Source organism: Amycolatopsis sp. VC5-11 (genome assembly GCF_037034185.1).
Taxonomy (GTDB): Bacteria; Actinomycetota; Actinomycetes; order Mycobacteriales; family Pseudonocardiaceae; genus Amycolatopsis; species Amycolatopsis nivea.
Genome location: NZ_JBAGKF010000013.1, coordinates 169412 through 256175, shown reverse-complemented (window position 1 = coordinate 256175; position 86764 = coordinate 169412). Strand labels below are relative to the sequence as shown.

Sequence of the window (86764 nt, the reverse complement as noted above, 5' to 3'; positions counted from 1 at the left end):
TTCTTCCGCCCGCTTGGCAAGGCCGTCGTGCAGCTTCCGCAGCAGTTCGCGGCGCTCGGCCCGGCTGGTGGCCGCCCACGCCGCGAACGCCTCCCGCGCCGCCCGGACCGCCCGATCGACGTCCCCGGCCGTGCCCTCCGGAACGCGCGCCTGAACCTGCTCGGTAGCCGGGTTCTCCACAGCGATGGTCTCCCCGGCGCTAGCCGACACCCAAGCACCTTCTATATAGAGACGATCTCGCTCTAGCATTGATTCTCCCATGTCAGCGTCGTACGGTGTGCCCTACATCTCACTTCGTCTTGCAGGATTCTATAGAGGAAGTCATCCTGTTGTCCAACCACTGACCGACTCATCGCGGAGTTGTCATGCAGGGATTGATGTTCGACAGCCAGCTGCTGCTGCACTCGCTGCTGTGGCGGACCGAACGGCTGTTCGCCGAGAAAGAGATCATCACCCGGGTCGGCCCGGGCCGATATCACCGCTACACCTACCGGGACTTCGGCAAGCGAGTCCGGCGGCTGGGGGACGCGCTGCGCAAGCTGGGCATGCGGCGGGGCGACCGGGTCGGGACACTGGCGTGGAACAACCATCGTCATCTGGAGGCCTACTTCGCGGTCCCGGGAATCCAGGGCGTGCTGCACACCATCAACCTGCGGCTCTCCCCGGCGCAGCAGAAGTTCACCATCGACAAAGTGGAAGACCGCGTCCTGCTGGTCGACGAAGACCAGCTCGACCTCGTGGCGCAGCTGGTGGACGCGGGCCTGCCGAGCGTCGAGCGGGTGATCGTGTTCTGCGACGGCCCGGTGCCGGACCACAAGATCCCGCTGCCGGTGGATTCTTACGAGGAGCTGCTCGCGGACGCGGACGAGACGATCGAGTTCGGCGAGTTCGACGAGAAGACGGCGTCGGCGATGTGCTTCACGTCGGCCACGACCGGCGACCCGAAGGGCGTCGTCTACTCGCACCGGGCGATGGTGCTGCAAGCGATGTGCCTTGCCATGCACGACAAACTGAACATGAGCGAGCATCAGGTCTGGCTCGAAGTCGCGCCGATGTTCCACTGCAACGGCTGGAATATCCCGCACACCGCATTGCTGCAGGGCGCGACGCTGGTCCTCCCGGGCGCGCATCCGCTTCCGGCGGACTACCTCGACATCATCGAAGATCTGGGTGTGACCGGCATGAATGCCGCGGTGACGATCGGCACCATGATCCGTGATGCTGTGCGCGCGGCGGATCGGCCGCGAGATCTCTCGACACTGTCGACCTTGTGGCTCGGCGGGCAGGCGCCGTCGAAGGCCGTCATGCAGTGGTTCAACGACGAGTACGACTGCGAAGTCATGCAGGGCTACGGCATGACCGAGAACTCGCCGCAGATCTGCTTCTTCGCGCTGAAGTCGACTCTGGCCGGCGGCACGGAGGACGAGATCTACACCTTGCGCCAGACCCAGGGGCTGCCGATCCCGCTGATGCAGATCAAGGTGGTCGACCAGGAATCCGGCGAAGAACTGCCGTGGGACGGCGCGAGCGTCGGCGACTTCTTCGTGCGCTCGCCGTTCACCGCCAGCGAGTACTACCGGGACGAGCGCACCAAGGACTCGATGATCGACGGCTGGCTCAAGACCGGCGACGTCGGCTGCATCGACCCGGAGGGCTACGTGCACCTCAAGGACCGGTCGAAGGACCTGATCAAGTCGGGCGGGGAGTGGATCTCCACCATCGACCTCGAGAACTCCTTGATGCTGCACCCCAAAGTCGCCGAGGCGACGGTGGTCGGGATCGAGGACGAGAGGTGGCTGGAGCGACCGCTCGCCTGCGTCGTGCGTGCCGATCCGTCGCTGACCGAAACCGAACTGCGCGACCATTTGCTGGCGCAGGGATTCGTCAAGTTCTGGGTTCCGGACCAGTTCCTGTTCGTGCCGCAGGTGCCCAAGACCAGCGTGGGCAAGTACGACAAGAAAGCGATCCGCGGCGTCGTCGCGGACGGAGGACTCGACCTGGCCCGGGAGAAGCTCGGCGCGGCGAGCGCCTGACCTGCTCGACACATCCGCTCAACGAGGAGAACCGATGTCCGAGAAAGACAAGATCAAGCTGCGCATCATCCCGACCGGCACCATGCACGCCGACCTGACCTGGCTGCTCATCGACCCGGGCCGGATGGCGACCCGGACGCAACCGGACAAGCTCAAGGACTGGGTCGAGGTCCCGACGCACGTCGTCTACATCGAACACCCGTCGGGCAAGAAGATCGTCTGGGACGCGGGCGTGCCGCGCGACTGGGAGACCCGCTGGGGCCCCACCGGGCTGGACCAGTTCTTCCCGGTCGACTCCGTCACCGAGGACATGTGGCTCGACTCCCGGCTCAAGCAACTCGGCGTCGAACCCGGCGACATCGACTACCTGCTTCTGTCGCACCTGCACATGGACCACGCCGCGAACGCGAAGCTGTGGCAGGACACCGGCACGAAACTGATCATCGACGAGGAGGAGAAGAAGGGCGCGTTCTCCTTCGACGGCTACAACAAGGGCGCGCACATCAAATCCGATTACGACGGGCTGACCTTCGACACCGTCAGCGAGGACACGGAGATCCTGCCCGGCGTCACGTTGCTTCGCACTCCCGGTCACACCTGGGGAACGATGAGCCTCAAGGTCGACCTCGCCGATTCGGGAACGATGATTTTCGCCTCGGACTCGTTGTACCTCAAGGAATCCTACGGCCCGCCCGCCATCGCGGCCGGGATCGTCTACGACACTGTCGCTTGGTTCAACTCGGTGGAGAAAATCCGTGCCATCGAGCAAAAGACCGACGCGACTGTCGTTTTCGGGCACTCCGCCGATCAACTGCGCGAACTGCGCCTCGGCCCGGACGAGTACTACACCTGACCTGCCCGGGAGGCCGGGCGCGGTTCGCCGCGCCCGGCCTCCCCGACCCGCTGACCTGAGGAGAGCGACATGCCCTTGTACGACTACCGCTGCGGGTGCGGCGTTGTCTTCGAATACTTCATGCCGTCGTGGTCCAGCCCCGACCCGGACTGCCCGAGTTGCGGCGGCGCCACGGCGCGCCGTCCGTCGGCTCCGGCTCTGCTCGGAAGCGCGAAGCCGCCCACCGCGATGTCGGCGGCGCCCCAGTCGTGGGAAGGCGTCGGCGGCGGCGACCGGGAACTGATCACCAAGTGGCGACGGGAAATGGATCGTCGGCAAGCGTTCGAAGCACGGCATCCGGAGCATCGCGAGCACCGCGACGCAGTGGCCGCGCACGAGGGCGTGTTCGAGCGCAAACCGTTGACGTACAAAGAACTCGCGACTCGTGCCGCTGCGAGCAACGACGCGACAGCGGCGGCTGCCGAGGCCGGCCGTGCCCGTCGCGGCAGCGAAAGCGCCGGTCAAGGCCCTCGGCCGTAAGCCTGGCACGACCTGGTTTTCCGCCGTGCGCGGTTCGCGAAAGGGGAGGTGCGCCCTGGTGCGGGATCCTTCCGCGGGGGAGGGCGGCTACGCTGGGGCGAACGTCCGTCGCGAAGCGCGGCGGAAGAGGCCGGAACGAGAACGGTGAGGATGTCGTGAGCGAAGCCCCGGCGGCGTCGGACGGGAAGCCGGTGTCGATCGACCCGAACCAGAAGCTGAGCCCGCAGATCAGCCGCCTCGTCCGGGAGATGATCATGAGCGGGGAAGCGTCCGGGAACACCGCGCTGCGGACCGAACACCTCGCCGCGCGGTTCGGCGTCAGCGCCACGCCGGTGCGCGAGGCCCTCATGTCCCTGTCCGGCGAAGGCCTCGTCGAGCTCCGGCCGGGGCGCGGGTTCCGCGTCGTCCAGATGAGCCGGCAGGACTTCATCGACATCTACGACGCCCAAGCCTACTTCGCCGGCGAACTCGCCGGCCGCGCCGCTCTCCGCATCACCGACGAGGACGTGGCGAAGCTGTACGAGATGCAGGAAGAGATCGTCGCGTCGATCGCCCGGGGCGACACCGCCGCCGAACGCGTCGAATGGGATCTGCACGCGCTGATCAACCGCATCGCGCAGGCCAACAAACTGCAGTGGCTTCTGCGCCTGACTGTCCGGTACGCGCCGTTCCGCGCGTGGTCGACGGTCGAGGGCTGGTACGAGGCGGCGCCCGAGGACCATCTTCCGTTGCTCCGGGGTCTCAAACACCGAAGCCCGCGCACCGCTCGCGACGCGATGACCGCGCACATCCGCAACGTCGGCGAACTCCTGGCCAATCATCTCACCGAGCGCGGCATCCTCGTCGCCGACGAGACGCCGGCGGAGGTGACCCGGTCCCGGGTCGAGGGCATTCCCGGCCCGTGGTCGACCGACGCGTTCGGCCAGTTCGAGTAACGCAGGCGGCCGCGGCCGGACGCGGTGCGCCGCAGGGGCGGTTTGCCGGCCATTCCGTGCTGGGCGGGCGAGCAGTTTCCGGGACGCGCACCCGGTCGCGGCGAACGCGTAAACGAGCTGTGCACGGGTGGCGGCTGAGCTCGGGCTCCTCCCGATGGGCACATCCCTTCGGCTCGGGATTCTCCGAGGATCCGCGTCCCGGTGAGAATCCGGAGGCCGCGCGGCCCGGCCGGGACGGGCATCCCGGGGCCGATCAGCCCCGATAGCACGCGGAATCGCCAGGAATGGCCAGTCTCGCAATGAGCTCGCGTCCGGGAAGGCGACGGTGTGCTGCCATCCAGAAAGCGGCCGACGAGGTTGCCCGGCTATTCGGACAAATCGCGTCGCAGCTTCGAGTTGTTCCGCACGAGCATGCCCGACGTCGACGTGACCACCTTTGACGAACTGGTGCAAAAAGCGAAGCTGCTGCTAGGCCTCTTCGAGGGAGCACAGTGGCGAGCGGTCCACCTGTTCGGCTCGGCTGGAGCTGCAACCAGCCTTTCGACCTAGGTGACGTGGAGCCACGGGCGTCGTAGGACGCTGGCGGCTAGTGCAACGCATGGGGGAGCGATGCATCGTGCTGGTCGATGACTGAAGGTCAGGACGATCGCCTGGAATGGTGTGTGTGAGCGAGTAGAGAGGCATGCTTTCGACGTGATTTCCCAGCTGGAATGTGACGCTGCGGCCGTGGCCGTGTCCTCTGTGGAGGACGTCTGCGGAGGCAGGCCATGTTGACCCTGCTTGAAGGCGGAGGGCCGTCGGACGACCGCTTGCGTTGGCTGACCCGGGCGATCTTCAATGAGCGATCCGCCAGGCGCACGGCCGACGAACCCAACCCCACCGCGATCACTCTTCTCGACTGGGTCGTCGACGAACTCGCAGAACTGCTGGAAGCGAACGCCAGTATCGAGCTGTCAACTTGAGGCTCGCCTGTAATGGAACTCGCGTAAGCAAGGTAGCTAGTTGGCGCGGGTGGGCCGCCGACTGGTTGCGGGTGAGGTCCGGTGTTGGACGGTGACGCCGCGGCGGGTGTCGCCGGGGAGGGGGCGGACGCGGGTGAGGTCGCGGTGGCGGGTGGAGCGCAGTTGCCAGGGGACGCTGGTGACCATGACGCCGGGTTCGAACAGCAGGCGGCCCTTGAGCCGCAGCGAGCTCTGGTTGTGGAGGGCGTTTTCCCACCAGCGGCCGACGACGTATTCGGGGATGTAGACGCAGACGACGTCGCGGGGGCTGGCGCGGCGGATGTTCGTGACGTACTGCACGACCGGGCGGGTGATCTCGCGGTAGGGCGATTCGATGACCTTGAGCGGGATTTTCATGTTCCGTTGTTCCCATTGCCGTTGCAGGTCGCGGGTGTCGGTGTCGTCGACGTTGACGGTGATCGCGGTGAGGGTGTCGGGCCGGGTGGCGCGGGCGAAGGCGATCGCGCGCTGGCTGGGTTTGTGCAGGCTGGACACCAGCACGGTCGCGTGCACGCGGCTGGGCAGCAGTTCGCTTTCCTCGTCGGGCAGGAGTTCGTCCCGGACGTGGGTGTAGTGGCGGTGGATCGCCCGCATCATGCCGTACAGCAGGGGAATGGCGATGACGACGAGGTAGGCGCCGTGGGTGAACTTCGTGATCAGGACGACGACGAGGACGATCGCGGTGAGGCCGGCGCCGAGCGCGTTGATCAGCCGGGAACGGTGGGCGGTCCGGCGTTCGCGGGGGTCGGTCGTGCCGGCGAGGACGCGGTTCCAGTGCCGGACCATGCCTGCCTGGCAGAGGGTGAAGGAGGTGAACACCCCGAGGATGTAGAGCTGGATGAGCCGCGTGGTGGAGCCGTCGAAGGCGACGGTCAGCAGCACCGCGACGCCGGCGAGCGCGACGATGCCGTTGGAGAAGGCGAGCCGGTCGCCGCGGGTGTGCAGCTGCCGGGGCAGGTACCGGTCCCGGGCGAGGATGGAGGCCAGCAGCGGGAACCCGTTGAAGGCGGTGTTCGCGGCGAGGATCAGGATGAGCGCGGTGGCCGCCTGCAGGACGTAGAACAGGAGCGCGTGGTCGCCGCCGAAGACGGCCGCGCCGATCTGGCTGATCACGGTGCGCTGCGGGTCGGTCTGGCAGTTGCCGGCGAAACCGGTGAGATCACAAGGGTTTTCCGCGATGTGCACCTTGGAGATCAAGGCGAGTGCGGTGATGCCGCCGAACATGACCACCGCGACCGCTCCCATGGCGGTCATCGTGCGCGCCGCGTTGAGCGCCTTGGGTTTGCGGAACGCCGGGACGCCGTTGGAGATGGCCTCCACGCCGGTCAGCGCGGTGCAGCCGGAGGAGAAGGAGCGCAGCAGCAGGAACACGAGCGCGAGGCCGGTCAGCCCGGCCTGTTCGGCGCGGATGTCGTAGCCGGCGCTTTCGGCGACCGGGGGGGTGCCCGGCCAGCACCCGGGCGAAGCCGGTGCCGATCACGAGCAGGACGGAAGCGATGAACAGGTAGGTGGGGGCGGCGAAAGCGCGGCCGGATTCGCGCAGGCCGCGCAGGTTCATCGCCATCAGCACCACGATGAAGCCGACGTCGAGCAGGAGCCGGTGGTCGTTCAGCTGTGGGACGGCGGAGATGATGTTGTCCACGCCGGAGGAGACCGACACGGCCACGGTCATGATGTAGTCGACCATCAGCGCCCCGGCTACGACCAGCCCCGCCGAGCGGCCGAGGTTGCGCGCGGTGACCTCGTACGAGCCGCCCCCGCTGGGATAGGCGCGCACCACCTGGCGGTAGGAGATGACGACGACGGTGAGCAGCACCGCGACCGCCAGCCCGATCCACGGAGCCAGCGCGAGGTAGGCCAGGCCGCCGATCGAGAGGATCAGCAGGATCTCCTGGGTCGCGTAGGCGACCGAGGACAGCGGGTCGCTGGCGAAGATCGGCAGGGCGAGCCACTTCGGCAGCAACGTCTCCCCGAGGGTGTCGCTGCGGAAGGGGCGGCCGACGATCAGCCGTTTGAGCCATGACGTGGGTGCGGGCACAGACCGCAGCGTCCCTCGCGAGCAAGGGAACCGGCGTAGGGATTCCGTCAAGATCCCGGCGTCGCCGTAGGGATCGCGTCAAGGTCTCCCGGCTCGGCGTCAAAGCTCTGTCAACGAGCCCGGTTTGTGGTCGATCGGGTGGTTGACTGTCCCGCCGCCTCGGTCCGAGCCGCAGGTGCACCGTCGCGGAGTTCTTGTCGTGCGCATACCCGAGGCGCTCCTCTGTTCGCCGGCTGGTCGCCTTCTCCGGCGGGCCTCGTGCGGTGCGGGCGCTGGAAAGGCTGGAAAACAGGCGGCGAATCCCGCGTCGGGGGAGTCGGTGACCATTCCGGCCAGGCCGCGACGCAGTAACGGCCGGCGGCGTGCGAAACCCCTCTCGGCACATCCGTCGGCGAGGTGCTCGACCTTGGCGGCGGCCGGCTGAACGCGCGCGGGCGGTCCTGTTCGGCGGCTACGGCGGAGCCTGGCTTCCCGCGTCCGCTGTCGTCCGTGCTCGACTGTCCGATGAGGACGTTCGGGCCGCCGGAGCCGCACTGGGCGTCGCGTCGCTGGTTGTGCTTCCCGTCCGCCAGCGCGGGGCGTGCATGGCCGAACGGCATCCCGCGCACCCGCGGGGGAACCCGATTGCCTGCCGTGCCCACGGAATCTGCGCCGAACTGCTGCCCGAGCTGATCGACCTGGACGAGTGGGGGCCGCGTGCCCGGCCCGGCGCTTCGCTTGGGCAGCCGGCAACCCGTGTCCGGCCCGCAGTCCGTCCCGGGCGAAGCAGCCGGAGCGCAAGTGCGGACCGTTCGCGACGGGGAAAGGGAACCGGGAGCACGCGGGCGGGGCCAGTTGCCCATGTGCCGTCAGGGGCGCGGAGGCGACGGGCGGGCCGGCATGGGACCGTCCCGCGGCGGTGCATCGCTGCCGTGGCCGACACCCTGAACGTGTCCGGCCGCGTCGGCGGAGGTTCCTGAAACGTGATCAGGGGCGCCCCGGGACGGTGTAGCGGTGCGCCGGTCTCCCGGCACTGCCGTATTCGAGTTCGAGATTCAGGAACCCCCGGCGGTGCAGTTCGCTGAGGTGGCGCTGCGCGGTGGGGCGGCTGATGCCGAGGGCGGCGGCGAGCGCGCCGGCGGCCAGCGGCCGGCCGGCGTCCTGGATGGTGTGCAGGACGTTGCGCATGGTCGGGGGAAGGGCGGCGGAGTTCGGGGTCGCGGCGGATCCGCGGAGGATGGAATAGAGGGAGTCCACTGTGGCCTGATCGACCTCGCCGGTGCCGGACGCCCGGTCGCGCCACTGCCGGTACGCTTCGAGTTGTTCGCGCAGTTGTGCGAAACCGAAGGGTTTCACCAGATAGTAGGCGGCGCCGAGGTGCGTCGCGGCGCGGACGGTGTCGAGGTCTCGGGACGCGGTGATCACGATGCAGCCCGGCGGGGCGGGTGTCGCGTGCAGGTCGCGCAGCAGGGCGAGCCCGTCGTCGTCAGGCAGGTAGACGTCGAGCAGCAGCAGGTCCGGCTGGACGTTCGCGACGCACGCGCGTGCCTCACGGGCGGTGTGGGCCTTGCCGACGCAGCTGAATCCCGGTACGCGGTCCACGCTGGCCGCGTGGATGGCGGCGACGCGGTAGTCGTCGTCGATCACGAGAGTCCGGATCGTCATGCGCACTCCACCGGTTCCGGCCGGACGCTCGCCGGGATGTCGGGCAAGAGGACGTCGAATCGTGCTCCGGGTCCGCTGTGGACGGTGACCGACCCGCCGGACCTGCGCGCCAGGCGGCAGACGAGGGCGAGGCCGAGACCCCGGCGCATGCCGGGGCGTGGGGATTTGGTGGTGTAGCCGTCGGCGAAGATCTCCGGCAGCGCTTCGTCGGGGATTCCGGGGCCGGTGTCGGCGACCACCACGCGCACAGCGGCGCCGAGCCGGTCGACGAGCACGTCGACTCTGCGCTCGCCCGGGCGTCCGGCCACGGCGTCGACGGCATTGTCGATGAGGTTGCCCAGGACGGTCACCAGCGGGCCGGGGTCGGTCGTGCCGAGGTCGAGCCGGGAGCCGGGGTCCACCTCGAGCCGCACGTCGCGCTCGGCGGCGATGGCCACCTTGGCGGAGAGGAGCGCGGCCAGTTCGGGAGGGGAGAAGCGGGCCCGCAGATCGGTCGCGTGCGCGGCCGGTCCGTGGGCGATCTCGGTCAGGTAGCGGCCCGCCTCGTCGATCTCCCCGAGCCCGAGGAGCCCGGAGAGCACGTGCAGCCGGTTGGCGAATTCGTGCTCCTGCGCGCGCAGCGCGGTCGTCAGTCCGGTGACGGCCTGCAGTTCGCGCACGAGGCCCTCCAGTTCGGTGCGATCCCGCAGCGTGATCACGGAGCCCGCGTCCCGTCCGGAAAGGACGACCGGCATTTTGTTGACCACCAGCAGGAATTCGCCGGTGAGCACGACCTCGTCGTCCGCGGCCGGCGCGGCGAGCAGGTCGCGGAGGCGGCCGGGCGGGACGAGCTCGCCGAGGTCGCGGCCGCGGGCCGCGGAAGGGATCGCGAGCAGCCGGCGGGCTTCGTCGTTGATCACCTCGACGCGGCCGTGCCGGTCTAGGCCGACCATGCCCTCGCGGATGCCGTGCAGCATCGCTTCGCGTTCCTGCAGCAGGGACGCGATCTCGGAGACTTCCAGCCCGAAGGTGGCGCGCTTGATCCGGCGGGCGAGCAGCCAGGAGGCGGCGACACCGATGGCGAGCGCCAGCCCGGAGTAGAGCAGGACCCACGGAATGTCGGCCGCCAGTTCGCTGGTGACTTGTTCCTCCAGGATGCCGACGGACACCTGGCCGACGACGGCGCCGTCCGGACCGCGGATCGGGGCGCGGCCGTTCGCCGACCGGCCGAGGCTCCCGTTGTCGATGCCGAGGTGGTCTCGTCCGTCGAGGGCGACGACCCGTTCCTCGAGGCGCCGGCCGATGAGCGCGGGGTTGGGATGGGAGTAGCGGAGCCCGGACCGGTCGGTGACCACGACGTACGCCGCTCCGCTTGCCCGGCGGATCAGCTCCGCCGCCGCTTGGACGGTGTGCCCGGGGTCGCGGCGCACCAGCGCGTCGCGGATGGCCGGCATTTGCGCGGTGGTGTTCGCGATGCCGAGTGCGCGCTGGCCGTACTGCGTGTCCAGCGTCTGCCCGGTCAGCTTGACGTAGAGCAGGGCGCCGGCCGCGACGGTGGCGAGCAGGATGCCCAGCACGGCGACCAGGATCTGCGAGGCGAGGGGACGTGACCGCCACATGACCGCTCCGCTCTGCCGCTCGTCACAGGGGCGTGTCGCATGACACCACGAGACGGCGCGGATGCCAAGAAGCGGCGGGCGGAACGCCCGGATAGTCCGGTCCACTGTGAACTTTACGAGCAAAAACCGCGGAAAGCGCACCATTCGCTGGTATCGCACGGAACATTCCGCCGCGCCTCCTCGGCTTTCTAGCCTCCTCCGACGGAAACGGGCAGCCGACCGAGAGGAAGCCACCGTGCACGCACCCAGACCGGGACCGCCGGCCATCGCCCTGCGGGACGTGACGAAACGGTTCGCCGCGGAAGGACCGCGGCCCTACACCGCCTTGCGCGATCTGGACCTCGAGGTGGCGCCGGGCGAATTCTGCGCCGTGGTCGGGCCCACCGGCTGCGGCAAATCCACCACCTTGACGCTGGTCGCCGGGCTGGAGCAGCCGTCGTCCGGCGCGGTCCGGGTGCACGGGGAGGAAGTTTCCGGGATCACGCCCGGCGTCGGCTTCATGTTCCAGACCGACGCCATTCTTCCGTGGAAGACCGTGCTGGACAACGTGTCCGCCGGCCCGCGGTTTCGCGGCACGCCCAAACGGACGGCGATCGCCGACGCGCGGGACTGGATCCGCCGGGTCGGGCTGAGCGGGTTCGAGGACCGGTACCCGCACCAGCTCTCCGGCGGGATGCGCAAACGCGTCGCGCTGGCGCAGAACCTCATCAACGAACCGCGGATCCTCCTCATGGACGAGCCGTTCAGCGCACTGGACGTGCAGACGCGGGCGAAGATGTCCGACGAGCTCCTCGCGCTGTGGGAGCTCACCCGCCCGGCCGTGGTGTTCGTGACCCACGACCTGGAGGAAGCGATCGCCCTCGCGGACAAGGTGGTCGTGCTGACCGCGGGCCCGGCGGCGACGGTCAAGGCCGCGTTCGCGATCGACCTGCCCCGCCCTCGCGTCGTCCAGGAGATCCGGTTCGACGCCCGGTTCGTGGACCTCTATCAGCGCATCTGGGACGCGCTGCGCTCCGAGGTCGACCGGGCTTACGCACAGACGACCCTGGCCGGCGGGAGGGAGAAGCCGTGACCGCCGAGGTGGAATCACCGCCGGACCCGGTGCCGGCGGCCGACGCCGCCGCGCGCAGGTCGCGCGGCCGCGGCCGCGGCGTCCTGGTCCACGCGACGCAGGCGGCGGTGCTGGTGGCGGTGCTGGGCGGCTGGCAGGTCCTCGTGCAGGGCGACCAGCACGCGATCGTGCTCTACGGGCTGCCTTCGGGGATCTGGGACCGGCTGCGGTCGTGGGTCGCCGAGGGCACCGCGATCGGCTCGCTCGGCAGCCAGATCTGGACCACGCTCGAAGAGGCGCTGATCGGCTTCGCCATCGGCACCGCGGCAGGCATCGTGTGCGGCATCGCGCTGGGCCGGATCCGGTTCCTGTCCGACGTGTTCGGCCCGTTCATCAAGGTGCTCAACGCCATCCCGCGGATCGTCCTCGGCTCGGTTTTCGTGCTCGCGTTCGGGCTCGGACTGGAATCGAAGATCCTGCTGGTGATCGTGCTGGTGTTCTTCGGCGTCTTCTTCAACGCCTTCCAGGGCACCCGGGAGGTCGACCGCACTTTCATCGCGAACGCCAGCATCCTTGGCGCCTCGCGCTGGCAGGTGACCCGTCAGGTCGTGCTGCCCTCGGCGTTCACCTGGATCATCGCCAGCCTACACGTGAGTTTCGGGTTCGCGCTGATCGGCGCGATCGTCGGGGAATTCCTCGGCGGCTACGCCGGTCTCGGCGTCCTCATCAAGAACGCGCAGGGCACCTTCGACGCCAGCGGCGTCTGGGCGTCGATGGTGATCATGGGCGTCGTCGCCCTGATCGCCGAGTGGCTGATCACCCGGCTCGAGCGCCGCCTGCTGCGGTGGCGCCCCGCGCAGCTGACCGGCCCGGAGCTGTGACCGTCCCCGTGTTTACCTTACGAACAAAGGAGATCCCCGTGTCCGCGAAGAAATTGGCGGCCGCCCTCGCGGCGGCGCTGCTCGCGCTGGCCGGCTGCGCCTCGACCGCGAGTCAGAACGCAGGCACCAGCTCCACCGGCGGGACCGGAACCCCGGTGAGCATCATGGTCGGCGGCCTGAACAAGCAGATCTACCTGCCGTTCATGCTCGCCCAGCGGCTCGGCTACTACCAGAAGCAGGGCCTCAACGTGACCTTGCAGGACGAAGGAGCCGGGGTCGACGCGACGACGAACATGGTCGCGGGCAAGGTCGACGGCGTCGGCGGGTTCTACGACCACACGATCGCGATGCAGGGCCTCGGGCAGTCCATGGAGTCCGTGGTGTCGATGCTCAGCACCCCGGGCGAGGTCGAGCTGTGCCGTCCGCAGGTGCACGATCAGATCCATTCGCCGGCGGACTGGGCCGGGCGCAATCTCGGGGTCACCGACCTCGGGTCGTCGACCGACTTCCTGACCCAGTACCTCGCGCAGAAGAACGGGGTCGACCCCGCCAAGATCCACCGGGTCGGGGTGCAGGCCGGGGCCACTTTGATCGGGGCCCTGCAGCACGGCAACGTCGACTGCGCGATGACCACCGAGCCGACCGTGTCCACCGCGCTGGCCCAGGGCGCGGCCTACATCCTGCTGGACATGCGCACCGCGGCGAGCACGAAACAGCAACTGGGCGGCCAATACCCGGCGACCTCGCTGTACATGACCACGAGCTACGTCAACAGCCACGCGGAAGTGGTGCAGAAACTCGTCAACGCCTACGTCGAGACCCTGAAGTGGATCCAGGGCCACAACGGCGCGCAGGTCGCCGACGTGATGCCCGCCGACTACTACGCCGGCGCCGGGAAAGCGGCCTACGCCAAGGCATTCGACAATGAGAAGGGCATCTACAACCCCACCGGGATCATGCCGCCCGACGGTCCGGCGACCGACCTGGCGGTGCTGCAGGCGTTCAACCCGGACGTGAAGGGCAAGAAGATCGACCTCGGCAGCACCTACACCGACAAATTCGTCACGGCGGCACACTGACCGGCCGGGCCCGCGCGGTCAGCGCCGCGCGGGCCCGCCCGCCTGGTCTCGGCGAGGGACGCCGCCGCTTCGACAGGTTCCCGAGCCGTGTACAGCCGTGTCTCCGGCGTGTTCGCGCTTGCTGAGGCGTCCGAACGAGTTGCTCTCCGCAGCGTCGCGTTCGCGACCCTCGGGTCGGCGGTCCTGCGCTCCGCAGCAGCGACCCGAGACTGCACCGCTTGCAGGCGCACCGGAACCCCGAAGAGCCAGACGATCGCCCCCAGCGCGACATTCCGCTACCACTGCGGAACGCCGCGAGAGCAGCCTCGGTCCGGCAGGCGTTCCTCTGCCGCGTGCTTTCCGCGTGCCTGCGCACGAGGCAGGGCCGGTGTCATTTGAGCGCGGTCGAACCACGGTTCGCGTGCTGAAGGCGACCGGCCGCATCCGGGTCCAGGGGTCGCCATTACTTCCCGGCGGCTTCGGGCGCGTGGAACAGCTCGTGGGCGGCCTGGTCGCCGGGAAGCCCGAACGAGGTGAGCACGTTCGCCCAGCCGAGTCGCAGGCGATGCCGCCGAAGTCGGCCGGGCCGTTCCGAGCCATTCCACAATGGACGGACAGGGGGAGCGGACCCGAGAACCGTCAGCCGGCCGGTTGAGCGAGGTTTCGCCACGACGGCTCCGCCAGCCGGGCTTCGGGCGGGGCAGGCGCCGGTCAGCGGTCTGCGCGCAGGGAGTCCGGCCAGTCGAATTCCAGCGGGTTCGGGCTTGCCTGCCATTGCCTGTCGAGTTCGCGCAGGGTGTCGGTGGCGCGGGTGATGTCGGCGTCGGTCCACGGGAACGGGTCCTGAGCCAGCGCGCCCCAGCCCTCGCGCGCCTGCTCAAATGGAATCGGAAGCCGTTGCTCGACGGCTTCGTGGATGACCCCGGCCATCACTTCGGCGATCCCGATCGACCGTTTCGCGGACCTCAGGATCTTGGCGCTGCGTGCCTTCGCATCGTGGCGGGGCTTGCCTTCGGTCACGCGCATGTTGTCAAACACCGCGCCGGCCGCGATGCAGCCGAACACCCCTCCGCCCAGGCGCAGTTCCCTTTCCGCAGCCGCGTGCGCGAGGTCGTGCGGCACCCGCCATTTCCGCGAATACGACGGGAGGACGAGCGTCACGCCGTCGCCGCGGCGGACCCGCGCCACTGACTCCCCGCGCGAGGCGTGGTGGAAGGTGATGCGCATGTCGGGAGTATCGGCGTTGGGGCCGGCGGGCGGCCACTGAATATCCGCGAGGCCCGCCGCTCATCCCGGCGAACAGGCTTCGACGTCCGCGTCGTCGAGCTCGCTGCTCTGTCCTCGTCGCGCACCTGTGCTTCGGTTTCGGACCGTGCCTCGCCCGCCCAGGCCGGCTGAGCGCGAACCCGCGGCCACCGGTTTCCGAGCGCGCCGGACGCACAGGCACGGTCATCGCCGGGATTCCCCGGTTCGAGGGGGCCTTCGCGCGCTGGGCGACGGCCCAATTGCGGCTTGGCAGTCGCAGACAAGACGGCGGCGACGGTCTACTGTCTCGCGTCGCGGCGTTCGAGGGCCCGGTGCAAGGCCTCGACTCCGTACGCGTAGCCATGGATCCCGGCACCGGCGAAGACAGCTTCGGCGATTCCGGAAACGTAGGAGTGGTGCCGAAACGGCTCGCGCCGGTGGATGTTGGTGAGGTGCACTTCGGCAACGAGGAGTTCGGACGCGAGGAGTGCGTCGCGGAGGGCGACGGAAGTGTGGGTGAGCGCGCCTGGGTTGATGACGACGCCGTCGGTGTTGCCGCGGGCTTCGTGGAGGCGGTCTATCAGCGCGCCTTCCCAGTTGCTTTGCCGGAAGGCGGTTTCGTAGCCGAGGTCCTTGGCGTGTCCGGCGGCGAGTTGTTCGGCGTCGGCCAGCGTGTGCTCGCCGTAGAGGCCGGGTTCGCGGGTGCCGAGGAGGTTCAGGTTGGGGCCGTTGAGGATCAGCAGGCGGTGGTGTCGCAACGGGGGCTCCTGGGCGGGCGGCGGTTCGGCCGCCCGCCCGCGGGGGTCAGGCGGTGACGGGGCGTTCGTCGCCGGCGGGGCGGACGGCCGGGCGGCCCAGTTCGGACAGCGGCGTGCGGTAGGTCTCGCGCATGGTCAGCACGGCGAGTGCGGAGACGACGCAGGCAGCGGTGGTCAGTGCGGCGACGGGCATCCAGTTCGCGAGGCCGGGGCCCGCGAGGGCGGCGGCGACCGAGGGCGCGAAACCGCCGAGCGCGAAGCCGAATTGCGTTCCGACGGCGACTCCGGACATGCGGACGCGGGTGCCGAACTGTTCGGTCCACAGCGCGTATCCGACACCGCCGTAGGCGCTGTACACGATGCCCGACAACAGGATTCCGACGACGAAGACGAGAGGCAGGTTGTCCTGGCTGACCGCCCAGATGAACGGCCAGATCAGCACGGCCACTCCGAGGGAGCCGAAGAGGAACACGGGTTTGCGGCCGAACCGGTCGCCCGCTTTGCCGAACAGCGGGATCGCCACGAGCGCGACGATGTTCCCGGTCATGATCATCCACAGCAGCGCGGTCCGGGACATGCCGATGGTGGAGGCCCCGTAGGTCAGCGAGTAGATGGTGACGATCGTGCTGGACACCGACACCAGCGCGCTGAACACGATTTTGAGCACGTCGGGGGTGTGGTGGCGCAGCAGCACGGCGAGCGGGGCCTTGGCCGCGGCGCGATGCTGCTGCGCGGTCTCGAACTCCGGGCTTTCGTGCAGGGACCGCCGGATCCACCAGCCCGCCACGGTCACCGCTGCGCTGAGCAGGAACGGGATCCGCCAGCCCCAGGTGAGCAGTTCCTCGCTCGGCAGCGCGGAGATCGGCAGGAACACCGCGGTGGCGAGGATCAGCCCGAACTGCGTTCCGGCGAGGGTGAAGCTGGTGAAGTAGGCGCGTTTGCCGGGCGGGGCGTGCTCGAGGGTGGTCGAACCGGCGCTCGACTGTTCGCCGGCGACCACGAGACCCTGCACCAGCCGCAACACGAGCAAGAGGACCGGTGCGGCGAATCCGATCGAGGAGTATCCGGGCAGGACGCCGATGAGGAAGGTCGCCGCGCCCATCCCGGACAGGGTCAGCAGCAGCACCCGCTTCCGGCCGATCGTGTCGCCGAGGTGCCCGAAGAGGAACGAGCCGACCGGGCGGGCGACGTAGGCGACGCCGAAGGTGGCGAGCGAGGCGACGGTCGCGGCGGCGGCGTTGCCGTGCGGGAAGAACACCTTCGGGAAGATCAGCGCCGCGGCGGTGCCGTAGATGAAGAAGTCGTAGTACTCGAGGGCGCTGCCGATCCAGGAGGACACGGCGGCTTTGCGCGGGGTGCGGCTGGGCGTGTCCGGCGTGGCCGGATCCGGGCGCAGGACGGCGTCGTCCACGTCTGCCTCCTTGGCGGCCGCGCGGCGGCCGGGGGTTCGTCCACTCGGAATGTACCGACTGGTTATGTACCGGATGGTGAGTTAGTGAACCCCGCGGTGTCAAGGCCCGGCTGCGGATCCGGCGCGGCTCAGGCCCGGCCGACGTGCGCGGTGAGGTACTCCAGGACCAGGTCGCCGAGCATCCGCCGGTAGTGCTCGCGGCGGGCCGGATCCAGCAGGTCCCGGTCGAAGATGGCCTGGAAGGTGTGCTGGTTGGCGGTCCGGAACACGCAGAAGGCGCTGATCATCATGTGCACGTCGAGCGCGTCGACGTCGTCGCGGAACAGCCCGGCCGCGCGGCCGCGGTCGAGGATGCCGCCGAGCACGTCCACGGCGGGCGCGGCGAGCCCGGGCAGGATGGGCGAGGTCCGCAGGTGCTCGGCGTGGTGGATGTTCTCGATGCCGACGAGCCGGATGAACGCGGGATGCGATTCGTGGTGGTCGAAGGTCAGCTCGGCGAGCGCGCGCATGGCGCGGGCCGGGTCGAGATGGTCGACGTCCAATTGCTGTTCCAGTGCCCGGATGCCCTGGTAGGCGTGCTCGAGGACGGCTACATAGAGGCCTTCTTTGCTGCCGAAGTAGTAGTAGATCATCCGCTTGGTGGTGCGGGTGCGGGCGGCGATCTCGTCGACGCGCGCGCCGTCGTACCCGCGGTCGGCGAACTCCCCGGTGGCGATGTCGAGAATCTCCGCGCGGGTGCGTTCGGCGTCGCGCTGCCGTTCCGCGGGCCCGTCCGGCTGGGCGGGGACCGGGCCGTCCTGGGCTGCTGTGCTCACGCCGCCGAGGATATCCGCCGGACGGCTTCCCTTCCGCGCTCCGACACGGTACAAGTAACTAACTAGTACATACATGGGAGGCGAGAGAGTTCATGCCGCAGGACCGCACCACGCGCCCGGCGCCCGGCCCCGGCCGGCTGCTGACCGGCCTCATCGGGGCGGGGGTCGGCCCGTCCCTTTCGCCCGCGCTGCACGAACGCGAGGCCCGCGAACTCGGGCTCGAGTGCTCCTACGCCCGGTTCGACCTCGACGGACTCGGAGGCGAGCCGGAGGCGGTCGGCGACCTGCTCGCCCGGGCCGCGGCGGAAGGCCGGGCGGGGGTCAACGTCACCCATCCCGCCAAGCAGGCCGTCCTCCGGCATCTCGACGAGCTTTCCCCCGACGCGGCCGCGATCGGCGCGGTGAACACCGTGGTTTTCTCCGGCGGCCGGGCGATCGGGCACAACACCGACTGGTCCGGGTTCCGCGACGGTTTCCTGTCCGGGCTGCCCGGCGCGCCGCTGGGCCAGGTCGTGCTGCTCGGCGCGGGCGGTGCGGGGGCGGCCGCGGCCCACGCGCTGCTGAGCCTCGGCGCCGGTTCGCTCGCGGTGCTCGACGTCGACGCCGGCCGGGCCGCGCGCCTCGCGGACGACCTCGCGGCGCGATTCGGCTCCGGCAAGGCGATCGGCGCGCCGGTCCGTGCACTGGAGCGGATGCTGGTCGTCGCCGACGGTCTGGTGCACGCGACCCCGGTCGGCATGGCCGAGCATCCGGGCCTGCCGGTGCCGGTCTCGGTGCTGCGCCCCGAGTTGTGGGTGGCCGAGATCGTTTACCGGCCGCTGGAAACGGCGCTGCTGCGGGCGGCACGCGCCCGCGGCTGCCGCACGCTCGACGGCGGACGGATGGCGGTGCACCAGGCGGCGGAAGCGCTGCGGTTGTTCAGCGGACGCGAACCCGACCCGGCGCGGATGCTGCGGCATCTCGCCGAACTGGTCGGCGGCGAAGGAGGTGCCGGCCGTGTCGCGTGAGTTCCGGACCGGCATCGCCACGGTGTGCCTTTCCGGTGCGCTGGAAGACAAACTCGCCGCCGCGGCGGCCGCCGGGTTCGACGGGGTCGAGATCTTCGAGCCCGATCTCGTGGCGTCTCCGCTTCCGCCGGCGCAAGTGCGGCTGCGCTGCGCCGACCTCGGTTTGTCGGTCGACCTGTACCAGCCGTTCCGCGACTTGGACTCGACCGCGCCGGACCGGTTCGCGGCGAGCCTGCGGCGGGCTGAGCGCAAGTTCGACGTGATGGAGGAGCTGGGCGCGGACACCGTGCTGGTGTGCTCGTCGGTCGCCGACGACGCGGTCGAGGACCTCGATCTGCTGGCCGAGCAGTTGCGCGCGCTGGCCGAGCGCGCCGGCGAACGCGGGCTGCGGATCGCGTACGAGGCGCTGGCCTGGGGCAGGCACGTGAACACCTACGACCGCTCGTGGGAAGCCGTCCGGCGCGCGGACCACCCCGCGCTGGGGCTGTGCCTGGACAGTTTCCACGTCCTGTCGCGCGGTTCGGATCCCGCCGGCATCGCCGGGATTCCCGGCGAGAAGCTGTTCTTCCTCCAGCTCGCCGACGCGCCGCACCTGTCGATGGACGTCCTGCAATGGAGCCGCCATCACCGGTTGTTCCCGGGACAGGGCGCGTTCGACCTGCCCGGTTTCCTGGCCCCGGTGCTGGCCGCCGGGTACTCGGGCCCGCTGTCGCTGGAAGTGTTCAACGACGTGTTCCGGCAGGCGGATCCGGCACGGGCGGCCGTCGACGCGCACCGTTCGCTGCTCGCGCTGGCCGAGGCGACAGTGCCGGCGGCAGCGGGCCCGCCGGCCCCGGCGGTGCGCGGGCACGCGTTCGTCGAACTGTCCGCCGACGACACCCTCAGCCCGGTCCTGGCCGCGCTCGGCTTCGCGCGCACCGGACAGCATCGGACGAAGCCGGTCGAGCGATGGGAACAGGGCGGTGCCCGGATTCTCGTGAACCGCTCCGGTTCCCCGGCCGCAGTCGGCGCGTTGGCCGTCGAATCCGCCAATCCGTCCGCAGCCGCGCTCCGCGCGACCTGGCTCGACGCCGCGCGGCTGCCGAGGGAACGGGGCCCGGCGGAAGCGGACCTGGCCGCCGTGACCGCACCGGACGGGACCGCGGTGTTCTTCTGCCGCACCGGATCCGAAGAGGACTGGACCGGCGACTTCGTCCCGACCGGCAAGACCGCGCCGGGCATCGGCGTCACCGCGATCGACCACATCGGACTGGCGCAGCCGTTCGACCACTTCGACGAGGCGGTGTTGTTCTACCGCAGCGTGCTCGGCCTGGAACCGGCGGCGCACGGCGAATTCGCCGCACCGTTCGGCCTCGTGCGCAGCCGTGCCGTCGCCGACCCCGGACGCCGCGTCCGGCTCGCGCTGACCGTGTCGCTGCTGCGGCGCGGCGAGTGGGCGCCGGGGGTGTCCGAACCGCAGTACGTGGCCTTGGCGGTGGACGATGTCCTCGACGCCGCCCGCGCCGCGCGTGCGGCGGGCGCACCGCTGTTGGCGATTCCGGACAACTACTACGCCGATCTGGAGGCTCGGCTGGCACTGCCCGCCGAGCGGATCGCCGAGTACCGCGAACTCGGAGTGCTGCACGAGGAAAACCCGGACGGGGCGTACCTGCAGGTGTGCACGGAGGTTCTCGGCGGCCGGGTATTCCTCGCCCTGGTCCAAAGGCTGGGGGAGTACGACGGATACGGCTGGGCGGACGCTCCGGTCCGGATGGCCGCACACCGGCGCCGACGGCTGGTACGGGAGCACGCGCACGCTTGACGCGACCTCCGCTGCGTCGGCGCGGAACGTGCGAGGGAACCACATCGGCCGTGCGGGAGGACGGAAATCGGCACCGCGTCGGCGCAGCCGTAAAGCGATCGCGAGATCAGACCGTACGGTCTGATCTCGCGATCCGCACAACGCCGTCCGGATCAGGGCGCTTCAAGCTGGGCAATGCCCGCAGCGTGGGCTGCCGGGCGGAGGTGCAGAATCGGCTGCGCATTCCCGCAGCGGCCGCCGAGCCGTTGGCGATCGCCCAGCAGCCCGTTGTCAGGTCGATGCCGGCGGCGAGCAACGGGAATGCCGTGTCCTTGGCCGCCGTCGGCACCTCGGCGAGGAACGCCGACCGCGTAGTGTGGATGGCCTGGTGCCTGGGGCCAAACGCTTGTCGGCGGGGCCGAGCAGGTCCTCCTCGACACGGCCGTGCGGGGAGAGGCCCGGCTCGCCCAGGAACGGGATCGGGGCTTCCGCCAGTCTGGCGAAGCAGGCGAGCGAACGCCGCGCCGGGCGGGCCGACGGGCTGGGCGGATCGGGCGGCGGGCCTGCCCTCTCATCCCTCCGGCTCCGGACCCCGGCATTCGGACCAGAGCGGCCGGTCGGCCGCCGGGACGAGCGGGGATTCTTCTCCCGCCGGGTGAGCGCCACCGATCGGGTGCTGCTCGCCATCGCCAGGCCGACGGACGCCGGTGCGATCGTGACCGTCTCGCCTCATCGCGGCGCTGCTGGTCCGGCGCCTCCGGCATTCTCCGGCGGGTTTGCGGACCAGCGCCGGATCGAGCCGTGGTTGACACGTCTGTGGTCCTCCGTTAGCTTGTTCTGCAACCGATCTCAGCAATCGATCTCAATGGGAAGTTCATGATCACTGGCTCTGGCGACCTGAATGCCCGACGCGTGCGGTGCGACGCGCTGCCCCGGCTGTCGCGCGGAGATGCTGCTGATCGGGCTCCTTGTGCTGTCGGCGGTCCCGGTGATCGTGCCTTGGCGGGGTGCCGCCAAGTACTGCGGGCCGGCGCGCTCGCCGACGGGATGTTCAGCCGCAGTGGTGCGCGGGCATGAAACGGGCCAAGACGATCATCCTCGGCGCGTCGCACTGGCATGTGCCCCTGTGCGCGGACCGGATCGCCGAGCGGCACGATGTCGTGGGGATCAGCGACCCCGTCCCGTCGCGTGTGGAGCATCTTGCGGTTCTCTGGGACGCACCGCTCTACCAGTCCTGGGAAGATGCGCTCGCGGCCCACGGGGATGCCGAGCTGGCGTACGTCCTCGTACCCCACGACGAAATGCGCGACGCCTGTCTCGCTCTGGTCGCCCGGCGCATCCCGCTCGTAGTCGAGAAGCCGGCCGGCCTGTCGTTGCGGGAGCTGGTCGACGTCCGGACGGCCGCGGATGCTGCCGGGGTGCCGATCGCGGTGACTCTCGTGCAGCGGGGAGGTCCGACCGATCGCTGGTTGGCGAAGGCCGGCCGCTCGGTGTACGAGACCGTCCAGTTCATCGCGGGCCCGCCCGACCGCTACCTCGCCAGCGGCAGCCCATGGATGCTCGACGTCGAGCGCGCCGGCGGCGGATGCATGGTCAACCTCGCTCCGCACTTCGTGGATCTCTTCCTGCGCTCGGCTGAAGCGGAGAAAGCAGCGGTGACGGCAGCCTTGTCCTCGGCGCTGCACCGCCGCGGCGTCGAGGACTACGCGTCGATGACGCTGACCACGGCCGACGGACGGATCGCCACCATCGAGGTGGGCTATGCGTTCCCCGGGTCGCCGCTCAAGCGGCACTGCTCCTTCACGCGGATCGGCACGGCGGGGACGGCGACGATCTGGACCGACGGGAACGCGTCGTTCACCTCCGTCGACGGCGCGACGGAAACCGCGCTCATCGACGTGGACAGCGACCCGTTGTACGGATTGTTCGTCGACCAGGTGGCCGAGCAGCTGGGACGTGGTTTCGTAGGGCTCCCGCGCATCAGCGATCTCGAGACCGCCATGACCGTCATCTGGGACGCGTACGCGCACGGCCGACAGGAGAAAACCGGTGTCCACACCCAGCATTGACGAGGTCGCGGCGGCAGCCGGAGTCCACAGGTCGACGGTCTCGCGGGCGTTCTCCCGCCCCGAGGCTGTCAAGCAGGAGACCCGGGACCACGTCCTCAAGGTCGCGACCGCCATGGGCTACAAGATGAGCCCGCTCGCCCAGGCGCTCCGAACCAAGGTCAGCCCCCTCGTGCCCCTGGTCGTTCCCGACATCACCAACCCGTACTTCGCCGAGCTCGCGAAGGCCATGACAGCCGCCGCGGGTGAGCGCGGCTACCAGCTGGTGCTGTGCGTGACGGAGAACGACGCGGATGCCACGGTCCGGTACCTCGACGCCATGCAGGCGATGTACGCGCCTTTCGCGGTGATCGCGCCTTACTCCCGGGTCTCTCCCGCCGAGTTCGAGTCAGCGGGTTTCGGCAAGCGGCTGGTCGTCATCGACCGGGTCGAGTCCGGCGACCAGACATCCACGGTGACTGTCGACAGCGCGGCCGGGATCGCGCTCGCGCTGGACCACTTGTTCGAGCTCGGGCACAGCTCCATCGCCTACGTCTCGGGGATCGCGGGAACGCACACCGCCGCGGACCGTCGTCAGGCTTACCGGACGCTGGCGGAGAAGCACGGGATGACACCGATCGAGCTCGGCAGCAGCGAGATCGGCGTCGACGCCGGCGAACGTGCCGCGGAAGAGCTCGTGAGCCTGCGCGAGCGGCCGACCGCCGTCGTCGCGGGCAACGACCTGGTCGCCTTCGGGCTCATCAGCTCGCTCGGCTCGAGGGGGATAGCGGTGCCCGGCGACGTCTCGGTGGTGGGGTTCGACGGTCTGGCGCTCGGTGCGCACAGCAACCCGCCGCTGACCTCGGTGCAGCAACCCAACGCCGAGATGGGCCGCATCGCGATCCGGCTCGCCGAGCAGGCGGCGAACGGCGGACAGATCGAGCACGTGGTGCTCCAGCCGCAGCTCGTGGTCCGCTCTTCGACCGGCCCGGTCCGATGACGGGGCGGCTGCTGCCCGGGCTCCGGCACGTGGACCATGCGGCGTACACGGTTCTGGACCTGGACGAGGCAGTGCGGTTCTTCGTCGAGGTCCTCGGAGCGGAGGAACTCTACCGCTCCCGGCGCGGTCCCGACCCGTCGTTCATGCCGGAGCATTTCGACGTCCCGCCGGACGCTGCCCTCAAGCTCGCGATGCTGCGGCTCCCGCCGAACCTGAACGTCGAGCTGTTCGAGTGGCAGTCCGCGGACCAGCGGACCCAGCACCCTCGGCACAGCGACCGGGGCGGTCACCACCTGTGCTTCGTCGTCGACGACGTCGACGCGGCGATCGCCCACCTCGCCGCGATCCCGGGCGTCCGGGTTCTCGGCGGCCGCAAGGAAGTCGGTCCCGACAGCCCTCTCGTGGCCGGCAACCGGTGGACGTACTTCGTCACCCCCTGGGGCTTGCTGATGGAACTCGTGGACCGGTCTCGCGTGCAGAATCCTCCGAACCTCGTCGGCCCGGCGGACTGGAACCGCCCGGCGCAAAGGAGCAGCCCTCTCTCATGATCATCGCCGGACACACGCTGGGAACCCCGGGCCGCGATCTCGCCGAAGCGCTGCGCCTCTTCGCCGCGGCAGGTCTCGACGCCGCCGAAGTCATCTACCAGGACGGCTACCCGGCGGCCGTCAGCCCGTCGGATCCGAAGTCTGCGCAACAAGCCGCAGCGATCGCCGACGCCGAAGGCGTCCCGATCGTCGCGCTCACCCCGTACACGACCTCCATCAACAGTCTCGACGCGACCAGCTGGCAACAGGGCATCGACGAATTCCGCGCGTGCCTCGAAGCCGCGCACACCGTCGGCGCGAGCCGCGTCCGCGTGTACGCCGGAGCCTGGCACCCGGGCGACACCGATCATGCCCGGCAGTGGGAGCAACTGCGGAGCGCGCTGACCGTCCTCGCGCCCGAGGCCGCGGACGCGGGCGTCGTGCTCTGCGTCGAGAACCACTTCGGCACCATGACCCAGACCGCGGCGGATACCGCCCGACTCGTCAGCGAGGTCGGCTCCCCCGCGGTCCGCGTGCTGTACGACCAGGCGAACCTGACCTTCACCCATGACGAGACTTGGCAGGAAGCCTTTTCCGTGCAAGGCGACCTCGTCGGCCACGTACACGTGAAGGACTTGGTCTTCAAGGACCCGCAGGCACCCTTCCGCGCCTCGGACACCGCACGGGTCAAGGCCGAGGAACGCGCTGTCCGGTCCCGGGTCGTCGGCATGGGCGTCGTGCCGTGGCCCGACATCCTCGAGGAACTCGTGCGCCGTGGTTACGACGACGTGCTCTCCCTCGAGTACGAATACCGGTGGCACCCGCAGGACCTGCCGGACCCCGCGGTCGGCTTCCGGGACTCCGCGCTCGCGCTCCGCACGATGCTCGCGACGGTGGTGCCCGCATGACGAGCGATGACGTGCTGCGCATCGGCGTGGCGGGCGCCGGCAACATCGCGAGCATCGCCCAGCTCCCGACCCTCGTCGCGCGCGACGACGTGGAACTGCGAGGCCTGGTCACCCGCAAGGACGACCCGCAGCCTTTGATGCGGCGCTGGGGTTTCCGCCGTGCCTATTCGACGGTCGAGGCGTTGCTCGAGGCGGAGGAGCTGGACGCGTTGTTCGTCCTCACGCCCCGGTCGGAGCACGTCCACGCGACGCGGCTCGCGCTGGAGGCCGGGGTCGACGTTTTCTGCGAGAAGCCGCTGGCGACGAGCGCGTCCGACGCGCAGTCCCTCGCCGACCTGGCCGCCGCACGGGAACGGGTGCTCATGGTGGGGTTCAACCGCCGCTTCGCCCCGGTGTACGAGGCCGGTCGCGCGGCTTTCGGGGCGAGCGGCGCGAGCTTCTGCGTCGCCCAGAAAAACCGCGCAGGCTCCGAATACCGCGCCACCTTCGAGAACGCGATCCACATGGTCGACCTGATGCGCTGGTACTGCGGCGGCGAACCGGTCGACGTCAGCGCGCACGCCGCCGGTGAGGACCGCTGGCAGGAAGACGGCGTGACCGCGCTCGTCCGCTTCGACAACGGGCACACCGGCGTGCTCGTGGCCGCCCGCAATGCCGGCGGCTGGAGCGAAAAACTCGACGCGTACGGAGACGGGGCGAGCGCGTACGTCACCGCGCCCGACCGGATCTCGGTCAGCCGGCCCGACGGGACGACCGTGCGCGAGATGTCGCCCGAAGCCTTCGGCTGGGCGACCGCGACGCAGACCTTCGGCTTCGCCGGCGCAGTACACCACTTCCTGGACCGGGTCCGGGACCGCGGCGAGCCGTTGACGTCCGGCGCGGCCGCGGTCAAGACCCAGCTCCTCCTCGATCGCATTCTCGCCGCCGCCGGGCTCCCCACCGAGGAACAACCCGGCCGGGCCTGGAGAAGCCACGCCAAGAAATGACGCCGACGGCCCGCCGGTCATTCAACCGAGGAGATGATCCTACGTGATTATCAATACGTTTTCGTATCTGTGGTCGGCCACGGCGATCGAGGCAATTGCAGAACTGGCCGACAACGGTTACGACACTTTCGAAGTCCCGGTCAGCTCTCCGCATTGCTGGCCGGACGAGATGTCCGGCCAGGAGCGCTCCGCCGTCGAAGCGAGGCTCAGCGCATACGGCGCGAGCATCCGATCGCTCAACGCCGGCGGTTACGACGTCAACTTGGCGAGCCCTGGCGCGAATATGCGCCGCAAAAGCATCGACCACATCAAGTCGGTCATCGACCTGGCGGCGGCCTGGGGTGCCCGTGAAGTCGTGATCTCACCCGGTACCCGACGCCCCATGATCTCGCCTTCCCTCGAAAAAACCTACAGCTGGATGTACGAGAGCCTGGGTCATCTGATCCCGCTGGCCAAGCAGGCCGGCACGCGACTCCTGCTGGAAAACACCCCCTACTGCTTCACGCCCACTATCGGCGACCTGGCCGGCATCGTCAGCGCGGTCGACGACGACGCGCTCAAGATCGTGTACGACGTCGCCAACGCCGCGTACATCGAGGAGGACCCCGTAGCGGGTTTGCTCTCGCATCAAGAATCCATTGCGCTCGTGCATATTTCTGACACGGGCCTGGAAACCTGGGGGCACGACCCGATCGGCACCGGGGTCGTGGACTTCGACGGCCTGGGCGACGCGGTCGAGGCGACCTGCGGAGTGCGCAATGTTGTTCTCGAGATCATCCGGGAGGAAAACCCGCTGCACGAGTTCAAGCAGGCGATGCGGGATCTCGGGAACAAAGGCTGGAAATTGAGTAAATGACTCCAGTGTGAGCGGGCTGTTCGCCGCATTCCGACTTGGGTCGAGTCGCGATCCACGGGTCGGGCAGGGCGGCGACCGCTGCAATGCGCCGGGTGGACACTGGTCGACTTGTTCGGCCAGCGTCCACCCGTTTCTTGTGCTTCAGTCCGCGGCCAGGGTCGGCAGCCGCTCCGCGCGGTGCTCGAGTGCGGCGCGGCGTCAGTGCCGACCCTGCTCGCCGCGCATCGAGTTCAGGAGCCGGAACTCGGCCGGCCGGGAACGTGGCTGAGGATGGACTTGGAGAAGCCGCCGTCGACGCAGATGTCCTGTCCGGTGACATAACCGGACAATGGTCCGACGAGAAACTCGATCACGTTTGCTACGTCTGCGGGGTCGCCGATCCGCGACAGCGGAATGATGTCTTCTCGTGCTTTTTTGATCTGGGGGTCGGCGTACATCTTCTCTGTCATCGCCGTATGAGTCATGCCGGGGGACACCACGTTGACGCGGATGCCGTCCGGCGCCCACTCCAAGGCGAGGGTCTGGGCCAGCATCGTCAACGCAGCTTTGCTGGGGCTGTAGGCGCCTGATCCGGCATGGGGCTGCTGGCCGGACATTGAGGAGGTGAAGCACGCCGAACCGCGACTGCTGCGCTTCAGATGCTCGTAGCTTGCTTTGGCGAGAAGCCACGCGCCGCGGAGGTTGACGGAGAACATGTCGTCCCAGTCCTTGAGGGACAGGTCGCAGATCGCGCCGGGGCTGGCGATTCCGGCGTTCGCCACCAGTGCGTCCAGACCGCCGAACTCGGCCGCCGCGGTTTCGACAAGCTGGCTTGGCACCTCGGGGTCGCCGATGTCGCCTACCAGTGCGATGGCGTTCCCGCCCAGCGACTGGATCGAATGGACGATTTCCTCTTGCTGGGCGGTCGGTTTATGTCCGCACACGGCGATCTGCGGATGCTCGCCCCGCGCGACAGCCTGCTCGGCGAGCCGCACGCAGGCAGCCGCGCCGATGCCGCTGCTTCCGCCACTGACCAATACGCGCATCGTGCACACTCCTGTCGCTAGGGATCATGAGGGGCGAACGTTCTTCGGCAACTGATGCCGTGCGCGAAGCGCGGCCGTCACGGTTCGCCGGACGCGTCTGCGAAGCCGAAGAACTCCAGGCAGGCGGGAATCAGTTCGGACAACATGTCGCTGCCGACCTGGATCGGGCAGCCCTTCTCCCTGGCTGCCCGCAGGAACGGGGTGATGTCGGTCTTGAGCACCACATCTCCGACGTACGAACCGGGGGCGAGGCGGTCGACGTCGACCGGCAGCGGATCGTCGTCCTGCATTCCGAGAGGTGTGGCGTTCACGATCAGGTCGTAGCCGTCAGGATCTCTCGCGCCCGTCACGACTTTCACGTCCGGACAGTGCATCCCGATGCGCTGGGAGAGCGCTTCGGAAGCGGCCGCGCGGGGATCGAACAAGCCGATCTCAGCGACGCCGAGGCCGGCCAGCGACGCGGCGATCGAAGAACCGACCCCGCCGTTGCCGACGACCAGCGCGCGCCTCCCGGACGGATCGAACCCCTTGCGCTGCATGCTGCGGACGAAGCCGGCTCCGTCGAACTGGCCGGCGAGGAGCGACCCGTCCTCCCGTCGCAGGACAGCGTTCGTCGCGCCGGCGATCGCGGCCGCCGGGCTGATTTCGTCCACCAGCCCCATGGTGGTTACCTTGTGCGGCATGGTGATCAGCGCGCCGCGGAGATTGGTGAGGGTGAAAACCGATCGGAAGAAGTGCGGGTAGTCCTCGGCCTTGATTCCCATCGGGACGACGACCGCGTCGATGCCGTTCTTCTCGAACCAGGGGTTGCAGACCAGCGGCGACTTGAAGGTATGCGTGGGGTAGCCGAGGTGCGCGACGAGTGTGGTCGTTCCGCTGATCATCGGATATCTCCGTCCTGCGCGTCGTTGGAGAGCTCTGACAGGCGCACGCCGGTCCACGCGCATCGCAGCTCGCCGTGCACGGCCCAGTACTCGTCCCAGTGGGCGAGCTTGACCTGGTCGCGTTTGAGGCCGCGCTTGCGCAGCCGGTCCTGCAGCGTCGCGGGGGAGACGCGGACTTGGAGAACCTCCACGTCGGCCTGCGGCCAGTCGAAGCGCTCCGCGGCCTCGGCGATGAAGGCGGGGTCGGACAGGTAGGGGCTGAACGGTGCGTCGATCACCACGGGGCGACCGAGGCGGAGGTTGGCCCCGGCGACGTCGAGCAGCGAGTCGTATTCGAGGGGCAGGATCTTGTCGAGGTAGAACCGATTGGCCTCGCGGTCGCCGGGGTCGTATCCGGCCGACACCAGGGCGGCCTCGACGAACCGGGCGCTCATCGTGTCCTTGTCGAGGTAGGCGGCGCCGTGCTGCCGGGCGAGGCGCTGGGCGACAGTCGTCTTGCCGGAGCCGGCGGTGCCGACGACGATGTGCAGGGTCGGCGCGTTCATCGGCGCGCGTCCCGCACCGCCGTCAGGAAGTCGGTGGCGGCGGCGGTCACCCGGGAGAAGTCGCCGTCGGGCTGCCACGCCTTGGTGACGGCGCTCCCGACGCCGACGCCCGCCACGCCTGCGGCGAACCATTCCTTGGCGTTCTCGGCCGTCACCCCGCCGGCAGGCATGACCGGGACGTGCGCCAGCGGCGCGAGCACGGCCTTGACGTAGGGGATGCCCGCGTTCTCGGTCGGGAACATCTTGACGATGTCCGCGCCGGCCTCAGCGGTTTCGAGGATCTCGGTCGGGGTGAAGGCCCCGCTGATCGTCGGTACCTGATAGCGGTTGGCGACCCGGATCATCTCGGGGTTGAGCTGCGGACTGACCAAAAAGGCCGCGCCTGCCCGGATGCACTCGTACGCGGCGTAGCCGTCGAGAACGGTTCCCGCTCCCACGGCGACGCCGTCCGGTGCGTACCGGGCGGCCAGTCGCCGGATGAGGTCGACGGCACCGGGGATGGAGAGCGTGATCTCGAGGGCGCGAAACCCGCCCTCGATCGCGGCGTGCGCGACGCGCTCCGCGCTGTCCGCATCGGGCAACCGAACGATGAGCACCGCGCCCGACTCGTCGATCGTGCGCAGTGTCGCAAGCTTGGTGAACACCTGTGTCCCTTGGTCGAGAGCGTGGATTGACAAATGGTCGCACGCTGCCTACGGTTTCTGCAACCGATCTCAGCAATCGATCTCATCGGGAGTCGGTCATGGAACTCGCAGCGTCTTCGGCCCCTGTGATCCGCCTCGCCGCGTTGTGGCGCCCGAGGAACGGGCCTCGCACCGGAGCGGCGCCGGCGGGCACGTGCTGACGGGGTCCGGGTGCCGACGACGGCTCGTACGGCCGGAGCCCGGGCCACCAGGCTCGGCCGGTCCGGGAACGCCACGGCGCTGCCGCGCCGCTGACTTCGCCCCGCGCGAAGGGGCCGGCTGGCGGGCACGGCGATGTCCTCGACAAAGAAGTCCTGACAATGGCCAGTACACGCACCAAGGAGCGCTCAATGACGACGAACTCGCCAGACCCTTCCGGGGCTGCAAGCCCTCCGGGGGTTTCTGAGGTTCCGGATCGCTCTCGCCGTCCGGTCAACATGGTGGCGGGCACGATCGGCCACTTCGTCGAGTGGTACGACTGGTACGTCTACGGGTTGCTGGCGGCGGTGTTCGCCCCGCAAATCTTTCCGAGCCACTCCCCGTTCGCTTCGCTCCTCGCGGCGCTGCTCACGTACGCGATCGGGTTCGTGGTCCGCCCCTTCAGCGGGGTCATCGTCTCGCCGCTGGCCGACCGCTACGGCCGGCGGGCCATCCTCACCTTGTCCGTGTCCGGGATGGCGCTCGGCTCGCTGATCATCGCGCTGACGCCCGGGTACGGCACGATCGGCTACGCGGCGCCCGTCCTGTTCGTGATAGCCCGGCTGCTGCAGGGCATCTCGGCCGGCAGCGAGCAGCAGAGCGCTATCTCGTTCATGGTCGAGCACGCTCCGCCGCACCGGAGGGCACTGTTCGGGTCCTTCTCGAACATGGCGAGCGGCCTGGCGACCCTTGCCGCGACCGGGGCGGCCGCGATCATCGCGACCGCCTTCACCCCGAAGGAACTCGCGGACTGGGGCTGGCGCATCCCGTTCCTCGCGGGCGGTCTCCTGGGCGTGGTCGGCCTCATCCTGCGGGCCCGCGCCGACGAGACCTCCGAGTTCGAGGCCAGCTCCCTCGTCGACAAGAAGTCGGCGCCCGCACGGCTGCTGGCTCTGCTGCGCGAGCACCCGAAGGCCCTGCTGCAGACGGCAGCGCTGTCCGCCCCGGCCGTGGCCTACTACACCTGGGCGACGTTCCTGCCCACTTACGCCCAGCTCACCAGCGGACGGGACAAGGGCTCCACCTTGGTCGGCAGCGTCATCGGACTCGCCCTGCTGGTGATCGTCGTGCCGATCTGCGGTGCGCTGTCGGACCGCCTCGGCCGGCGCAAGATCTTCCCCATCGTGGGCGCGGCTGGCATGATCGTACTCTTCTACCCGCTGATGCTCCTGCTCGAGCGGCCGGGCTTCTGGGTCTACGTCGTGGTTTCCGCATCAGGATGGCTTGTCCTGGGCATCTGGCAGGCCGTGTACCCGACCATCCAGGCGGAGCTGTTCCCGGCGTCGGTCCGGGTGTCCGGCATCGGCTTCTCCCACCAGTTGGTGATCGCCGTCTTCGGCGGCACCGCCCCCCTCATCGCCGCCGCGTTCGTCGGCGCCGGGCACCCCAAGTACGTCGCTGTCTACATGATCGTGGTCGTCGCCCTCTGCCTCGCCGTCTACTTCACGCTTCCGGAGACGGGCAGCAAGACGCCGCGAGCGACTGTCGCGCTCAAGGACCGGGAGGTCGTGGAAGGCGAGCGGGAGGAGGCCACGGTGCACACCCGGACGAAGCCATAAGCGAAGTGAACTTCAGCGTCGAATGCCGCTGGGCAACGAGCGCGGAGATCGGCGACATTCCGCTGATTGCTTGACCTTCCGGGGGCCTCCGGGCATGGGATGGGCGTCGACTCCCGTTGTCCGGAGGCCCCCGAGCGCGTCGGTTCTGGGGCGGTGATCGTCAGTGGCGGCACCGTCCGGGAAATGCTGCTGCTGTCGGGGAATCGGATGATGTTCAGGTGCGGCTCAGTTCGAAGCTCGCGTCGGTGGCCTTCGAACCGAACTCGCCCGCGGGGTTCTTGGTTTCGCGGTCTGTGACCAGTTCGGATCAGCCTCGGCGGGATGCCGGTGCCGGGCGCGTACGTTGCCTTCATGCGGTCGCCCAGTCGCTCATGACGTTCGCCGCGCCGGCTTGGACGGCGGCGCGGAACGGCGCGAGACAGACGTTCCACAGGTGCGCGTCCGAAAGGTTGCCCTCGTCGTAGTCGCGTCCGCCGCGGGAGGCACCGTGCCGAGGAAGTGCTTGGGACGGCGAGGACTCCCGTGGTTTGGGGGTCGTGCTGGAAGCTGCGCCCCTGTGCGGCGGCGACGGCCGCGCGCCGAGGGCCGGGCCCTCGCCGGTGCCCTCGACCATCCGCCCCCATCGGGCATGCGGTGCGATCTCGGTCATCGGCGCGAACGTCCAATGGATGCCGACCGCCCTCGCTTCCGTGCGGCGACCCGCTGGTGCGGCTCCGTCCTTGGGCGTTCGGGGTGACGGCGCCGTGTCCTCCGTTTGCATTCGCGCGACGCTGAAGCGGTGCCGAGGCGGGTCGGTCCGGGAGGGAGAGACCGGGCGAAGCTCGGCGGGCGAGCGCCGATGTGCGTGCTGCTGTCTTCGGCGTTCGCGATGTTCCTGCTTGCGCTGATGTACTTCTGGGCATTCGTGTTGCCGATATTTTCGGCGCTGGTGACCTGCGTTGCCGCCGGCCGTCTGCAGCGCGGTGACCAAGTGCGCGCGGCCGCGGCGGTCTTGACGATTCCGTGCACGGCTGCGATGAAGGCAGACTGCCGGCTTGCAGGACTCCGACGATGACGTCGGGGTTGGTGTCGACGAGGTGGCCGTCGCGGCGTTTTCGGTGGCGTAGTGCAGCAGGGCGGTGGCGGGGTTGTCGCTCACAGCGGCGTTGCGCTGCGGGTGGGCCTTGCGGGCGACGGCGCTCGTCTCTTCCGGGTGGGTGCTCAGAAGGTGCAAGTGAAATGCACCGGCCAGTTCCGGATCAAAGGCGGCGCGACCGCGAACTGGCCGATCGACGACGCTTGGCGCTGACGATGGGAGCGCAGCGGGTTGCGACCGGCTCACCGCGACCGAAATGTACGCCGGATAGAGTTCCACGGGTGAATCCGCGCGGCCGCTGAAGGCGGATGCGTGGCGCGAAGCGCCGCATGCGTACAAGGGCACCGTCGTCGCGGTCATCGAGGCACAGATGAAGATGACATGGAGTACATTCGGCTCGTCGACGAGAGCGGCGCCGTCTCCGTCCAGCCGTCGCAGAGGGCTCAGCAGAGCTTCAACCAACTGGGTCGACAGCGCGATGGCAGACTCCGTCTGGGAGGCCGGGGGGTGCCACAGCTGGTATCGCCTGGGCATGGCAAGGTCGTGCCCAAAAGGCCCGGAAGTCTCGCGAGCTTCCAGAAAATGACCGGCACGGTCGATCTGGGAGATCTCGTGCTGAAGTTCGGCAGGCCCGGGGTCCCGACCCCCGGGGGCCACGTCTGTCGCGGACGCGCCGGTCGCTGAGGGCAGCGGGACACTCGTCGACCTGCCATGATCTGTGGTGCAGGAACGACACGGGTGCCGTAGGACGGGACGTGGTGACGGTCGGTCGAACACCGCAGGAACCAGCGGCGACCTTGTCGGAAGGTGTGAACCCCGTCCTGTCGAGAATGAGCCGCCGGGTGGCCTCGCCCGCGTTGGGCAACATCCGTGGCAGCACAACGGATCCAAGGTTTGCCGACGCCCAATACCGGCGAAAACCATTGGCGCTCGGCTTGCTCCGCTGATGGACTGACGTCCTGCTGCGTGACGGAGGTAGCGGTTGTGACGGATTATGACGTGCTCGCCGAGGTGTACGAATGGCTCATCTCGGATGCGAAGTTGCCGCCGGCCGAGTTCGCTGCGTCGTTCGATGACGTCCTCGGTTTCCTGCCGTCGAACGCTGACGTCCTCGACTGTTCGTGCGGAACCGGACAGTTGGCGGTTGGCCTCGCCGGTCGTGGCATGCAGGTTGTCGCAACTGACGCCAGCGAAGCGATGGTTCGACGGACTGCGGAGTTGGCTGAGAAGTTCGGGGCATCCGTCCGGGCCGTGCGGGCGAGCTGGGAAGAGTTGCCCGACCATTTCGAGGACGGCACGTTCGACATGCTGTTCTGCGTGGGCAACTCGCTGCACCATGCCGAGGGCGCGCGAGGCAGGGGTGCTGCTCTGGAATCGATGTCACGGCTATTGCGCCCTGGCGGGCGCTTGGTGCTCACCTCCCGCACGTGGGAACGCGTGCGGGCCAGAGGTTCCCGGCTGGACATCAGTGACCGACTCGTCCGCCGGAACGGTCGCGATGCCGTTGTGGTCTACCGCTGGGAGATCGCGCCGCGGTGGGAGGAGGAGCACCGCATCGAGATTGCGATCGCCCAGGTTGATGCGACTGGGTTGGTTGTTGTCCGCTCGGAACTGCTGTCCTGCTGGCCCTATCGGTACGAGGAACTCGAAGTCGAACTGCACCGGGTCGGACTTCGGACGGAAATGAGCACGTTCGATCTTGAGGCGGAGAACTACATGGTGATGGCGAGCAAGGTATAGACACCAGGCTCTTAATCCCTGGCCGGACACGGCGGCACGTTCGACGACGTCATCTCGTCCCTGGTACTGCGCTACACGGTCAGCAGGGGCCGGGTGGTTGTGTCGCGCTGGGCCGGACCTCGCCGCACCTGCAGCGGCCGCTGTGGAAAAATACGCTCTGAGCAGTTCCCGGTGCTGTGCGGAAGGAACGAGATGACCAGCCCCTGTGTTCGGCAGCTTCGGCGGGCGGACAGGCTGGGATCATTGCTGCGCGCTCCCGGGCAGTCTCATGTCGGAGCATCGGTCCGCGCGGGACGGGTGTGCGTTCGCGTGCTGGGACGCCCAGTGCCGGCTCCGCAGATGGCCGATTTCGGCTGCGTCGAGGTCCCGGTCGCCTGCGCGCCCGCGACTCTGCGCGAGGGCGTGCGCGCGCGACATTGAGCGGCGGATCCGCCCCGTCTCGATTCGTGCCCGAAGCCGCTGTCATACGACCGGCCACCCGTTTCCTTTTCCTGTTGAGGACTTTTCGTGAAGATGGACAACAGCCCTGCCCGGGGCACCCGTGACCTGCTCCCGGCCGTGGTGGCCACCCGCGACCGTGTGCTCGAGCTGATCCAGGGCGTCTACAGCCGCTTCGGCTACCAGCGGATCGAAACCCCGGCGCTGGAGCGGATCGAACGGCTGACCGCGGGGCAAGGCGGGGACAACGAGAAGCTGCTCTTCCAGGTCCTGAAGCGTGGCCTGAAAGAACCGTTGGCTGCCGACACGGCGGTGTCGGACCTGGTCGACTTGGGCCTGCGCTACGACCTGACGGTGCCGCTGACCCGGTTCTACGCTGCGCAGCGCGACAAGCTTCCCTCGCCGTTCCGGTCGTTCCAGTTCGGGCCGGTCTGGCGGGCGGAGCGGCCGCAGCAAGACCGCTTCCGGCAATTCGCGCAATGCGACATCGACTTCATCGGCGAGCCGAGCGTGCTCGCCGAGGCCGAGCTGATCGAGGCCACTACCGCAGCGCTGGACGCGGTCGGACTGACCGGGGCGACCGTGCGGCTATCGGACCGTCGGTTCCTGGCCGCTCTCGCTTCCGCCGCCGGCGTCCCCGACGCCGCGCGCGCCGGGACCTTCGTAAGCATCGACAAGCTCGACAAGATCGGCTGGGACGGCGTCACCGCAGAACTCACCGGCGAACGCGGCCTGCCCGCCGAGGTCGCCGCTGCCGTGCGGGACAAGATCGAAACCCTGTCCGGACTGCCGGCGGACAAGGTCGCCGACACGCTCGTCGACACGGTGCCCGGTCTGCCCGAGCCGGTCGCCGCGGAGCTCGCCGAGACGGCAGAGTGCCTTGCCGCGCTGGACGGCGTGACCTGGGCGTTCGACCCGACTTTGGTGCGCGGCATGGGTTATTACACCGGGCAGATTTTCGAGATCGCGCACGCGGGCTCGTCCGGCTCGATCGCGGGCGGCGGCCGCTACGACGAGCTGATCGGCCGGTCGCTGGGAAAAGCGGTTCCAGCGTGCGGGTTCTCCATCGGATTCGAACGGATCATCAGGCTGGTCGCTCCCTCGGCCGTGCCCGACCGGGTGGCCGTGCTGTACGAGATGGACGTCCCAGTCGCCGACGCGCTGGCTGTCGCGCGGCGGCTGCGCGTCGAGCGCGGCGGCGTGGTGTCGCCGGTGCCGCGCAGCGGCAAGTTCGCCACCCAGCTGACCCGGCTGGAGACCGACGGATACACGGGGTTCCTCGCGCTCGTTCCCGGCCAGGACACCGACGCGTTGGCGGCCGTGCGCCCGCTCGGCCGACGCCGTGGCTGACGCGTCAGCCACGGTCGCCGAGTGCCAAGGGTTGTCCGGATTCCGTCGGACCTGCCGCGGCATGCAGTTCGCGTCACGGGAGAACGCGAACGGAGCGAGCTGAGCCGGTCCTGCGAGGTCCATGGCGAGCCCGCGACCACCGATCAGCTGGCAACCAGCAGCGCCTTTTCCTTTCGCCCGTGCTGACGTCGGCTTCGGGCAGGCGGTCTCATCTTCGTACATGAGCGTCGCCGCTCCGTGCCGGAGCCCGTGAACCTGTCCGAGACGTCCGCGGGATGCAGCGGACTGCCAGCGGGGCAGGTGAACACGTGGTCGGGCGCGGCTACCTCCCATCCGGCATTGGAGGACTCGCAGGGGTGCGCCTCGGCTGGAATGAGACTGCGGTGCCGGGCAGTTGCCCCGCTTCGCCGGGATGATCCGCGACGGCCTCAGGCAGGTTGCCTTGTGACCGAGTACCGCCTTGTCTCACTATGAGACAAAGTGACGCGCGCCACGAGTGCACGATGGTTCCCCCGGGAGCTGGCAGGGGCCCGGGGCACTGGACGTCAAAGGAGACGGTGGTGGCGGCTGGACGCAACGAGACCATGCGCGACCTGCGGGAACTGTTCCTCTCCCGCGGGTCGCCCGAGGTGTCGGGGGTGCGCGACGTGATCACCGCGTCGTGGCGGCGTGCACTCGAGAACCGGGTCGACTTCGAGCGGCCGGAGCCGCTCTACGTGTCCGATCGCGACGAGGAGAGCCTGCTCGCGCACAGTGCAGCGCCGGTGCTGGCGAATCTGTCCGAAGAACTCGCCGGCCATCCGACCGCGATCCTGCTGACCGACGCGAACGGCCTGGTCGTCGACCGGCTCAGCACCGATCGCGCGCTCACCGCGGGGCTCGACCAGATCTCGCTCGCCCCGGGCTACAGCTACGCCGAGGAGTCGGTCGGCACCAACGGCATCGGCACCGCGCTCGAATGCCAGAGATCGGTCCTGGTGTCCGGGTTCGAGCACTTCAACGGCGAGCTGACCGGCTTCGAGTGCGCCGGGGCGCCGATCGTGCATCCGGTTCGCGGACATCTGGCCGGGGTTCTCGACCTCACGTCGTGGGCCGAAGCGTCCGGCCCGCTCCTGCTGACGCTGGCGCGCACGACCGCGAAGCGGATCGAAGAAGCGATGCTCGCCAGCACCGGCACGCGCGAACTGGCTCTGTTCCGGGAGTACCTGGCGGCCTGCCGACGCGGATCGGGCGCGGTTCTGGCGGTGAACCCCGACGTCGTCATGGTCAACAGCCACGCCGAGGAACGCTACGACGTCACCGATCGTTCAGCGCTGATCACGCACGCCACGGATCTCGCCGGCTCGGCCAAACCCGCGACGGTGCTGGCCGATCTGCCGTCGGGCGTCAGCGCGCGTCTTGAGTACCGGCCCGTCTTCAGCGGCGACGCGCTTGCCGGCGGCATCTTCCGGGTCAAGAACCAGACCGCCTCGCGACGCACCTTTGTCCGCTCCGAGCTGCAGTTGCCCGGCCTCGCCGGCTCGAGCCCGGCGTGGCGGCAGGCGAGCGCGGCCGCGGACGCGAGCCTGCGCGGCGGGCAGTGGCTGGCGCTGAGCGGGGAACCTGGGGTGGGGAAGACAGCCATCGCCCGCGCCGTTGCGCTGCGCCACGGACGCAGGCAGGTGATGGTCGACTGCACTTCAGTGGACGCCAGCGAAGAGTGGGTGCCCGCGCTCGCCGAAGAAGCGGCCTGCAGTGATCCGCCGGTCGTCGTCTTGCAGCATCTGGACGCACTCGGCGACACCGCGTTGCCCGCGCTGGCCGAACTGTTCACCGCGTGGCAGAACGACCCGGCACAGCACGCGCCCGCCTGGGTGGTGGCCACCGTCGGCAGCGAACCTGCCGATCCCGGCATCCAGGGCGCGGTGATGGCGTTCTTCGCGCGGAAGATCGAGGTCCCGCCGCTGCGCCACCGCATCGAGGACGTGCAACGGCTGGTGCCGCATCTGCTGGCGGTGCGGGCGGGCAGCCGGTCGCTGTCCGCATCGGACGCCTGCGTCCGGCAGTTGATGCGACTGCCCTGGCCCGGCAACGTGCGCCAGCTCGACCGGGTGCTCACCGCCGCGGCGCACCGCGTGCACGGCGGCGTGCTCGACGTCGCCGATCTGCCCGCCGAATGCCGCACGTTCACGCGGCGCCGGCTCACCAAGCTGGAGACCATCGAACGCGACGCGATCGTCCGTAGCCTCGCCGCGAACCGCGGCAGCAAAGAACGCGCGGCCAGCGACCTCGGCATGTCGCGCGCGACCATTTACCGCAAAATCCGCGCCTTCGGCATCGTCGACGAAGCGGGCTGAACCCGGTCGCCGTTCGCAGGCAAGAGAAATTCCTGATGACCTTCGTCGGCGTCAAATCGAGGCCCCGTCAACCGTTGGTCGGAAATCGCGCCAAACGCCGCGAATCGTGAACACGAAATTGGCTGTCGCCCGCTGATTCCGGGCTTTTCCGAACCCGCCCTCGCAAGGTGAGCGAGGGTGGGTTTTTCGTATCCGGGGACCGGATCTCAGATTGAGATAGAACACCGGAGTTTCCCGGCACACACTCTGCCGGTCAGACGGACAGCGGCGGACCGCCCGCCGGTTCCAGGAGGCCCCAGTGAGCAGGCAGAGCCTTACCAAGGCGCACAGCAAGATCACCGAGTTGTCGTGGGAACCGACGTTCGCCACGCCGGCGACCCGGTTCGGGACGGACTACACGTTCGAAAAGGCACCGAAGAAGGACCCGCTGAAGCAGATCATGCGGTCTTACTTCCCGATGGAAGAGGAAAAGGACAACCGCGTCTTCGGCGCGATGGACGGCGCCATCCGCGGGAACATGTTCCGGCAGGTGCAGCAGCGCTGGCTGGAATGGCAGAAGCTGTTCCTGAGCATCATCCCGTTCCCGGAGATCTCCGCGGCCCGGGCGATGCCGATGGCGATCGACGCGGTGCCGAACCCGGAGATCCACAACGGGCTCGCGGTGCAGATGATCGACGAGGTCCGGCACTCGACGATCCAGATGAACCTCAAAAAGCTCTACATGAACAACTACATCGACCCGGCCGGGTTCGACATCACCGAGAAGGCGTTCGCGAACAACTACGCGGGCACCATCGGCCGCCAGTTCGGCGAAGGCTTCATCACCGGCGACGCGATCACCGCGGCGAACATCTACCTGACCGTGGTCGCCGAAACCGCGTTCACCAACACGCTGTTCGTCGCGATGCCGGACGAGGCGGCGGCCAACGGCGACTACCTGCTGCCGACGGTGTTCCACTCGGTGCAGTCCGACGAGTCGCGGCACATCAGCAACGGCTACTCGATCCTGCTGATGGCGCTGGCCGACGAGCGCAACCGGCCGCTGCTCGAGCGGGACCTGCGGTACGCGTGGTGGAACAACCACTGCGTGGTCGACGCCGCGATCGGCACCTTCATCGAGTACGGCACCAAGGACCGCCGCAAGGACCGCGAGTCCTACGCCGAGATGTGGCGGCGCTGGATCTACGACGACTACTACCGCAGCTACCTGCTGCCGCTCGAAAAGTACGGCCTGGTGATCCCGCACGACCTCGTCGAGGAAGCGTGGAACCGGATCACGAACAAGCACTACGTGCATCGCGTCGCCCAGTTCTTCGCCACCGGCTGGCCGGTGAACTACTGGCGCATCGACGGCATGACCGACGCCGACTTCGAGTGGTTCGAGGACAAGTACCCGGGCTGGTACGACCAGTTCGGCAAGTGGTGGGAGGCCTACAACCGGCTGCGCTACCCGGGCCGGAACAAGCCGATCGCGTTCGAGGACGTCGGCTACGAGTACCCGCACCGCTGCTGGACCTGCATGGTCCCGTGCCTGGTCCGCGAGGACCTGGTGGTGGACAAGGTCGACGACCAGTGGCGCACCTACTGCTCGGAGACCTGCGCCTGGACCGACAAGGTCGCGTTCCGGCCGGAGTACGAGGGCCGCCCGACGCCGAACATGGGCAGGCTGACCGGGCACCGCGAGTGGGAAACGCTGCACCACGACCGCGATCTCGCCGACATCGTCCGCGACCTCGGCTACGTCCGCGACGACGGGAAGACGCTGATCCCGCAGCCGCACCTGGACCTCGACGACGCCAAGAAGCTCTGGACCCTCGACGACCTCAAGGGCATCCGGTTCGCGAGCCCGAACGTGACGCTCAACGAGATGACCGACGCCGAGCGGGAGCAGTGGGCCGCCGCCTACCGCGCCAACCCGAACGTCACCGTCGCCTGACGAGCCCGGGTCCCGCGGCCGGCACGGCCGCGGGACTCCGCCGGAAGAATCGAGAAACCCATGGGCGACAAGCACCGCATCTCCTTCGAACCGGTCGGTGTCGAGATCGAGGTCACCGAGGACGAGAAGATCCTGGACGCCGCGTTCCGCCAGGGCGTCCACCTCATGCACGGCTGCCGCGAAGGCCAGTGCTCGGCCTGCAAGTCCTATGTGCTCGAAGGCGACCTGCAGATGGAGCGGTACTCGACGTTCGCGTGCAACGACGCGGAGGTCGAGGAGGGCTACCTGCTGCTGTGCCGGGCGCACGCCTACAGCGACTGCACGATCGAACTGCTCAACTTCGACGAGGACGAACTGCTGAATTCGGCTCCGCTGCAGGAGATCACCGCCGAGGTCGCCGAGATCGTGCCGCACACGCACGACATCGTCGGCCTCCGGCTCGCCACCGCGAGCCCGCTCGAATTCAAGGCGGGCCAGTACGCCGAGCTGACCATCCCGGGCACCGAGGAGTGCCGGTCGTTCTCCATGGCGACCACGCCCGCGACGACCGGGCAGCTGGAATTCCTCATCAAGAAGTACCCGGGCGGGCGGTTCTCCGCGCTGCTGGAGAACGGCCTCGCGGTCGGGGACGCCCTGCGGCTGCGCGGACCGTACGGGAACTTCACGTTGAAGAAGGGCCACGTGCTGCCGCTGGTGCTGCTGGCGGGCGGTGCGGGAATGGCACCCGTGCTCAGCCTGCTGCGGCACCTCGCCGAAACCGGCGACTCCCGGCGGATCCGGTTCTACTACGGCGCCCGGACCGTCGCGGATCTGTTCTACCTGGACGAGATCCGGGCATTGGGCGGCCAGCTGGCGGACTTCGGGTTCGTCGTGGCGCTGTCGGAATCGGCGGACGGCAGCACGGACCTCGGGGTGGTCGCCGAACCGGGTCTGGTCACCGACGTCGTCGAGGCCGCGGAGCCCGAGCTGCACCGCAGCGAGGTGTACCTGTGCGGGCCGCCGCCGATGGTCGACGCCGCACTCGATCTCGCGTCCCGGCAAGGCGTTCCGGACGACCAGGTGTTCTACGACAAGTTCACGACCTCGGTCAGTGACGACCAGTAAGAGGAGAAAGCAGATGGCGAGCAGTCCGACCGCGACACGCAGCTTCCCGAAAGTGGAGTTCACCGACTCCGAAGCCGGGGCGCTCGAATTCCCCAGCTCGAAGAGCCGCAGCTACAACTACTTCACGCCCGCCAAGCTCCGCGCGACGGTGTACGAGGACGTCACCGTCGACGTGCAGCCGGACCCGGACCGGCACCTGAGCCAGGGCTGGATCTACGGCTTCGGCGACGGCCCGGGCGGTTACCCGCACGAGTGGACGCGGGCGAAGTCCTCGAACTGGCACGCGTTCCTCGACCCGAACCAGGAGTGGGAGCAGACGCTCTACCGCAACAACTCCGCGGTCGTGCGCCAGGTCGCGCTGAGCCTGGAGAACGCCAAGCGCGCCGGAGCCTACAGCCACTGGAAGCCGGCCTGGCAGACCTTCGTCGCGCGCAACCTCGGCGCGTGGATGCACGCCGAGAACGGCATGGCGCTGCACGTGTTCACCTCGATCCAGCGCTCCGGCCCGACCAACATGATCAATACCGCGGTGGCGGTCACGGCCGCGCACAAGATGCGCTTCGCCCAGGACCTCGCGCTGTTCAACCTCGACTTGTCCGACTCGCTGGACACCTTCGACGGCGAAACCCACCGGGCGGTCTGGCAGTCGGCGGAGGAATGGCAGCCCACCCGCCGCGCGGTGGAGGAGCTGACCGCGGTCGGCGACTGGGCGGAACTGCTGTTCGCCACCAACGTCGTGTTCGAACAGCTCGTCGGCCAGCTGTTCCGGTCCGAGCTGGTCATGCAGATCTCGGCCGCGAACGGCGACTACGTGACGCCGACGCTGGTCGGCACCGGCGAATACGACTACAGCCGCGACCTCGCCTACACCCGGGCGCTGTTCCAGCTGCTCGCCCGCGACGGCGAACACGGCGCCGCCAACAAGGAGCTGTTCGGCGAGTGGCTCTCGACCTGGGTTCCGAGGTGCCTGGCCGCGGCCGAGGCACTGCAGCCGATCTGGTCGCAGCCGGCGGAGAAAACCCGCACGTTCGCCGATTCGCTCGCCGCGAGCAAGGAGAAGTTCGCCCAGCTCCTCGAGGAGATCGGGCTCGACGTTCCGAAGGAGCTGGAGAAGTGAGCGACATGCAGTTCGGTGCGCAGACCGAAATCTCGAACATGTGCGGTGTGACCCTGATGAACACCCCAGTCGGCCGGGTGGTGGCGGACGTGATGGGCGGCAAGGACGGGGTCGGGCTCGTCGAGTACCCGTCGATGATCCGCGTGGACGGGACCCGGCTGCTCGAGTTCGACTACGCCGAGCTGACCGACGCGCTCGGCCAGGAGTTCGACGGCTCGGTCTTCGAGGAGATCAGCTCCACCCACTACGGCCGGATGGTGCATCTGGACGACCGCACCCTGCTCTTCGCCAATCCGGAGGACGCCGCCGAGTACATCGGTTTCGACCTGCTGGCCCAGAGCTGAGCCCGGTCCCGAACCGCGCGGCGGCGGGCCGAGCCGCCCGCCGCCGCGTTCCCACCGCAACGCACGAACGAAGGGCGAGGATCTCCGATGTACGAAAAGGATGGCGAGCAGTACTACGTCGTCGACGGGCATGTCCACATCTGGGACGCGCGGGAGTCGAACATCAAGAACGTGCACGGGAAGCAGTTCATCGACTGCTTCTACGACTACCACCGCAACCTCAGCCCGGAAGAGGTGACCTGGGACTACGACACCTACACCTACTACGGCGCCGAGCGGTTCGTGAAAGACGTGTTCGGAGACGGCCACGTCGACCACGCGATCTTCCAGGCCACGCTGCTGCGGGACTTCTACCGGAACAATTTCGGCCAGACCGGCGAATGCCTCGACCTGGTGCGCCAGCACCCCGGCAAGCTGACCTACAACCACGCCTACGACCCGCGCGACGGCGAGGCGGGCCTGGAGCAGCTGCGCCGCGACGCCGAGCAGATGCGGCTCAAGGGCGTGAAGCTCTACACCGCCGAGTGGCACGGCGAGTCGCGCGGCTACCGGCTGGACGACCCGTGGTCGCGGCGCTACCTCGAAGAGTGCCTGAAGCTGGGCATCAAGAACATCCACGTCCACAAGGGACCGACGATCCGGCCGCTGGACCGCGACGCGTTCGACGTGGCCGACATCGACCACGTGGCCACCGACTACCTCGACCTGAATTTCATCGTCGAGCACGTCGGCCTGCCGCGGCTGGAGGACTTCTGCTGGATCGCCACCCAGGAGTCCAATGTGTACGGCGGGCTGGCGGTGGCGATGCCGTTCATCCACGCCCGCCCGAAGTATTTCGCGCAGATCATCGGGGAACTGCTCTACTGGATCGGCGAGGACCGGATCCTCTTCGGCAGCGACTACGCGCTCTGGACTCCGCAGTGGCTGGTGGAGAAGTTCGTCGACTTCCAGATCCCGGCGGACCTGCCCGAGTACCCGCAGATCACCGTGGCACAGAAGAAAAAGATCCTGGGGCTGAACGCGGCCGCGCTGTACGACCTGGACGTGCCGCGGCAGCTGCGCCTGCCCGCCGAGACCGCGGCCGGTGCGCGATGACGACCGCCGCCCCGCCGTTGAGCGAAACAGTCCTGTCGGCGCTGGCGACCGTGTTCGATCCCGAGCTGGACCAGCCGGTGACCGAACTCGGCTTCGTCCGCTCAGTGACGATCGACGACGCGGGGGTTGAAGTGCACCTGCGGCTGCCGACCTCGTTCTGCGCGCCGAATTTCGCGTACCTGATGGTCTCGGATGCCTACGACGCGCTGGCGGCGCTGCCCGACGCGGGCCGGGTCCGGGTGGTGCTGGACGACCACCACGACTCGGCGAAGATCAACGCCGGAGTCGCGGCCCGCGCCGGATACGTCGGCACGTTCGGCGTCGAGGCGGAGCAGAGCCTCGACGAACTCCGCCGCACGTTCCAGCGGAAAGCACACCTCGCCGCGGTCGAACGGTGCTGCCGCGCCGTGCTGGCCGGCGGCGCGTGGACGCTCGAAGAGCTGCCGCTGCTGGAGTTGCTCGACCTGCCGGAGGACCGGTTGAAAATCGCGCTGCTGCGCCGGCGGGAAGCGATCGGGCTGCCGGCCGACGCGCACGCGCGGGTGGTCGTGGACCACACCGCCGCTCCCGTAGGGAAGCAGGACACCGCGCTGTGGCTGCGGCTGGCCGCCGCGACCCGTATTTCCATAGAGGGCAATGCGCATTTCTGCCGCGGCCTGCTCGCCACCCGGTACGCGGATCCCGAGGGGACCGCCCCGGTCGTCGTCACTTCGAGGAGCCGATCGTGAAAGCCGTCCAAGTCACCGGATACCACCGGAATCTCGAACTGCGCGAGGTCGAGGAGCCGGAAGCCGCCGGTCCGCTCGACGTCGTGGTCAAGGTGGGCGCGGCCGGCGTCTGCCGGACCGACCTGCACATCCTGGAAGGCCAGTGGGCGGAGAAGTCCGGCGTCGCGCTGCCTTACACGATCGGGCACGAGAACGCCGGCTGGGTGCACGCCGTCGGCGACGCGGTCACCAACGTCGCGGTGGGGGACAAGGTGATCCTCCACCCGCTGATCACCTGCGGGTTGTGCCGCGCCTGCCGGCTCGGCGACGACGTGCACTGCGAGCAGTCGGCTTTCCCCGGGATCGACACGAACGGCGGGTACGCGGAATACCTCCGCACGTCCGCGCGGTCGTGCGTGAAACTGGCGGACAGTCTCGAACCCGCCGACGTGGCCGCGCTCGCCGACGCCGGGCTCACCGCCCAGCACGCGGCCGCGAAGGCGGCGAAACAGCTGCGACCCGGCGACGTCTGCGTGATCATCGGTGCCGGCGGGCTCGGCCACATCGGCATCCAGTGCCTGAAAGCGATGAGCGCGGCGACGCTAGTCGTGCTCGACCGCAACCCGGCCGCCCTGGAGCTGGCCAAGGAAATCGGCGCGGACGTCACGATCGTCGCCGACGGGTCCCAAGTGGACGCGGTGCTGGACCTGACCGGCGGTCACGGCGCGGAAGCGGTGGTGGACTTCGTCGGCGAGGGCGGCGCGACCGCCGAAGGCGTGCGGATGCTGCGACGCGCGGGAAGCTACTACGTCGTCGGCTACGGCGAGAACATCGACGTGCCCACGATCGACATCATTTCCACCGAGATCAACTTCGTCGGCAATCTCGTCGGCTCGTACACCGACCTGCAGGACCTGATGGTGCTGGCCGCGCAGGGCAGCGTGAAACTGCACACCGCGCGGTACCGGCTGGACGACTTCCAGCAGGCGATCGACGATCTCAGCGCCGGCCGGGTCCGCGGCCGCGCGATCCTCATTCCCTGAAACCGCAAGGAAAGGACGGAGACCATCATGGCGAAGGAGCTGAGGTTCGGCGTCGACGCGCGGCGCCAGCTCGAGCTCGGGGTCAACACCCTGGCCGACGCGGTGAAGGCGACGCTGGGCCCGAAGGGGCGCAACGCGGTGCTGGAGAAGCTGACCGGACCGCCGACGATCACCAACGACGGGGTGACCATCGCCCGGGAGATCCAGCTGGGCGAGCCGTTCGCGAACATGGGCGCCCAGCTGGTCAAGGAAGTCGCGATGAAGACCAACGGCGCGGTGGGCGACGGGACGACGACCGCCACCGTGCTGGCGCAGGCGATGGTGCGCGAGGGCCTGGCCGCGCTGAGCGGCGGCGCGAATCCGATGCGGGTGCGGCGGGGGATCGAGGAGACCGTCGACGCGGTCGTGGAGCACCTGCGGAAATCGGCGGTCGCGGTGTCCGGCGAAACCGAGCTGGAGCGGATCGCCACGCTGGCGGCGAGCGACGACGAGCGCATCGGGCGGGTGATCGCCCAGGCGCTCGCCGCGGTCGGCCGGACGGGCGTCGTGGAGATCGAGGAATCCGAGCAGCCAGGGCTGAGCGTGGAGCTCGCCGACGGGATCGAGTTCGACCACGGCTACACGTCGCCGTACATGGTCACCGACCGGGACCGGATGGAAGTCAGTTTCGCCGAGCCGGTCATCCTGTTGACCAACAAGAAAATCAGCCAGGTGCAGGACCTGATGCCGACGGTCGAGGCGGCGCGCCGGGTAGACCGGCCGCTGGTGGTGCTGGCGGAGAACGTCGACGGCCCGGCACTGCAGCTGATCGTCAGCGGCAACGTGCACGGCACGTTCGCGGCGGCCGTCGTCCGCGCGCCCGGGTTCGGGCACCGGCGGATCGCGGAACTGGAAGACCTGGCCGCGGCGCTCGGCGGCCGGGTCGTCAGCGACGACTCCGGGGTGACGCTGGCCGAGGTCACCGAACGGGACCTGGGCCGCTGCGCGCACATCACGATCACCGAGGACTCGACGACCATCCTCGGCGGCGCCGGGGCCGAGGACGTGGTGCGCGCCCGGATCAGCCAGCTGGAGAAGCAGCTGGAACGCGCCCGGATCGAGCACGACCAGGACAGCCTGCGGCTCCGGATCGCGCGGTTGTCGGGCCGGATCGCCCTGGTGCGGGTCGGGGCCGCGACGAGCGTCGAACTCAAGGAGCGGATGCTGCGCGTCGAGGACTCGCTCGCCGCGGCTCGGGCCGCGCTGGAGGAAGGCGTGGTCGCGGGCGGCGGTGCGGCGCTCGCGCAAGCTGCGCAGCAGGTGGACCTGGACCTGACCGGCGACGCGGCGCACGGCCGCGACATCGTGCTGCGGGCGCTCGGCGAGCCGTTGCACTGGATCGCCGAGAACGCCGGGTACGAGGGTGCCGAAGTCCGGGTACGCGTCGCGGGACTGGGCACCGGCAACGGATTCGACGCGCTGGCCGGCGAGTACTGCGATCTGTTCGCCGCGGGCGTGATCGACCCGCTCAAGGTGACCCGTTCGGCCCTGGAGAGCGCGGCGTCCATCGCGGCGCTGGTGATCACGACGGAGACGGCGGTGGTCGAGCAGGTCGTGGTCAATCCGGGGTCGATCATCGCGCCGGGATTCGGGGACCTGGCCGAGGGCATGGTCCGCCCGTCCAACATCTACTAGGGCGCGGGGGTCCGGTGCCGGGTCCGCTCCTTCGGGGCGGACCCGGCACCGTCGATTACGCCGCCGCGGCGGAAGCGGTGCAGTAGGCCAAGCGCACGGCGAGACCGAGCAGCCGGGCCGGCGAGCACAGCAGGTCGACGAGCCCGGCCTGTGCGGCGGCGGCCGCGTCGACCGGCTGCGGCCAACCGGCCGGGTGCACGACACCCGCGGACATGATGCGGAGATCAGCGGCTTCAGCAAGCGCGCAGCCGAAGCCGATCGCGTCGCCGTTCAGCGCGGCGACGACCGGTGCCGGATGCCGGCGCACGGCGGCCAGCGCGGTGTCCGGCCGTTGGGCCGCCCCGAGATCGGGCGCGAACCAGCGGCCGGTTCCCGTCAGCACGACCGGCCGCGGTCCGATGTAGACCAGCGCCGCGGCGAGCGTGTCGGGAAAGCTGTCGTCCAGGAGCCCGGTCTTTCCGTTCCGCAGCCGCAGAACGACCGTCCGGTTCCGATACTCCAGCTCCAGCATGGCCCGCCTCCGGGAATCCGATGTCGCCGAAGCGTAGGGCGGCCCGCGTACGGAGCCTGTCTCAGAACGAGATGTCCGCCAGGTCGCGGATGTGGTGTGGTGGACGTCCTGGATCTTCGGAAAGGGGGCGGGTTGATGCCCGAGGACAGTGTTCCGGACGACCCCGGGGCGCGTGCCGAAGCTCGGCCGCCCTCCCGGCATCGAGACTGCCTCGAACGGGCGCGTCGGGCCTTGGCCGGAACGGGCTGGGAAATCGAGCGGAGAGCCGACTCTCCGGTGCCGGGTCCGTGAACGGCGGCGTGCTGGACGAGCTCGCGGGAGTACGCGTGGTCGGAGCGGTGGGGAGAAGTTCCCCGCGAAGCCAACGAAGACGCGATGCTCGACGCGATCCCGAACGTCCAGCACGCGTTGTTCCGGCAGAGCCTCGAACTCGGCTGCGACGCATCGGCCGACGAACCGGCCTGAGAACCCCGCCAGGTTCCTCCGCGGCTCAACCCGTTGGCCGACGCGTGTGGGTCGCGAACCGCTGGTTCGCGACCCACACGCGAACGGCGGGCTCAGCGGGGGAGAGGCTGTCCCTTGGTTTCCGGTCCGACGAACCAGATCAGGCCGAGTGCGATCGCGTAGGACGTCACTCCGATCGTCGTCGCCGCGGCCGAGATGCTGCCGAGCAGGCTGATGAGCAGGCCGGCGGTGAGCGTGACGAGCGAGCCCGCGATCCGGGCGGAGTTGAACACCGTCGAGATCGCGGTTGCCCGTCCCGCCGTGGGGAACAGTTCTGGCAGGTAGATCGGCATCCACGCGAACTGGCCCAGGATGAAGAATCCGGCGACGCCGGCGGCGGCGAGGGCAACCCCGGGCGTCGAAACGGCGAAGAAGAAGATCGGGAGGATCAACGCCGAACCCGCGTAATAGACCAGCATCGTGGGCTTGCGGCCCCACTTGTCGGCCAGGTAGCCCAGCAGCAGGTACCCCGGCACGGACGCGGCATTGAACACCAGGCCCGCGTTCGCGGCCCACTCGCCGGCGGGCAGTCCCGCGTTCTTCGCGAGCTGGCCGGTGTACTGCGGGATCCAGGCCGACACGCTGTAGAGGCCGATGACCGACACCACGGTGATCAGGAGGAGCCGCAGGGCGCGCCGACGCAGGTGCGGCTGGCTGAACACCGCCGTGAACGGAGACCGCAGGAGCTCGCGGTCCGCTGGGCTGACCTGTCCGCCGCCGGCAGCGGTGGCCTTGGCGTTGCGCCTGCGCTCGCGGATCTCTGTCCACATTTCCGGGTCGTGGACGGCCCGGCGCACGTAAAGCACGATGAGCGCGGGCAGGGCGCCGATGAGGAACAGGTACCGCCAGGCCTGATTTCCCGCCGGCTGAAGGAGAAACCAGGCCAGGGCCGCGAGCACGGCGCCGACGCCGAACCCGGATTGCAACACGGCGGCTGCCCGTCCGCGGGAGCGGTCGGGCCACAGTTCGCCGATGAGGGCCGTCGCGCTGCCCCACTCGGCGCCAAGGCCCATGCCGGTGACGAAGCGCAAAGCCAGCAGCCACCAGTAGCCGGGCGCGAAGGCGGTCAGGCTGGTGAACAGCGCGTACCAGAGGATCGAGATCATCAGGGTGCGGCGGCGGCCGAGGTAGTCGGCCGCGAAGCCGGCGGCGATCCCGCCCAGTGCCCACCCCAGCAGGGTCGCGGCCACCAGCGCGCCGACGTAGGCGGGCAGTCGTTCGAGCTGGCCGCTGGTCCCCAGGCTCGTAACGGCTGCCGAACCCGCGAGGACGAGTGCGTACGTCTCGAACCCGTCGAATGTCCATCCGAGCCAGGACGCCACGAGCGCGCGGCGGCTGGCCTTGTCGATCCTGCGCAGGGTCACGGCTCGATCGCGTATGCCGCTCTCCAGGTCGGACACAATGCTCTCCTTTGCTCTCCGTTGAGCTGAAGACTCGATGTCCGGGTGATCAGTCGAGCGCGTCGACCGGGGCGAGAACGGTGACGCTGAGCGGTGCCGCGAGCAAGTCCGGAAGCTGGGCGCGGTAGTTCTTGTAATGCGCTGACGCGCGATGCGCCTCCAGCGCGGACGAGTCCTCGTAGCACTCGAGGAGCACCAATTCCGCATTGTCCCCCTGGGCAGCGAACAGGTTGTAGAAGCGGCACCCCGCCTCGCCGCGGGTCGGAGCCACCATCCCTTCCAGCAGTTCCCGCAGCCGGCCTGCGGCTTCGGACGTCGGGGTGAAGCGGGCGATCACGGTCACGGGGCTCTCGTCGGCCATGGCGTCTCTCCAGTCGGTCGGTCGGGGCGCCTCTTGCGTCCCTATGGGTAATACGTTATAAAACGTCTTATGCAAGGAGTCAAGGCTGAGACGCGGGTCGCCTGCCCGGCGCCTGGTCCCGGCGGCAGGTCGCGGCGCGGAGAGTGGCCGCTGCCGGGTTCAATACGACTTATGACATCCTCCGAAAACTCCGAACCGCGCCTCGACCTGACGGAAGCCGACCTGCGGATCCAGCGCGGTCGCACCTCGGCCACGGCACAGCTGGCCGAACAGATCAAGGCGTCGATCGTCAAGCAGCAATTGCCCCCGGGCGCGCGACTGCCCACCGAGAAGGAGCTGATCGCGGAGTCCGGTCTGAGCCGGATCACCGTCCGCGCCGCGGTGGGCGCCCTCGAGCGGGAGGGCTGGGTCGTGCGCAGGCAAGGGCTGGGCACGTTCGTGTCCGAACCGCTGGACCAGGAGCTGTCGTCCGGGGTCCGCACGATCACGGAGGTCCTGCTCGACCGCGGCGTCACCCCGCAGATCGAGGTGCTGAGCTTCGGAGTCGAGCCCGCGTCGCCGTATGTCGCGCGGACGCTGGGGGAGCGCGAGGTGCTCACTGTCCGCCGCCGCTACGGCGACGGCGAGCAACCCGTGGCGTTGGTGACGATCCACCTCCCGACCCGGGTGCTCGACGCCGCCGAGCCGTTGCGTTCGGCCGAACCGGCCACCGAGACCACCTACACGATGTGGGAGCAGCGGCTGGGCACGCGCATCGCGGAGGCCCGGCACGAGATCCACGCCGCGGGCGCGTCCGCGGACGTCGCGGCGGCGCTGGGCGTCGACGAGGGCGCACCGGTCCTCGTCCTCGACCGCGTCAGCTTCGACCACGACAACCGCCCGCTGGAGGTCGTGGTCTTCCACTACCGGCCGGACCGCTACGGCTTCGCGGTGACGCTTCCCCGCGTCGTCGCGAACGGGACGGTCGGCATGACCGAGAGAACAGAAAGGTTGGATCCATGACGAAAGCCGATCCCGGCACGCCGGGGCGCGCCGGCGGGGACGGCCCGCACGTCGGGCTGATCCTCGCCCTCACCATCCGCGGCCTGTCCGTGGGCAACTACCCGGACATGACCCGCGTAGCGCAGGCAGCGGAGTCCCACGGCTTCGACTCTGTGTGGCTCTGCGACCACTTCCTGACTCTCAGCCCCGACGACTACGTCCGCGACGCCGGGATCGCCGACGACGTCAGCGGTGCCGCGCCCGCGGCGCAGGGTCCGTCGTCGATCCCGCTCCTGGAGTGCTGGACGGCGCTGTCGGCGTTGTCGCGCGACACGACTTCGCTGCGCCTGGGCACCAGCGTGCTGTGCAACTCGTACCGCCATCCCGCCGTCCTCGCCAAGATGGCCGCGACCCTCGACGTGATCTCGGGCGGGCGCGTGGACCTGGGGCTGGGAGCGGGCTGGTTCCAGCAGGAGTTCGAGGCGTACGGGATCCCGTTCCCGCCGACCGGTGACCGCGTCTCGGCGCTCGCCGAGTCGCTGCAGGTGATGCGCAGCGTCTGGACCGAGGCCAACCCCCGGTTCAGCGGCGGCTTCTACACGATCGACGGTGCGATCTGCGACCCGCCGCCCGTCCAGAAGCCGCATCCGCCGCTGTGGATCGGCGGCGAGGGACTGCGGGTCAGCCGCATCGCCGTCCGGCACGCGAACGGCGTCAACGTCCGGTGGTGGCCCGCCGAAAAATGCGCTGAGCGCCGGGAATTGCTCGACCGGGAGTGCGAGGCGATCGATCGCGATCCCTCGACCCTCGAGCTGTCGGTGACGACGCTGCTCGCCCCCACCGAGTCGCCCGCGGTCCAGCAGCAGCTGCGCGCGCGGTTCAAGTCGATCCCGGAGAGCGGCCTCATCACCGGCTCCGCCGAGTCCTGCGTCGAGCAGATCCGCGACTACCAGGCCGCGGGGATCGGCCACTTCCTGTTCACCGTCCCGGACGTGGCCGGCTCCGACTATCTCGACGTAGTGGGCGAGCAGATCCTTCCGCACCTCGGCACCGCCCAGACCTCCGCGCACACCCGCTGAAAGCGAGCCGCACGATGACCTCCGACGTGACCGCCCGGACGACCGGGACCGAGTACCTGCGACCGACCGAGTACATCGACTCCGACCACCCGACCGTCGTCGAGACCGCGCGCCGGATCACCGAAGGCGCCACGACCGACGTCGAGCGTCTCGGCCGCATCTACCACCATGTCCGCGACTTGCCCTACGACATCCTCGCCTCGTTCCGGTACCTCGCGAAGGGGCAGACGGCAGCAAGTGACGTCCTCGAGAACGGCGTCGCGTTCTGCATGGGCAAGGCCAGCTCGTTCGTCGCGCTGGCCCGCGCCGCCGGCATCCCGGCGCGCGTCGCCTTCCAGGCACTGGACGCCCCCGAGATGGAGTTCCTCTCGCCCGAGGTCCGCGTGCTGTGGGGCGGGCCGGTCGGACGTCCGCTGCCGTGGCACTCGCTCGGCGAGGCGTTCGTCAACGGGCGGTGGGTCAAGCTCGACGCCACGATCGATGCGCCCACCGCGGCCAAACTCGGCAAGCCGTACGCGGTCGACTACGACGGCCGTACCGACATCCCCACTGTCGAGGGCCCGGTCCTGCGGGAGAACGGCAGCTACGCCGACTACCCCGCCGAGGTCGCGGACTGGTACCTGCGCGTGGCCCGCGAGGTGCTCGACGCGCTCGAGTCGACCGCCGCGCACGAGCGCGTCGCCGCCGACGACGTGCTGTGGAGCGGGCCGGATCCCGAACTCGTCAGCCGTCAGGCCGTCGCCTGACCTTCCCCCTCCCGGGGTGGCGCGGCGTCCAGGCCGTGCCGCCCCGATCCCGCCGCGCTCGCGCGCCGAATCGAGAAGGACACCCGCGATGTCCGTTCGCCAGATCACCTCCGTCAACCCCGCGACCGAAGAGGTCCTGGGTCGCTTCGACCCGCACACCCCGGACCAGATCGAGGCGGCCCTCGCCCGGGCAACCGGCGCGGCTGCCCGGTGGCGGTCCGCTCCGATCGAGGTCCGCGCCGAGCACCTGCGCCGAGCCGCGGCCGTCCTGCGCGCCGACCGGGACCGGCTCGCCACGCTGATCACCGAGGAAATGGGCAAGCCCATCGCCGAGGCGGAAGCCGAGGTGGAGAAGTCCGCTTGGTGCTGCGAGTACTACGCTGAGCACGGCCCGGCGATGCTCGCCCGCGAGCCGGTCGAGACCGCCGCCGCGCGCAGCCACATCGCCTACGAGCCGCTGGGCCTGGTGCTCGCGGTGATGCCGTGGAACTTCCCGCTGTGGCAGGTGTTCCGGTTCGCGCCGCCCGCACTGCTGGCGGGCAACGGCGCGGTGCTGAAGCACGCGTCGAACGTCCCGCGCTGCGCTCTCGCGATCGCCGAGATCTGGGAGCGAGCCGGTTGCCCGGCCGGGCTCTTCACCACGCTGCTGGCCGGTCCGGACGCCGTGCCGGGCCTGGTCGCAGACGACCGCGTCCACGCCCTGACCCTCACCGGCTCGACCGAAGTCGGCGCGCAGGTCGCGGCGATGGCCGCCGCGCACCTCAAACCGCAGGTGCTCGAACTCGGCGGCTCCGACCCGTTCATCGTCCTGGCGGACGCCGACATCCCCGCCGCCGCGGCCGCCGCCGTCACGGCGCGGACGCTCAACTCCGGACAGAGCTGCATCTCGGGCAAGCGCTTCATCGTCGAGGACGCCGTCGCCGAGGAGTTCACCGAGGCGTTCGCCGCGGGCGTCGCCGCGCTGACCGTCGGCGACCCCTTCGACCGCGACGTGCGGGTCGGCCCGCTGGCCAGGGAGAGCATCCGCGCGGACCTGCTCGACCAGGTGCGCCGCAGCGTCTCGGCGGGTGCCAGGCTCGTCACCGGCGGCACCGCGCCGGAGGGACGGGGCTTCTATTTCCGGCCCGCCGTCCTCGACAACGTCACCTCCGAGATGGCCGTGGCGGCCGAGGAGACCTTCGGACCGGTCGCCGCGGTCGTCCGGGCGAAGGACGCGTCCGACGCCGTCGCCGTCGCCAACGCCACCGAGTTCGGTCTCGGTGCGGCCCTGTGGACGTCCGACCTCGACCGCGCGGACCTCCTCGTGCCCCGAATCGACGCAGGCGCGGTGTTTGTCAACGGCATCGTCGCGTCCGACCCGCGCCTGCCCTTCGGCGGCATCAAGCGCAGCGGCTACGGCCGTGAACTGGGTGTCTTCGGGATCCGGCAGTTCACCAACGTCAAGAGCGTCTGGGTCGGACCCGCGCGGAACGGCCAGGACCACCCGCTCAGCGAATGAACCACCAGTCCGAGATCGAAGGAGCTCCCATGACATCCCCTCAGGTCGCGTCACGGCTCGACGGGCCGCCCCAGCGCGTCGCCATCGTCGGCGGCACCGGGGCGCTCGGGCTCGGACTCGCGACGCGGTGGGCGCACGCCGGTGTCGAGGTCCGCATCGGTTCCCGCCGCGCGGACGCCGCGCAAGCCGTTGCCGCGCAGCTGCCAAGAGCATCCGGCGGCGAGAACGCCGTGATGATCGACGGAGCGCCGGTCGTCGTCATCGCGGTCCCGTTCAGCGCCCACGTCGAGACACTGCGGTCCCTGGCCAAGGTCATCCAACCGGGGCAGCTGCTGATCGACACGACCGCGCCGATGGTGGCAGGGCGCAGGGGCCTGCGGCCCATCACGCCGTGGGCGGGCTCAGCTGCCGAACAGGCCCAAGACCTGCTCCCAACCGGCGTTTCGGTTGTCTCCGCGATGCAGACGGTCAGCGCCGCTGCCCTGCAGGATCTCCGACAGCGCCTCGACGAGGACGTCTTGATCTGCGGCGACCAGAGCGCCGACAAGGCGGTCGCCGCCAGCCTCATCGAAAGCATCCGCGGATTGCGCGCGGTCGACTGCGGTCCCTTGGACCTGAGCGGTGTCTGCGAACGGATCACCGCGTTGCTGGTCGGCGTCAACCGGCGCTACAAGACGCACGCCGGAATCCGGCTCACCGGACTGCCCGTCACATCGGCGGACGCGAGTCTCGGTCGCCCCGCGTGATCCCTGCCGGTGCGCTTTGCCGACGATCCGCACGACGTTGGACAGAAATTGCGGCCAGAATTGACCACGGCGCGATCCGGCTGATTGTCAGGCCAGTTCCAGGAAGATGCCGTCCTCGGATTCGTCGCCACCGGGGCCATGCGCGCGGATGATCCCGACGATCTCGTCGAACAGTGTCGGGCCATCGCGACGCTCTGCCGCGGCGATCCGGGCCGCGATGGTCGAGCGGTTCGATGGATGGCAGGTGAGGAGAAGCTGGTTCAGCCGCTCGATCGCCGCGTCGTAACCGAGTGCGACACGAGACGCATTCGAGTTGAGCCATCGCAGGATCCAGCCGCCCTCGGGCGTGCCGAAGCCGCCTCGGAGTACGTCGTTGAAGGCGTCGAGATTCCCGTGCCAGGTGTAGTTGTCGAGGAGGCGAGAGAACTCGCGGGTGAATCCGGCGAAGTCGGAGAAGTTGGCTCCGTCGATGACTAGCACGGGAAGGTCGTCGCCACGGCTGGTCATGGTGCCAGCATGTCACGATCCGACCGGACTTACTGGCCGCCGTTGATCCTGGCGGCGGCGAACGCCGCAGCCTCGCCCGCCTTGAGGGAGTAGCTGAGGTGGGCGAGGATGTTCGTCCCGTCCGGGCGGCAGATCGGGTCCCCGGCCGCGCAGAATTCCTTGGTCCGGTCCTGGTATTCGCCGGTGATGTGCTTGCCGAGCTTGGCGATCGGTGGTCCGAAGGTCAGCAGCGCGGCCACCCGGGGGGCGACCTCCGGCGGGAGGGTCGCGACGATGGGGCCGCCGACGAGGGCCCCGTCGCTGCTGATGCCCACGGAGTTCGCCACGACGTTCGCGCCCTGCGAATATCCGACGAGCACGAACCGCTGGTTCCCGCACGCGGCGGCCTGGCTGGTGACGTGGTCGACGAGGTCCTGGTTTCCCCGCGAAGCGGAATCGGGCTGCAGACTGGCCGGATACGCGACGGCGTAGGAGCTCACGGACTTCCCGGGAAGGCTGGCTCGCAAGGCGGCGAAGACCGGGCCGCCGACGATCACCCCGAGAGTGCCGGGTTCGCCGGTGCCCCGCGCGACGACGACGTCTACGTCGGTGCAGGCGGCGGCTCCGGCCGGGGGACTGGCGAGGAGCGGGATGCCGGTGCTCGCGAGGAGGGCTGCGAACAGGCCGGCGGGACGGGCAAAGCGCATCCGGATCACCTTTTCTCAAGATCGCGACGGTGCGAACGCACGGAGTCTGGCGGCGCCGCCGCCCGGCCCGCATCGGCGATTCTGCGCAGGCGCGCAAAAATACGTAGTTTCGACGACGCACCCGGACGATGCCGGCGGCGACGATCCGGACATGCTCACCGAGGAGCCGGCCGCGCAGGCAGTGCTGGACGAGGTCCGCTGGCGGCTGCCGGGGTCCGCGCGGCTGCTCGACCGCGGTGCGACGCGGTTCCTCGCGTTCGTCCTGGGCTGCACGCCGACCGGCGTTGCCCCGTTGGGCGCCGGGGCATTCCGTGCGCTCGGCGCTGCGGAGATGCGGGCAACGGGCGATCTCGACCGGCTGCATCGCGCGCTCACCGCGGGCGCCCGCCGAGCGCTGCCGGTGCTTGTCCGTTCGGCCGACTTCGCCGGAGCCGTCGAACGCTTGCTGGCCGGGGTCGACGCCCTCGCGCGGCTGGCCTCCGAAGGCGCGCGTGCCGCCGCCGCGGGCGATCGCGGGCGTGCCCGGGCCCGGCTGCTCGCCGAACTCGGCAAAGCTCGGCCGGCGGCGCTCGACGAGCTTGCCCGGCAGGCGGGCTGGCGGCTCCCGGACACCGTCGTCGCGGTGGCCCTCGACGTCGGCGAGCTGCGAACCGTGGACGGCGTGCTGTGCGAATCGCGCGGGCCGGAACCGTGGGCGGTCCTGCCCGCCGCGGTTCCGGTGCCGGACTTCGGGGTCCGCGCCGCGATCGGACCCGAGGTCGCCCCGGAGGACACCGCGAGGTCGTTGCGCTGGGCTCGCCGCACCCTGAGCCTGCTTCGCCGCGGCGTGCTCCCGGACACGCGCGCCGTGCGCTGGGACGACCACCTCACCACGCACTGGTTGCTCGCCGACGATGTCCTGCGCTCCGCGCTGGAAACGAGCAGCCTCGCGCCGCTCGAAGTCCTCACGCGCACGGCACGGGAGCGGGCGGCGGAGACCTTGCTCGCCTTTCTCACCACGAGCGGCAGCGCCCCGGAGATCGCCGGGATCCTGGGCGTGCACCCGCAGACGGTCAGGAACCGCCTGCGGACCCTGACCACGCTCTTCGGCGACCGGCTCCACGATCCGGAGGAGCGGTTCGGCCTCGAGATTTCGCTGCGGGCGCGCAAGCTCCGGCCGGCCGGGTGACCAGCCGCGCGGAAAGAAGACCAGGCCCGGGAGACCGCGGGCGCCGCTCCGTCGCCGAATCAGTGCACATCCGAAGGTCCGCGGCGGTGCGACCACAGCTGACGTGCTAATCGCACCCCGGGCGAATGGGCTGCCGGACCCGGTCCTCCCGCGTGGACAACGGCCGCGGGTTTCGATCAAATGGGCGGGACCTGGACAGCTGCGGGAGTGGGAGCGATGGCGGACAGCGCGGCCGGGACGGCGGAGCTGACGAGTTACGTCGGGCGCGCCGACGCCGGCGAGGAGGTGCGGCGGCTGCTCGGCGAGTACCGGCTGGTCACCCTGACCGGGCCGGGCGGCGTGGGGAAGACCCGGCTGGCCGGGAGAGCTGCCAGTGCGTTCACCCGGGCGTTCCCGGACGGCGTCGCGATCGTTCCGCTCGGCGAGTTGCAGGACGCGAGCCTGCTCGCGCAGGCCGTCGCCGACGGCCTCGGCTTGCACGACACGGCCGACCGCAGCGCACAGGACGCGGTGCTGGCCTACTTGCGCGAGCGGCAGCTCCTCCTCTTGCTGGACAACTGCGAACACCTCGTCGACGGGTGCGCCGCGTTCGCCGCCATGCTTCTGCGCCGCTGTTCGAATCTGGTGATCCTGGCGACCAGCCGGTGTTCGCTCGACATCGCGGGGGAGTGCGTGCTGCCGATCGCCCCGCTGGCCGTTCCCGGCGATGATGTCGCGGGCCCGGACGAGGCGCTGGCCTCCGACGCCGTCCGGTTGTTCGCGGACCGGGCCTCGGCGGTGGTGCCGTCCTTCCGGCTCACCGAGAGCAACACCCGGGACGTGGCGAGCGTGTGCCGGCAGCTGGACGGCCTTCCCCTGGCCATCGAACTCGCCGCGGCCCGCCTGCGCACGTTGTCGCCGCGGCAGATCGCGGAGCGGCTCGGGGAGAGCCTGACGCTGCTGACCGGCGGCGCCCGGACGCTTCCTGACCGGCATCGCACTCTGCGCGCCGCCGTCGAGTGGAGCTATTCCTTGTGCGACGGCGCCGAACGTGCGGTGTGGGAGCGCTGTTCGGTGTTCGCGGGCCCGTTCGACTTGTCCGCTGCCGAGGAACTCGCCGAGACCCGCGGTGCCGACGATGGTCCCGCGCTGGACCGGGCGGCGGTGCTGGACGCCGTCGACGGCCTCGTCGGCAAGTCGGTCCTGATGCGCGTCGACGGCGAGACCCGGATGCGCTACCGGATGCTGCACGTACTGCGCGAGTTCGGGCAGGAGCGGCTGGCCGCTTCCGGAACGTCCGAGTTGTTCGCGCGCCGGCACCGCGACCATCACGACCGGTTGCTCGAGCAGGCCGGCGAGGAGTGGTTCGGGCCGGGGCAGGACGACTGGCTCGCCCGGCTGTCGGAGTCGCACGCCGACATCCGCGCCGCCCTGTCGTGGTCCCTGCGAACATCCGAGGACGCACTGGTCGCGTTGCGGATGTCGACCTGCCTGGTCGAATACTGGGCGGCACGCGGCGCCGCCCGGGAACTGCGGGAGTGGATCGACCGCTCGCTGTCGGCGGTCGCGCCCGACGCGCCGGGCCGGGCGCGGGGGCAGGCCATCGCGGCCTTGTGCGCGGCGCTGCACGCGGACGTGCCGCGGGCGCGTCAGCGGCTCGATTTGGCGGCGGCCGCCGAGGACGACGACGCGGCGCCTTTCGTCGCCCACGCCGAAGCCTTCGTGGCGATGCTCGTGGTCGAACCGGGCGTCCTGGAACACGCCGCCGAGGCGGTGCGGATGTTCGGCGAACGAGGCGACCCGCGCCGGCAGATGCATCCGATGTTCCTCCAGGGAATCGCCATGGCGTACCGGGGCGATCTCGCCGGGGCCAGGGACCTGCTGGGGCGGATGCGGGGGATGTGCACGGAGGCGGGAGACAAGCGGTATCGCTCGATGGCGTTGTTCGGGTTGGGCGTCGTCGAGGTCTGGCTGGGCGGGGACCTCGACGCCGGAGAGCGCGCGCTGCGGGAGGCGCTGCACATCGATCTGCAAGGCCCCGATGTGCTGTCGGCCGCCTACCGGGTCGACGGACTCGCCTGGGTCGCGGCGAAACGAGGGGACGCGCTGCGGGCCGCGGGCTTGTTCGGCACCGCCGCCGCGCTGTGGGAGCGATGCGGCAGCGAACCGGACGTCGCGGTGGCCATGCCGCACCGGGAAATGGTCAAAGCAACCCGCGACGCGCTCAGCGACGCCGACTTCGACACCGCGTTCGCCGCCGGGAAACAGCGGAACCCGCGGCACATCCTGGCTGCTGCCGACCCGACGCGCCCTGAACCCGGCCCGGCGTCATCCGGCCGCCCTCCGGCGCTCGCACCCTTGACCCGGCGCGAATCGGAGATCGCCCGGCTGGTCGCGGCAGGGCTGAGCAACCGCGAGATCGCCGCGCGGCTGGTCATCGCGCAGCGCACTGCCGAGACTCATCTCCAGCACATCATGAACAAGCTCGATCTCGGCAATCGGACCCAAGTCGCGATCTGGGTGAACGCGAAGCGGTCCTGATCGCGGATGACCGGCTGGGTTCCGAGACCGCGCACGTGGTCCCCGCGCGGTCCGTGATTTCCGAGGCCCTGCTTTCGGCCTTCCGCCCCCAGGGCCCGGTCCGGCGAGCGGTCGAAGACTCCGGGGCCTCCGAACCTTGCCCTCAAGCATCGAGATCTCGACACCGTCGAGTCGATCGGTCGCGAACGCTGCCTGAACTGCTGGTCAAACGAGTATGGACAGTCTGTACCTAACGGGTGTTAGGATCAGGCCCTGGACGCATCGTCGACAAGGAAGTCAGCACCGTGCCAGTCACCTCGCGCACGCACAGCGTTTCGTCGGCACCGCATCGCGTGACCGAGATTCGCGAGTTGTTCCTGAGCCACGCCACCGATGATCTCTCGCGGCTCCGTCCGGTGGTCGCCCGTTCATGGCAGCGCAGCCGTGCCGCGGGGGTCGACGCGCAGGTCGACCGCGGTTACCACGACGAAGGGCGGGTCGACGAGCGCACCATCCTCGCTGCCGAGCCGCACTTGCGGAAGCTTGACGACGTCGCGGCGGACATCGGCGGGCACGTGAGCCTGAGTTCGCCGAACGGCGTGCTGGTCAATCCCGGTTTCCTGCGGGGCGACGCGGATTTCCCGCCCGGTTACTCGCTGCTGGAAGCGAGCTGCGGAAGCAACGGCGAAGGGGTCGCGCTGGAAGAGGGGCGCGGGGTCTGGCTCGCGCCCGAGGAGCACTTCCGCGAGGACATGCGCGGCAACTGGTGCTTCGCCTCGCTTGTGCGGGATCCGTTTCACAACCGGGTCCGCGCGGTGGTCGGGCTGACCTTGCCCGCCGCCAAAGTGCAGGGTCTCGAGCCGTCGTCGACGTTGCTGACGCTGGAAGGGATCGCGTCGCGGATCGAGCGCGATCTCGAGACACGGATGTCGTCGCGCGAGCGCACGCTCCTTCGCGAGTATCTCACCGTGTCGCGTCGCCGGGGGAAAGCTGCTGTCTTCGTGACCGACGGCAAGCATTCGTTCATGAACGCCGCGGCGACGTCGTCCTTGGACGGTGCTGATCTTTCCGTCCTCACCGGCTATGCCACGGGCGTGATGTCGTCGGGACAGGGTTCGAACGTGGAGGTGATGCTGACCGGTTTCGGACCGGCGAGCATCGAGGTTTCGCCAGTGGAGCTGCCCGGCGCGGGTTTTGGCGCTGTCGCGGTCGTGCGTCCCCAACTCGTGCGCCGGGCACGGATGCACGGGGATCCGGTGGTTTCGGCACCGGAGATTTCCTCGTCCGCTGACCAGTTTCCGCAGGGCATCGACGGACAGAGCATGTCGTTGCGGCGGACGGTCAGCTCGGCGCGGACCGCGGTCGAGCAGCGCCGGTCCGTGGCTGTTCTCGGAGAACCGGGCAGCGGCAAAGCGCGGTTGGTCGAGGCGATCGCCGGGGCTCTCGACGGCGTGATCATCCGCATCGACGCACGGGACGCGAACGCCAGCGCCCGGATCAGGGAGGCGATCGCCGGGCCCGGCTCTGTCTTCTGCATCGCGCACGCTGACGAACTCAAACTCTCCGACGCACGCGACGTCGCCGCGCGGCTGCGAGGCAGTGCGCGCGACACCGCGATCATCACTGCCGCGAACGGCACGGACGCTGTTCGCGCGATCGCCGACGCCGGCGGGGCGCTCGAGGTCGTGCTCGCTCCGCTGCGGAGGCGTCGGGAAGACATTCCCTTGCTGGCCCGGGCGATCGCGAGGGAGAACGGCGATCGCCGGCTTTCGCGGAAGCTGGTCGCGACCCTCACCAACTCCGATTGGCCGGGCAACACCGCCCAGTTGCGCCAAGTGGTCTCGGACGCGATCAGGCGATCCCGGGGGATCGAGGTCGGCGAGAACGATCTGCCCGAGGACTTCCACCGCCTGCTGACCAAGGGGCGGTTGTCGCGCTTGGAGGACGCGGAACTGGTCGAGATCCGCAGTGCGCTGCGCGAGGCGAAAGGCAACCGGCGGCTTGCCGCCGAGATCCTCGAAATCGGGCGTTCCACTTTCTACCGCCGCATGGACTATTTCCGGAATCGGGGTTTCGACCTCTGACCGGACTCTGACCGGACGGCGAAACGGCCTGGCCCCACGGGGATCCGGGCCGTTTCGCCGTGCCCGGACACGACCTGGCGAAGTGTGTCGATCTGGGACGGAAAAGCGCGCTCGCGCCGGACTTTAATCGGGTGACGACGAGGTCCCGAAGCGAACAGGACGGCACGACATGAACAGCGACGAGCCGGGAACCATTCTGGTGGCCCCGCACCATTTCCCGGATCTGGATCGCGAGCACGCGCTCGCCGGCGAACTCGGCTACGAACTCGTGGCGGCGGCTGACGGAGACGCGTTCCGCGCGGGGCTGCCCGACGCCGAGGTCGTCATGGTCACGCCCTACGCACGGCTCACCGCCGAGGAATTCCCGGTCATGAAGAAGTGCCGCGCGGTGATCCGCTACGGCATGGGCTACGACAACATCGACGTGCAAGCCGCCGCGGCGGCGGGCATCCCGGTTTCGATCGTCCCGGGCACGGCGTCGGAAGAGGTCGCGTCGCATGCCTTCGCGATGGGCTTGGCGCTCGCGCGCCGGCTTCCCGCGGGAGACGCCGCTATCCGTGATTCCGGCTGGGCCGGGGTCATCGGTTACGACACCCCGGTGCTCTCGCAGCTCGACGTCGGAGTCGTGGGCCTCGGCCGGATCGGTCAGCACGTGGCGCGGATGTACTCCGCGGTCGGCGCGCGCGTACGCGGCTACGACCCGTTCATCACCGACGGTCCGGTCGAACTCAGCGACCTGAAGCACCTGCTCGAGAACTCCGACGTCGTCTCGTTGCATCTCCCGCTGAACGACGACACGCGGAACTTGGTGTCCGCGGACGTGCTCGCGCGGATGCGCAAGGGCGCCGTGGTCGTGAACGTCTCGCGTGGCGGGCTGATCGACGAGGCAGCGCTCGCTGCGGCACTGGAGTCGGGCCACCTCGCCGGCGCCGGCATCGACACCTTTTCGCAGGAGCCGGTCGCTGCCGACAATCCTCTGCGGTCCGCGCCCAACGCGATTCTCACGCCGCACATCGCCTGGCGTTCCAACCGTTCGACCGGGGCGCTGCAGGACGGCGCGGTCGAACGAGCGCGGTTCGCGCTCACCGGGCGCCCTCTCATCGACCTCGTGAACTGAAGAAGGGGTAAGACTGACGTGTCGACGAACACTCAGACCAGTCGGGTCACCGGCAGCGCTCCGATGGTGGATCCGCACCTGCGCCGGGGCCCGCGCGGCTTTCCGCTCCTGCCGGGAGGCTACGGCCGATCCACGTACTACACCGGCGCTCCGAGCCCGTACGCCGTTCGCGGCCAGGGCTGCCGGGTGTGGGACGACCGCGGCCGCGAGCTGATCGACGCGAACAACAACTTCACCTCGCTCATCCACGGCAACGCCCACCCGGAGATCACGGAAGCGGCGACCAAAGCGCTGTCGTCGGGAGCGAGCTGGGGCATTCCGAACCTCTACGAGTGGGAGCTGGCCGATCTGCTGCTGTCCCGGCTGCCCGACCTCGACCAGGTGCGGTTCGCGAACTCCGGCACCGAGGCCGTCATGTCGGCCATCCGGATCGCGCGGGGCAGCACCGGCCGCGAGCGCGTGATCGTGACCAAGGGCGGCTATCACGGCACGTCGGAGGTCGCTCTCGCCGCCGGCGGCCCGGCCAACACCCGCGGTGTGCCCCGGGGGGTCACCGACGACGTCACGCGAGTTCCGCTGAACGACACCGAATTCCTCCGCCAGGCGATCGAATCGGCGCCGGACGCCTACGCGGCGATCATCCTCGACCTGTTGCCGAATCGCGCGGGGTTGCTGCGCATCTCCGAAGATTTCGTGACCACAGCGCGAGAGCTCGCGACTCGCTACGGGATCGTCCTGATCATCGACGAGGTCATCAGCCTCCGGCTCGGCCCGCACGGCCTGAGCGGCGAGTACGGCGTTTCGCCCGATCTCCTGACGACCGGGAAGACGATCGGCGGGGGATTCGCGGTCGGCGCGGTCGCCGGTCTCGGCGAGCTGATGTCCGAAGTGGACCCGACGCGGCCGGGAAGCCTGCCGCACGGAGGAACTTTCTCCGGAAACCCGGTCAGCATGGCGGCCGGCGCCGCGGCGCTGCGCATCTACAGCGAGTCGGAAGTGAAGCGGCTGAACAGCCTCGGAGACGCCGCGCGCGAATCGGTCCAGGCCCGCGTCGCGGACGTTGGCTGGGAGGTGCGCGGCCAAGGCTCACTGCTCCGTGCCGTTCCCGCGGGCACCGAGAAGGTCGACGCGGAGACGCAACACCGGCTCTGGTGGGAGTCCTACGACCGCGGGCTGCTGGGCTCGCCGGCGAACCTGCTGTCGCTGTCGACCCCGATGGACAAGACGGTTGCCGACGAGATCGCGGACCGCCTCGCGGACGCCGTGCTCGCCGTCGCTGCCGGCGGGCGGAACTGAGAGGGCGGAAGCGATGCGAATGGTGTCCTATCGCGACGGGAGCGACACGCGAGGCGGGGTGCTCCTCGACGACGCGGTGTTCGACCTGGAGGGTTTGCTGAAGGCGGCCGGTGCGCTGCCGGTGTCGTCCGTCCGGGATTTTTTGTCCTTGCACGGCAACGAAATCGAGGCGTTCTCGATCAGCGTGGCGGGCTTGGTCGAGCGGAACCCGAGCACTCGGGTCGGCCCCCGCACCGAGGTGCGGTTGACCACCCCTGTGCCGGACCCGGCGAAGGTGCTCTGCGTCGGCTTGAACTACCAGGACCACGTCGCCGAGACCGGTCGCGCGCTGCCGGAATACCCCGACGTGTTCGTGAAGTTCGCGACGACTCTCGTCGGACCCGAGGACGGGATCCAGGGCGCCGACGTCAGCGCGAACCTGGACTTCGAAGGCGAGGTAGCCGCGGTCATCGGCCGCGCGGCGCGGCACGTGCCGGAAGAAGACGCACTCGGCTACGTGGCCGGGCTCGCCCCGCTGAACGACATCTCGGCCCGCGACCTGCAGTACCGCGGTACACAGTGGACAGCGGGCAAGACCGTCGACCGCTCCACCCCGTGGGGCCCGGCGTTCGTCACCCTCGACGAGATCGGCGACCCGCAGGCACTCGAACTCGTGACCCGCGTCAACGGCGTGGAGATGCAGCACTCCAACACCCGGCACCAGATCTTCCCGATCGCCCGGATCGTCTCGTACCTGTCCGGTTTCCTCACGCTCGAGCCGGGTGACGTGATCGCGACCGGCACCCCGCAAGGAATCGGCGCGAAGCGCACTCCGCCGATCTGGCTGAAGCCCGGCGACACAGTCGAGATCGACGTGGAACGCGTCGGCGTCCTCAGCAACCAGGTCGCCTGACTCCGCCGCGGCTACATCGCATCCACCCGCAGCCCAGACAGACATGGAAGAAAGATGACCGACGCTCAGAAGCATTCCAGCGGTCACGGAACGAGGTACCGCATCGCCGTCGACACCGGCGGCACGTTCACCGACGTGGTCGTCGGCTCCGACCGCGGCGAAATGGCCGCCGGGAAGGCGCTCACCACCTACGACCGGGTGTTCACCGGCTTCGAGGCCGCGGTACGCCGTGCTGCCGGGTCCGTCGGCTGGGACGGCGACGAAGTGCTGCGCGACGCCGACGTGATCGTCTACGGCACCACGCATGCCACCAACGCCGTGCTCACCGGCAAAGTCGCCAAGACCGCGCTGCTCGTCACCGACGGTTTCGCCGACACCCTTCTGCTGCGCGAAGGCGGCCGCCGAGACGCCTTCGACTCGAAAGCCGCCTACCCCGGCCCGTACATCCCTCGTCGGCTGACGTATGAGATCCGGGAGCGGGTCACCGCCGAGGGCGACGTGCTGGTGCCCCTTGACGAGGAGCAGGTACGCAGCGTTCTGGCGACCCTGGCCGACGAGGGCGTCGAGGCGGTCGCCGTGTCGTTCCTCTGGTCGATCGTGAACGACGCGCACGAGACCCGGCTCGCCGAGTTGATCGAAGAGATCCTTCCGGGCGTTCCCTACACGCTTTCGCACCGGGCCAACCCGACGATCCGCGAGTACCGTCGGTCGTCCGCCGCCTCCATCGACGCGTCGCTCAAGCCCCTGATGGCTGATCATCTGGGCAAGCTGCGCGCCGATCTCGTGGAATCCGGGTTCGGGGGAGACCTGCTGGTCGTCACCTCCGAGGGTGCCGTGCTCGACGTCGCCGACGTGCTCGACCGGCCCGTGCTGCTGCTCAACTCGGGTCCGTCGATGGCCCCGCTCGTCGGCGCGGCGGCGGCGCCCGATCAAGAGACCGTCGTCGTCTGCGACATGGGCGGCACGACCTTCGACGTCTCGCTCGTCGAGCGGGGAGTGGTGCGCCACACCCGGGAAGCGTGGCTCGGCGAGCCCTTCGTCGGCCACCTCACCGGCCTGTCCTCGGTCGCGGTTTCGAGCATCGGAGCAGGCGGCGGCAGCATCGCCTGGATCGACGGCGGCGGCCTGCTGCGCGTCGGCCCGCAAAGCGCGCGCAGCGATCCCGGACCCGCGGCATACGGACGCGGCGGGAAGGAGCCGACCGTCACCGACGCGTGCGTCGTCCTCGGCTACCTCGACGCCAGCGGCTTCGAGGGCGGATTCACCCTCAACCGGGACGCCTCCGTCAGCGCGATCGAGTCGCGGATCGCCGGCCCGCTCGCCATGACCGTTCAGCAGGCGGCGCAAGCGATCCTCGACGTCTCGGCCAACCACATGGCGACGGCGATCCGGCAGGCCTCCCTCGAACAGGGCGTCGACCCGCGAGGCGCGCTCATCGTCGCCGGAGGCGGTGCCGGCGCGATGGTCGCCGCGGCGATCGGAGTGCTGCTGGAAGCCGACACGGTCCTCATCCCGGCGACCGCCGGGGTGCTCGCGGCGTACGGCGCCCATCGCGCGCCGATCGCCACCGAGTTCCTCTCCCCGCTGCACAACGACACCCGCGCGTTCGATTCGGAGTCGGCGACGCGGGCCATCAAGGAGATCAGCGCGAAAGCCGCCGAGTTCGCAGCGCGTTTCGACCGTGTCGGCAGCGAGCCCGAGGTCACCTACTTCGTCGACGCCCGCTATCCCGGGCAGGCGTGGGATTTGCGCGTGCACCTCGACGGAGTGCCCGAAGCCGCAGGCGAGGCAGCCGAGACCATCGAGCGCGCCTTCCACACCGAGCATGACCGCCGCAACGGCACCCACGACGCACAAAGCCGCGTCGAGATCATCACCTGGGGCGTGCGCGTCGAAGTGCCGCGGCCGGAACAGCTCAAAGACACCGTCGCCGCGACCGGATCGCCCGAGTCGCATCGCGTCGATCCGATCACCTTCGGCGGCACGAAGTTCGAGACGATCCGCTACCGCGGCGTGACGCTCGGACCCGGCGACAAGATCGCCGGTCCGGCGGTGATCGACCAGCCCACGACGACCGTCGTCGTGCCGCCGGAGTGGGACGCGACCCTCGACGACCGCTCCAACATCTACCTGACGCGCAAGGAGGCGTGACGTGCCACGCGAATTCGATCCAGTGAAGCTCGCGGTGCTGGCGAACGCCTTCGACGGCATCGTCCGCGAGATGACCAGCGGGCTGCTCCGGTCCGCACGGTCCTCGGTGATCAACACGGCACGGGATTTCTCCTGCGCCGTGCTGACCGCGGACAACCAGCTGCTCGCCGCCGCCGAAGGCGTGCCGGTGCACGTGTTCGGAGCCGGACCGCTCGGCGAGGACATGGTCGCGCTGCACGACGACATCCGCGAGGGCGACGCGTTCCTGCACAACGACCCGTATCTGGGCAACTCGCACGCGGCCGACCACTGCATTCTCGTGCCGATTTTCGTCGAGGGACGGCACTTGTTCACCGCGGTCACCAAGGCGCACCAGGCCGACTGCGGCAACGCCCTTCCGACGACGTTCTACGCGACCGCTCGCGACGTCTACGAGGAAGGCGCGCTGATCTTCCCCTGCGTGCGGATCCAGCGCGACTATGCCGACGTCGACGACATCATCCGGATGTGCCGTTCCCGGATCCGCGTGCCCGACCAGTGGTACGGCGACTACCTCGCGTCCGTCGGCGCGTCGCGCATCGCGGAACGGCGCACCCAGGAACTCGCGGCGAAGTTCGGCGCGGACACGCTCGTCGAGTTCGTCGACGCCTGGTTCGACTACTCGGAGCGTCTCGCGACGAGTGCGGTCGAGACCCTGCCGGAGCGCGTGCTCACCGGCTCGACAACCCACGATCCCTTCCCCGGCACCGGCCCCGACGGCGTTCCCGTCAAGGCCACGATCTCGGTCAAGCCCACCGAAGGCCGCGTCACGATCGACCTTCGCGACAACCCCGACAACCTGCCGAACGGGCTCAACCTGACGCGGGCGACGGCGACCGGGGCAGCGCTGGCCGGGATCCTTTCTGGACTCCCGGAGTCCTTGCCCAGCAACGCGGGCACGTTCCGGCGCTTCGAGGTGCTCCTGCGCGAGGGCTGCGCGGTCGGCGTGGCGAAGCACCCCTACTCGTGCTCGTCGGGCACGACGAACCTGGCGGACCGGGTCGTCAACATCGTCCAGTCGGCGTTCTCGCAGATCGAGGACGGGTACGGCACCGCCGAGGGCGCGACCGGCCAGGCGCCGGCGAAGTCCGTGATCTCGGGCATCGACGAGCGGACCGGAAACGCCTACGTGAACCAGATCCTGGTCGGCGGCGTCGGCGGTCCGGCGACCCCGTATGTCGACGGCTGGCCGACCTACCAGCGTCCCGTTTGCGGCGCCCTGCTGTACCACGACAGCGTCGAGGTCGACGAGCAGCGCTACCCGATCCTGGTGCACGAACGCGTGCTCGTCGCGGATTCAGGCGGCGCCGGCCGGCAGCGCGGGGGACTCGCGTCGCGCGTCACGATCGAGGCCCGCGACGACGACGTGACCCTCACCTACGGGATCGAAAGCAAGTTCAACCCGCCCAAGGGTGTCCGCGGCGGGGCAGACGGAGCCGTTCCGAAGGCCTGGGTCGAAGCCCTCGACGGCAATCGCAAGGAGATCCCGGTTGTCGGCCGCTACGACATGGCGCGCGGCGAGAAGGTCGTGTCGATCACGCCGGGCGGCGGCGGTTACGGCGATCCGCTCGACCGGGCATCGACAGCCGTGCTCGACGACCTCAGCGAAGGCCGCGTCACCCCGGAAGCGGCGCTCGCCGTGTACGGCGTCGTGATCACCGGCGGCCTCATCGACGACGCTGCGACGCGGAAGCTTCGCAACGAGCGTCGCAACCCGGAAGCGAAGTGAGACAGATGGATCCCATCCGAGTCGGCGTCATCGGCGTCGGAAACGTGCTCAACCAGTACCTCGACAAGATCGGGGTCCACCCCGACGTCGAGATCGTCGCGCTCGCCGACGTCAACGCGGAAGCCGCCCGCAAGCGCGCGGCGGAGTACTCGGTGCCGAAAGCCCTCGCACCCGACGAGCTGCTCGCCGATCCCGACGTGGAGCTGGTGCTCAACCTGACTCCGCCCGAGCTGCACGCGCCGGTCACGCTGAACGCGATCGCCGCCGGAAAGCACGTGCTGTCGGAGAAGCCGTTCGCGATGTCGCTGGAGGAGGCGCGGCAGATCCTGGACGCCGCCAAGGCCGCGGGCGTGCACGTCGGTTCCGCGCCGACGACTTTTCTCGGGTCGGGGATGCAGACCAGCCGCAAGCTCATCGACGACGGATGGATCGGCAGGCCCGTCGCCGTCTTCGGTTCGTTCGCCAACCGCGGCTACGAGCACTGGCATCCGAACATCGATCCCTTCTACCGCCCGGGCGTCGGCCCGATGCTCGACATCGGCCCGTACCTCGTCACGAACCTGGTGAACTTCCTCGGCCCGGCGAAACGAGTGTCCGCGAGCGCTCCGCAGTCCTCCGAGACCCGCCCCCGGCCCGACGGCAAGGGCGGCTACGACGGGGTCATCGACATCAAGACCCCGACCCACGTCACCGGCGTGATCGACTTCGAGTCCGGCGCGACCGCGACCCTGATCGTGAGCTGGGACGTGTGGAACCACAACCTTCCGCACCTGGAGATCTACGGCACGAGCGGATCTGTCGCCGCGCCGAACCCGGATCACTTCTCCGGAGCGCCGATTCTGCGCCGGGGCGAGCCCCGCGACCTGGCCCTGGACATGACGCCGCCCGGCGGAGGGGATTGGCGCGAAACCCCGATCACGCACCGCGACGACGCCTACCGCGGGATCGGCCTGGCCGAGTTCGGGCACGCGATCCGGAACGGACTCGAGCCCCGGACCGGCGCCGCCTTCTCCTACCACGTGCTCGAAGTGCTGGTGGCCTTTGAGAAATCGTCGGAGCTCGGCCGCCACATCGAGATCGAGAGCACCTGCGAACGGCCTCGCCCGCTTCCGTCGACCGGACCGCACGAGCCGTACCGATTCGACTGACCGAGTTCGCGGATCCGTTGCCGCGGCCCGATTCCGGCGACGCCGCACCGTTTCGAACCACCGACCCAGGAGAACGCATGAACACCAAGAACGTGCGCCGGCGCACTGTCGCGCAGGCGATCGTCGAGTACCTGCAGGTCCAGTACAGCGAACTCGACGGGGAGCGCCGCCGCCTGGTCCCCGGGATGTACGGGATCTTCGGCCATGGCAACTCGGTCGGCCTGGCCCAGGGCATCGACGAGTACGGGGCGGACTTCCCGCACTTCGCCGGCAAGAACGAGCAGTCGATGGTGCACGCGGCCATCGGGTACGCCCGGGCGAACAATCGCGCCGCGACCCTCGCTTGCACCGCCTCGGCCGGCCCGGGCTCGACCAACATGGTCACCGGTGCCGCCACCGCGACCACGAACCGGCTCCCGGTCCTGCTTTTCCCCGCGGACATCATCAACAACCGCAAGGGCGACCCGGTGCTGCAGCAGATCGAGCACCCGGTGGAGCGGGACGTGTCTGCCAACGACGCCTTCCGCCCGGTGAGCCGGTACTTCGACCGGATCACCGCCCCGTCCCAGCTGCTGGTCACCCTGCCCGAGGCGATGCGGGTGCTGACCGATCCGGTCGAGACCGGCGCCGTCGTCGTCTGCCTGCCGCAGGACGTCCAGGGCGAGGCCTACGACTTCCCCGAGGAGTTCTTCGCCCCGCGCGTCTGGCACATCCGGCGTCGTCCGGCCGCGGAGGCGGAGATCCGCGACGCGATCGAGATCGTCCGCCGGGCGCAGCGGCCGATGTTCATCGCCGGCGGCGGCGTGCGCTACTCGGAGGCGGCCGAGGAGCTCGCGCGGCTCAGCGCCGACTTCGGCATTCCCGTCGCGGAGACCTATGCGGGCAAGGGGACGGGGCCGATCTCGGACCTGAACCTCGGTGGACTTGGCGTCGACGGAACCGTCGGCGCGACCGAGATTGCCCGGCGGGCGGACTGCGTGATCAGCGTCGGCTCCCGGCTGCAGGACTTCATCACCGCGTCGCACTCGCTGTTCGAGCACCCCGACGTGAAGCTGGTGCACTTGAACGTCAGCTCCTTCGACGCGCACAAAATGGGCTCGTACCCCGTCGTCGGAGACGCGAAGCTCTCGCTCGCCGCGCTGCACGAGGGGCTGGCCGCGGCCGGGTACCAGAGCGCCGGGGGATACCGGGACGAGATCGCGGGCGCGCGTACGAAGACCGCCGACGCACTCGAGAACGACCTGCGGGAAGTCCCCGGCGAGAACATGAGCCAGGCACAGGTGATCGACGCGCTGAACAAGCACACGGAAGCCGACGACACCCTCGTGCTCGGTTCCGGCGGTGTGGTCGGCGGCGTCCACAAAGCCTGGGACACCTCGAACGGCGCCACGGTCCTGTCCGAGTACGCGAACTCCTGCATGGGCCACGAGCTTCCCGCCGGTCTCGGCTACCGGCTCGCCCGCCCGGACGCGCCGGGCGAGGTTTTCGTCCTGATCGGCGACGGCACGTATTACATGCAGCCGACCGAGATCATCACCGCGGTCCAGGAGCACCGGAAGATCGTGGTCGTGGTCATCGACAACAGCGGGCACCAGTGCATCTGGCCGCTGCAGGTCGCGAAGGGCGGTCCGGGCCACGAGTTCGGCACCCAGCTGCGCGAGCGGAACGCGAAGACCGGGCGCTTGGACGGCCCCGTCGTCCCCGTCGACATCGCCGCGAACGCGGCCAGCATGGGCGCCGCCTCGTGGTCGGCCACGACGATCGAGGAGTTCACCTCGGCGCTCAAGGAGGCCCGCGCGGTCGAGGGACGCCCGGCTGTCGTCGTGGCTCACGTGGAGCCGTGGCGCTACCTCACGGGCAACGGCACCTTCTGGGACGTCGGCGCCGCGATGACTTCGCAGCGGCCCGAAACCCTCGAAGGCGGCGAAAAGCACCGCGAAGGACGGGAGCGCCAGCGCTATTACGCGCCGACGGTCGCTCCCGGAAGCGAAGCCTGATCGCCCGGACCGCTGCGGCTGCCTCGCCGAACTCCTTTGCGGGGCAGCCGTTTCCTTCCTGCGCACCATCGACACAGCCCGAGACGAAGGAGAAGACATGGGCACCTTCGCCGTTACCGATCCGTCCACCGGCGAAACCGTCGCCGAATATCCCTCGGCGACCGCGGAGGAGATCGAGACCGCCCTCGCCGCCACCCACCAGACGTACCACGAGTGGTCCCGCCGGACCACGGTGCGCGAGCGCGCCGTGCCTGCTCGCCGGCTCTCCGAGCTTTTCCTTGAGCGCCAGGACAAACTCGCGAAGATCATCAACCGCGAGATGGGCAAGCCGATTCCGCAGGCGCTCGGCGAGATCCGGTTCTCGTCGAAGATCTGCGCCGCCTTCGCCGACAACGCGGAGGAGTGGCTGGCCGACGAACAGCTCGAGGTGGCTGACGGACTGCGGACCTTCTTCCGGTACCAGGGTCTCGGCGCGATCCTCGGGATCATGCCGTGGAACTACCCGTACTACCAGGTCGTGCGCTTCGCCGTGCCGAACCTGATCCTCGGCAACACCGTCCTCCTGCGGCACGCCAGCCAGTGCCCGGAGTCGGCGCTCGCGCTGCAGCAGCTCTTCCTCGACGCGGGCTTCCCCGAGGGCGCGTACGCGAACGTGTTCTCGACCCACGAGCAGAGCGCCGCCATGATCGCCGACGACCGGGTGCAGGGCGTCTCGCTGACCGGTTCCGAACGCGCCGGCGCGATCGTCGCCGAGCAGGCCGGCCGTGCCTTGAAAAAGTGCGTGCTGGAACTCGGCGGCTCCGACGTGTTCCTGGTGCTCGACGTCGCCGACCTCGACAACGCGGTCGAGCACGCGGTGGCCGGCCGCATGGACAACACCGGACAGAGCTGCATGGGCTCCAAGCGCATCGTCGTCCTCGACCGGCACTTCGACGAGTTCACGGCGAAGTTCACCGCCGCGATCGGAGCCCAGTCGTACGAAAACGGCGATTTCGGGCCGCTCTCGTCCGACTCCGCGACCAGGACCCTGAAGGCGCAGGTGGGGGAGGCGATCGAGCAGGGCGCGACGGTCCTCGTCGGGGACAACGAGCCGCGGGGCAACGTCTACACGCCGAGCGTCATCGGCGACATCACCTCGGACATGGCCGTCTACAGCGAGGAACTGTTCGGCCCGGTCGCGCAGCTCTACCGGGTTTCCAGCGACGAGGAGGCGATCGAGCTCGCCAACTCCTCGCCCTACGGACTCGGCTCGGTCGTGATGTGCGACGACCTGGAGCGGGCCGAACGGGTCGGCGACCAGCTCGACGTCGGCATGGTCTTCATCAACGCCAACGGTCTCGGCGGTCCGGACGTGCCCTTCGGCGGAGTCAAGAAATCGGGCTACGGCCGTGAGATGGGCAGGGTCGGCATGCTCGAGTTCGCGAACAAGAAGCTTTACCGCTTCGCGAAGTAGGCGCCAGCTCTGTTTTGGCGGCTGCTTTCCGGTCGCGAGACGCGGAAGGGGCGGAGCTCCCGGAGCCCCGCCCCTTCCGCGTGCTTTGTGTTTTACAGCTGAGTGGTGGTCGCTCCGGTCACGGCGGGAACGTCGATCCATTGGCCGGACTCGGCGCTGCGAAGCGACACATCCACCAGCTCGGAGGCGGACCAGCCGTCCGCCGCGGACGGCGCGAGCTGCTTGCCCTCAGCGACCGAGCGGAGGAACAGCGCCGCCTCGATCGTTTTGAGGTCGTTGAACCCGATGCCGGGTCCCGCGTTGGGCTGGAAACGCGCGAACTCCCCGAACGACGTCGGTGTCATCACTGTGCGGTAGCCGGTGCCGTCGTCGGCGACCTCGAGCTGGTTCATGCGGTCGAAGTTCCAGCGCAGCGAACCCTCGGTGCCGTAGACCTCGATGATGTACTCGGCGTGCGGGCCGACGGCGACCCGAGTCGTTTCGAGGACGCCGATCGCGCCGCCGTCGAAGCGGGCGAGAAGCGCGGCGTAGTCCTCGTTCTCGACCTCCTTGGCTCCGCCGCCGGGAAGCGGGCGCTGCCGGATGAAACGTTCGGTCACCGCGTTCACCGAGGTGATCGGAGCTACGAGGAACTGCGCCAGGTCGAAGGCGTGGCTCAGCACGTCGCCGAGCGCGCCGGAGCCGGCTTGCGCCTGCTCGTACCGCCAGGTGAAGCCCTGGTTGGGATCGGAGGCGTAGCTGGTGATCATGCGGATCTGCAGGTTGGTGATGCGTCCGAGCGCGCCGGAGCGGATCAGACGGCGGGCCTCGGCGACCGCGGGAGCGTGCCGGTAGTTGAAGCCGACCGCCGTGCACAGCCCGGCCGCGGCCGCGGCTTCGGCGATCTCCCGCGACTCGCGGGCGTTGCGGCCCATGGGCTTTTCGATCCAGAAGTGCTTGCCGGCCTCGACAGTGGCCAGCGCGATCTCGTGATGCAGGAAGGGCGGAGAGCAGATGGACACGACGTCGACGTCCGGATGCGCGAGGAGTTCGCGGTAGTCGGTCGTGGTCTCGCGGAATCCGAGCGCTTCGGTCGCGTGGGCACGCCCGGCCGGATCCGGTTCGGCGGCGATCACGAGTTCCGCCCGCTGGGGCAGTTCCGGGAAGAATTGCCGGCTCTGGAGATAGGAGCGCGCGTGGAGGCGCCCCATCACCCCGACGGAGATCAGGCCGACTCCGATGCTGTTCTTCTCTGGCAAGGCGACTCCTTCGTTGACGCGTGGTGCGGGCCAGCCTAGGAAGGCAGCGGCGGCGGACGGTGTGTCAATCTGGAACATCGCCGCCGCTCACCCCGCTGCTGTACTTGCGGCCACAGGCGAACAGGCGCGCCGCGCCGGGAAACGGTGCGTGCCGATCCCGGGCACCGCCGCCGGAACCGTTGCGGCCGCGGCGAAACTGCTCGCCGGGTGCGGAGCCGTTCGACCCGCATCGCTCGAACCGTCCCGCGTCAGCGCGGACCGATCACCACCACGCCCCGTGCAAGGAGCAGCGAACATGCCCGACCCGAACACCAGTCACCTCCGCAGCGCGCGGTGGTTCGGCCCGCACGACCTGACGGGATTCATCCACCGCACCGCGATCCAGGCCGAAGGCTTCTCGAAGTTCGCGGTCAAGGACCGCCCGGTCGTCGGGATCGCCAACTCGTGGTCGGAGCTGGTCAACTGCAACATCCACTTCAAACTGCTGGCCGAAGCCGTCAAGCGCGGCGTGCTGATGGCCGGCGGCCTGCCGCTGGAGTTCCCGACCATCTCGCTCGGCGAGAGCCTGATGAAACCGTCGGCGATGCAGTTCCGCAACCTGATGGCCATGGACGTCGAGGAGTCCATCCGCGCCTACCCGCTCGACGCGATCGTGCTGCTCGGCGGGTGCGACAAGACGGTTCCGGCTCAGCTCATGGGCGCGGCGAGCGCGGACGTTCCGGCGATCATGCTCACCGGCGGACCCCAGGAACCCGCGTATTTCCGCGGCCGTCAGCTCGGTGTCGGCACCGACACGTGGAAGTACGCCGACGAACTGCGCGCGGGAAAGATCACCCAGGAGGACTTCAACGACCTCGAGGCGAGTGCGAAGCCCACCGCGGGGCACTGCAGCGAGATGGGCACTGCCTCCACGATGACTTCCCTGGTCGAGGCCCTCGGCATGTGCCTGCCCAAGACCGCTTCGATTCCCGCCGTGGACTCCCGCCGGGCCGCGGCGGCCGAAGCCACCGGCCGCCGAGCCGTCGAGATGGCGCTCTCTTCGGGGCCCAAACCGAGCGAGGTGCTCACCGAGCAGGCGTTCGACAACGCGATCACCCTGCTCATGGCCGTCGGCGGATCGACCAACGCCGTCGTGCACCTGCTGGCGCTCGCGCGGCGGGTCGGCTACGACCTGCGGCTCGACCGCTTCCACGAGATCTCGAGTCGCACCCCCCGAATCGCCAACGTGCGCCCCTCGGGAGAACACCTCGTCAAGCAGCTGTTCAACGCCGGCGGCATCTCGGCGGTGCTGAAACAGCTGGACCCATTGCTGCACGGCGAGGCGATCACCGTCACCGGCGAGACGCTGGCCGACGGCTACCGCGACGCCGCGGAGCCGGACGGACAGGTGATCAGCAAGCTCGACCAGCCTTTCGACGCTTCGGGCGGCATCGCGGTGGTGCGCGGTTCGCTCGCCCCCAATGGCGCGGTCATCAAGCGCAGCGCCGCTTCGCCCGAGCTGCTGAAGCACCGGGGCCCGGCGGTCGTGTTCGAGGACATCTACGACCTCGGGCGCCGGATCGACGACCCGAGTCTCGCCATCACCGAGGATTCGGTGCTGGTTCTGCGCAACAGCGGGCCGACCGGCGCGCCCGGAATGCCGGAGTGGGGGATGCTGCCCATCCCCGAGCGGCTCCTGCGCCGAGGCATCCGCGACCTCGTGCGGATCTCGGATGCCCGGATGAGTGGCACCGCGTTCGGCACGACCGTCCTCCACGTGTCGCCCGAGGCCGCGGTCGGGGGACCGCTGGCCGCCGTGCGCGACGGCGATCCCATCGTGCTCGACGTCGAGAACCAGCGGCTCGACCTGGACATCGCGGACGAGGAGATCGCACGGCGGCTCGCGAACGTCGAGCTGCCCGCCCCGAAATACCGCCGCGGTTACGGACGGCTCTTCCTTGACCACGTCACGCAAGCCGACGAGGGATGCGACTTCGACTTCCTGCACAAGCGGCCTGACGAAGAGCCGCAACGGCTCCCTTACGGCCTCACCAGCGGGTGGCAGGGCGGCTGGTGATCGGCCGCGCCAACCCTGCGGCGATCCGCCGAGACACCGTCCGAAGTGGAGAAAACAGATGAACCGCGCGAAAGTCATCGTCGTCGTTTCCCCGGAACGGCAAGCCCCGCCGCTCGATGCGCTGGAACCCGAGGCAGAGGCTGTCCTCGTGCGCACCGCCGACGAGTTGCGCGCCGCCCAGGAGGACGCCGAAATCCTGTTCCTGAACGACTTTCGCAGCACCCTGCTGCGCGAGGTCGGGCCGGGACGGCTGCGCTGGATCCACACCTCCAGCATCGGCATGGATCCGCTGTTGACCGAAGCGATCGTGCACAGCGACATCGTGGCCAGCAATTCGCGCGGCGTCTGCGAACGGCCGATCGCGGAGTGGGTCCTCGGCGTGCTGCTGATGTTCGCCAAGGACCTCCGGCGCACGATCGAACTGCAGGACGAGCACCGGTGGCAGCACCGGGAAACCGAACCGATCCTCGGCCGGAAGGTGCTCGTCGCGGGTCCCGGGCCGGTAGGGCGGGAAACCGTGCTGCTCCTGCGTGCCGCGGGCATGGACGTCACCGTCGTGGGACGGACCGCCCGGCAGGACCCCGAACTCGGCGCCGTCGCGGCGATCGGCGAGATCGACGAATTGCTCCCGGATGCGGACGATGTCGTGCTGACGCTGCCGCTGACCGAGGACACACGAGGCATGTTCGACGCGGCCCGCCTGTCCGGAATGCGGCGAGGGGCCAGGCTGGTCAACGTGGGCCGCGGTGCCGTGGTCGTCGCCGACGATCTGCTCGCCGCGATCGACAGCGGGCACCTCGGCGCCGCGGCGCTCGACGTGTTCGAGCAGGAGCCGCTGCCCGCCGACAGTCCGTTGTGGAGCAGGAACCGGATCCTGGTTTCTCCGCACGCGTCGGGAGATCTGGTGGGCTGGCGCGGCCGCGTAGTCGACTGCTTCGTCGAGAATCTGCGGCGCTGGAAGGCAGGCGAACCGCTGCGCGACGTCGTCGACCTGCGCGCCATCGGAGTCACGGCGTCGCCGACGCGCTGAACTCTTCACGCGGCAGGCGCGTTCGGCGAGTGTCTCACACTGGCACAAAAAGGTGTGCGGACGCACGATTAGCGTCATGCCATTCCAAGCGACTCAACGACGAGGTTGACGAGGTCACTATGGTGGGCAACACCGAAGCAGCGACGCCGGCGGCGGCGACCGAGGGGCTGCGGCTCCGCGGCAACATGGGTATCGGAGCGCTCGTGATGAGCGTGCTCGCGTTCGCCTCGCCCCTGGCGACCGTCGCGGGCACCATGCCCGTGTTGATGATGTTCAGCGGCAAGGCCGCGCCGGGCATCTACCTCATCATGACGGCGATGCTGCTCATTTTCTCGGTGGGTTTCGTGAAGATGAGCCGCTCGATCGAGAATCCCGGCGGCTTCTACTCCTTCATCACCGCCGGCCTCGGCAAAACGACCGGCCTCGGCGGCGCGTTCCTGGCGTACGTCGGCTATCTCCTGATCGGCTTCTTCGCACCCGCGTTCTTCGCGGTGACGCTGCAGGCGTTCGTCGCGAAAACCTTGCACGGCCCCGACATCCCGTGGTACTGGTACGCACTCGCGATTACTGCCGCCACCACCTTTCTCGCCTATTGCCGCATCGATCTCTCGGCAAAGGTGCTCACGGTGGCGATGATCCTCGAGGTCGTGATCGTCATTGCGTTCGACGTGGTTTCGTTCGCGACCAGCGGCGGGCGCGTCGCGCACGGAATCGGCTTCTCGATGCCGTGGTTGACCGACGCCGGCCTGGGATTGGCTCTCCTGTTCGCGATCGGCAACTTCTTCGGCTTCGAAGCGACGGTGATCTTCCGCGACGAGGTCAAGAACCCGGACCGGACCATTCCGCGCGCGACGTACCTCGCTGTCGCCGGCATCGGCCTGTTCTACGTGATCGCGGCGTGGGGATACATCGCGTACCTCGGCGCGGACCGAGCGCAAGAGGCGGCGCGCACGAACACCGTCGGGCTGTTCCACGACTCGGCGGCGCAACTGGTCGGGGTGGTTTTCTCCGACGTGGTCTCGCTTTTCCTGATCACCTCCGTTCTCGCGTCGATGCTGTCCATTCAGAACATCGCCGCCCGCTACAGCTTCTCGCTCGCCTCGGACGGGGCGTTGCCGCGCGTGCTCGGCCGCGTGCACAAACGGCACCGCTCGCCCTATGTCTCCGCGCTGACCGTAGGCTTCCTCTGGGCACTGGCAATCGTTGTGCTGGCCGCGCTCGGCGTCAGCCCGGACGCCATCTACCCGATCGCCAGCGGCAGCGGCACTTTCAACGTCCTGCTGCTCATGTTCGTCGTGAGCCTGGCGGTGCTGGTGTATTTCCTCCGCCGTCGCCGACAGGCGTCCGAACCGCTGTGGAACACCGTGATCGCGCCGGCGATCAGCATGGTGTTCCTGGGCGCGGTGACCTATCTGGCCGTCGCGAACTACCCCGAGCTCATCGGCGGGTCGACTCTGGTGACGGTGATCTTCATGGCGTTCACCTTCGCGCTGTTCCTCGGCGGCGTGCTGTACGCCGGGTATCTGCGCAGGAAACGCCCCGAGGTCTATGCGAAACTCGGCCGGGAGCGGCTCTGACCCGTTCGCCTGCTCAGCCTAGGGACCGGTCCGACCGAATGGAGTGCATCGAGTGTCGACAGTCGCCACCGGGACGAGCCAGTTGATTCGCGAGCTCCGGGAACAGGGGATCGACGTCGAGGACTCGTCCCGCCGCCGCTGGGAGTACTCCTACGACGCGTCGAACTACCGAGTGCGACCCGCGGCGGTGGCGTTCCCGGGCACCGTCGAGCAGGTCCGGGAGATCGTTCGGCTCTGCGCTCGGCTCGGCGTGCCGGCCACCACTCGCGGCGGCGGCACGTCCATGGCAGGCAACGCGGTCGGCTCCGGCCTGGTGGTCGACCTCTCCCGGAGGATGACCAGGACGGACGAGGCGGACCTCGGCTCGCGGACCGTCTGGGCCGACGCGGGAGTCGTGCTCGGCGAGCTGCGCAGCAGGGTGGAGAAGCAGTCCGGGGGAAGCCTGACCTTCGCCCCGGACCCGTCGTCCGTATCGCGCGCGACGATCGGCGGCGCCATCGGGAACGACGCGTGCGGCAATCACTCCGTGGCCTACGGGCGGATGACGCATCACCTGCTGGAGGTCGAACTCGTCACCGCCGACGGAGCACACCTGCGCGCCGGGCGCGACGGAATCCGTGCCGTCGACGCCGGGGACCAGGTTTCCGTCGCACGCGCCGCCGAACTCGACGCGGCACTCAGCGGCCTCGCGCAGCAGCACCTCGCCCTGATTCGGACGGAGTTGCAGAGGATCCCGCGCCAGGTATCGGGATACCACCTGGGCGAACTGCTGCCCGAGAACGGCTTCGACGTCGCACGCGTGCTCGCTGGCAGCGAAGGCACCTGCGCGATCATCGTGCGCGCACGAGTCGGTCTGGTTCCGAAGCCGCGGACGACCGCCTTGCTGTGCTTGGGCTACGCGGACACCGTCGAGTCGGCCCGGGACGTGCCGTCCATCCTCGCGGCGGAACCGGCCGCGCTCGAGGGACTCGATCTGTCTATTGTGGACATAATGCGGCATCGACGCGGCGCGACGAGCGTAGATTCCCTGCCGCGCGGCAGTGCCTACCTGATGGTGGAGTTCTCCGCCGACACGATCGAGGAAGCGGCGACGGACTGCACCCGGCTGCTCGGCGTCCTCCGCGGCGCGGGGAGAGTGCTCGACCACGCCGTCGTGACCGATCCCGGCGAACGCGCGAAACTGTGGAAAGTGCGCGAAGACGGCGCGGGCTTGTCGTCTCTGCGCATCGACGGCGTGCAGACCTGGCCGGGCTGGGAGGACTCGGCTGTCGCGCCCGAGCGTCTTGCCGACTACCTTTCCGAGCTCTTTCCGTTGGTGCGCAAGTACGGCTACACCGCGTTCATGTACGGGCACTTCGGCGCCGGGTGCGTCCACATGCGACTCGACTACGACCTGCACACTGAACGGGGTCGCCGCGACTTCGCGGACTTCACCCGCGAGGCTGCCGCTCTCGTCGTCGCCCACGGCGGGTCGCTTTCCGGGGAGCACGGCGACGGCCGCGCGCGCAGCGAACTGCTCGAGGTCATGTACTCGCCCGAGATGATCGCGCTCTTCCGGACGTTCAAGCGCAGCTGGGACCCGCGAGGGCTGCTCAATCCCGGCATCATCGTCGACCCGGAGCCGTTCACAGTTTCCTTGGCCCTCGAAGGAGCTCCCGCTTCGGGCGCGGCCGCCGGGAACTCGCACGCCTGCATCGGCGTCGGCCGGTGCCGCGCGACCTCCGGCGGCTTCATGTGCCCGAGCTACCGGGCGACGAAGGACGAGAAGGACTCGACCCGCGGCCGTGCGCGCGTGTTGCAGGAGCTGACGCGCGCTCAGGGCAGCACTGTGAACGGCTGGTCGAGCCCAGAAGTGCGCGAAGCCCTCGATCTTTGCCTGTCGTGCAAGGCGTGCTCGAGCGACTGTCCGACCGGTGTCGACATCGCCGAAGCGAAGTCGGAGCTCGTGAACGAGCACTACCGCGGCAAGCTGCGCCCGTTCACGCACTACTCCATCGGGTGGCTGCCCAGGTGGCTCCCGCTCGTCACCCGAACCGCGGGTCTCGCCAACGCCGTGTCAAGCAATCCGTTCGTGCGCAGGCTCGGCGAGCGGCTGGGGGTGAGCGCACGACGACGCCTGCCTGCGTTCGTCTCAGCGCGGTCGCGACGGCTTCGCATCGAGGAGGCGCGTTTCTCGGACGCTGCGGACGTTCTCGTGTTCGCCGACAGTTTCACCCGCGCGTTCCGCCCCGAAGTGATTCCCGCCGCGACCCGGGTGCTCCGCGACACCGGCGAGACGGTCGGCTGCACTCCCGACGCCTGCTGCGGGCTGACCTGGATCTCGACCGGCCAGCGCGACGGCGCGCGACGCCGGCTCCGGCGTCTGGTCGACCGTTTCGACGACGGGACCGACCGGCCGATCGTCGTGCTCGAACCGAGCTGCGCCGCGACGATCCGGGACGAAGCCCCGAAGCTCGTCGGCGGACGGGCGGCTCAGCGGGTCGCCGCCCGGGTGCGGTCCTTCGCCGCGGCAGTGGACGAGGCGCTCACTCGTGGCTGGAAGCCGAGCGCACCGTCCCCGGAGCGCGTCGTGCTGCAGACACATTGCCACGAGCACGCGGTCTTCGGCTCGGACGTCCAGCGTCGCGTGCTGCGCAACTGGGGCGTCTCGGACGTCGCGGTCTCGTCGTCGTGCTGCGGTGTCGCCGGCAACTTCGGCTTCGAGGCCGAGCATTTCGATGTCTCGATGAAGGTGGCCGAACACTCGATCCGACCGGCCTTGGACAGCGCGGCCGACGCCCCGGTGCTCACCGACGGCTTCAGCTGTGCGATGCAGGTGAACCAGATCGACCCGTTGCGCGGAAGCAGCCACCTGGCATCGTTGATGGATCCTGCTCGACTGCCCGGCTCGCCGCGTGCCGACTAGGCCCCGACGCGACTGGAGTCCGCGGACGGCAGGCGCAAGAGCGAGTGCGAAACCTGAATCGCGCGCGCGACGGCGTCCGGCAGCGTGTCGGCCGAGCACCACCTGCGCGCGCCCTCGACGACGGTGAGCACGAGCCGGATCTGCTCGTCCACGTCGGCATCGATGCCCATGTCGATCGCCGCGGCGCGGTACATGTCCTCGTAATAGGCGACCCAGCTGTCGACCTGGTCGTGCAGGCCGGCGGGGAGCGAGGGCACGACCGCGTCGGTGGCGACCAGCAGGTCCCAGAGATCGCTTTCGGGCAGCGTGACCTGGCGGGTGAGATGCTCCCGCACCATCGCGTCCCAGAATTCGGCCGCCGTCTCGGTCCGGTCGACGGCCGCCAGGATCGCGTAGCCGAACTTGGAGAAATGCCAGCGAAGCGACTCCGCGACGATCTCGTCCCGTCCGCCGGGGAAATAGGCGTAAAGGCTGGGAGCCTTGATGGTCAGTTCGGTCGCGAGCATCCGCATGGTCACGGTCGTGAAGCCGTGCGCGTTCGAGAGCCGGAGAAACGCTTCGAGCGCGGCGCGCCTGGCTGGGGTCTGCCCGGACCAGTCGAACTGGCTCAAGTGGACGCGCAGTCTTTCCGAGGCGTCATACCGACGCGCTGAACTCATCGTTTTCCCCTCTGCCGCGCGGCTCGGCACTTGCGGTGCTCGTTTGCCGAGGTTAGCGCCCAACCTCGGCAAACACCGTGACGGGCTGTCTTCGGACGGTGCGGTGCTGGCCTGATCCGGCCAACTTATCGAGCCGCGCCGGCCGGCTTCTGTACCACTCTGAGACAGGCGTGGATCGGATTTATCCGCAACCGGGTCGGCGCATCGTCCTGGCGAGTCGAGTGAACATCTGTTTATAATCATGAACATGAGTTCACTACCGGACGATCGCACGGCGAAGGCGAGGATCCGCGACGAGGCGCTGCGGCTGTTCGGCGAGCGCGGTCCGGACGCGGTGACGGTTCGCGACGTCGCGGCGGCGGCCAGCGTTTCGCCGGCGTTGGTGATCCGGCACTACGGGTCCAAGGACGGACTGCGGGAAGCGGTCGACGAGCACGTGGTCCAGGTTTTCGGGGCGATGCTCGCCGAGGCTGTCGCCCCGAGCGGGGACGGTCCGTTCGATCCGGAGGCGGTGCCGAGTTTGGCCGAGGCGGTCTCCGGCGGCCTTCCGGCGGGCTCGGCCGTCCCCGGGTACCTCGGGTGGCTGCTGCTCGGCGGCGGGCCGGCGGCGTCGGGGTTGTTCGGCAAGCTCTACGCGCTGAGCCGGGACACGCTGGCGGCCATGGCGAGCGCCGGAATGGCGGACACCGGCTCGGATCCCGAGGTGCGCGCGGCGTTCCTGCTTGTCAACGACCTCGCGGTGCTGATCCTGCGCGACCGGCTGCGCGAGGTCCTCGGCGTCGACCCGCTGTCGGCCGACGGGATGCGCCGCTGGGGCACCGAGGTGTTCGCCGTGTACCGCGACGGCCTGCGGGGTTCGGCCTGACGAACCCTTTCCATCACCAGTGAATCGAGGTCGACAGATGACCAATGCCACCCCGTCTTCAGACGCCGTTGGCCGCGCGGGCGCCCGGCTGCTGCGCAACCGGCGGCTGATGCGCGCTCCGATCTGGCTCTACCGCGCCCGGCTCGGTTTCCTTTTCGGCTCCCGGATGCTGCTGCTCGAGCACGTCGGCCGCAAGACCGGAGCCCGGCGTTACGTCGTGCTGGAGGTCATCGGGCACCCGGATCACGACACGTACGTGGTGGCGTCCGGTTTCGGCGACCGGGCGCAGTGGTACCGCAACCTTCTCGCCGAGCCGCGGGTGCGGGTGGCGAGCGGTGCGCGGGGCCTGTCTCCGGCGACCGCGCGGAAACTGTCCACTGAGGAGGCGGACGCCGCGCTGGCGGTCTATGTGCGCAAGCATCCGCGAGCGTGGCGCAAGTTCAAGACGATTCTGGAGAACACTCTCGGCACGGCGATCAGCGAACGCGACACCGAGTTGCCGATGGTCGAACTGCGTCTGGACGGGGCGGGATCGTGAAGGCTGTCGTGTGCGGGGCGGGAATCGCGGGCCTGGCCGCGGCGCAGTGCCTGGCGCGGCGCGGCTGGGAGGTCGTGGTGCTGGAACGCGCACCGGGCCCGCGCGCGCAGGGTTACATGATCGACTTCATGGGGCCCGGGTACGACGCGGTGGAAGCGATGGGCGTTCTCCCTCGGCTGCGCGAACTCGGCTACGACGTCGAGGAGGCGGGCTACTACGACGAATCCGGCCGGCAGCGCGCCGTGATCCGGTACGACGCGTTCGCCAAGCCCGTCGGCGGTCGGCTGCTGAGCATCATGCGGCCGGATCTCGAGTCGGCCCTGCGGGAAAGCCTGCCCGAGGACGTCGAGCTCAGATTCGGCGCCGAGGTCGTCGGGGTCTCGGACGGGGCGGGGAGCGTCCGCGTCGATACGGCCGACGGGGCCCCTTTCGAGGCGGATCTGCTGGTCGGTGCCGACGGGGTGCATTCGACGGTCCGCGAGCTGGCGTTCGGCCCGGAGTCCGGCTTTCTCAAGTACCTCGGCTTCCACACCGCGGCTTACACGTTCGAGGACCCGGAGGTACAGGCGCTGGTACGCGACCGGTTCTGCCTCTCCGACAGCATCGGCGCCGAGCTCGGCTGCTACGGGCTCCGGGACGGCCGGGTCGCCGTTTTCGCCGTCCACCGTGCGACGGACCCGACGCTGCCCGAGGACCGGGTCGCCGCGCTTCGCCGTGAGTACCGGCGGCTCGGCTGGGTCGCGCCGCGCGTTCTCGCCGCCTGTCCGCCGAACGACGAGGTCTACTACGACCAGGTGGCGCAGATCGTGATGCCGCGGTGGAGCAGCGGCCGTGTCGTCCTGGTCGGCGACGCGGGTTACGCGGTCTCGCTGCTCGCGGGAATGGGCGCCTCGCTGGGAATCGGCGGAGCGTACGTGCTCGCCGAGCAAGTGGCTCGCGCCGCTACCGTGCCGGAGGCGCTGGGAAACTACGAGCGGCTGTGGCGTCCGGTCGTCGCCGACAAGCAGGCGGCCGCCCTCAAGAGCGCACGGTGGTTCCTGCCGCGATCGCGGGGGGAACTGCTGGCCCGCCGCGCCGCGTTGCGGCTCTTCCTGCTCCCGGTACTGAACCGGTTCCTCGTCAAGTTTTTGTCGGGCAAGGAAACCGCGGTCGTTCGCGCCCTCGCCTCGGCACCGGACGCTGCTGGCTCCCCAGTCCGGTAGCCGCGCAGGTTGCTCCATTGTGGACAGTTCGGCGGCGTGCGTGCGACCGGTGCCGCGGCGGCCGAGTCGGAAACAGTCGCTAAGTCCGGATCGGCCGTGCCGAGTTCGTTGCACGGGGAACTTTCCACCGGCACCATGATCGTCGTGGGAGCTGGGTTCGGCCGGATTCGCCTGTGCTTGCCGACGCGATGCCGGATAACCCGGCGGAGCTTAGGCTCGGGCGATGGACGCGATCTGGCGTGCGCTGGCTTTCGCGGGGTCGATGGCCTGGGAGATTCTCTGGGCCTTGATCCTGGGTTT

73 protein-coding genes and 1 pseudogene (1 of these 74 only partly in view) are annotated in these 86764 nt (G+C 69.3%); 54 read left to right on the top strand and 20 right to left on the bottom strand.

The annotated features are described in order from the left end of the window. Window positions 1-210, bottom strand: a 210-nt coding sequence (locus WA670_RS32030) for an aldehyde dehydrogenase family protein (protein WP_336159855.1), incomplete at its 3' end; no start/stop codon positions are given. Window positions 211-365: 155 nt separating this feature from the next. Here WA670_RS32030 and WA670_RS32025 point away from each other — a divergent pair. The 6 genes from WA670_RS32025 (at window position 366) to WA670_RS32000 (ending at window position 5302) form a co-directional block, all read left to right on the top strand. Continuing rightward, the gene (locus tag WA670_RS32025; protein ID WP_336159854.1) at window positions 366-2033 is read left to right on the top strand and encodes a long-chain fatty acid--CoA ligase; all 1668 of its coding nucleotides are present in this window, start codon (window positions 366-368) and stop codon (window positions 2031-2033) included. 34 nt (window positions 2034-2067) lie between these two features. Continuing rightward, window positions 2068-2886, top strand: a complete 819-nt coding sequence (locus WA670_RS32020) for an N-acyl homoserine lactonase family protein (RefSeq protein ID WP_336159853.1) — start codon at window positions 2068-2070, stop codon at window positions 2884-2886. Window positions 2887-2955: 69 nt separating this feature from the next. Continuing rightward, complete coding sequence (locus WA670_RS32015; protein ID WP_336159852.1) at window positions 2956-3405, top strand: FmdB family zinc ribbon protein; 450 nt, start codon at window positions 2956-2958, stop codon at window positions 3403-3405. 155 nt (window positions 3406-3560) lie between these two features. Next, the gene (locus WA670_RS32010) at window positions 3561-4340 is read left to right on the top strand and encodes a GntR family transcriptional regulator (RefSeq protein WP_336159851.1); all 780 of its coding nucleotides are present in this window, start codon (window positions 3561-3563) and stop codon (window positions 4338-4340) included. 327 nt (window positions 4341-4667) lie between these two features. Further along, window positions 4668-4889, top strand: a complete 222-nt coding sequence (locus WA670_RS32005; protein WP_336159850.1) for a hypothetical protein — start codon at window positions 4668-4670, stop codon at window positions 4887-4889. 218 nt (window positions 4890-5107) lie between these two features. Continuing rightward, window positions 5108-5302, top strand: coding sequence for a hypothetical protein (locus WA670_RS32000; RefSeq protein ID WP_336159849.1), 195 nt, complete (start codon window positions 5108-5110; stop codon window positions 5300-5302). A 36-nt stretch (window positions 5303-5338) separates the two neighbouring features. Here WA670_RS32000 and WA670_RS31995 read toward each other — a convergent pair. The 3 genes and pseudogenes from WA670_RS31995 to WA670_RS31985 all read right to left on the bottom strand — a co-directional run bounded on the left by WA670_RS31995 (window position 5339) and on the right by WA670_RS31985 (window position 10621). Continuing rightward, a pseudogene (locus WA670_RS31995) lies at window positions 5339-7379 on the bottom strand (APC family permease). Window positions 7380-8345: 966 nt separating this feature from the next. Next, window positions 8346-9023, bottom strand: coding sequence for a response regulator (locus WA670_RS31990; RefSeq protein WP_275290854.1), 678 nt, complete (start codon window positions 9021-9023; stop codon window positions 8346-8348). Continuing rightward, window positions 9020-10621 (bottom strand): ATP-binding protein, encoded by a 1602-nt coding sequence (locus WA670_RS31985; RefSeq protein WP_275290855.1) that lies wholly within the window; start codon window positions 10619-10621, stop codon window positions 9020-9022. The genes WA670_RS31990 and WA670_RS31985 overlap by 4 nt, the downstream gene beginning before the upstream one ends. Before the next feature lie 235 nt (window positions 10622-10856). Here WA670_RS31985 and WA670_RS31980 point away from each other — a divergent pair, with 235 nt between their 5' ends. The 3 genes from WA670_RS31980 to WA670_RS31970 are packed head-to-tail and all read left to right on the top strand — an operon-like array spanning window position 10857 to window position 13632. Next, on the top strand, window positions 10857-11693 hold the full coding sequence (locus WA670_RS31980) for an ABC transporter ATP-binding protein (protein WP_442893141.1): 837 nt from the start codon (window positions 10857-10859) through the stop codon (window positions 11691-11693). Further along, complete coding sequence (locus tag WA670_RS31975) at window positions 11690-12553, top strand: ABC transporter permease (RefSeq protein ID WP_336159848.1); 864 nt, start codon at window positions 11690-11692, stop codon at window positions 12551-12553. The genes WA670_RS31980 and WA670_RS31975 overlap by 4 nt, the downstream gene beginning before the upstream one ends. A gap of 38 nt (window positions 12554-12591) precedes the next feature. After that, window positions 12592-13632, top strand: a complete 1041-nt coding sequence (locus tag WA670_RS31970) for an ABC transporter substrate-binding protein (protein WP_336159847.1) — start codon at window positions 12592-12594, stop codon at window positions 13630-13632. Window positions 13633-14322: 690 nt separating this feature from the next. Here the strand turns inward: WA670_RS31970 and WA670_RS31965 are convergent. The 4 genes from WA670_RS31965 to WA670_RS31950 form a co-directional block, all read right to left on the bottom strand. Beyond that, window positions 14323-14838, bottom strand: a complete 516-nt coding sequence (locus WA670_RS31965) for a hypothetical protein (protein ID WP_336159846.1) — start codon at window positions 14836-14838, stop codon at window positions 14323-14325. 317 nt (window positions 14839-15155) lie between these two features. Further along, on the bottom strand, window positions 15156-15614 hold the full coding sequence (locus WA670_RS31960) for a type II 3-dehydroquinate dehydratase (RefSeq protein ID WP_336159845.1): 459 nt from the start codon (window positions 15612-15614) through the stop codon (window positions 15156-15158). A gap of 46 nt (window positions 15615-15660) precedes the next feature. Beyond that, window positions 15661-17025: an MFS transporter gene (locus WA670_RS31955; RefSeq protein WP_275290861.1), complete on the bottom strand. Its 1365-nt coding sequence runs from the start codon at window positions 17023-17025 to the stop codon at window positions 15661-15663. A gap of 128 nt (window positions 17026-17153) precedes the next feature. Beyond that, a complete protein-coding gene (locus WA670_RS31950; protein WP_275290862.1) occupies window positions 17154-17840 on the bottom strand; it encodes a TetR/AcrR family transcriptional regulator in 687 nt (228 codons plus the stop codon). A 92-nt stretch (window positions 17841-17932) separates the two neighbouring features. Between WA670_RS31950 and WA670_RS31945 the strand changes: the two genes are divergently transcribed. The 8 genes from WA670_RS31945 to WA670_RS31910 all read left to right on the top strand — a co-directional run bounded on the left by WA670_RS31945 (window position 17933) and on the right by WA670_RS31910 (window position 26949). Further along, a complete protein-coding gene (locus WA670_RS31945) occupies window positions 17933-18847 on the top strand; it encodes a shikimate dehydrogenase (protein ID WP_336159843.1) in 915 nt (304 codons plus the stop codon). Then, on the top strand, window positions 18837-20648 hold the full coding sequence (locus WA670_RS31940; RefSeq protein ID WP_336159841.1) for a sugar phosphate isomerase/epimerase and 4-hydroxyphenylpyruvate domain-containing protein: 1812 nt from the start codon (window positions 18837-18839) through the stop codon (window positions 20646-20648). Before WA670_RS31945 ends, WA670_RS31940 begins: the two co-directional genes overlap by 11 nt. A gap of 1052 nt (window positions 20649-21700) precedes the next feature. Further along, the gene (locus WA670_RS31935; RefSeq protein ID WP_336159840.1) at window positions 21701-22696 is read left to right on the top strand and encodes a Gfo/Idh/MocA family protein; all 996 of its coding nucleotides are present in this window, start codon (window positions 21701-21703) and stop codon (window positions 22694-22696) included. Continuing rightward, complete coding sequence (locus WA670_RS31930) at window positions 22677-23672, top strand: LacI family DNA-binding transcriptional regulator (RefSeq protein ID WP_336159838.1); 996 nt, start codon at window positions 22677-22679, stop codon at window positions 23670-23672. Before WA670_RS31935 ends, WA670_RS31930 begins: the two co-directional genes overlap by 20 nt. Further along, window positions 23669-24220, top strand: coding sequence for a VOC family protein (locus WA670_RS31925; RefSeq protein ID WP_336159836.1), 552 nt, complete (start codon window positions 23669-23671; stop codon window positions 24218-24220). Before WA670_RS31930 ends, WA670_RS31925 begins: the two co-directional genes overlap by 4 nt. Then, on the top strand, window positions 24217-25107 hold the full coding sequence (locus tag WA670_RS31920) for a sugar phosphate isomerase/epimerase family protein (protein WP_336159834.1): 891 nt from the start codon (window positions 24217-24219) through the stop codon (window positions 25105-25107). The genes WA670_RS31925 and WA670_RS31920 overlap by 4 nt, the downstream gene beginning before the upstream one ends. Then, entirely contained in the window at window positions 25104-26093 is a 990-nt protein-coding gene (locus WA670_RS31915; RefSeq protein ID WP_336159832.1) for a Gfo/Idh/MocA family protein, read from the top strand. The genes WA670_RS31920 and WA670_RS31915 overlap by 4 nt, the downstream gene beginning before the upstream one ends. Before the next feature lie 43 nt (window positions 26094-26136). Then, window positions 26137-26949, top strand: coding sequence for a sugar phosphate isomerase/epimerase family protein (locus tag WA670_RS31910; RefSeq protein ID WP_336159830.1), 813 nt, complete (start codon window positions 26137-26139; stop codon window positions 26947-26949). A gap of 230 nt (window positions 26950-27179) precedes the next feature. Here the strand turns inward: WA670_RS31910 and WA670_RS31905 are convergent, their stop codons facing one another. From WA670_RS31905 to WA670_RS31890, 4 genes are all read right to left on the bottom strand, one after another. Then, window positions 27180-27974 carry an SDR family NAD(P)-dependent oxidoreductase gene (locus WA670_RS31905; RefSeq protein ID WP_336159827.1) on the bottom strand — a complete coding sequence of 265 codons (795 nt, stop codon included), beginning with the start codon at window positions 27972-27974 and terminating at the stop codon, window positions 27180-27182. 77 nt (window positions 27975-28051) lie between these two features. Continuing rightward, on the bottom strand, window positions 28052-28858 hold the full coding sequence (locus WA670_RS31900) for a shikimate dehydrogenase family protein (protein WP_336159825.1): 807 nt from the start codon (window positions 28856-28858) through the stop codon (window positions 28052-28054). Continuing rightward, window positions 28855-29403 (bottom strand): AAA family ATPase, encoded by a 549-nt coding sequence (locus WA670_RS31895; RefSeq protein WP_336159823.1) that lies wholly within the window; start codon window positions 29401-29403, stop codon window positions 28855-28857. Before WA670_RS31895 ends, WA670_RS31900 begins: the two co-directional genes overlap by 4 nt. Beyond that, a complete protein-coding gene (locus WA670_RS31890) occupies window positions 29400-30047 on the bottom strand; it encodes a bifunctional 4-hydroxy-2-oxoglutarate aldolase/2-dehydro-3-deoxy-phosphogluconate aldolase (RefSeq protein ID WP_336159821.1) in 648 nt (215 codons plus the stop codon). Before WA670_RS31890 ends, WA670_RS31895 begins: the two co-directional genes overlap by 4 nt. A gap of 479 nt (window positions 30048-30526) precedes the next feature. On the opposite strand from WA670_RS31890, the gene WA670_RS31885 reads away from it, so the two are divergent. Continuing rightward, a complete protein-coding gene (locus tag WA670_RS31885) occupies window positions 30527-31843 on the top strand; it encodes an MFS transporter (protein ID WP_336159820.1) in 1317 nt (438 codons plus the stop codon). A gap of 349 nt (window positions 31844-32192) precedes the next feature. Here WA670_RS31885 and WA670_RS31880 read toward each other — a convergent pair whose 3' ends face one another. Continuing rightward, on the bottom strand, window positions 32193-32603 hold the full coding sequence (locus tag WA670_RS31880; RefSeq protein ID WP_336159819.1) for a glycoside hydrolase family 3 N-terminal domain-containing protein: 411 nt from the start codon (window positions 32601-32603) through the stop codon (window positions 32193-32195). A gap of 78 nt (window positions 32604-32681) precedes the next feature. Between WA670_RS31880 and WA670_RS31875 the strand changes: the two genes are divergently transcribed. The 12 genes from WA670_RS31875 to groL all read left to right on the top strand — a co-directional run bounded on the left by WA670_RS31875 (window position 32682) and on the right by groL (window position 47802). Next, entirely contained in the window at window positions 32682-32897 is a 216-nt protein-coding gene (locus WA670_RS31875; RefSeq protein WP_336159818.1) for a hypothetical protein, read from the top strand. A 1005-nt stretch (window positions 32898-33902) separates the two neighbouring features. Continuing rightward, window positions 33903-34658 carry a class I SAM-dependent methyltransferase gene (locus WA670_RS31870; protein ID WP_336159816.1) on the top strand — a complete coding sequence of 252 codons (756 nt, stop codon included), beginning with the start codon at window positions 33903-33905 and terminating at the stop codon, window positions 34656-34658. A 513-nt stretch (window positions 34659-35171) separates the two neighbouring features. Then, complete coding sequence (locus WA670_RS31865; RefSeq protein ID WP_336159857.1) at window positions 35172-36446, top strand: histidine--tRNA ligase; 1275 nt, start codon at window positions 35172-35174, stop codon at window positions 36444-36446. Between the two features lie 560 nt (window positions 36447-37006). Then, window positions 37007-38782 (top strand): sigma-54-dependent Fis family transcriptional regulator, encoded by a 1776-nt coding sequence (locus WA670_RS31860; RefSeq protein WP_336159814.1) that lies wholly within the window; start codon window positions 37007-37009, stop codon window positions 38780-38782. A 298-nt stretch (window positions 38783-39080) separates the two neighbouring features. Further along, on the top strand, window positions 39081-40718 hold the full coding sequence (locus WA670_RS31855; RefSeq protein ID WP_037806035.1) for a methane monooxygenase: 1638 nt from the start codon (window positions 39081-39083) through the stop codon (window positions 40716-40718). 60 nt (window positions 40719-40778) lie between these two features. Then, window positions 40779-41822 carry an FAD-binding oxidoreductase gene (locus tag WA670_RS31850; protein ID WP_336159812.1) on the top strand — a complete coding sequence of 348 codons (1044 nt, stop codon included), beginning with the start codon at window positions 40779-40781 and terminating at the stop codon, window positions 41820-41822. Window positions 41823-41835: 13 nt separating this feature from the next. After that, window positions 41836-42939, top strand: coding sequence for an aromatic/alkene monooxygenase hydroxylase subunit beta (locus WA670_RS31845; RefSeq protein ID WP_134728373.1), 1104 nt, complete (start codon window positions 41836-41838; stop codon window positions 42937-42939). 5 nt (window positions 42940-42944) lie between these two features. After that, complete coding sequence (gene mimD, locus WA670_RS31840; protein ID WP_078870215.1) at window positions 42945-43283, top strand: propane 2-monooxygenase effector subunit MimD; 339 nt, start codon at window positions 42945-42947, stop codon at window positions 43281-43283. Window positions 43284-43370: 87 nt separating this feature from the next. Further along, entirely contained in the window at window positions 43371-44378 is a 1008-nt protein-coding gene (locus WA670_RS31835; RefSeq protein ID WP_336159810.1) for an amidohydrolase family protein, read from the top strand. Further along, window positions 44375-45106 (top strand): metal-sulfur cluster assembly factor, encoded by a 732-nt coding sequence (locus WA670_RS31830; protein WP_336159809.1) that lies wholly within the window; start codon window positions 44375-44377, stop codon window positions 45104-45106. Before WA670_RS31835 ends, WA670_RS31830 begins: the two co-directional genes overlap by 4 nt. After that, entirely contained in the window at window positions 45103-46128 is a 1026-nt protein-coding gene (locus WA670_RS31825) for an NAD(P)-dependent alcohol dehydrogenase (protein ID WP_336159807.1), read from the top strand. Before WA670_RS31830 ends, WA670_RS31825 begins: the two co-directional genes overlap by 4 nt. A gap of 27 nt (window positions 46129-46155) precedes the next feature. After that, on the top strand, window positions 46156-47802 hold the full coding sequence (gene groL / locus WA670_RS31820; protein WP_336159806.1) for a chaperonin GroEL: 1647 nt from the start codon (window positions 46156-46158) through the stop codon (window positions 47800-47802). Between the two features lie 55 nt (window positions 47803-47857). On the opposite strand, the gene WA670_RS31815 is transcribed toward groL, so the two are convergent. The 3 genes from WA670_RS31815 to WA670_RS31805 form a co-directional block, all read right to left on the bottom strand. Next, window positions 47858-48313, bottom strand: coding sequence for an enoyl-CoA hydratase/isomerase family protein (locus WA670_RS31815; RefSeq protein WP_336159805.1), 456 nt, complete (start codon window positions 48311-48313; stop codon window positions 47858-47860). Window positions 48314-48870: 557 nt separating this feature from the next. Then, window positions 48871-50181, bottom strand: coding sequence for an MFS transporter (locus WA670_RS31810; protein ID WP_336159803.1), 1311 nt, complete (start codon window positions 50179-50181; stop codon window positions 48871-48873). A gap of 85 nt (window positions 50182-50266) precedes the next feature. After that, window positions 50267-50578 carry a putative quinol monooxygenase gene (locus WA670_RS31805; RefSeq protein WP_336159801.1) on the bottom strand — a complete coding sequence of 104 codons (312 nt, stop codon included), beginning with the start codon at window positions 50576-50578 and terminating at the stop codon, window positions 50267-50269. A gap of 171 nt (window positions 50579-50749) precedes the next feature. Between WA670_RS31805 and WA670_RS31800 the strand changes: the two genes are divergently transcribed. The 5 genes from WA670_RS31800 to npdG all read left to right on the top strand — a co-directional run bounded on the left by WA670_RS31800 (window position 50750) and on the right by npdG (window position 55628). Next, window positions 50750-51580 (top strand): GntR family transcriptional regulator, encoded by an 831-nt coding sequence (locus tag WA670_RS31800; RefSeq protein WP_336159800.1) that lies wholly within the window; start codon window positions 50750-50752, stop codon window positions 51578-51580. Further along, a complete protein-coding gene (locus WA670_RS31795) occupies window positions 51577-52638 on the top strand; it encodes a TIGR03619 family F420-dependent LLM class oxidoreductase (protein WP_336159798.1) in 1062 nt (353 codons plus the stop codon). The genes WA670_RS31800 and WA670_RS31795 overlap by 4 nt, the downstream gene beginning before the upstream one ends. A 14-nt stretch (window positions 52639-52652) precedes the next feature. Further along, window positions 52653-53384 (top strand): transglutaminase-like domain-containing protein, encoded by a 732-nt coding sequence (locus WA670_RS31790; protein WP_336159796.1) that lies wholly within the window; start codon window positions 52653-52655, stop codon window positions 53382-53384. Between the two features lie 88 nt (window positions 53385-53472). Continuing rightward, on the top strand, window positions 53473-54882 hold the full coding sequence (locus WA670_RS31785) for an NAD-dependent succinate-semialdehyde dehydrogenase (RefSeq protein WP_336159794.1): 1410 nt from the start codon (window positions 53473-53475) through the stop codon (window positions 54880-54882). A 29-nt stretch (window positions 54883-54911) separates the two neighbouring features. Then, window positions 54912-55628, top strand: coding sequence for an NADPH-dependent F420 reductase (gene npdG, locus WA670_RS31780; protein ID WP_336159792.1), 717 nt, complete (start codon window positions 54912-54914; stop codon window positions 55626-55628). 87 nt (window positions 55629-55715) lie between these two features. On the opposite strand, the gene WA670_RS31775 is transcribed toward npdG, so the two are convergent. Both WA670_RS31775 and WA670_RS31770 read right to left on the bottom strand, forming a co-directional pair. Next, window positions 55716-56135, bottom strand: coding sequence for a barstar family protein (locus tag WA670_RS31775; protein WP_336159791.1), 420 nt, complete (start codon window positions 56133-56135; stop codon window positions 55716-55718). A 29-nt stretch (window positions 56136-56164) separates the two neighbouring features. Further along, window positions 56165-56821, bottom strand: a complete 657-nt coding sequence (locus tag WA670_RS31770; protein WP_336159789.1) for a cutinase family protein — start codon at window positions 56819-56821, stop codon at window positions 56165-56167. Window positions 56822-56972: 151 nt separating this feature from the next. Between WA670_RS31770 and WA670_RS31765 the strand changes: the two genes are divergently transcribed. The 11 genes from WA670_RS31765 (at window position 56973) to WA670_RS31715 (ending at window position 74394) form a co-directional block, all read left to right on the top strand. After that, entirely contained in the window at window positions 56973-57989 is a 1017-nt protein-coding gene (locus WA670_RS31765; protein WP_336159787.1) for a helix-turn-helix domain-containing protein, read from the top strand. Window positions 57990-58205: 216 nt separating this feature from the next. Further along, window positions 58206-60509: an ATP-binding protein gene (locus WA670_RS31760; RefSeq protein ID WP_336159785.1), complete on the top strand. Its 2304-nt coding sequence runs from the start codon at window positions 58206-58208 to the stop codon at window positions 60507-60509. Window positions 60510-60793: 284 nt separating this feature from the next. Beyond that, complete coding sequence (locus WA670_RS31755) at window positions 60794-62572, top strand: sigma-54-dependent Fis family transcriptional regulator (RefSeq protein ID WP_336159783.1); 1779 nt, start codon at window positions 60794-60796, stop codon at window positions 62570-62572. 169 nt (window positions 62573-62741) lie between these two features. Further along, complete coding sequence (locus WA670_RS31750) at window positions 62742-63689, top strand: C-terminal binding protein (RefSeq protein ID WP_238606345.1); 948 nt, start codon at window positions 62742-62744, stop codon at window positions 63687-63689. 18 nt (window positions 63690-63707) lie between these two features. Continuing rightward, window positions 63708-64985 (top strand): aspartate aminotransferase family protein, encoded by a 1278-nt coding sequence (locus WA670_RS31745; protein ID WP_336159781.1) that lies wholly within the window; start codon window positions 63708-63710, stop codon window positions 64983-64985. A gap of 13 nt (window positions 64986-64998) precedes the next feature. Then, window positions 64999-65877, top strand: coding sequence for a fumarylacetoacetate hydrolase family protein (locus WA670_RS31740; protein WP_336159780.1), 879 nt, complete (start codon window positions 64999-65001; stop codon window positions 65875-65877). Between the two features lie 54 nt (window positions 65878-65931). Then, window positions 65932-68028: a hydantoinase/oxoprolinase family protein gene (locus WA670_RS31735; protein ID WP_336159778.1), complete on the top strand. Its 2097-nt coding sequence runs from the start codon at window positions 65932-65934 to the stop codon at window positions 68026-68028. A gap of 1 nt (window position 68029) precedes the next feature. After that, the gene (locus tag WA670_RS31730) at window positions 68030-69796 is read left to right on the top strand and encodes a hydantoinase B/oxoprolinase family protein (RefSeq protein ID WP_037806075.1); all 1767 of its coding nucleotides are present in this window, start codon (window positions 68030-68032) and stop codon (window positions 69794-69796) included. A 5-nt stretch (window positions 69797-69801) separates the two neighbouring features. Beyond that, window positions 69802-70944: a Gfo/Idh/MocA family protein gene (locus WA670_RS31725; protein ID WP_238606349.1), complete on the top strand. Its 1143-nt coding sequence runs from the start codon at window positions 69802-69804 to the stop codon at window positions 70942-70944. A gap of 77 nt (window positions 70945-71021) precedes the next feature. Then, window positions 71022-72941 carry a 3D-(3,5/4)-trihydroxycyclohexane-1,2-dione acylhydrolase (decyclizing) gene (gene iolD / locus WA670_RS31720; RefSeq protein ID WP_336159775.1) on the top strand — a complete coding sequence of 640 codons (1920 nt, stop codon included), beginning with the start codon at window positions 71022-71024 and terminating at the stop codon, window positions 72939-72941. Between the two features lie 97 nt (window positions 72942-73038). Next, a complete protein-coding gene (locus tag WA670_RS31715; protein WP_336159773.1) occupies window positions 73039-74394 on the top strand; it encodes an NAD-dependent succinate-semialdehyde dehydrogenase in 1356 nt (451 codons plus the stop codon). Between the two features lie 92 nt (window positions 74395-74486). On the opposite strand, the gene WA670_RS31710 is transcribed toward WA670_RS31715, so the two are convergent. Then, window positions 74487-75632 carry a Gfo/Idh/MocA family protein gene (locus WA670_RS31710; RefSeq protein WP_336159771.1) on the bottom strand — a complete coding sequence of 382 codons (1146 nt, stop codon included), beginning with the start codon at window positions 75630-75632 and terminating at the stop codon, window positions 74487-74489. A gap of 295 nt (window positions 75633-75927) precedes the next feature. Between WA670_RS31710 and WA670_RS31705 the strand changes: the two genes are divergently transcribed. The 4 genes from WA670_RS31705 to WA670_RS31690 all read left to right on the top strand — a co-directional run bounded on the left by WA670_RS31705 (window position 75928) and on the right by WA670_RS31690 (window position 83200). Further along, complete coding sequence (locus tag WA670_RS31705) at window positions 75928-77688, top strand: IlvD/Edd family dehydratase (protein ID WP_336159770.1); 1761 nt, start codon at window positions 75928-75930, stop codon at window positions 77686-77688. A gap of 58 nt (window positions 77689-77746) precedes the next feature. Further along, window positions 77747-78718, top strand: coding sequence for a D-2-hydroxyacid dehydrogenase (locus WA670_RS31700; RefSeq protein ID WP_336159769.1), 972 nt, complete (start codon window positions 77747-77749; stop codon window positions 78716-78718). A gap of 119 nt (window positions 78719-78837) precedes the next feature. After that, window positions 78838-80295, top strand: coding sequence for an APC family permease (locus WA670_RS31695; RefSeq protein ID WP_037806082.1), 1458 nt, complete (start codon window positions 78838-78840; stop codon window positions 80293-80295). 52 nt (window positions 80296-80347) lie between these two features. Beyond that, window positions 80348-83200, top strand: coding sequence for an FAD-binding and (Fe-S)-binding domain-containing protein (locus WA670_RS31690; RefSeq protein WP_336159768.1), 2853 nt, complete (start codon window positions 80348-80350; stop codon window positions 83198-83200). Here the strand turns inward: WA670_RS31690 and WA670_RS31685 are convergent. Then, window positions 83197-83859, bottom strand: coding sequence for a TetR/AcrR family transcriptional regulator (locus WA670_RS31685; RefSeq protein WP_336159767.1), 663 nt, complete (start codon window positions 83857-83859; stop codon window positions 83197-83199). The two genes, WA670_RS31690 and WA670_RS31685, sit on opposite strands and share 4 nt — an antisense overlap. A 247-nt stretch (window positions 83860-84106) precedes the next feature. Between WA670_RS31685 and WA670_RS31680 the strand changes: the two genes are divergently transcribed. From WA670_RS31680 to WA670_RS31665, 4 genes are all read left to right on the top strand, one after another. Next, complete coding sequence (locus tag WA670_RS31680; protein WP_336159765.1) at window positions 84107-84724, top strand: TetR/AcrR family transcriptional regulator; 618 nt, start codon at window positions 84107-84109, stop codon at window positions 84722-84724. 37 nt (window positions 84725-84761) lie between these two features. Next, window positions 84762-85262 carry a nitroreductase family deazaflavin-dependent oxidoreductase gene (locus WA670_RS31675; protein ID WP_336159764.1) on the top strand — a complete coding sequence of 167 codons (501 nt, stop codon included), beginning with the start codon at window positions 84762-84764 and terminating at the stop codon, window positions 85260-85262. Further along, the gene (locus WA670_RS31670) at window positions 85259-86464 is read left to right on the top strand and encodes an FAD-dependent oxidoreductase (RefSeq protein WP_336159763.1); all 1206 of its coding nucleotides are present in this window, start codon (window positions 85259-85261) and stop codon (window positions 86462-86464) included. Before WA670_RS31675 ends, WA670_RS31670 begins: the two co-directional genes overlap by 4 nt. Before the next feature lie 223 nt (window positions 86465-86687). Continuing rightward, on the top strand, window positions 86688-86764 hold the beginning of the coding sequence (locus WA670_RS31665; protein WP_134728347.1) for a permease. 1063 nt of this gene lie beyond the right edge of the window; 77 of the gene's 1140 nt are visible here — the first part of the coding sequence; the start codon lies at window positions 86688-86690; its stop codon lies off the right edge, out of view.

What these genes read in the sequence shown, in the direction of transcription:
- WA670_RS31985 (WP_275290855.1), bottom strand. Translation starts at nt 10,621, where the DNA reads ATGTGGCGGTCACGTCCCCTCGCCTCGCAGATCCTGGTCGCCGTGCTG.
- WA670_RS31725 (WP_238606349.1), top strand. Translation starts at nt 69,802, where the DNA reads ATGGATCCCATCCGAGTCGGCGTCATCGGCGTCGGAAACGTGCTCAAC.
- WA670_RS31845 (WP_134728373.1), top strand. Translation starts at nt 41,836, where the DNA reads ATGGCGAGCAGTCCGACCGCGACACGCAGCTTCCCGAAAGTGGAGTTC.
- WA670_RS32025 (WP_336159854.1), top strand. Translation starts at nt 366, where the DNA reads ATGCAGGGATTGATGTTCGACAGCCAGCTGCTGCTGCACTCGCTGCTG.
- WA670_RS31795 (WP_336159798.1), top strand. Translation starts at nt 51,577, where the DNA reads ATGACGAAAGCCGATCCCGGCACGCCGGGGCGCGCCGGCGGGGACGGC.
- WA670_RS31895 (WP_336159823.1), bottom strand. Translation starts at nt 29,403, where the DNA reads ATGAACGCGCCGACCCTGCACATCGTCGTCGGCACCGCCGGCTCCGGC.
- WA670_RS31905 (WP_336159827.1), bottom strand. Translation starts at nt 27,974, where the DNA reads ATGCGCGTATTGGTCAGTGGCGGAAGCAGCGGCATCGGCGCGGCTGCC.
- WA670_RS32020 (WP_336159853.1), top strand. Translation starts at nt 2,068, where the DNA reads ATGTCCGAGAAAGACAAGATCAAGCTGCGCATCATCCCGACCGGCACC.
- WA670_RS31805 (WP_336159801.1), bottom strand. Translation starts at nt 50,578, where the DNA reads ATGGCCGACGAGAGCCCCGTGACCGTGATCGCCCGCTTCACCCCGACG.
- WA670_RS31875 (WP_336159818.1), top strand. Translation starts at nt 32,682, where the DNA reads ATGTGCGTGCTGCTGTCTTCGGCGTTCGCGATGTTCCTGCTTGCGCTG.
- WA670_RS32000 (WP_336159849.1), top strand. Translation starts at nt 5,108, where the DNA reads ATGTTGACCCTGCTTGAAGGCGGAGGGCCGTCGGACGACCGCTTGCGT.
- WA670_RS31835 (WP_336159810.1), top strand. Translation starts at nt 43,371, where the DNA reads ATGTACGAAAAGGATGGCGAGCAGTACTACGTCGTCGACGGGCATGTC.
- WA670_RS31935 (WP_336159840.1), top strand. Translation starts at nt 21,701, where the DNA reads ATGAAACGGGCCAAGACGATCATCCTCGGCGCGTCGCACTGGCATGTG.
- WA670_RS31800 (WP_336159800.1), top strand. Translation starts at nt 50,750, where the DNA reads ATGACATCCTCCGAAAACTCCGAACCGCGCCTCGACCTGACGGAAGCC.
- WA670_RS31760 (WP_336159785.1), top strand. Translation starts at nt 58,206, where the DNA reads ATGGCGGACAGCGCGGCCGGGACGGCGGAGCTGACGAGTTACGTCGGG.
- WA670_RS31990 (WP_275290854.1), bottom strand. Translation starts at nt 9,023, where the DNA reads ATGACGATCCGGACTCTCGTGATCGACGACGACTACCGCGTCGCCGCC.
- WA670_RS31925 (WP_336159836.1), top strand. Translation starts at nt 23,669, where the DNA reads ATGACGGGGCGGCTGCTGCCCGGGCTCCGGCACGTGGACCATGCGGCG.
- WA670_RS31900 (WP_336159825.1), bottom strand. Translation starts at nt 28,858, where the DNA reads ATGATCAGCGGAACGACCACACTCGTCGCGCACCTCGGCTACCCCACG.
- WA670_RS31705 (WP_336159770.1), top strand. Translation starts at nt 75,928, where the DNA reads ATGCCCGACCCGAACACCAGTCACCTCCGCAGCGCGCGGTGGTTCGGC.
- WA670_RS31740 (WP_336159780.1), top strand. Translation starts at nt 64,999, where the DNA reads ATGCGAATGGTGTCCTATCGCGACGGGAGCGACACGCGAGGCGGGGTG.
- WA670_RS31790 (WP_336159796.1), top strand. Translation starts at nt 52,653, where the DNA reads ATGACCTCCGACGTGACCGCCCGGACGACCGGGACCGAGTACCTGCGA.
- WA670_RS31715 (WP_336159773.1), top strand. Translation starts at nt 73,039, where the DNA reads ATGGGCACCTTCGCCGTTACCGATCCGTCCACCGGCGAAACCGTCGCC.
- WA670_RS31770 (WP_336159789.1), bottom strand. Translation starts at nt 56,821, where the DNA reads ATGCGCTTTGCCCGTCCCGCCGGCCTGTTCGCAGCCCTCCTCGCGAGC.
- WA670_RS31920 (WP_336159834.1), top strand. Translation starts at nt 24,217, where the DNA reads ATGATCATCGCCGGACACACGCTGGGAACCCCGGGCCGCGATCTCGCC.
- WA670_RS31695 (WP_037806082.1), top strand. Translation starts at nt 78,838, where the DNA reads ATGGTGGGCAACACCGAAGCAGCGACGCCGGCGGCGGCGACCGAGGGG.
- WA670_RS31850 (WP_336159812.1), top strand. Translation starts at nt 40,779, where the DNA reads ATGGGCGACAAGCACCGCATCTCCTTCGAACCGGTCGGTGTCGAGATC.
- WA670_RS31750 (WP_238606345.1), top strand. Translation starts at nt 62,742, where the DNA reads ATGAACAGCGACGAGCCGGGAACCATTCTGGTGGCCCCGCACCATTTC.
- WA670_RS31685 (WP_336159767.1), bottom strand. Translation starts at nt 83,859, where the DNA reads ATGAGTTCAGCGCGTCGGTATGACGCCTCGGAAAGACTGCGCGTCCAC.
- WA670_RS31765 (WP_336159787.1), top strand. Translation starts at nt 56,973, where the DNA reads ATGCTCACCGAGGAGCCGGCCGCGCAGGCAGTGCTGGACGAGGTCCGC.
- WA670_RS31675 (WP_336159764.1), top strand. Translation starts at nt 84,762, where the DNA reads ATGACCAATGCCACCCCGTCTTCAGACGCCGTTGGCCGCGCGGGCGCC.
- WA670_RS31865 (WP_336159857.1), top strand. Translation starts at nt 35,172, where the DNA reads ATGGACAACAGCCCTGCCCGGGGCACCCGTGACCTGCTCCCGGCCGTG.
- WA670_RS31945 (WP_336159843.1), top strand. Translation starts at nt 17,933, where the DNA reads ATGCCGCAGGACCGCACCACGCGCCCGGCGCCCGGCCCCGGCCGGCTG.
- WA670_RS31735 (WP_336159778.1), top strand. Translation starts at nt 65,932, where the DNA reads ATGACCGACGCTCAGAAGCATTCCAGCGGTCACGGAACGAGGTACCGC.
- WA670_RS31830 (WP_336159809.1), top strand. Translation starts at nt 44,375, where the DNA reads ATGACGACCGCCGCCCCGCCGTTGAGCGAAACAGTCCTGTCGGCGCTG.
- WA670_RS32015 (WP_336159852.1), top strand. Translation starts at nt 2,956, where the DNA reads ATGCCCTTGTACGACTACCGCTGCGGGTGCGGCGTTGTCTTCGAATAC.
- groL (WP_336159806.1), top strand. Translation starts at nt 46,156, where the DNA reads ATGGCGAAGGAGCTGAGGTTCGGCGTCGACGCGCGGCGCCAGCTCGAG.
- WA670_RS31680 (WP_336159765.1), top strand. Translation starts at nt 84,107, where the DNA reads ATGAGTTCACTACCGGACGATCGCACGGCGAAGGCGAGGATCCGCGAC.
- WA670_RS31815 (WP_336159805.1), bottom strand. Translation starts at nt 48,313, where the DNA reads ATGCTGGAGCTGGAGTATCGGAACCGGACGGTCGTTCTGCGGCTGCGG.
- iolD (WP_336159775.1), top strand. Translation starts at nt 71,022, where the DNA reads ATGAACACCAAGAACGTGCGCCGGCGCACTGTCGCGCAGGCGATCGTC.
- WA670_RS31785 (WP_336159794.1), top strand. Translation starts at nt 53,473, where the DNA reads ATGTCCGTTCGCCAGATCACCTCCGTCAACCCCGCGACCGAAGAGGTC.
- WA670_RS31700 (WP_336159769.1), top strand. Translation starts at nt 77,747, where the DNA reads ATGAACCGCGCGAAAGTCATCGTCGTCGTTTCCCCGGAACGGCAAGCC.
- WA670_RS31775 (WP_336159791.1), bottom strand. Translation starts at nt 56,135, where the DNA reads ATGACCAGCCGTGGCGACGACCTTCCCGTGCTAGTCATCGACGGAGCC.
- WA670_RS31965 (WP_336159846.1), bottom strand. Translation starts at nt 14,838, where the DNA reads ATGCGCATCACCTTCCACCACGCCTCGCGCGGGGAGTCAGTGGCGCGG.
- WA670_RS31880 (WP_336159819.1), bottom strand. Translation starts at nt 32,603, where the DNA reads ATGCAAACGGAGGACACGGCGCCGTCACCCCGAACGCCCAAGGACGGA.
- WA670_RS31915 (WP_336159832.1), top strand. Translation starts at nt 25,104, where the DNA reads ATGACGAGCGATGACGTGCTGCGCATCGGCGTGGCGGGCGCCGGCAAC.
- mimD (WP_078870215.1), top strand. Translation starts at nt 42,945, where the DNA reads ATGCAGTTCGGTGCGCAGACCGAAATCTCGAACATGTGCGGTGTGACC.
- npdG (WP_336159792.1), top strand. Translation starts at nt 54,912, where the DNA reads ATGACATCCCCTCAGGTCGCGTCACGGCTCGACGGGCCGCCCCAGCGC.